The organism is Chitinophagales bacterium, from assembly GCA_017303415.1.
Classification (GTDB): domain Bacteria; phylum Bacteroidota; class Bacteroidia; order Chitinophagales; family Chitinophagaceae; genus SpSt-398.
The window spans coordinates 1-115,343 of the sequence record JAFLBJ010000001.1; the positions used below are offsets into that span (position 1 = coordinate 1).

The 115,343-nt window shown below is 41.8% G+C and carries 96 protein-coding genes and 1 tRNA gene (1 of these 97 running past the window's edge); 40 read left to right on the plus strand and 57 right to left on the minus strand.

Annotated features, from left to right (window positions below; genetic code table 11):
* The 26 genes from J0M30_00005 to J0M30_00130 all read right to left on the minus strand — a co-directional run.
* Positions 1-544 (minus strand): hypothetical protein (locus J0M30_00005; protein MBN8665849.1); only part of this gene is annotated, 544 nt, incomplete at its 3' end.
* A 38-nt stretch (positions 545-582) separates the two neighbouring features.
* Complete coding sequence (locus J0M30_00010) at positions 583-1,053, minus strand: MgtC/SapB family protein (GenBank protein MBN8665850.1); 471 nt, start codon at positions 1,051-1,053, stop codon at positions 583-585.
* 25 nt (positions 1,054-1,078) lie between these two features.
* A complete protein-coding gene (locus tag J0M30_00015) occupies positions 1,079-1,483 on the minus strand; it encodes an STAS/SEC14 domain-containing protein (GenBank protein ID MBN8665851.1) in 405 nt (134 codons plus the stop codon).
* A 29-nt stretch (positions 1,484-1,512) separates the two neighbouring features.
* Complete coding sequence (locus tag J0M30_00020; protein MBN8665852.1) at positions 1,513-2,373, minus strand: neutral zinc metallopeptidase; 861 nt, start codon at positions 2,371-2,373, stop codon at positions 1,513-1,515.
* Between the two features lie 35 nt (positions 2,374-2,408).
* Entirely contained in the window at positions 2,409-2,825 is a 417-nt protein-coding gene (locus tag J0M30_00025; GenBank protein MBN8665853.1) for a hypothetical protein, read from the minus strand.
* A gap of 23 nt (positions 2,826-2,848) precedes the next feature.
* On the minus strand, positions 2,849-3,037 hold the full coding sequence (locus J0M30_00030; protein MBN8665854.1) for a hypothetical protein: 189 nt from the start codon (positions 3,035-3,037) through the stop codon (positions 2,849-2,851).
* A gap of 114 nt (positions 3,038-3,151) precedes the next feature.
* On the minus strand, positions 3,152-3,811 hold the full coding sequence (locus J0M30_00035; protein MBN8665855.1) for a hypothetical protein: 660 nt from the start codon (positions 3,809-3,811) through the stop codon (positions 3,152-3,154).
* A gap of 58 nt (positions 3,812-3,869) precedes the next feature.
* Positions 3,870-4,691 (minus strand): hypothetical protein, encoded by an 822-nt coding sequence (locus tag J0M30_00040; GenBank protein ID MBN8665856.1) that lies wholly within the window; start codon positions 4,689-4,691, stop codon positions 3,870-3,872.
* Positions 4,692-4,798: 107 nt separating this feature from the next.
* Positions 4,799-6,013, minus strand: coding sequence for an efflux RND transporter periplasmic adaptor subunit (locus J0M30_00045; GenBank protein MBN8665857.1), 1,215 nt, complete (start codon positions 6,011-6,013; stop codon positions 4,799-4,801).
* A gap of 26 nt (positions 6,014-6,039) precedes the next feature.
* Positions 6,040-10,413 (minus strand): CusA/CzcA family heavy metal efflux RND transporter, encoded by a 4,374-nt coding sequence (locus tag J0M30_00050; protein MBN8665858.1) that lies wholly within the window; start codon positions 10,411-10,413, stop codon positions 6,040-6,042.
* 17 nt (positions 10,414-10,430) lie between these two features.
* On the minus strand, positions 10,431-10,583 hold the full coding sequence (locus J0M30_00055) for a hypothetical protein (GenBank protein MBN8665859.1): 153 nt from the start codon (positions 10,581-10,583) through the stop codon (positions 10,431-10,433).
* 766 nt (positions 10,584-11,349) lie between these two features.
* A complete protein-coding gene (locus tag J0M30_00060; GenBank protein ID MBN8665860.1) occupies positions 11,350-12,135 on the minus strand; it encodes a hypothetical protein in 786 nt (261 codons plus the stop codon).
* A gap of 359 nt (positions 12,136-12,494) precedes the next feature.
* Positions 12,495-14,477: a copper-translocating P-type ATPase gene (locus J0M30_00065; protein ID MBN8665861.1), complete on the minus strand. Its 1,983-nt coding sequence runs from the start codon at positions 14,475-14,477 to the stop codon at positions 12,495-12,497.
* Between the two features lie 307 nt (positions 14,478-14,784).
* Positions 14,785-15,312, minus strand: a complete 528-nt coding sequence (locus J0M30_00070; protein ID MBN8665862.1) for a nuclear transport factor 2 family protein — start codon at positions 15,310-15,312, stop codon at positions 14,785-14,787.
* 29 nt (positions 15,313-15,341) lie between these two features.
* Positions 15,342-16,595 carry a type II restriction endonuclease gene (locus J0M30_00075; protein ID MBN8665863.1) on the minus strand — a complete coding sequence of 418 codons (1,254 nt, stop codon included), beginning with the start codon at positions 16,593-16,595 and terminating at the stop codon, positions 15,342-15,344.
* Between the two features lie 97 nt (positions 16,596-16,692).
* Positions 16,693-17,262, minus strand: a complete 570-nt coding sequence (locus J0M30_00080) for a DUF2911 domain-containing protein (GenBank protein MBN8665864.1) — start codon at positions 17,260-17,262, stop codon at positions 16,693-16,695.
* Positions 17,263-17,268: 6 nt separating this feature from the next.
* Positions 17,269-17,919, minus strand: coding sequence for a class I SAM-dependent methyltransferase (locus tag J0M30_00085; GenBank protein ID MBN8665865.1), 651 nt, complete (start codon positions 17,917-17,919; stop codon positions 17,269-17,271).
* Between the two features lie 14 nt (positions 17,920-17,933).
* A complete protein-coding gene (locus J0M30_00090) occupies positions 17,934-19,130 on the minus strand; it encodes an efflux RND transporter periplasmic adaptor subunit (GenBank protein ID MBN8665866.1) in 1,197 nt (398 codons plus the stop codon).
* A 2-nt stretch (positions 19,131-19,132) separates the two neighbouring features.
* Positions 19,133-20,305 carry an efflux RND transporter periplasmic adaptor subunit gene (locus J0M30_00095; protein ID MBN8665867.1) on the minus strand — a complete coding sequence of 391 codons (1,173 nt, stop codon included), beginning with the start codon at positions 20,303-20,305 and terminating at the stop codon, positions 19,133-19,135.
* A 203-nt stretch (positions 20,306-20,508) separates the two neighbouring features.
* Positions 20,509-22,011: a multicopper oxidase domain-containing protein gene (locus J0M30_00100; GenBank protein ID MBN8665868.1), complete on the minus strand. Its 1,503-nt coding sequence runs from the start codon at positions 22,009-22,011 to the stop codon at positions 20,509-20,511.
* Between the two features lie 11 nt (positions 22,012-22,022).
* Positions 22,023-23,276 (minus strand): TolC family protein, encoded by a 1,254-nt coding sequence (locus J0M30_00105; protein MBN8665869.1) that lies wholly within the window; start codon positions 23,274-23,276, stop codon positions 22,023-22,025.
* A complete protein-coding gene (locus tag J0M30_00110; GenBank protein MBN8665870.1) occupies positions 23,263-25,188 on the minus strand; it encodes an efflux RND transporter permease subunit in 1,926 nt (641 codons plus the stop codon). Before J0M30_00110 ends, J0M30_00105 begins: the two co-directional genes overlap by 14 nt.
* 2 nt (positions 25,189-25,190) lie before the next feature.
* On the minus strand, positions 25,191-26,480 hold the full coding sequence (locus J0M30_00115) for an efflux RND transporter permease subunit (GenBank protein MBN8665871.1): 1,290 nt from the start codon (positions 26,478-26,480) through the stop codon (positions 25,191-25,193).
* A gap of 16 nt (positions 26,481-26,496) precedes the next feature.
* Entirely contained in the window at positions 26,497-27,129 is a 633-nt protein-coding gene (locus J0M30_00120) for a DUF3347 domain-containing protein (GenBank protein MBN8665872.1), read from the minus strand.
* A gap of 18 nt (positions 27,130-27,147) precedes the next feature.
* Complete coding sequence (locus tag J0M30_00125; protein ID MBN8665873.1) at positions 27,148-27,606, minus strand: hypothetical protein; 459 nt, start codon at positions 27,604-27,606, stop codon at positions 27,148-27,150.
* Between the two features lie 99 nt (positions 27,607-27,705).
* Positions 27,706-28,104, minus strand: a complete 399-nt coding sequence (locus J0M30_00130; protein ID MBN8665874.1) for a hypothetical protein — start codon at positions 28,102-28,104, stop codon at positions 27,706-27,708.
* A gap of 668 nt (positions 28,105-28,772) precedes the next feature.
* Between J0M30_00130 and J0M30_00135 the strand changes: the two genes are divergently transcribed.
* The 3 genes from J0M30_00135 to J0M30_00145 all read left to right on the plus strand — a co-directional run bounded on the left by J0M30_00135 (position 28,773) and on the right by J0M30_00145 (position 31,220).
* The gene (locus tag J0M30_00135; GenBank protein MBN8665875.1) at positions 28,773-29,321 is read left to right on the plus strand and encodes a hypothetical protein; all 549 of its coding nucleotides are present in this window, start codon (positions 28,773-28,775) and stop codon (positions 29,319-29,321) included.
* Between the two features lie 434 nt (positions 29,322-29,755).
* Complete coding sequence (locus J0M30_00140) at positions 29,756-30,127, plus strand: single-stranded DNA-binding protein (protein MBN8665876.1); 372 nt, start codon at positions 29,756-29,758, stop codon at positions 30,125-30,127.
* A gap of 67 nt (positions 30,128-30,194) precedes the next feature.
* A complete protein-coding gene (locus tag J0M30_00145; GenBank protein MBN8665877.1) occupies positions 30,195-31,220 on the plus strand; it encodes a DUF945 domain-containing protein in 1,026 nt (341 codons plus the stop codon).
* A 143-nt stretch (positions 31,221-31,363) separates the two neighbouring features.
* Here J0M30_00145 and J0M30_00150 read toward each other — a convergent pair whose 3' ends face one another.
* Positions 31,364-32,317, minus strand: a complete 954-nt coding sequence (locus J0M30_00150) for a hypothetical protein (protein ID MBN8665878.1) — start codon at positions 32,315-32,317, stop codon at positions 31,364-31,366.
* Positions 32,318-32,479: 162 nt separating this feature from the next.
* On the opposite strand from J0M30_00150, the gene J0M30_00155 reads away from it, so the two are divergent.
* From J0M30_00155 to J0M30_00165, 3 genes are all read left to right on the plus strand, one after another.
* On the plus strand, positions 32,480-32,956 hold the full coding sequence (locus J0M30_00155; protein MBN8665879.1) for a JAB domain-containing protein: 477 nt from the start codon (positions 32,480-32,482) through the stop codon (positions 32,954-32,956).
* 89 nt (positions 32,957-33,045) lie between these two features.
* Positions 33,046-37,077, plus strand: coding sequence for a hypothetical protein (locus J0M30_00160; protein ID MBN8665880.1), 4,032 nt, complete (start codon positions 33,046-33,048; stop codon positions 37,075-37,077).
* Positions 37,078-37,451: 374 nt separating this feature from the next.
* Complete coding sequence (locus J0M30_00165) at positions 37,452-38,897, plus strand: hypothetical protein (GenBank protein ID MBN8665881.1); 1,446 nt, start codon at positions 37,452-37,454, stop codon at positions 38,895-38,897.
* A 12-nt stretch (positions 38,898-38,909) separates the two neighbouring features.
* Here the strand turns inward: J0M30_00165 and J0M30_00170 are convergent, their stop codons facing one another.
* The gene (locus tag J0M30_00170) at positions 38,910-42,632 is read right to left on the minus strand and encodes a hypothetical protein (protein ID MBN8665882.1); all 3,723 of its coding nucleotides are present in this window, start codon (positions 42,630-42,632) and stop codon (positions 38,910-38,912) included.
* 80 nt (positions 42,633-42,712) lie between these two features.
* On the minus strand, positions 42,713-43,003 hold the full coding sequence (locus J0M30_00175; protein MBN8665883.1) for a hypothetical protein: 291 nt from the start codon (positions 43,001-43,003) through the stop codon (positions 42,713-42,715).
* Positions 43,004-43,290: 287 nt separating this feature from the next.
* On the opposite strand from J0M30_00175, the gene J0M30_00180 reads away from it, so the two are divergent.
* Genes J0M30_00180 through J0M30_00200 form a run of 5 tightly spaced genes read left to right on the plus strand, consistent with a single transcriptional unit; the run spans position 43,291 to position 50,123 of the window.
* On the plus strand, positions 43,291-43,677 hold the full coding sequence (locus J0M30_00180; GenBank protein MBN8665884.1) for a plasmid mobilization relaxosome protein MobC: 387 nt from the start codon (positions 43,291-43,293) through the stop codon (positions 43,675-43,677).
* Positions 43,662-44,930, plus strand: a complete 1,269-nt coding sequence (locus J0M30_00185; GenBank protein ID MBN8665885.1) for a relaxase/mobilization nuclease domain-containing protein — start codon at positions 43,662-43,664, stop codon at positions 44,928-44,930. Before J0M30_00180 ends, J0M30_00185 begins: the two co-directional genes overlap by 16 nt.
* A gap of 6 nt (positions 44,931-44,936) precedes the next feature.
* Positions 44,937-46,916, plus strand: coding sequence for a YWFCY domain-containing protein (locus J0M30_00190; protein MBN8665886.1), 1,980 nt, complete (start codon positions 44,937-44,939; stop codon positions 46,914-46,916).
* Between the two features lie 35 nt (positions 46,917-46,951).
* Complete coding sequence (locus J0M30_00195; protein MBN8665887.1) at positions 46,952-48,496, plus strand: hypothetical protein; 1,545 nt, start codon at positions 46,952-46,954, stop codon at positions 48,494-48,496.
* 58 nt (positions 48,497-48,554) lie between these two features.
* Positions 48,555-50,123: an AbiV family abortive infection protein gene (locus tag J0M30_00200; protein ID MBN8665888.1), complete on the plus strand. Its 1,569-nt coding sequence runs from the start codon at positions 48,555-48,557 to the stop codon at positions 50,121-50,123.
* 673 nt (positions 50,124-50,796) lie between these two features.
* Here the strand turns inward: J0M30_00200 and J0M30_00205 are convergent.
* Together J0M30_00205 and J0M30_00210 are read right to left on the minus strand one after the other, a co-directional pair.
* On the minus strand, positions 50,797-54,027 hold the full coding sequence (locus tag J0M30_00205; GenBank protein MBN8665889.1) for a hypothetical protein: 3,231 nt from the start codon (positions 54,025-54,027) through the stop codon (positions 50,797-50,799).
* Between the two features lie 468 nt (positions 54,028-54,495).
* Entirely contained in the window at positions 54,496-55,512 is a 1,017-nt protein-coding gene (locus J0M30_00210; GenBank protein MBN8665890.1) for a hypothetical protein, read from the minus strand.
* A 201-nt stretch (positions 55,513-55,713) separates the two neighbouring features.
* On the opposite strand from J0M30_00210, the gene J0M30_00215 reads away from it, so the two are divergent.
* Entirely contained in the window at positions 55,714-56,427 is a 714-nt protein-coding gene (locus J0M30_00215) for an alpha/beta hydrolase (protein ID MBN8665891.1), read from the plus strand.
* Positions 56,428-56,543: 116 nt separating this feature from the next.
* On the opposite strand, the gene J0M30_00220 is transcribed toward J0M30_00215, so the two are convergent.
* The gene (locus tag J0M30_00220) at positions 56,544-56,954 is read right to left on the minus strand and encodes a winged helix-turn-helix transcriptional regulator (GenBank protein MBN8665892.1); all 411 of its coding nucleotides are present in this window, start codon (positions 56,952-56,954) and stop codon (positions 56,544-56,546) included.
* Positions 56,955-57,117: 163 nt separating this feature from the next.
* Between J0M30_00220 and J0M30_00225 the strand changes: the two genes are divergently transcribed.
* The 3 genes from J0M30_00225 to J0M30_00235 all read left to right on the plus strand — a co-directional run bounded on the left by J0M30_00225 (position 57,118) and on the right by J0M30_00235 (position 59,948).
* Positions 57,118-57,780 carry an NAD(P)-binding domain-containing protein gene (locus J0M30_00225; GenBank protein MBN8665893.1) on the plus strand — a complete coding sequence of 221 codons (663 nt, stop codon included), beginning with the start codon at positions 57,118-57,120 and terminating at the stop codon, positions 57,778-57,780.
* Positions 57,781-57,944: 164 nt separating this feature from the next.
* Complete coding sequence (locus tag J0M30_00230; GenBank protein MBN8665894.1) at positions 57,945-58,946, plus strand: hypothetical protein; 1,002 nt, start codon at positions 57,945-57,947, stop codon at positions 58,944-58,946.
* Positions 58,947-59,195: 249 nt separating this feature from the next.
* The gene (locus J0M30_00235; GenBank protein ID MBN8665895.1) at positions 59,196-59,948 is read left to right on the plus strand and encodes a DUF3800 domain-containing protein; all 753 of its coding nucleotides are present in this window, start codon (positions 59,196-59,198) and stop codon (positions 59,946-59,948) included.
* Between the two features lie 173 nt (positions 59,949-60,121).
* On the opposite strand, the gene J0M30_00240 is transcribed toward J0M30_00235, so the two are convergent.
* Positions 60,122-60,433, minus strand: a complete 312-nt coding sequence (locus J0M30_00240; GenBank protein ID MBN8665896.1) for a hypothetical protein — start codon at positions 60,431-60,433, stop codon at positions 60,122-60,124.
* A 78-nt stretch (positions 60,434-60,511) separates the two neighbouring features.
* On the opposite strand from J0M30_00240, the gene J0M30_00245 reads away from it, so the two are divergent.
* Complete coding sequence (locus tag J0M30_00245; GenBank protein MBN8665897.1) at positions 60,512-62,491, plus strand: glycoside hydrolase family 97 protein; 1,980 nt, start codon at positions 60,512-60,514, stop codon at positions 62,489-62,491.
* Here the strand turns inward: J0M30_00245 and bcp are convergent.
* The gene (bcp, locus tag J0M30_00250; GenBank protein ID MBN8665898.1) at positions 62,488-62,967 is read right to left on the minus strand and encodes a thioredoxin-dependent thiol peroxidase; all 480 of its coding nucleotides are present in this window, start codon (positions 62,965-62,967) and stop codon (positions 62,488-62,490) included. The two genes, J0M30_00245 and bcp, sit on opposite strands and share 4 nt — an antisense overlap.
* A 102-nt stretch (positions 62,968-63,069) precedes the next feature.
* The gene (locus tag J0M30_00255) at positions 63,070-65,433 is read right to left on the minus strand and encodes a TonB-dependent receptor (GenBank protein ID MBN8665899.1); all 2,364 of its coding nucleotides are present in this window, start codon (positions 65,431-65,433) and stop codon (positions 63,070-63,072) included.
* 169 nt (positions 65,434-65,602) lie between these two features.
* Here J0M30_00255 and J0M30_00260 point away from each other — a divergent pair, with 169 nt between their 5' ends.
* The 8 genes from J0M30_00260 (at position 65,603) to J0M30_00295 (ending at position 71,975) form a co-directional block, all read left to right on the plus strand.
* Entirely contained in the window at positions 65,603-66,181 is a 579-nt protein-coding gene (locus tag J0M30_00260) for a diheme cytochrome c-553 (GenBank protein ID MBN8665900.1), read from the plus strand.
* A gap of 111 nt (positions 66,182-66,292) precedes the next feature.
* Positions 66,293-66,631 (plus strand): hypothetical protein, encoded by a 339-nt coding sequence (locus J0M30_00265; GenBank protein MBN8665901.1) that lies wholly within the window; start codon positions 66,293-66,295, stop codon positions 66,629-66,631.
* A gap of 60 nt (positions 66,632-66,691) precedes the next feature.
* Complete coding sequence (locus J0M30_00270) at positions 66,692-69,013, plus strand: TonB-dependent receptor (protein MBN8665902.1); 2,322 nt, start codon at positions 66,692-66,694, stop codon at positions 69,011-69,013.
* 57 nt (positions 69,014-69,070) lie between these two features.
* Positions 69,071-69,634 carry a hypothetical protein gene (locus tag J0M30_00275; protein MBN8665903.1) on the plus strand — a complete coding sequence of 188 codons (564 nt, stop codon included), beginning with the start codon at positions 69,071-69,073 and terminating at the stop codon, positions 69,632-69,634.
* Between the two features lie 102 nt (positions 69,635-69,736).
* Complete coding sequence (locus tag J0M30_00280; GenBank protein MBN8665904.1) at positions 69,737-70,339, plus strand: Crp/Fnr family transcriptional regulator; 603 nt, start codon at positions 69,737-69,739, stop codon at positions 70,337-70,339.
* Positions 70,340-70,461: 122 nt separating this feature from the next.
* Complete coding sequence (locus tag J0M30_00285; protein MBN8665905.1) at positions 70,462-71,010, plus strand: carboxymuconolactone decarboxylase family protein; 549 nt, start codon at positions 70,462-70,464, stop codon at positions 71,008-71,010.
* A 37-nt stretch (positions 71,011-71,047) separates the two neighbouring features.
* Positions 71,048-71,521 carry a YHS domain protein gene (locus J0M30_00290; GenBank protein MBN8665906.1) on the plus strand — a complete coding sequence of 158 codons (474 nt, stop codon included), beginning with the start codon at positions 71,048-71,050 and terminating at the stop codon, positions 71,519-71,521.
* Between the two features lie 4 nt (positions 71,522-71,525).
* A complete protein-coding gene (locus tag J0M30_00295; GenBank protein MBN8665907.1) occupies positions 71,526-71,975 on the plus strand; it encodes a hypothetical protein in 450 nt (149 codons plus the stop codon).
* Between the two features lie 82 nt (positions 71,976-72,057).
* Here the strand turns inward: J0M30_00295 and J0M30_00300 are convergent, their stop codons facing one another.
* Positions 72,058-72,999, minus strand: coding sequence for an alpha/beta hydrolase (locus J0M30_00300; GenBank protein ID MBN8665908.1), 942 nt, complete (start codon positions 72,997-72,999; stop codon positions 72,058-72,060).
* 85 nt (positions 73,000-73,084) lie between these two features.
* Between J0M30_00300 and J0M30_00305 the strand changes: the two genes are divergently transcribed.
* Entirely contained in the window at positions 73,085-75,268 is a 2,184-nt protein-coding gene (locus J0M30_00305) for a TonB-dependent receptor (GenBank protein MBN8665909.1), read from the plus strand.
* A gap of 97 nt (positions 75,269-75,365) precedes the next feature.
* Entirely contained in the window at positions 75,366-75,734 is a 369-nt protein-coding gene (locus J0M30_00310; GenBank protein ID MBN8665910.1) for a DoxX family protein, read from the plus strand.
* Between the two features lie 61 nt (positions 75,735-75,795).
* Here J0M30_00310 and J0M30_00315 read toward each other — a convergent pair whose 3' ends face one another.
* The 3 genes from J0M30_00315 to J0M30_00325 form a co-directional block, all read right to left on the minus strand.
* On the minus strand, positions 75,796-76,152 hold the full coding sequence (locus J0M30_00315) for a type II toxin-antitoxin system HicB family antitoxin (protein ID MBN8665911.1): 357 nt from the start codon (positions 76,150-76,152) through the stop codon (positions 75,796-75,798).
* 62 nt (positions 76,153-76,214) lie between these two features.
* Positions 76,215-78,611, minus strand: a complete 2,397-nt coding sequence (locus J0M30_00320; protein MBN8665912.1) for a glycoside hydrolase family 127 protein — start codon at positions 78,609-78,611, stop codon at positions 76,215-76,217.
* A 2-nt stretch (positions 78,612-78,613) separates the two neighbouring features.
* Complete coding sequence (locus J0M30_00325) at positions 78,614-80,980, minus strand: glycoside hydrolase family 127 protein (GenBank protein MBN8665913.1); 2,367 nt, start codon at positions 80,978-80,980, stop codon at positions 78,614-78,616.
* 177 nt (positions 80,981-81,157) lie between these two features.
* On the opposite strand from J0M30_00325, the gene J0M30_00330 reads away from it, so the two are divergent.
* Positions 81,158-82,372: a PQQ-binding-like beta-propeller repeat protein gene (locus tag J0M30_00330; protein MBN8665914.1), complete on the plus strand. Its 1,215-nt coding sequence runs from the start codon at positions 81,158-81,160 to the stop codon at positions 82,370-82,372.
* Between the two features lie 8 nt (positions 82,373-82,380).
* Here the strand turns inward: J0M30_00330 and J0M30_00335 are convergent, their stop codons facing one another.
* Genes J0M30_00335 through J0M30_00345 form a run of 3 tightly spaced genes read right to left on the minus strand, consistent with a single transcriptional unit; the run spans position 82,381 to position 86,295 of the window.
* Positions 82,381-84,681 carry a glycosyltransferase gene (locus tag J0M30_00335; GenBank protein ID MBN8665915.1) on the minus strand — a complete coding sequence of 767 codons (2,301 nt, stop codon included), beginning with the start codon at positions 84,679-84,681 and terminating at the stop codon, positions 82,381-82,383.
* Positions 84,678-85,769 carry a hypothetical protein gene (locus J0M30_00340; protein ID MBN8665916.1) on the minus strand — a complete coding sequence of 364 codons (1,092 nt, stop codon included), beginning with the start codon at positions 85,767-85,769 and terminating at the stop codon, positions 84,678-84,680. The genes J0M30_00335 and J0M30_00340 overlap by 4 nt, the downstream gene beginning before the upstream one ends.
* 58 nt (positions 85,770-85,827) lie before the next feature.
* Positions 85,828-86,295, minus strand: coding sequence for a hypothetical protein (locus tag J0M30_00345; GenBank protein ID MBN8665917.1), 468 nt, complete (start codon positions 86,293-86,295; stop codon positions 85,828-85,830).
* Positions 86,296-86,571: 276 nt separating this feature from the next.
* On the opposite strand from J0M30_00345, the gene J0M30_00350 reads away from it, so the two are divergent.
* On the plus strand, positions 86,572-86,985 hold the full coding sequence (locus J0M30_00350; protein MBN8665918.1) for a DUF1801 domain-containing protein: 414 nt from the start codon (positions 86,572-86,574) through the stop codon (positions 86,983-86,985).
* Positions 86,986-86,993: 8 nt separating this feature from the next.
* Complete coding sequence (locus tag J0M30_00355) at positions 86,994-87,983, plus strand: acetamidase/formamidase family protein (protein MBN8665919.1); 990 nt, start codon at positions 86,994-86,996, stop codon at positions 87,981-87,983.
* 385 nt (positions 87,984-88,368) lie between these two features.
* On the opposite strand, the gene J0M30_00360 is transcribed toward J0M30_00355, so the two are convergent.
* The 9 genes from J0M30_00360 to J0M30_00400 all read right to left on the minus strand — a co-directional run bounded on the left by J0M30_00360 (position 88,369) and on the right by J0M30_00400 (position 96,812).
* Complete coding sequence (locus tag J0M30_00360; GenBank protein ID MBN8665920.1) at positions 88,369-89,232, minus strand: hypothetical protein; 864 nt, start codon at positions 89,230-89,232, stop codon at positions 88,369-88,371.
* A 111-nt stretch (positions 89,233-89,343) separates the two neighbouring features.
* The gene (locus J0M30_00365) at positions 89,344-90,501 is read right to left on the minus strand and encodes a DUF1624 domain-containing protein (GenBank protein ID MBN8665921.1); all 1,158 of its coding nucleotides are present in this window, start codon (positions 90,499-90,501) and stop codon (positions 89,344-89,346) included.
* Positions 90,502-90,606: 105 nt separating this feature from the next.
* Positions 90,607-90,963: a VOC family protein gene (locus J0M30_00370; protein MBN8665922.1), complete on the minus strand. Its 357-nt coding sequence runs from the start codon at positions 90,961-90,963 to the stop codon at positions 90,607-90,609.
* A gap of 212 nt (positions 90,964-91,175) precedes the next feature.
* A complete protein-coding gene (locus tag J0M30_00375; protein ID MBN8665923.1) occupies positions 91,176-91,595 on the minus strand; it encodes a hypothetical protein in 420 nt (139 codons plus the stop codon).
* A gap of 31 nt (positions 91,596-91,626) precedes the next feature.
* Positions 91,627-92,328 (minus strand): hypothetical protein, encoded by a 702-nt coding sequence (locus J0M30_00380; GenBank protein MBN8665924.1) that lies wholly within the window; start codon positions 92,326-92,328, stop codon positions 91,627-91,629.
* A gap of 103 nt (positions 92,329-92,431) precedes the next feature.
* Positions 92,432-94,723, minus strand: a complete 2,292-nt coding sequence (locus J0M30_00385; protein ID MBN8665925.1) for a TonB-dependent receptor — start codon at positions 94,721-94,723, stop codon at positions 92,432-92,434.
* Between the two features lie 57 nt (positions 94,724-94,780).
* Complete coding sequence (locus J0M30_00390) at positions 94,781-96,112, minus strand: beta-lactamase family protein (GenBank protein MBN8665926.1); 1,332 nt, start codon at positions 96,110-96,112, stop codon at positions 94,781-94,783.
* A gap of 114 nt (positions 96,113-96,226) precedes the next feature.
* Positions 96,227-96,562 (minus strand): hypothetical protein, encoded by a 336-nt coding sequence (locus tag J0M30_00395; GenBank protein MBN8665927.1) that lies wholly within the window; start codon positions 96,560-96,562, stop codon positions 96,227-96,229.
* Between the two features lie 31 nt (positions 96,563-96,593).
* Positions 96,594-96,812, minus strand: coding sequence for a hypothetical protein (locus J0M30_00400; protein ID MBN8665928.1), 219 nt, complete (start codon positions 96,810-96,812; stop codon positions 96,594-96,596).
* Between the two features lie 228 nt (positions 96,813-97,040).
* Here J0M30_00400 and J0M30_00405 point away from each other — a divergent pair, with 228 nt between their 5' ends.
* Genes J0M30_00405 through J0M30_00415 form a run of 3 tightly spaced genes read left to right on the plus strand, consistent with a single transcriptional unit; the run spans position 97,041 to position 99,029 of the window.
* Positions 97,041-98,027, plus strand: coding sequence for a histidine kinase (locus J0M30_00405; protein MBN8665929.1), 987 nt, complete (start codon positions 97,041-97,043; stop codon positions 98,025-98,027).
* Positions 98,028-98,044: 17 nt separating this feature from the next.
* The gene (locus tag J0M30_00410) at positions 98,045-98,719 is read left to right on the plus strand and encodes a response regulator transcription factor (protein ID MBN8665930.1); all 675 of its coding nucleotides are present in this window, start codon (positions 98,045-98,047) and stop codon (positions 98,717-98,719) included.
* Between the two features lie 55 nt (positions 98,720-98,774).
* The gene (locus J0M30_00415) at positions 98,775-99,029 is read left to right on the plus strand and encodes a hypothetical protein (GenBank protein ID MBN8665931.1); all 255 of its coding nucleotides are present in this window, start codon (positions 98,775-98,777) and stop codon (positions 99,027-99,029) included.
* 514 nt (positions 99,030-99,543) lie between these two features.
* Here the strand turns inward: J0M30_00415 and J0M30_00420 are convergent.
* Entirely contained in the window at positions 99,544-102,327 is a 2,784-nt protein-coding gene (locus J0M30_00420) for a carboxypeptidase regulatory-like domain-containing protein (GenBank protein MBN8665932.1), read from the minus strand.
* A gap of 108 nt (positions 102,328-102,435) precedes the next feature.
* Positions 102,436-102,774, minus strand: coding sequence for a hypothetical protein (locus J0M30_00425; GenBank protein MBN8665933.1), 339 nt, complete (start codon positions 102,772-102,774; stop codon positions 102,436-102,438).
* A 111-nt stretch (positions 102,775-102,885) separates the two neighbouring features.
* Between J0M30_00425 and J0M30_00430 the strand changes: the two genes are divergently transcribed.
* From J0M30_00430 to J0M30_00445, 4 genes are all read left to right on the plus strand, one after another.
* Positions 102,886-103,467, plus strand: coding sequence for an RNA polymerase sigma factor (locus tag J0M30_00430; protein ID MBN8665934.1), 582 nt, complete (start codon positions 102,886-102,888; stop codon positions 103,465-103,467).
* Positions 103,464-103,811, plus strand: coding sequence for a hypothetical protein (locus tag J0M30_00435; protein MBN8665935.1), 348 nt, complete (start codon positions 103,464-103,466; stop codon positions 103,809-103,811). Before J0M30_00430 ends, J0M30_00435 begins: the two co-directional genes overlap by 4 nt.
* Positions 103,812-104,288: 477 nt before the next feature.
* A complete protein-coding gene (locus J0M30_00440) occupies positions 104,289-104,438 on the plus strand; it encodes a hypothetical protein (protein MBN8665936.1) in 150 nt (49 codons plus the stop codon).
* Positions 104,439-104,612: 174 nt separating this feature from the next.
* A complete protein-coding gene (locus J0M30_00445) occupies positions 104,613-106,073 on the plus strand; it encodes a Fic family protein (protein ID MBN8665937.1) in 1,461 nt (486 codons plus the stop codon).
* A 62-nt stretch (positions 106,074-106,135) separates the two neighbouring features.
* On the opposite strand, the gene J0M30_00450 is transcribed toward J0M30_00445, so the two are convergent.
* Positions 106,136-106,207: transfer RNA gene (locus tag J0M30_00450), tRNA-Arg, on the minus strand.
* A gap of 54 nt (positions 106,208-106,261) precedes the next feature.
* Between J0M30_00450 and J0M30_00455 the strand changes: the two genes are divergently transcribed.
* On the plus strand, positions 106,262-106,714 hold the full coding sequence (locus tag J0M30_00455) for a VOC family protein (protein MBN8665938.1): 453 nt from the start codon (positions 106,262-106,264) through the stop codon (positions 106,712-106,714).
* A 125-nt stretch (positions 106,715-106,839) separates the two neighbouring features.
* On the plus strand, positions 106,840-107,490 hold the full coding sequence (locus tag J0M30_00460; protein MBN8665939.1) for a hypothetical protein: 651 nt from the start codon (positions 106,840-106,842) through the stop codon (positions 107,488-107,490).
* An 80-nt stretch (positions 107,491-107,570) separates the two neighbouring features.
* Here J0M30_00460 and J0M30_00465 read toward each other — a convergent pair whose 3' ends face one another.
* The 3 genes from J0M30_00465 to J0M30_00475 form a co-directional block, all read right to left on the minus strand.
* Entirely contained in the window at positions 107,571-109,121 is a 1,551-nt protein-coding gene (locus J0M30_00465) for a hypothetical protein (protein ID MBN8665940.1), read from the minus strand.
* Between the two features lie 10 nt (positions 109,122-109,131).
* Positions 109,132-110,526, minus strand: a complete 1,395-nt coding sequence (locus tag J0M30_00470) for a M48 family metallopeptidase (GenBank protein ID MBN8665941.1) — start codon at positions 110,524-110,526, stop codon at positions 109,132-109,134.
* Between the two features lie 70 nt (positions 110,527-110,596).
* Positions 110,597-111,055: an SRPBCC family protein gene (locus J0M30_00475; protein ID MBN8665942.1), complete on the minus strand. Its 459-nt coding sequence runs from the start codon at positions 111,053-111,055 to the stop codon at positions 110,597-110,599.
* A 54-nt stretch (positions 111,056-111,109) separates the two neighbouring features.
* On the opposite strand from J0M30_00475, the gene J0M30_00480 reads away from it, so the two are divergent.
* Positions 111,110-114,214, plus strand: a complete 3,105-nt coding sequence (locus tag J0M30_00480; GenBank protein ID MBN8665943.1) for an ATP-dependent helicase — start codon at positions 111,110-111,112, stop codon at positions 114,212-114,214.
* Positions 114,215-114,426: 212 nt separating this feature from the next.
* Positions 114,427-115,343: the 5' portion of an Ig-like domain-containing protein gene (locus J0M30_00485; GenBank protein ID MBN8665944.1), read on the plus strand. It continues 412 nt past the right edge of the window; 917 of the gene's 1,329 nt are visible here — the first part of the coding sequence; its start codon is at positions 114,427-114,429; its stop codon lies beyond the right edge, outside the window.

Genomic DNA, 115,343 nt, shown 5'->3' on the forward strand with positions numbered 1-115,343 from the left:
TAAATTGTGAGTTCATCATCTGCACTCCTTTAAATGCAAGCATTACAAGACTAATGATTCCAGTAATGCTGATTACTGCATACACCAAAGCCAGCAGCAAAATATCATCCCACCCGTAGGCGCCTGCTGCCAGAAAAAGGCTTTCCACTTCCAGGCAGGGAGATAAAAACATGGTAGCTGCAAAAATCAACACCCACTTGGTTTTCGATTTTTTATATTGCTGTACATCCTTATTGGCAGCATGATGATGGTGCGGCAGGTTTATAGTAAAATAGATTAATCCGAATATTATCAATAGCACCGGTGCAATTACATGCACATATCCTTCATATTGATGTGCCAGTTTTGAACCAACCATTCCCAATGCAAAACCAAGAATAACAGTGCCCAGCACATGTGCAGATGCTGTGATAGATGCTACCAGCATCAATTCATACTTTTCCCATTTCTCCGACCTGGCAATAGCCACCAATGGCAACCAGTGGTTTGGAATAAGTGCATGAGTAATGCCTAATAATATAGTGCCTGTTATAATGCTGTACATTTTCCGATACTGTTATTATACAATTTTGCTTTAAAAAATTAATCAGTGTTATCTTTTTCGTTGTGTTTATTTATCATTTTCTTTTTCCATTTTACATACCAATGCTGGTGATGCAACGAAAGCAGGAAATACAAAGCTATTGCCCCTACAATTGCAATAATGAACATGTTGAGCCCTACTGCCACACCAACTGCTGCGGTACACCAAACAGTGGCTGCTGTTGTTAACCCATGCGATGTTCCGGCACTGCTGTTGCGATAGATAATGCCAGCCCCAAGAAAACCCACACCTGTAACAATATTAGCTATCACTCTTGACGCAGCAGCAACATCGCTTACAAGATGAGCTGCAACAGCAGTAAATAAAGTAGCACCAATAGAAACGGCAGCATAGGTTCTTATGCCGGCATCCCGGCCATGCTTTTCCCTGTCAAGCCCTATAAAAGCTCCAAGCAGGAATGAGACAATAAGCTTGGCAACAATAATTAATTCAATATTTATATCCATCATTAAAATTCTATGCTAAAGTTCAAACTCATTTTAATGTTTCTAAGCTCTCTTCCTCCGTCATTATCCATTGAAGAGCTTTTCCCTTTTCTGTCATACCGAAATACACTATCCTCGCTTTTGTAAAGGGCTTCATAATGGAATACATCAGTGTCAGATACTTTTGTTCTCCTACGATGGCAATTTTATCTATATCATCGGCATGTGTGAAATCCGCTTTGCTATCTTTTATTTCGAGAAAACCATTCTCCCAAAAACCACCAGAGCTTTCCGATGTATTGCCCTCCATTTCAAAATACCAACGAACCTTTTTACCTGTCCGGATAATATTGTGAATCAGAGGATGAATTTTTTCGTAATCATTTATGCCTAATATATCATTGGCTCTTGTAGCAATGATATTCTTTTGAGTGATATCAAGTATTTGTAACATGCCTTATACCTTTTTAATTTTACAAAGAGTTATAAGTCCTTTGCGTTAAATGTATCCCCTTGCTTGATATCGCCTGTTTGATAGCCCTTTTTAAACCAGTACATCCTTTGCGCAGAAGTGCCATGCGTAAAAGCATCGGGCATTACCTGCCCCGTTGACTGCTTCTGCAACCTGTCATCTCCAATAGCACTGGCTGCATTCAATGCTTCATCAATATCATCTGCATCCAGAATATTTTTCATCTTCTGTGTGTGATGCGCCCATATACCGGCATAAAAATCTGCCTGCAGTTCCATCATCACCGAATACTTGTTGAATTCAGTTTCGCTTAGCTGCTGGCGCAGCCGGTTCACTTTATCTGCCGTACCCATCAGGTTTTGAATATGGTGCCCCACTTCATGTGCTACTACATAGGCCATCGGGAAATCGCCGGGTGCATTCAATTTGTATTGCAAGTCCTGGTAAAAAGAAAGATCTATGTACAGTTTATTATCACCGGGGCAGTAGAACGGCCCTGATGCAGAACTTGCATTACCACAGGCAGATTCTACCACACCACGAAACAATACCAGTGTTGGTTCTGAATACTGTTGCCCTTTTTCGGTAAAAATTTTATTCCATACATCTTCTGTTTCTGCCAATACTACTTTTACAAAGGCAGCCCTTTCGTCATCGGCCTTTTGCTCTTCAGGAGTTAATTGCGACGACTGGTTTGTTTGTTCAGAAAGTTGCTGTTGAATTTGTGACGGGTCAATATTATTACCGCTTAGTAAAGTATAAAGCAGGTAAATAACAATGCCGGCCACACCACCGCCTGCGGCAATTTTTCCACCAGATAGCCCCCGGCGGTCATCTACATTGGAGCTTTCTCTTCTTCCAATCCATTTCATGATTTCCTGATTTAAAATTTTAGAGATGATAAATATTAGTGATGGCCTCCATGATGACCTCCACCATGGTGTCCGCCATAACTGTGATGCCCTACATTAATGTGCCGCCCTAAGTCAATATGCGGCGTAATGATAGGATACAGAAATGGCCTGTTGTATCCCCTTCGATACCGCCTGTAATAATTTTGATTTGCCACATTTTGGTTGGCAGATGACTGTGTGGTAAAAACATCTTTAGCACCATTGGCATAAACTATCTGCACCACATCCGATTTGTTGGCCACATAAACAGGTCCTTCAGCATTATCAGCTTTGTAATACCGGATTTCTGTTGTGCCCACTTCGGCTACTTTACCATTGATAGTTTCGCCGTTGCGCAGGGTGATTACATCCTGAGCAAACAGCATTGATGCTGACAACAGCATCACAAGAACTGCAAATAACTGTTTCATAATTTTAAGTTTTAAATGATGATTTATTTTTTCTTTGAATCCAATTCATTGCCGCCCATCTTCATACCCAGGGTATCTGTTTCTTTTCGTTCTTTGTGAGTGGAATCATGTTTTTCTGATTGTATCTCTTTTCTTTTTTCTTCGCCAGCATTGGTACAACTACTACCAACAGTTATAACTATGATAGTGATTAGGAATAATATCTTTTGCATGTTAAAATGTTTTTTTATTTGGGTGGGTACGGAAACCCTGCCGCTCAAGGTTTTCCATTTTTAAAACGGGACAAACAAAGCAGGGCTCCGACCCATGTATTTCTCTTTAATCTGTTAAAGTTTTGAATAAACATTTCTGTCATTATTTATAAGCCGGTTCATCAAATCCTCTTTCCCCTTAAATTCTCTTGGAATTAACTCAAGCCCTAACAAATGATTTATTATTTTCACAATACTTCTTTTAGTACTCGTCACCCAAAAAGTAACAGCTTCGTAAGTTTGAGCACTGTCCTGAAATATTAATGAATTATAATCGATATTATTACCGCTAATCGCATACGAAATATTCTTATCATAAATCTTTATGCCCAAAGTGTCTTTGATTAAACGCCATAGCATATTGTCAAAATATTTCAATCTGACAAGTGTTATTGATTGATGAATATTTCCAATTGTAATGCGACTCAGGAAAGTATCAGAATAAGCGTATTCGAAAGTTCCCTTTTCGTTGTTGAGTTGAACAGATTTTTCAGTGATTGATAGCTGCCCCTGAAATATTGTATCTTTATAAATAAAGTTTCCTGACCCCACAATTTCAAATCTTTTAGCATCTTTTTTCTTTTTACCAGAATTTAACAATTGAAAAAAGGAATATGAGTTACTTCTTTGAGAATATGAATCCGAAATAGTAAATAATAAAATGAACACTATGAGTAGTAAACGCAGTAACCCATAATATGATAATTCTATTTTCTTTTTATAAATTGCTTTCATATACCTAATATTTTAATAGGTCGCCTTATAATAAGGCAACCTATTACTTAAAATTTGATTAGTCATCCACAAGTGTAGCAGCTCCTGAACTTGCTCCTGCTGCTCCTGCAACAACACCTGCGACTGTGCCAACAACGGTCGGGCCTGTAGTTATCCCCCCAGCTATTCCACCTGCTACGTCAGAAATTCCAATAATAAGCCACTGCCACCATTTTCTTTTTTTGGAAGAAATACTTTCCCCGCCATTTAGCTTACTTTGGAAAGTATTATTCCAATAAAAAAGAGAGAACCGACCAACAGATGTAACTCTTAGTATTTCATCTTTTTCGCTTTGAGATAGATTTGAATCATTAGGAACATTATTCTCCAATTCAACTATTTTTGATTTTATATAACAATAATTGAAAGAATTGTCATCTGTGGTATCTTTCATTATAGAGATTAAATTTTTCAAGTAAGTTTTTACGTTTCTTGAATATCGGCTACTATCTATTGTATTATTAAAATATGTAGAGGTGTCAGATAATAAGATTTCTACAGATGATACTGAAAATAATTTGGAAGAGATATCTGACACTCGTCCACCGAAAGTATTTTTAATAAATTGATTAGAATATCCCACATAATTTGTTATTGTTTTTGGCTGACCTACTGCTTCCTGTATTACATATTCTAATGCCTGATTGTGGTAAATTCCAACAGAATCCCATATATTATCTGAATTATTCGGAACATTACAATCGGTTCCTTTCCCCACTAAATATGAACTTGTAGAAACCTGTGAGACCTCCACTTCTTTAGTTTTCAGATTTTGTTTTGTACAAGAAACCATAATAATTGCTGTAGTTACCAAGAAGATTAGGCTTTTTTTCTTTTGCATAGTTTTATATTTTAAGGTTTAAAAAAATGCTATTGAATTTTATCATCTGTATTCTCAACCTCTCAAAAGTGAAAGCGAACAAGATGTCATTACTTCAAAATTTTTATTTACTCTTCCTCTTCCACATTATTCATCTTCGACAATAAATCATAAGCTCCATTAATCACCACTTTGCTGTTCCTGTCAAAGCCTTCCGGTAAAATCACTTCGGTATAACCATTTTCCGAAACACCTGTTGTTACTTCAATTCTTTTAAAAGGAATATGCTTTTCAGTAGCCTCATCCTTTTTCCCATCAGCAGGTTTGGTTTCTTCTTTTGTTTCATCTGCCGCAATAAAAATGTATGACTTGCCTGCTGATTGTACTATTGCCTTATCAGGCAATGCAGTGGTGGCTGCAACACCAGTTTCCACTATTGCTTTCAAATACATGCCCGGCAACAGATTTTTATCTTCCTGCAACAGATGTCCATGCACCCGAACTGTTCTTTCGGCACTGATTTCACGGCCAATTAAATGCACTTCTGCAAAACGTTCCTTTGTTTCATTATTCAATACAAAACGTATTTTCTGACCGATTTTTAATTTCGGAACATCTTTTTCAAAAATGATAAGTTCTGCATGAAGATGGCGGGTATCTACAATTTCAAATAGCTCCTGGTTAGCGTTTACAAACTTTCCTATGTTCACCAATACCTTAGTAACATAACCGGATATAGGGGCATAAATAATTGCCTTGCCGGAGATGTTTCCCGGATTAATTTTCTCAGGATTAATGTTGATGAGTTGCAGTTTTGACTTTAAACCCTGCACCCTTGCCGTCATACTATTGTACTCACTGCTGGCTTTTTGCAATGTTTTTTTTGCATTTACATTTTCTTTTGCCAGTTCCTGTTGCCGTTCTAATTCTTCTTTCAGATATACCAACTGGCTCTTATAATCCAGATAATCCTGCTGAAGCTGGATAAATTCTGGGTTTTCGAGTACTGCTATTACTTCGCCTTTTACTACCGGTTTACCTTGCAACAAGTCGGTACTTTTTAATGTACCTCCATAGGGTGAAGAAACTGTTAATAGCTGCTGTGGAGGGACATCCAGTACTCCCGATGCCCTGATAACGCTGCTGAGATTTTTATCTTCTATAGTGCCATACTGAATATTGACGGTTTTGAACTGGTCTTCCGACAAATCCACCATGTCCGCCTCTTCGGTTTTAGTTTCTTCAGCCTGGGCAGTTTCAGCACTTCCTTTGGAAGAGCAGGATGAAAGCCATATAATGGCCGCAGTGAGTATAACAAGTGAACTTAAAAATTTCTGTTTCATATTAATTTTATTTTAGCCCGTTCTGATTAATTGATGCCGCCGATAAATTCGATAGCAATGACGGTTTGATTGTATTGGTTTAAAAGTTTAGTGTATTCCTGTTTTACAACAACAGCATTGTTGAGTGATTGCGTCAGTTCATAATAACCGATTTCTCCGGCAGTAAAAGCTTTTTGCGCCTGGGTAATAATGAGATTCGCCTGCGGTAACGCTGTATTACGGTAGTAGTTGATTTGAACTCTTTGTTTTTGCAATTCGCCAAACAGCCTTGTTAATTCTGCCTGCAGGTTGTATTGATAATTTGTCAGTTCCGCTTCACGGCGCACCCGGTTTACTTCTGCCGCTTTTACTTTTTCTTTTTGTGCCCTGGCAAATATGGGAATACTGATACCCAGATTAACACCCTGGAAACGGCGGCCAACTCCATAATATTTATCAGCTCCATTCACAGTTTGATAACCTACTAAAGACTGGTTGAAATAGCCTGCCGAGAAATCAGGTTTTAATCTTGACTGCTCAACAGCTTTTTCTCTGTTAGCAATATCAATCTGCTGTTTAATAAATGCAAGTGTAGGGTTAGAAGCAATTGCAGCAGTATCAAAATTTACCTGTATCTGTTTTTCAACAAGTGAAGTGTCGGTAATACCCGTAACAGAAGAATCTGCAGTAAACACTTTCAGCCGGTTTAATTCAATACGGTAATCTTCTTCTGCATTTCTCAATTGCGCTTTTATCTCATTCACTTTGCTTTGAGCATTATAATTTTCCAATGCATTTGTTTCACCCGTTTTGTATCGCAACGCAGATGCCTTCAATACATTTTCGTAAATAGCGAGCAACTCTTTTAATAATCTTATTTCCTCTATCCAAAAACTTAACTGGTAGTAGGATGTTTTAGTATTTGCCGCCAGTTCAGTTTGATAAATTTTCAGTTGCAACTCACTGCTTTTAATATTAGATTCGGATAGCCTTATGAGACTTTTGAAGTAAGCAGGGTTGGGTATGCCTTGATTAATATTGAAATTATTATCATAAGCAATACGACTGTTGTACTGACCAAAGGTGAGACCGACATTTGTTTTACCATAATCCTTTACTGTTTTTTTCAACTGCTGCTGGTAACTTATATCCAGCGTTCCTACTTTTACCAAGGGATTATTCTTCATTGCCGATGCAACTGCATCATTAAGATTTATGACGGTCTTTGATTGCTGAGCATTTGCAGCAAATGACGAAGCTAAAAACAGGATGAGCAATGAGGCCAAGCCTTTAGCAGGGGATGATTTTTTAGCTTTCGGTTTTATCTTTTCAAACCAAGTGTATAACACCGGCAAAACTACCAACGTAAGAAATGTGGCAGTAATCAATCCGCCTATTACAACAGTCGCTAAAGGTTTTTGAACTTCCGCTCCCGAACCTTTGGATAATGCCATCGGTAAAAAACCTAATGATGCAACCATTGCAGTCATTAACACAGGCCTCAACCTGACCGACGTTCCTTTTAAAACAATATCATTTATATCTGTCATGCCTTCTTTTTTTAAACGATTGAACTCGCTGATAAGGACGATGCCATTTAATACCGCCACCCCAAACAGCGCAATAAAACCAACACCGGCTGAAATGCTGAATGGCATACCCCTGAACCATAAGGCAAATACGCCGCCAATAGCACTCATGGGGATAGCGGTAAAAATGAGTAAGGAATATTTGATAGAACCAAACGTAAAGAAAAGTAGCAAGAGGATTAATGCCAATGCAACCGGAACAGCAACAGATAGCCTTTTGTTGGCTTCTTCGAGGTTTTTAAATTGCCCGCCATAAGTGATAAAATAACCGGGTGGCATTTTAACCTGTTTCTCAATTTTTTCCCGCATTTCTTTTACAACAGATGAGATGTCCCTGCCTCTTGTATTAAAGCCGACAATAATTCTTCTCTTTGCATCTTCACGTTGTATCTGGTTAGGCCCTAACTGCAAATTGACATCCGCTACCTGTTCCAATGGAATCTGGTTACCATCAGGTGCCGCAACAAATAAACCTTTAACATCATCAATATTCTGGCGGCCTGTCTTTTCTAACCGCACTACCATATCAAACCGTTTCTCGCCTTCATAAACAATACCGGCAGCTTCCCCGGCAAATGCAGCGCTGATTGTACGATTTACATCTTCTACATTTAAACCAAACTGTGCAATCTTATCCCTGTTTAGTTTAACCACAATCTGCGGTAGCCCGGTTACCTGTTCTATATATAAATCTTCTGCACCTTTTACCGTAGGTACAATCACACCGATTTTTTTTGCCAGGTCTGCCAACACATCAAGGTCTTCCCCAAATATTTTAATCCCTACATCCTGGCGCACACCCGAAATCAATTCATTAAAACGAAGCTGGATGGGTTGAGATAACCCATAGGAAACACCGGGAATTTTTTCCAGTTCCTTTTGCATCATTTCAGCCAACTCTTCCCGGTTATGTGCACTGGTCCATTCCTTTTTATCTTTTAAAAGAATGGTAATGTCACATGCTTCTATGGGCATAGGGTCGGTTGGTATTTCAGAAGCGCCAATCTTTCCAATTACTTCTTTTACTTCAGGGAACTTCTTCATCAGTAAATCGGAAGCCTGCGTTATTTTATCAATTGTCTGGCTTAATGAGCTACCTGTTAACAACCTTGTTTCCACCGCAAAATCTCCTTCTTCCAATGTTGGAATAAATTCGCCGCCTAATGTTCTAAAAATAAGCAGGCTGATTATAAATACACCAACGGCGATACTCACTACCAGTAGTTTCATCTTCAGTGCGCCACGTATTAATGGCGTATAAAGCCGCTGGAAAAACTTCATCATCTTATCAGAAAGATTTTCTTTGTGGCTTATTTTCTTACTTAGAACAAGGGCACTCATCATGGGCACATAAGTAAGTGAAAGCAGGAATGCGCCGAGTATGGCGAATGAAACAGTTTGCGCCATCGGGCCAAACATTTTTCCTTCAATGCCGACCAGTGCAAGAATAGGCAGGTACACAATTAAAATAATGATTTGACCAAATGCAGCAGAATTCATCATTTTGCCTGCTGACTTGTATACTTCATCATCCAATTGGTCTTGTGTCAGCCTTCCGGGTTTTCGATGGCCTAACTGGTGCATGGTTGCTTCCACAATAATCACTGCTCCGTCCACAATCAAACCAAAGTCAATAGCGCCTAAACTCATCAGGTTTCCAGATACACCAAACAAGTTCATCAATGAAATAGCAAAAAGCATGGCAAGTGGAATTACGGAAGCCACTATCAACCCTGAACGGAAATTGCCAAGAAAAACCACCAATACAAAAATCACAATCAAAGCCCCTTCAATAAGGTTCGTTTTTACAGTTCCAATCGCCCTGCTAACTAAAGCACTTCTGTCAAGAAAGGGTTCAATAACTACACCTTCAGGCAAGCTTTTCTGAATTTGGATTATTTTATCTTTTACACTGTTAATTACAATGCTGGAATTTGCTCCCTTGAGCATTAATACAATGCCACCAACTACTTCTCCTTCTGCATTACGGGTTAATGCCCCGTATTGCGTAGCATGACCCAACTGTACCGTTGCAATATCCCTGACAAGTACAGGCGAACCGCCGGACGTTCTTGTAACTACAATTTTTTCAATGTCAGTGGTTGTTTTAATAAATCCTTCGCTGCGGATAAAGTAGGCATTAGGTTTTTTGTCGATATAGGCCCCACCTGTATTTTGATTATTTTTTTCAAGGGCATTAAATACATCTGCTATAGATAGATTATAGCTACGAAGCTTATCTGTATTCAATGCAATTTCATATTGCTTTAAAAGACCCCCAAAGCTGCTTACATCAGCAATGCCGGGTGTGCCAAGCAACTGACGACGGACTATCCAGTCCTGTATAGTACGGAGCGACATGGCATCATACTTATCTTCATACCCTTTTTTGGCATGTAAAACATATTGATAAATTTCACCTAATCCTGTTGAGATAGGAGCCATTTCCGGGTTGCCGATATTATTGGGTATCTGGTTACGGGCTTCTATCAGCCGTTCACCTACTTGCTGACGGGCCCAATAAATATTGGCATCATCATGAAATACAACAGTAACTACGGATAATCCAAACCTGGATATGGAACGGATTTCCTGCACTTCCGGAATGGTCGCCATTGTTTGCTCCACCGGGAAGGAAATTAGCTGTTCTACTTCCTGTGCTGCTAATGATGGGCTCAGCGTAATTACCTGTACCTGGTTATTGGTGATATCAGGCACGGCATCAATCGGCAATTTATTTGCCGAATAAACGCCCCATATTATTAGAGCCAGTGTAAAAAGGCCAATGACCAATTTATTTTTTATGGAGAATTGAATGATTTTATTGAGCATATCTTAATTCTGTTTGGTTATGTATGATACTTAAAGAAATGAATTGCTCTTGCCACCATTGCGGCAATAAGAATGGCGCAGGCAATTCCAATAAGAATGATTTTAATGATTCTTACTGCTAAAGGCTTTTTTCTTTTCTTGCCTTTTGTAATTTTTTTGGCTGTGGCCATTGCCAGCAATGGAAAATGAATGATATAATAGCTGAATAAGCCATTATATGACTTACAGCAAATTCAATAAAGAGGTGAGATCAAGATAATTTGGGAGGTTGCCAGATACTGTTATGAGCTTCTGTGCTGAACGATACATTGTAGAGAGCATAGCTCTCCGATTGAAATTCTATTTTGTTTACCTGGGCCTTAGAGAAAGGAGAATAAAATGCCGATGCTGCACAACAGGAACATGAGCAGAATGGAGAACAGGCTTCTGTATTATGTTTATGCTGCTGGTGGTTATTATTATTATTAGATGCTGAAAATTTTGCTTCTGTCCTGACATCACATTCTTTCTTGTCGCCGCAAGGGAGACAGGAAATGTAAAGCATTGCCAGAGACAATATTGAGAACAAAATTTTCATTGGTTGCAAAAATAGGATGTTTTGTTGCAAATAACACACACTTGGGCATGTATTATTTAGCAATATTGTTGCAAATCAGGATTTTAAGCTACCTTAACCCACAGTTTGCAGACAATTTCTCGAGAACCAAAAATACATACATCTTAAATAAGGCCAGCCTTTATTGTTTTTCAATATGTATGTTCTGCAGAAGCATGACAAGGGCAAAGATTGCAAGTATAAGAAGAGCAAGAATAATCCAAAGCGCATATTTCAGAACCTTTGGAAATGACCTTTTATTCTTAGCACTTTGTTTCTTAATATCCTTCTTCATTTTTAAATTGCAATAAAAGTTTACAACAAAAGTCCGGATATTGATACTAATTCAGAGTTGGGAAATGTGTAGTTTTTTTCTTCTTGCGTTTGGTACTCACAAAGAATAATGCAAATCCACTTAACACTGTAACCAATCCAAAAATTGAAAAGAATCGAAGCAGATTATTCCCAAAATTGTCCCTGTCTTCATAATCCATCGTGTGCATCATCCACAGAAAATCAAATATTCTCCATTTGTTGTTCCTGAATTTTTGAATAGTTCCTAATTCACTGGCAACGTAAACGGTCGTTTTTGAAGGATGCTCAAATGTAATGGCATAGGCAGGCAAAGGGCTTTCCCTATATTCATGATGACCATTTGTACCCGTTAAGTATTCAACTGATTTTACTTTTGGTTCACCGTTAAATCTCATTTTGGCTACATCAACTGCTTCTTCTTTTGTAAGTGGGCCACGAAGTTGCCCAGTTACTGCATCTGCCAGGTGATTCATGGATTGGATGTCATGCTGATGATTTGCCTCGTTGTGAATTGCACTGATACAACGAACCTGGTAAAAAGGTTTACCCAATATTTCAATCAATTGAATGGATACAATTGAATCAATCTGATGAACTTTCCTGATAGTATCCAGCACCATTGTTGGGCTTACTAATGAAATATCAGATGATAAGAGTGGCGCATTTTTCTTTTGGAAGTCTCCATGTACTTCATCCATATTACTCCAACTGAAATAAAGACCGCCAATTGTCCATAATAAAAACTGGATGCCTAAAATAACACCCAGCCAGCGGTGGGTTTTTCGGATGTAATAGTGTTTGCTTTTTGCCATAAACAATAATATTAGGTACAATTATGAGTAATAAAAATACAATCAACATAGTCTGTAGCCATGTGCATTAATAATCCGATTGATATGATACGGAACTTTGGAAATAAAAGCAGCAAAGCATATATCATTATTGCGATATAACTGTGCAACGGATGAAAGCCAATACTGCAACGGCAAGGATGAAAAAACGGAGTTGACAATAAATGGTCGGCATCTATCAACATTGTTAACAATAATATCAGGTAAGTTTGTTTCCATCTTTCTCTGAAAAAGATAAAAGCTATTCCTAATGGAAAAACAAAGTGAAGAAAATAATGAATAACCTTCTGAATAATTTCCATTCTTTTTTTTCGCTAACGCTATTTTACTTTCAGCATACTTGCATTAATAGCTACCACAACGGTACTTACACTCATTAAAACGGCACCGGCAGCAGGGCTTAACAATATTCCCATTTTGTATAGCACACCAGCCGCCAATGGTAAAGCCACTACATTATAACCTGTAGCCCACACTAAATTCTGAATCATCTTTCTGTAAGTGGCCTTACCAAACTGAATCAATGAAACAACATCTTTGGGATTGCTGTTAACCAGTACAATCCCGGCTGTTTCGGCGGCAATATCAGAACCTGAACCAACTGCTATGCCTACATTGGCCTGTGCTAAAGCAGGAGCGTCGTTTACTCCATCACCTGTCATGGCAACATATTCACCTTTGTCCTGCAGTTCTTTTATTTTTTCTAATTTCTGATGTGGTAATACTTCCGCAAAAAAACTATCCATGCCTAAACGGTCGCTTACCCCTTTAGCCACTGTTGCATTATCACCAGTCAATAAAATTGATTTAATATTATTCTGACGCAGTGTTTTTATTGCCTCAAAAGATTCAGGTCTTATCTCATCAGCCAATGCAATGGAGCCAGCAATATCATCATCAATTAATACAAATACAAGAGTCTCTTCCGCCTTAACCATATCTTCCTTTGTAAGAAATGAAAACTTTTCTTTCAAATAGCCGGGGCTAACCACCATTACATCTTTTCTGTCAATTATTCCAGTTATACCTTTTCCCGTGATAGCTTCAAAACCTATAACGGCAGGAAGTACAAGATTCAGCTCTTTTGCTTTGGCTGTTATGCCAGTTGCAATGGGATGTTCCGAATTCTGTTCGAGTGCCGCTGCGTATTGGAGTACCTGTTCCTGGGTATATTTATCATTATGCGTTACATAACGTACCACCTGAAATTTTCCAACTGTTAGGGTTCCTGTTTTATCAAACACCAGCGTAGTTATCTTTCTTGCATTTTCAAAGGCAGTTCTGTTCTTTATCAGTAAACCATGTTTTGCTGATAGTGCTGTCGATTTTGCCACAACCAATGGAACTGCCAATCCTAAAGCATGGGGGCAGCAAATAACAATTACCGTTACCATTCTCTCAATGGAAAACGCCAAATCTTTTCCGGATAAATACCATACAAGGAATGTAGTGATACCTGCTACAATGGCAATAAGTGTAAGCCATCTTGCCGCAGTATCTGCAATCAATTGAGTTTTGGATTTTGATTTTTGTGCATCCTGTACCAGTTTTATAACCTGCGATAAGTAAGAGTCTTTTGCTCCATGTGATACAGAAACTTTTATGGCCCCGTTACCATTGATAGAACCAGCAATAACTTTATCCCCTTTTGTTTTTTCAACAGGTTTTGATTCGCCTGTAAGCATGGATTCATTGAGATAACTTTCACCATCCGCTATAACACCATCTGCAGCAACCTTCTCACCGGGCTTTATAAGTATTACATCATTCTCTATCAGCGATTCTGTTTTTACATCTGTTATCTTATCACCATTTACCAAATGTGCATCGTCAGGCATCAACTGCACCAATAACTCTAACTCTCTTGATGCACCTGCAACAGATTTCATTTCAATCCAATGACCTAATAACATGATAAGAATTAGCGTAGCCAGTTCCCAAAAGAAATCCATTCCCTTTAATCCAAACACAGTTGCCACACTGTAGATATATGCTACTGATATGGCAAAGGCAACCAATGTCATCATGCCGGGATTTTTTGCCCGCATTTCTCCAACCAATCCTTTTAGAAAAGGCCAGCCGCCATAAAAAAATACAACAGAAGATAAAATAAGCAATACATATTTTGAACCGGGGAAGCTGATATGAATATTTAACCAATGCTGAATCATTTCTGATAGCAGCATGATGGGAATGGTTAGAATCAAAACAACATAAAATCGTTTTTTAAAATCGGCTATGCCTGATGAATGGGAAGAATGTGTTGCTCCATCTTTTGGTTTGGAAAGGGGGACTAAAGTCATACCACACAAGGGGCATTTGCCCGGCGCATCCTGAACAATTTGCGGATGCATTGGGCAGGTATATTTTTGAAATCCTGTTGCCTTTATAATGGTTACACCAGGGGCAGTGTGTTGCTCATGTCCAGAATGCTTTTCTGTTTCTTCTTCTTTGTGCTGGTGCTGCGGATGTTCTTCACCCGCCTTCGCATTAACCGGAACGAGCTTCATTCCGCATTTAGGACAATTGCCCGGTTTGTCCTGAATAATTTCAGGATGCATCGGACAGGTATATTTTTGAGTATAATACTGATTTTCCATGACAATGATTTTATACCGGTTTTCGTGAAGAATTGTGACTAATCATAATCAGCCATTGGCCTTTCACCTTCTTTAAGACCGATGTGGTAAGTCCTTTGCGCTTTACTTCAGAATTGTCTTTAGCAATAACAATGCTATAATTGTAAGATTCAGTAGTAAAAGCATAATTTCCATCAATCAGTACATCCACCTGATAATCGCTGAAACTAAAAGATTTAAACTCCTTTAATTCAGGTGCAAGATGATGTTCCTGGTAATGAGCATAACTTCCTTCATTATTGCCTGATTCGCAAATTTTAGAATCGGCAGTAAAGAACCTTTCCGTACCCGTTACATCCAGGGATTCTATAGCACTGTTATATCTTTTCAATGCTTTTTTTACTGCATCAATGTTTTTGCTTTCAATAAGGTTGGGCATGGTGTCCCTGTTATTCATGAATTGTTTTATTGCCTCTCTGTCAGTACCAGCATCTTTGTTTTGTGCAAACGATATTGCGGTGAGACAGAACAAGCATATTGCTATGAATATGTTTTTCATTTTTTATTAAATATTTTAAAAAACAATTTTTAATTGCCTTTTACAGTTTTTGAAATCTTTTCCATTATTGAACTGTCTGAGCCAAATTTGCAAATGGCATCACAGTTCTTTCTTAGCTCTGAAAACAAGATGTATTTAATATTGATTGCTGAATTTTTTATTGCTGGTCTTGACAATTGCAGTACCACATCCTTTTCCCTGCTGTCGGGTATTATCAGGTAGAACACCTCATCCCCATCGGCTATGCTGTAATGCAAATCGGTAATCCTGAGTATGCCCGAATAAATACTGGTACTTTTCTCTACCTCAAAAGCCCCGATAACATTATTAGTGCCTTTTTGAAACCATAATACGTCAATGAGGCGGATAGTATTCTGTGTATCCTTATCAGTGTTTAGTTCGGGACATTGTGCAAGGGAAAGAAAAGAGAAATTATTACCACAATGGTTTTTGCTTTTATCGTTACTTGCGGGCACCACATCATATCCTAACGAAGAGCCTATTTTCAGCAGGTGATACTGCATTTCGGTATGCAGGTTTTCTTCCTGCTTTTCCTCCTGAATTTCCTTTTGTCTCTTCTCAACAGACTTTTCAAACTTTATTCTTTCATCTTCACTTAAATACTCATCACTTCCAATCATCATTTTTTGAGTTCCAATTTCAAAACATAGTCCGGCAATAGCACCTAAATCGTTTGAAAGGTCTGCTTTATGTTTTGTATTGGTCTCAATTAGTATTTCTCTGATTTTTAAATATTCGCTCCAACTACCCAACTTCTTCCTATCATTAAACAAAACATTAAAGCCATTTACTATAGCAGTATTGAATGGAGGGAATAAAGAAGGATGCAGGTAATACAGGATGCTGGCTACTGCCGGGCCAAGACCTTTAATTTTCAAACTATCAAGGTGCACAATCTCCTTTATTATTTGCTCCTGACTTTTGGCGTTGATACAATTTTCAAGAAACTGGCCAAAAGCTGTTTTGTTATTCTGGTTCTCGTAAATATCTGGTATTCGTAATTTCGGCTTCCAGTAAAATGGATGTGCCACACCAACAAAAATCTGCTTTTGTTCTGCAATGCAATTCAATACAAATTCAAGGCTGCTGTTTTTAAAATCATTAGGAAACGATTTATTCTTAATGTCTTCAATAACCTGCAACACACCTCGGCGTATAGTCCGAAAAGCCTTTAACCGCTGGTCGTTATCAACAAACCATGTATTGTAAACACTTTGTGTGTCGCACTTGTACTGCTGAATGATTTGAGTAAGATTAGTCATCGTTTCGTTTTAAGATTCGTAAACTGTACACTAAGAAACAAACTAAATTACATGATACTCTTTGGGTATATAGAACCGGTTGCTTAATTCTATAATATCATTTTAGGCCAAATAAAATCTCAACTTTTAATTTTTCCCATGCTACTGCAATCTTTCCATTTTTGTCAGTTGCTGATTCAATGAAATACTGCAATCGTTCAGTATGCTCATTTTTCTTAGGCTTCACTTTCACCCTTACTATATCATCTTTTTCATCATACTCCGACGCAAGATGCTGCTCCCAGTTTTTATTGATAATTACTGTCCACTCTTTTTTACCGGGGATAGTAAAGAAGGCATACTTACCTGCCGGTATTTCTTTACCATTTACAACAAATGCTTTTGGGACTTCCAATGTAGTTGCATCATGTGCGCCGGTCACCCACACTTCATCATAGGGAACAAGGCCGCCCCAAATAATTCTTTTGCGAACTCCGGGTGAATGATAGTTGATTTTTATACTATCTACTCCTACTATAGAATAAGCCATTGACTTGATACTTTTCTTAGTCGTATCTTTTATGATATTCGGATTATAACAAACTGCTTCTGTTTTCTGAGCTGAAGCAGAATGAAACATCAGAAAGAGGATGGCTGATAAAATTGTTGTTACATAATACTTCTTCATATAGCGTTATTGTTTTATTGCTTTGAATATTTGAACTTCTCCAAAAACTGTTTTGAATTTTTTCTTAATAACCGGGTTTATAAATCCTGCACCTGCAATTAACGAAGGTATCAATCCCTTTGCATTGGCGCTGGTAGGTTTAAAACCGTCCAAACCACGAATCATGTTAAAAAGGAGTCGCTGATACCAGGACTCAGACCTGCCAAAGTCCGCAATGAAAAGCTGCCCATTGTTTTTAGTTACTCTGAATATTTCTGCAAGAACCTTTTGCTTCACCGGAGTTTCTAAATGATGAAACACAAGGCAGGATATAATACGGTCAAAACTGTTATCTTCAAATGGAAGCCTTTCACCATTGTAGTCAGTTAGTTTTATATCCAGCCCTTTCTGAATAATTTTTTCTTCCGCTTTATTCAATATTGTTTTATCAATATCAATCCCGGTTATATTAATTGCAGGACGATGTTCTTTGGCCATAATAGTAAGAGTAGCTGTACCACACCCAAAATCCAAAACAGCAGCCCCATCAGTTAAATAAGCAATATTTATCAATGATTGCTTTATACTTACTTCTGGCATTGTGGCTCCCACAAAAAAATCATATAATGGGGTAAGCCATTTGAAACGTAATGCAGATACAAATTTTGCTTCTGACATGATTCAATTACTGTTTAATGATTATGCCCCGACATCGGGTCGGCGCCCTTTTTAAAAACATATTCGCTGTGCAACAGGTATGCACCGGTTAATACAACTATATCACCTGTTTTTAATCCTGATTTTATTTCGATACGGTCATCGCTTTCCAAACCGGTTTTCACCATTACGCTTTTAAAAGTGTTGCTACCTGTCTGTATCCAGACAGTTGCACCCTTGCCATCTCGTATGACTGCATCTATAGGTAATGTGAGTGATTGCCGCTGCGGACTTTTTAATAACACATAAGCAGGCATACCAGGCTTTAACTGATTGCCTGGATTAGGAATAGATACACGGATAAGATTGATTCTTGTATCAGGATTGATTTCAGGATTCACAAATTCAATTCTTCCTTTGATTTCTTTGTTGTCAAAATCAGGAAGCTGAACAGTAGCAACACTGTTGCTGTTTAGTTCAGCCAGTTGCGAAGTGTAAACCTGTGCTTCTGCCCACAAAGAAGAAAGGTCAGCCAGCTTTACGATTGTGCCACCCTCCATTACATAATTTCCATCCCTGATGTCAAGCTGGGTAATATATCCACCGGCAGTGCTATAAAAAGTAGTTGCAGGTGCTGCTTTCTTTGTTGTCGCCAGTTCATCCACCTGCGCATCCGTTAATCCCCAAAGCAACAATTTGCTTTTTGCACTTTGTATCAACTGGTCAAAGTCAATAACTGTTTCATTGGTGAATGCTTTTTTCTTATCCAAAGCCAGCAGGTATTCCTGTTTAGCATTATTCAGTTCCTCACTGTACAAATCATATAGCGCCGAACCCTTCTTCACATAATCTCCCAAATTTTTATAATATAATCTTTCAACCCTGCCCATTACTCTTGAACTAACCGAGGTTGTTTTCATCTGGTCAAAGTTCAATGTGGCAGTTAATACTAATTGGTCGCCGATTGTTCCGTTGCGAATAGTATCTGTTTGTATGTTCCCCAACTGAATTTGCTGTTCGCTTAATTGCAATTCATCTTTATTCTCCCCGTTCTTTTTCTTTACAGGAGTTAAATCCATTTTGCAAATGGGACATTTGCCAGGTTTGTATTCCACCACCTGCGGATCCATAGAACAGGTATAATAAGTGTCGGGGTCTGCTGCTATTTTATTTTTATTCTTGCAGGATGCCAGAACAAATAATAGAAATGTGATAATAGTGATATACCGCATAATCAGTTTTTAACTTTGATAAAACTTTCGCTATCCATAAGAAATTGTGCATTTAACGCCACAGAATCCTTCGCTGTTAATCCGCTAAGCACCTGTATATGCTTTTCATGAATGATGCCGGTACTGATCTTCTTCGCTCTAAAGCCTCCGTCTGATTGTTGAAATACCACTTTATCCATGCCTAATGAAAGCACAGCATCTTTTGGTAACCAATAAGCTTCTTTGGTATTTCCGAAAACGGTTGCTTTGACCTGGCTTCCCACCGGAATTTTCAAACCACTATTATTGAAATATACTCTGGCTGTCAGCGTTTTGCTTTCTTTACGGTAAAAGGGTTCTATGAAATCAATACTTGCCCGGAAATCTTTCCCCGGTGCAGTTTCCGGTACAATCCGTACCGTGTTCCCTGTTTTTACCATCGATTGATTTTCGCCATATATATTTATTATAGCCCAGGCCCTGTCCGGATTGAAAACAGTAAAAACAGACTGCCCCTTCTGCACATACATTCCTTCCTTCAAAGTCAGTTCTTCAGTAATCAGAGAAATATCTCTCATATTACCAGGTTCTTTATTCATGCCGCCATCGTTGGCTGCTTCATGTATATGTCCACTGTAATTACTGTACACAGCAATTGTTAATGATGGCTGACCGGCTTTTATTACCTGCCCCAACTGTTCATTACTCATACCTAATAACAATAGTTTTTCCTTTGCAGCCTGAATAAATGTGATGTTATCTGCATCATTCTTTAACAGGAACAAAAGATTCTGCTGTGCAGTAAGTAATTCAGGGCTGTATATATCCAATATCTTTTGGCCTTTGGCAATTTTCTGATAACGATAGCGGACATATAACTTCTCAATTCTGCCTGACACTCTTGCTGAGATACTTCCCACCTGCCTCGTGTCATAAGCAATATTGCCCAGGGCTTCAATCTCAATCTGTTCTCCCCGTTGCTCAATGGTGGTAACAGGAATGGATGACACTACAAATTCGTTGGTTGGCCTTAGCAATGATCCCATTTCAATATCACCCGGATTATTGTTGGCAGATTCCTTCTTCACCAAGTCCATTCCGCAGATTGGGCAAGCACCGGGTTTGTCTCTTATTACTTCGGGGTGCATGGAGCAGGTGTATTCTGCTTTCTCCTTTTCCTGATTATGATCCTCCATTTTCACCAAGTCCATTCCGCACTTTGGACATGTGCCGGGTTTATCACTGAAGATTGAATCTTCCGGCATGGGGCAGGTGTACATTTCTTTAGCCCCGTCTGACCGATGGCCTTTATGGGAATCCTTATCACTGTTACAGGCTACAAGTGCAACAATTAAAGCAAGGAGGCTGAATAAAAGTAATTTCTTCATTTTATGTCCGGTTAACTCAATTGATATTGTAACATCATGCCATCGTCTTCGTGTTCCAGGTTATGACAATGGAATACAAACTTTCCGGTATTGCTTTCAAATGGAACAAGTACTCTTACTGTTTCACCCGGCATTACCAGTACCGTATCCTTCCATCCGCTTTCTGAAGCTATCCTGGTTCCCCTGCCACCCGTTCGGTCAAGCACCTGGAAAAATACCCCATGTAGGTGCATAGGGTGTGGTTCATCTCCTTTGCTGTTGTCAAAAACCCAAATTTCATTAGTATTGGCAGCAACATTCTCGTCAATACGGTTGCTGTCAAATAATTTGCCGTTGATACGGTGCCGCATCTGCATGCCGTCATTCATGGGATATCCATGATGCTCCATTGCATTTGAAATATCAAATGTTCTTGTCTTTACTGCTGATGAAACCTGGATATTACTAATTACACTCAGGTTAGCAGGAACTGTAAATGGATCGGTAACTGTGGATGTTACTTTAAACTTCATTATTCTGAAAGATTGCTTACCCTGTGCAGCGCCACCCTGTACAAATTCTTTACTCATTAAAAATAGTTCAGTACCGACTGTTACTCCGCTAAAGTTGACCAATACGTCCAATCTTTCACCAGGCGCAATCAAAATTTCTTTTATAGTAACCGGATTTTTCAATAGGCCTCCATCATTACCGATTACTATTATGTCGGCATTATTGCTGAGAGCAAGGTTGTACACCCTTGCATTAGAACCATTCAATAAGCGAAGGCGGTAATACCGGGTGGATACATCTGTATAAGGTGAGTAAATGCCATTGACTACAATTGAGTCACCCATATAGCCAGCCATTACTTCTTCCATAGAAGGATTATAAGTTATTCCGCTATTAGTGATGCGTTTATCCTGTATCACCAATGGGATTTCGTATTGACCAGATGGGAGGTTCAGCGCAGATTCCTCTGCGTCATTAATAATGAATAAACCAGCTAATCCCTGGAATACCTGCTTACCGGTTTTTTCATGAGGATGCGGATGATACCAGCTTAAACCAGCTCGTTGATTTACCGTGAACTGATATCGGAAATTGCTGCCTGCATCGGCCAACTGGTCAGGATGGCCATCCATCAACGCCGGAATTTTTAAGCCATGCCAATGTATATTGGTATGTTCCGATAAATTATTCTGTAAAAGAATATTCACTGCATCCCCTTTATTTACTTTGAAAGTAGGGCCGAGCAGGCTGTTAGGTTGGTAACCTAATACTGGTATAGTCGTACCCTTTAAATTGGCAGTTGTGGCCTGGGCCGTAAGCGTTTGATTCAATCCAGCCTGAGCGGGAAATGAAAGGAGTGTTGAAAAATCACCTTCGGTTACCATTACAGGTTCCGTCATTAAACCCATATGATGTTCCTTTTTACAGCCACTGCAACTGACCAGAAATCCGGCTAATGAACCACCTGTTACTACCGTACCGGCACTAAGGCCTGATATTTTCAAAAAGTTTCTTCTTTGCATACAGCGGTGTTTTAATTTTTTTCAATAATTCTTTCAATCGTTACCTGGAGTTTCAATGCCTGGTTGAGCAGATCCACATATTCCAGTTGTTTCATATTCAACGTTTCCCATGCATCATAAAGCATAAATAACTCTTCTGTGTTCTGCTCATAACCCAGTTGCATGGTCTTGTAATTATTCCGCAGAGCAGGAATAATATTTTCTTCGTACAGTTTTATTTGCTTTTTCTTTAAATCAAGTTCATTTCTCATGCCATAGGCCATGCCGCTGTATTCATTCACCATCATTTCCTTTTGTGATTGTATGGCATAGGTTTTCCATTTCAGGCTTTCAATATTAGCCTTGTTCATTTTAGATGACCATTTTGCCATCGGAATCCGCACCATGCCCATGATGGTGTACTGCATAGGCTGACCGCCAAAGCCAATCATATTATCGTAGCGTATACCAAACTGGGGCTTGAGTGCAGCTTTTTCTGTTTCCTGTTTCAGCAATGTGAGGTTGATTTCCTTGTTTAGAGATTTCAGGTCACTCCGGTTAGTGTAGAATAATGTGCTGTCAAAAACAAGCGCTGAATAATCGCTTAATAAATAGGTGGTATCAATATCAAATTCTATCATGGCATTTCTGCCCATCAATGAATTAAGGCGGATGCGTTTTTCCCTGATGTCGGCTTCAAACATAAGTTGCATATTCTTTACATCACCCAATGCTGCTTTTGCTTTGTAATAGGCGCTTATTTTTTCCAACCCGTTTCTATATCGTATCTCCGCATTTTTAATCATGAATTCCAGAATCCTTTCGTTTTCACTCAGTATCACGAGTTTCTTTTTCAGGATAATCCATTCGTAAAAAAACTGCTTTGCATCATTGATCAATTCATTGAGTGTGGCATTCTTTCTTTCCTTTTCCACGGATGACATAGCTTTCATATACCTTTCATCTGCGTCCAGCTTTTTTCGGTTGGGGAACATCTGTTCGCCGGATACCATCACAGAACCCATACCCGGTATATCGCCTTCCCGATGCCAAAGCCGCACATCATAGGGTGTCATAAACTGGCCGATGCCTACCTGCGGCGGCATCCAGCTTCTTGCACCCATAGCCGCTTCATCCATGGAACGTATTTCATTATCATACATTTTAACCACAGGATGCGATGATTTGATGCTGTCAATAACAGCATCCAGTTTTAAGATTTGCGAATGGCTGCTGCTAGCAACCACAGATGCAAACAATGCCAGGATTAGTTTATTCTTTAACATCAATTAATTCAATTTTACCTTTACGTTTTAATTCTCTTTCCTTAATCATTTCAAATATGACAGGGGTAATCAGTAGTACATAAATGGTAGATGAAAGTGTACCGCCAATTAAGGGGATGGTGATGGGACGCATTATATCGCTGCCCACACCCGTAGCCCAGAGAATGGGTATCAAACCAAATAGCCCAACTGATACGGTCATTAGTTTTGGCCTTAATCTCTTTGCTGAACCTTCTATTACAAATTCACGAATGATAGCTGGTGTTAAAGTTGCTTTGGAGTTGCCGTGTTTTGCCACCATATTATTCATGGCCTCATTCAGGTAGATTGTCATGAGCATAGCAGTTTCAATAGCCATCCCGAACAAGGCGATAAAACCTACTGCCACCGCAACGGATAAATTAATGCCATAAAAATAAACCATGAAAACCCCACCGATCAATGCAAACGGAACTGTTATCATCGTAATAGCAGCTTCTTTAAAAGAATGATAAGTGAAATACAATACCATGAAAATGATGATTATCACTATGGGCAAAATCATTTTCAATGTACGATTAGCCCTTATCTGGTTTTCCCACTGGCCGCTCCATTCCAGGAAATATCCTTTAGGAAGTTTAGTTATCATCTGGTTTAATCTGTCCTGTGCCTCTTTTACGGTGCTTCCCAAATCTCTTTCTCTTACATTGAAAAGAACGGTGCCCCTGAGCATGGCATTTTCTGAATTAATCATTGGCGGTCCATCGCTGAGTTTTATTTCTGCGACGGCCTCTAAGGGAATCGGACCGAAATTCATCGTCTGAACCTGTAACCTCTTTAATGATTCCAGGTTATTACGGAAATCCTGACCGTACCGAGCATTTACTGAAAAGCGCTGGCGGCCTTCAATCGTCGTAGTAAGCTTCATCCCTCCCAATGCACTTTCAATGACCGTATTAACATCATCCACACTCAGTCCATACCGGCCAATTTCCTCCCGTTTCACTGCAATGTCAACATACTTACCGCCGGTGATGGGTTCCACATACAAATCTTTTATGCCTTCAATACCTTCCAATTGCTTTTTGATAGTTTGGGCAAAGGCATAAATACTGTCTAAGTTTTGTCCATACACTTTCAACCCAACATCGGTCCGAATACCTGTTGAAAGCATATTAATACGGTTAATAATAGGTTGTGTCCATCCATTGGTAACACCCGGTATCTGCATTTTGGAATTTAGCTCATTGATGATACCATCTTTCGTCATTCCCTTTCTCCATTCGCTTTTTGGCTTCAGCAGAATAATGGTTTCTATCATACTGATAGGTGAATTATCCGTTGCCGTATTTGCCCGGCCTGCCTTGCCCAGTACATGTGAAACTTCAGGAACAGTGCTGATGATTTTATCCTGCACCTGCAGCAGTCGTTTAGCTTCTGAATTGGAAACATCGGGTAATGTAACAGGCATAAAGAGCAAGGAACCTTCATCCAGCGGCGGCATAAATTCAGAGCCGAGCCTTGTCATCATTATGATGCCGGTTGCCAGGGCAATAATATTTACCGCAATGGTGGTTTTACGCCACTTCAAACACCACTTCAGGATTGGGGTATAGATTCTTTCCAGCGTTCTTGTAATAGGATTGGCACTTTCAGGCTTTAATCTGCCTTTGAGAAAAAATGAAATCAGTACAGGAGTTAAAGTGATAGCAAGAAAAGCATCGATCAGCAGGATGAACGTTTTTGTCCATGCCAGCGGATGAAAGAGCTTGCCTTCCATACCCGTAAGCAGAAATACCGGAAGAAAAGAAGTAACCACGATGATGGTAGAATAAAATACACCTGGGCCCACCTGCTTGGATGACTTCTCAATAATTTCACTCCGTTCTTCAGGTGTCAGCGGGTCTTTATTTCTTTTGAGCAATTTTGCCATATTTATGCTTTGTCGGATGAGTTAATTTTTGCTGTTTGCGCTTCACTGATATGCCGGTAAGCATTCTCCACCATAACAATACCATCATCTACCACCACGCCAATAGCCAGTGCAATACCTGTTAATGACATAATGTTGGATGAAATACCAAACATTTCCAGGAATATAAAACCGGCCGCTACAGAAATAGGTAATTGAATAAGGATAATTACAGCACTTCTCCAGTGAAATAAAAAAATAAGAACAATAAGAGATACAGCAATCATCTCTTCAATCAGTGTTCCTTTTACCGAATCAATAGCTTCCTGTATCAAAGTGCTGCGATCATAGGAGGTTTTAAATGTCACCCCTTCGGGCAATCCTTTTTCTACTTCCTTCATTTTCGCTTTTACAGCTTCAATTACTTTATTGGCATTCTCATTATACCGCATCACTACAATGCCGCCCACCACCTCACCTTTCCCATCCATATCAAAGATGCCGAGACGTAAATCACCACCCATTTGTACTGTGCCGATGTCTTTTACTCTAACCGGGATACCATTATAGTTTGCGAGTGCAATGTTTTCAACATCCTCCTTACTTTTTATATAGCCGAGGCCCCGAATGATATAGGCCATATCTGCCATTTCAAACTTTCTGCCGCCTACATCATTGTTATTCGCTTTTACTTTATTCATTACATCCATCAGCGAGATGTTGTAAAACTGCAGTTTTACCGGGTCAACCACCAACTGGTATTGCTTTTCAAATCCGCCAAATGAAGCTACTTCTGCAACACCCGGCACTGTTTGCAAGGCAAACTTGATATACCAGTCCTGCAAGGCTCTTTGCTCACCCAGATCCAATTTCGGCGCATCTAAATGGTACCAGTAAACATGACCTACACCCGTGCCATCAGGCCCTAATGTGGGTGTTACACCCTGCGGTAATAACCGCTGTGCAAAATTCAGTCGTTCCAGTACTCTTGTTCTTGCCCAATAGATGTCCACATTGTCTTCAAAAATCACATATACAAAACTCATCCCGAACATAGATGTGCCCCGGATGTTCTTAATCTTTGGGATACCCTGCAGATTACTAACCAAAGGATAGGTTACCTGGTCTTCCATTACCTGCGGACTTCGACCCATCCATTCGGTAAAGACGATAACCTGATTTTCACTCAAATCCGGAATGGCATCAATCGGGTTTTGCTTAACAGAATAAATACCATACGCAAACAGGCCGCCTGCAAGGAGCAGCACAATCAGCCTGTTGCGTAAAGCCAGTTCAATCAGTTTCTGAACCATGATGTTTGATTAATCATTATTGAATTACTTCCTCTACTCTGCCGCACTTGAACATTCCGGAACCGAAATACGGGTTTTTAATTTCCTTTACTTCGCTAATCCACATGGCACCCTGGTTGTCCCTTGCCATTGGACAATGGTCATGATAAAGAGGGCGGCCAGCACCGAAGTTTTTCACCAGGTCATAAACTACTTCACTCATCATTACAAAATGTGACCGCTGATGCTTAATATTATCCCCGTTCTTAGCTATATGTTCTGCATGTTCTTTCATTTCTGCTTCGTTGGCATCGTAGGCTGTTTTTTGTTCTGCCGTCAATAATGATTTATCCAGTTTGCCAATAGCATTTTCCATTGCTTTTGCTCCAATCGCTGCTTCACCGGCATTATCACCGGCCAGGGCATTTTTGATATGCAGGTAATGGTCCGCAATTTCTTTTATGGATGCTGCTGCTTTGGCATCTACATTCGTAAAAACAACAGAAACTGCCTTTACATCCTTATCATCTGTTGCAGATACATGCTGTGTTGTGTCGGTACTCGTTTTGCTCATATCGTGCCCCTCATGTTCATTTTTAGGGCTGCTGTTGCTGCAGGCTGAAAAAACAAGTGCAGATACAATTGCAATTGCTGAAATTATCTTGTTCATAGTTATTTATGATTTTGATTAATGTTGATGATTGCTGTGATCTTCTTTCTTTTCTTTTAAATCCATGCCGCATTTAGGGCATTTACCGGCTTTGTCGTATGTTTTATCGCCTTCACATTTCATTGGACATGCATAGGCTTTTACTACTTCCATTTTCATTTTTTCTTTTGGTGAAAGGTTTAAATCCATTCCACATTTGGTGCATTTTCCCGGTTTATTACTTACCACATCGGCGTGCATCGGGCAGGAGTAGTTTTTTACAACTTCAGCTTTCATTTGCTCTTTTGGTGAACGTTCCAGTTTCATACCGCAAACCGGGCAGTTACCGGGCTTTTTCATAGCTATGCTGTCATGCATTGAACAGGTATAAAGTTTTGTGTGCTTCAACGTGTCTCTTTTGCCTGCTTTTTCCTGAGCAAATACAGAAACAGACATGATGGTCAAAGCCGCCATCATCAGCATTTTTACTGATTTCATTTTTTATTATTTTACTATGTTGGAAAACGAATTACAACGGCATATAGAAATGCCAATAGCCCGGTGTAGGAACACCTGGCTCATCAATGAGTATAATCTCTAAATAAGGAAAGTACAATTGCGGATGTACACCGCAACGCCGCTACTTCGGGGTGGAGCGTGACTTACAGGATGTTTTTCGGTAACAGAAGAAACCAGGATTTCTGAACTGGTAAAACATTCAACCGGTATGTCAATAACCTGTAATGCAAAATTAGTAACGAATGACTCAGCAGTTTTCTGGTCATTGTCATTCTTCACAAACTTATGTTCATCCTTGCAGCAGCCATTATCTTTTTCTTCAGACTTCTCCATGCCGCAGTTCCCGCAAGTTTTGGATTTATTGTGCCCCAAACCCCAATCAGCCAGTTTGCCCATGCAATAGTGCATGTGCACCGTTGCCCCGGTTGAAGTACCGAGGTATAAAACGGCTAATATGGCTACGATGAACTTTTTCATGAAATACGAAACAAAAGTATAGCTATTTTTTTAGAATAGAGCCCTAAATGTTTATAAAATAAATTTTAATACATGATTATGAATTACTTACAACAATTCTTCTTGGGTAGAAAAACTGCTTTCAGCAAACGACTTAGAAATTTACCGAATGACTTTAACAGGTTCATTTTATATCTTATTTGCCAGCATTATGCCACTAATGGCTATTATCAGCGCTTCTTTAATGATGGATATTGAATCTACAGGAGGTTAAACAGATTTCCAGTCAAACTAATATACATATGACTCTACCGGGGTATCAATTATCGAAAATATAATATTAAAAATTCAATTAAGTATTTACAATATTAATCTGTACTAACATTTGAGCAAATTAATATTAATTATCCACTACTAGACCCGAAGTTTTTTTTCCTGATTTTCCAAGTTCAATTCTGATTCTCATAATTCTGATCTTTATCTGTTCCTGGATACTATTACTTCTACATAATTACATTTGCAAAACCAGTCTTGACAACAGTCCCTTTAAGTTGAATAAGGGGAATTAGTTTCACCCGGCCCATTGAAACAGATTAATAACCTGTGGGCCTATTCTGTCCAAATTTTCTATCCCAGAAATTCAGACACTACAACGACCCGCTTTTGAAAATTCGTATTATTACATCGCGATGGAATTCAGTATTACCTATTACAAGAATATTTTTTTACAGAAGTTCAATGAACTGGAAAGATACCATCTTGAATCTTCTAATTATTCCCTGATTCAGGCAAGTAATCCTGTTCGTTTTCTCTTATACGATACACAGCCATTAGTGGATATGCTTAATAAGGACAAACAATTGCCAATTACTTATTGCGTGAATGGTGATGAGTGGCATGAGAAGGAATCCGGTCTGCTACCGGTTATTGAATGGAAAGAGGTTAATCCGGGTCTATCAGGTAATCCGGTGGAGTTAAAGAAAGATGCTTTTCTTAGATTCAAATGCCTGTACTTTTTGGAGAACCCCTATACCGTTCAGGATATTCTTAAATTTTATGCATATGTACGGGGCGGTATACATCTGGATAAGGGAGAAGAAAAATACCAGCCGCTTCGTGAAGCATTTTATGCCTTTCAGTTAAATGGTCTGTCATCGATGGATCACAGCATGAGAGGTATTGTACAGGTAATCTATACTACACTCAGTAAATATAAAGAAGCATTGTTGGCTGATTGATCTTTTTTCTGTTTTCTTTCCGGCTATTGTTTTTCATAGCATCTTTTCTTGCGACGCTCCGTTCATCTTTTTGCTCAGCTATCAACTGGCAGATGACCGGCATACTATCCTCATCCTTCGGATACAATGCCTTCAGGGTATATTGGCTGTTCACGCCTCATGCTTCGGCGTCAACAGCAGGATTACACAACTGAAGGTAGTTGATTGGCGAGGTCCTGTTTTGTAAGAAACGGGACCCCATGCGAAAGCGAAGTTATGCGGCTTTGCGAATCTTAAAAAGCTGCAAAAAGACTACGGCATAAACACCCACCCATCCCACACCCTTCCTTTATTCCGTTTCCTTTTTGCCGGCAGGACAGCCGCATTCTTCCAAAGCTTTCTTTTTTCCCTTTTTCTTTTACAAAACAATTTTTTTTCATCAAAAATTAAATGTTATGGAACTAACAGGAAGAATCACAGCAAACGCAACGGTCAACACCGTGAAGGGTGACCGTAAAGTGGTACGGTTCAGTATCGCCATTAATGACAGTTACAAACCCAAAGATTCGCAGGAGGTGAAAAAGCTCACCACCTATGTGAACTGTTCCTACTGGATGCGGGAGGGTATCGCAAAGTATCTCACCAAAGGAACGCTGGTGGAAGTGCAGGGGCGTATCTCGGTCAGTGCATGGATGAACAAAGACGGAGAGCCAAAGGGCTCACTGGATTTTCATGTGAACGGTATCAAACTGCATGGTAAGGGTACTACTGAAACCTTACCCGCACCGGCCGATATTACTGAACCGGTGGAGGATTTACCATTCTGATTTATTTATTCTCATTAAACCGCAGCAGTACCGCCTGCGGGATATAAATTATGCTGGGTAATCAATTATGGCGCATAACATCAATTTCAACGAACAGACAGGACAACACAGTTTTTTCTCCGTGAAAGAAAAAGCCTGGCACGGGCTCGGCCAGGTTGTACAGGACTATCCGACCAGTGCCGAAGCCATCCGGTTTGCCGGGTTGGATTATGAAGTGGTAAAGCAGGATATTTATACTACCTGTTACAATGCAGACGGTCAGCCGATGGATTTTACCAAGCGGATTAAAACCCATTTGGCCACCATGCGGCCCGATACCGGGGAAGTACTCGGAGTAGTGGGCAAGGATTATGAAATCATCCAGAACCGGGATGCTTTCAGTTTCTTTGATTCTATTGTCGGGGGCGATGGTATCCAGTATGAAACAGCCGGGGCACTCGGAAAAGGTGAGCGGATTTTTATCACCGCCAAACTCCCCGGTTATATCAAAGTAGGCCGGGAGGACTTAATCGAGCAGTATTTATTTCTGACCACTTCCCACGATGGTTTTGGAAGTATTACCGCCGCCTTTACACCCGTCCGTATTGTTTGTAATAATACCCTCAATGCAGCCCTTCGCAATCATTCCAACAGTATCAAAATAAGGCATACCGCCAATGCAAAAGAAAGACTGGAACAGGCGCATAAAGTAATGGGTATTTCTAACCAGCTTTCCCTGCAACTGGATAGCATCTTTAACCGCTGGACAAAAGTAAAAGTAACCGACCCGGAACTCCTGCGATTGATTCAACTGGCGATGGTGCCAAATAAAGAGGTGCTGGACAATATCGAAAAAGGCCAGTATGATGAACTGTCCACCTGCTTTAACAACATGTGCAATTCCGTTTTTGAATATGCCATGAGCAGCCCCACCCAGCAAACAGAAACCACCCGGGGCACTTTGTTCGGGGCTTATAATGCCGTGACCGGGTATTTTCAGAATGTACGTAATTACAAAGACGACGAAAGCAAACTGAAATCCCTTTTATACGGAGGTACGGCACAACTGCGGACACAGAAGGCCTTTAACCTTTGTATGGATTTTATGAACTAAAACAACACAGGCAGCCCGGCGACGGGCTGCCCTTTTAAAAGGTAAAAAAGCTGCCCCGCTATATAGTGGCAGATTTCAGTATCGGGCGGGGCAGCTTGGGTTATTGTTATTGGCTGAATAAACTTTTTGCTTCTTTTTCTCAACTATATCTTATGAAACTCTCTAAGGTGCATCAGGAATGTATCCGTAATCCTGGTATGGGTGAATAAATAATCTCCTGTAGGCTGATTAAACTTTTCATATTCCTGCCGCCATCTCCGGAATTCCTCCAATTCATGCTGTTCTGTAATAGCTCCGATCATTAATTCATCGCCACTTTCATCTTTTAATAACAGATGGTCCTGATTTATTGTATAGCTAGTGGCTTTAAAATACACCGTTGGAGAAAGCCCCCATTGGTTAGTTGTTAAATCCTCTTTGGGAATCTCGTACCAGGGCTTATAATAAAAATGAAGGATCTCTTTACAGCCTTTGTTGTTCAAGAATCCCGGCCAGGCACGATGGGCGAGATAAGTATTGTCTTTCCCATATACTTTAATCTCCTCCTTGAATCCTTCCAGGAGGGATATTATACTCATAGTTGTAACCATTCTTTGTTTGCACAATTCCGGATCTTCGTAAAGTCCATTCACCAGGTCTATAACATGCTGAATTAAATATGAGGAGTGGGGTCCGCTGTATGTATGTTCATAGGGGTGCGCCATCACGTTTCTGATGGTTCGCAGGGATTTTAAATATTCCGGGTTATAGACTTCAAAGTAATTACGATCCTCAAACCACTTAATAAGTTGGACCAATTTTTTTCCTTCTCCCCATTTTTCATTATTGATCTCCTGGTACCTGAGTTTAAGCGCCATCTCCATCGTGAACATGGTTTTTAAGGCCCCCAGATCATAGAACTTATATTCAAAATAGCTATGCTCCAGCAGTTTCCGGATGAGCCGGAAATTCTCTCTCGTGTCACTGTGGACTTCAGGACGCAAATAAATCTCCGGTACGAATTTCTTAATGAACTCCCCCCTGTCCGTTGATACATTATCAAAGACAGTCCAGGTTTCATCCATGGTTAATAAAGGGGCGGTTGACTCATTTATCATTACACAAAGTTCGGTTTTCGCCTGCAATATGCTGGCAAGGAGTTCGGCATAAACACAGGGCTTAGCGCATGGCTGTCATTTATTCCGCTCCTCCTTGCGCAAATTCGGCTGCAACCGGTGAAGGTTTCATAATCAATTTTTCAAACATTAAAAACATGGATTATGGAAAACAAACTAAGCCTGGAAATGCTGAACAATGTATCAGAAATCGAAGTGGTGTATAAAAGAAAAGTCACCGTTAAAGTATCTGAACGTCCGCTGATCAGGACCTCAAAAGATTGTTACGACATCTTAAAAAACTACTGGAATGAAGAAAAGATTGAACTGGTGGAAGAGTTCAAAGTCTTATTTCTGAACCGATCCAACAGGGTTCTTCAACTGATGACGGTCTCCAGTGGCGGGATAACCGGTACTGTGGCTGATCCCCGGATCATACTTGCTACAGCCTTAAGGCTGGGTTCCTGCTCCCTTGTCCTCAGCCATAACCATCCTTCAGGCAGTCTTAAACCTTCCAGGGCAGACGAAGAACTAACCCAAAAAATCAAATATGCGGCACAGTTTCATGATATAACAGTGCTGGATCATATTATCCTAACAAGCGAGGGATATCTCAGCTTCGCTGATGAAGGGCGGCTTTAAGCCCTTTTTAACTCTATAACTGGCATTGGTCTGCCCACCCTGTCTGGTATATTGTAGTATTTTTATAGTCCATTACTAAAAACAGTATAATGCAGGAACTTGTAAGCGCTTTAAACGAAATTATCAGCGAGGCCAAAACCGAAAAACATCCATATCCAAAAGATGAAGGAGCTTGCGATGCCGATCTTGCTTGGGAGGCCTCCCGGTTCTTTGCTACGCTAATACATAAGGCCGAACCGCTCGGCTTATACAAATCTTTTGAGCAGTACGAAGACTTTAAAGAACGGTATCAAAATTCAAATAATATTCTGATAGATGATGCCACCCTTTTCCAACAATGCTGGCTGAGAAACATTCTTGGATTTGTGGAAGTCACAGGTGGGGTTAGTTCTCTTTGCTTCCGGTTCAATGAAATTAGTGAATATAAAAATGAAATCCTGTTTTGGCTGGAATTTCAGCAAAATCATGAAAAAAGCGGGAAAAGAACAGTTGAAAAAAATCATATCGAATCAGCAGTAGAGTTATATGAGCGCCAATATCATATGCAGCTGGACCGGAAAGGTGTTTTTTTCAATAAATGGACTTCGACAAAAGAGGGGCTGATTGAATATGCCGACTTTCAGGTTTACTTTAAACAGTACATTGACCACTGGGATGATTTTGCATTTATCTCCGCCTATGAACAGTTTAAAGAAAACATTGACGTAAAAACATTAATGGTAAAAAGAGAAGATTTAGATGAACTGCATAAGTCATTCAAATTATTATTTCCCCAAATACCATCAATTAGGGCATTTATTGAGCAAAAAGTCATCACGGAAACTGATGTACATTATCAAATTGGCTTTTACAATACTGAACCAGGGTACTGGAGTGCACTGAAAGATAAGATCGGCGGCTTACTATGGGAACTAATAATCAGCGATGATACATATGCAGATGATACACAGAGATTAAAAACCTGGCTGACGAAACTCCTTTATTGGCCGATGTGGCCGGATCCCTTTTTATACATGACCGGGAATTCAGCAACCAGGTTTCTCAATACGGCATTTGATTTGGTCATGACGGACACTGACATAAAAGGATCGAAAGATGAGTTTAGAAAAGTTTGTCTTGATAGCCGGTTGAGATATGATTCCCTATTACCCCTAGAAAGGGCCATCAACTCCGGGGAATTCACATTAAATACCACAGATCATTATGAATTACTGACCAGCTTTAACAGATGGGAAAAAAAAGCCTCTATAACCTACTTATACGGACAGGATTCAAGGAATTTACTCACATACCTGATAAAATCCATTGTCAAATACGATGATGAGTATAGCCAGAAATCACAGCCCGATTCAGCCCCTGATACTAAAATAAATTATCACAGGGTCATTCGTTTGCTGGAATCAGGTCTTCAAAAACCTTTTCTGTTATGGGAAACTACACGGTTTATAATTAAAGATCGTCCGGTGATTATTCCTTACCTGATAATGGAAAAAGGATTGGAAAGCGTTGCTTTTCTACTGCTGGATGATTTGGATTTTTTTGCTTCTCAGAAGCAAATGATGAATATAGAACTCTGGAAACAATCAACCGCTCTCTTTCTGTTACAACTCCCAAAACAAGATAAATGGCAGGCTGCCAATAAAATATTTCAGGTTTATCGCAGCCTGAATAATAATAAGTATGAAATTCCTTACAACCGGAGCAACACCAAACGGGAACAGGAGACACAGGAACAGCATCGTACAAAGGAACTACTTGTTCTGGGTTTGCTTGAGGACAGCCGGTTACATCCATACATGACAAACCATAGGCAGTCGGAGTATTTACTTCCTGCATTATACCCGGAACTGGCAACGATTATCATGGAATATTCAAGCCAACCGTTGTATAATAACGGCACGGTCCAGTTTCCAATTCTCCAGTGGGATGCCATGTGCTGGCTGCTCAAAATCAGTACTTACTGGAAGTATCATGATCAGAAGGGGCCAATGAGTGAAACTATTGGTCATTTGACAAAGGAATTTCTGAACAGATATTTAAAAAGTATAGAGGTAACTGAAATTAAAAAGTATAATCATTTTGAAGAAAAAGAAGAGTTGAGAATTCCACTGTGGAGCGAGAAAATCGAGCGCCTTCATTTCATTGAATGGATCTATCCCATTTACTTTATCCATGCAAACGGTCTTCTTAATCAGTTTTTATCTCCCCGGATTGATATTGAACAGACACCGGACCGTTATCATGAAAAAAACAAATTCAGCGCCGACAAATTACGTACCCATATTGGAGTACTGCTGCAGGTTCTACGAAATTTATTGCAACCAGTATTGCCATACGGATTTGAAAAAAATGAGATACATATTATTAAGAAAAAAATTGAGTCCCAGATAATTGATTTCCTGAGAATCCATATCAAAGACGATCCCATAAGGGGCAAAATCGATTTATTCGACTTTAACAGAGAATGGAGGTTTCAGGTCTCCGATAAAGAAGCCTTATTTCCGCAAATTGCCCGTGCGATCAACTGGTTTTCTAACCGGGATACTATAATTAACACGATCAGCGAAACAGGAGATATTAGTAAACTGCTCACGTTACTTGATTTAGTAAAATCGGAGGGCGTGAAACAGAAATTAATAAAAAAAATTCAGGGACTTAATATTCAAACCTTTTTAGAGAACTACAATTGGATACCGGAAATTCAGCATGCTGTTACTAACCTATCCAGTCATCCTGAGTTATTACCTCAGATAGAAAAGGCTATCGAATTCTGGAGACAGGAAGTCATGACCAGAAGGGATAAAAAAGAGTATCAATTGGTTCTTTACAAAGCGGAATTACTGGCAGCCTATTTTAAAAATTCGGAGACTCAGCTTGATGCGATTTCCGAGCCAGTTCTAAATTATCAAAGCCCTAGCGAACTGCGTCCCGCCGATTACAAGCAATTCTATAAAGGGTTGCTATGTATACAAACGGGCCCCGCAAAGTCACACACAATTTTTAATGCACTCGTCAAACAGTATCCCGAATACCCCTCCTTTGCCCTGAACAGAATGGTAGCAAAGATTAATCTGGCGATGACAACAAATGAAATAACTCTTTATCAGGAAGCATTGGAAGAATGGAAAGAAGTTGAATCTGATATAACAGACAACACACTGGACTATCTGGAGCCAGAACTTTCAGAAAACGTCATGACAGTCTTGAGCAAAACAGGCGACTATGATCAACTTGATACCCGTTATAAAAGCCTGGACCTCCCGAACCGGATGAAACCCGCAGTACTTGAGATCATGGTGCAAAGCCTGATTGATCAGAAAAAATTTGCCCAGGCTCTTCAATTGGTCAGTTCTGCAAAAACCTATCATCAGTTCAGTGATATAACGGACATCCGATTTATAGAAGACTTTGAAAAAAGAATCAGCCAGGTTGACGATATAGATGAACTAAAGAATCATTATGCCAGAATATTCAACACTGAACCAGGAAAGCTAATAAGAATATTTCCTAAAAACTTAAATGGACAGTTAGAGCTGAATCAGTTTATCGTCAAAGAAATCATCCTTGCGGCTGATAAATTACTGGAAAAAATAAAATCAATTGAAGAAATCAAAGACGAAAATAAGTACAATGATCTCATGGAACTACTGCTGGATACACGGATCAATCCATGGGGCTGGCAAGTCGGCGACCAGTCCAGGGGAGCCTATTCAGGTATAGGGGGTAAACAGCCGGGTGAAAGGGATTTGCCCATAATGAACCGGTACAAGCGGGTGATGATGGTATGTGAAGCTTTTATTTACCGGAACCCTGCATCCGTCAAGTCGCATCTTGAGAAAATATTCAATTATCATCATCAGCGTGAAGCGTTCACCCTGTTAGTTTATGACTTGAGCGAAAATCCCGGGGTTTTTGAAAGCAACTGGAAAAAATATAGCGATGAGATACTTCCATCAACTACCTATCCCACAGGCTTTGAAATTACAGGTGCGGTTACTGAAATAAGTAATAAACTTGGCTACAGCAAATCTGCAATAAAAGTCTGCATGTCGGAACATGGTAGTGGAACGATCCTTTATCACATATTTGTAAATCTGCATTACCGGGTTACTGTAAGTTAAATTTTAAATTTTCTTTACCAATGAAACTAAATTGGTTGACCAATCCCAATCCGAATCTGCAGGCAAAAATGCGATACTTCGCGGATTATTTTCTTTATTCCAACGAATTCCTGGGCAAGTTGCCGGACTTACCTTTTGATAATCCGATATCGTATATCAGCAAGATTGTATTTCAGATTGACAACAATATCGAACGTAGCCCCCACTATATTGATAACCATTTTCAGCAGCTAACCCATTTTTTTGGCAATTTTTTAAAGAAGCACTTTCCATCTTTTGAGGCAGTAAAAATTAGCTACGACCTGTATAACCAGGCTGGCACCGCCGGTAAGAAGGTGAAATGGTTAAAAGCTAACCAGGGTTTCAAAACAGAATTGGAGGAAGTACAAACTGAACTTGAAACTTCGCTTTTTGGTCTATTATTTTCCAATCTCACCAAATTTATTGTATGTCGGCATAGTTTACAAAAGCACCGAAAAGGAATAGAGTTCTATACGCAATTGTTAGTTTCATTGTTCCGGCTAAACAATCATTCCAAAAAATCAGTAGATAAATATATCGATCGGATTCTGTCATCAAATATGTACGAATTTCCATTTCCCTTGGATATATATGAACATAATAAGGATGAATCGTATCAGGATACGGCGCAGGATTATCTTAACAACAGGGATTTTATAAAACAGTTTGAAGGGTTGCAAAATCTCATGATAAATCCCCGGCACCGGAAAGGACATTTTGTGTACGTGATCAATCGGACAAATATTGGGAAGGAACTGGAAAATTCTTTTTTCGTAAAGCTGAATAGGGTAACATTTATTTCTCCTGCTCATCCGCAATTCCGGGAGCTGAAAAAAAGTCTCAGGTTGAAAGACCGTGAACAGCATCGTTTCGCTAAAATGTACCCCCGCTTTTTCGGCAGGCACAAACTGCTGGCCTATATTGAACTTAATTATGAGAGCAAGAAAACAACAAGCCTGGAGGGTGTGCAATTAGTGGAGGAAGAAATACACTTGTTGAATGGATACCTGGACACAAATCTTCAGTTGGAACCTGGCAATTTTCTGTTTACTGAAGATTTTAAGGGACGGGGCTGGCATGCCAATATCAGTTGGATGAACGGGAAAATAGAATGGTTGGATAAATTCAAACATGACAGGTTAGTGAGTTCACCTTTCGTGCGACTTAAAGGTCATGGCCCCAATAACCAGTTACTTCACAATGAAAAGGTATTTATTAAAGCTGATACTATAGGGCCAGTTTCTCTTTTCTGGCAATATATCGAGAATTTGTTCTGGTCGCAGAATGTCAGCAACGAAGGCATAAGAGCGAGATTTTCCGTTATCCTGTCTAATAAAACCAGTCAGTTCACAGATTGGCTTTTATTACACATCGGGAATTTATTTTTTGGTGCAGCTCACGGTAAATACTCGGAAGAATTTGGTCCTGATCAATCTACCCTGGAACTGCTTGGTTCAGAATTAGGATATCGGCAGAACCTAAAATTTCCGATCAGGAAATATTTGCCGCAGATTAAACATCCGTTTTTGAGACGAATAATACAATATTACTTGACTACGAAAAGTAAGAAAAACCGCGAGAAATGGGATCTATACTTTAAGTCATTGATCCTGGAATTACAGGAAATCAGGAATGCCGAATTACATAGCGGCTATGTTAATGGTTTTTCAGATATTAAAATGAAAGAATTAGTGCCGTATGTCATGTACAAGGCCCGATGGGCCATTATTAATTTCTGGGAAGATCATAAAGAACTAAGTTTTGAAGAAGTGATTGCCCATGTCTCAAAACCAGAGTGAACCATAAGAATTTCAAAGGAGACTATTGCGGAGTATTATATAAATCGTGTTGGCTTTTAGCGGCGCTGCTTTATCATGATATTGTTCCTCCGTCATTACATAATTCTCAATAATGGGAATCTGCTTTCTTGTCCCCATCTTCGCAAGTGATCTGCAAATAATAATTAGGCCGGCAAAGCTATTAGCTGATTGGGCAAATTTTGCTAAACACATAGCGAACTGGTCCCGGTCAATTAAACGGCCAGAAAGCTTTTCCAAATACTGATCAAAGTCAAATGCCTGTTTAGATATTTCCAAATGCCTTAGTTCCTCCACAATGTCGTCTTGAGTTGGCAATACGTTTTTCTTAGACTCTTTGCTCAGATACGATGCAATCTTTTGTACCCATTCCGGGTAATTCGATAGCCGGCACTGCCTGGCGATTTCTGATAAACCGTGATCCTCCATCAGCTCGAAATAAGGTTGTAGACTTTCGAGCCTTGCTAGAGAAATTTGCCGGTTGCCTGGATCAACCAGATTGCCAAACAGGAAGTGAATATGCCTGAATTCGTCTGCCATAAAACTCGCATTCGTCCTTTCTTCCTGTGTCAGGTTCCACGGCACATCAGGAATAATAAAATAACCCCGCAGCGGCCCCTGGTAATAATCCTTTACCCGGTCCCAATGTCCAAAGCCTAAGCGGTTTATTTCCCCTGCGGCAAGCTGTCTGGTTTTGGGAGTAGCGATCAGTAAGGCTATGATAAATCCGTGGCTTACCCAACTGATGTTATCCCAAAATTCAAGAAGGATTTCTTCGGCATCTGCTTGATTGATCTTTCGAAGGACTTCAATAGCTGCCCCTATGCGGACCGGATTTGTTTCCGGGATAGTCTTCGCAAGAAATTTTTTGAAATAGGCTTTAACATCCGGGTTCCAGATTTCATCCGCCTGCAGCATATAATTTAGGTCCTTCTCTGCAAGTTGTAAATATTCCGGAACGACTGTCATATCCCTTAAGCTGCGCCGCCAATTCAGGGAGAATTCATAAATGGCTGTATCTTCCTTCGGAATTGATTTTAATTCTGCAAGCACGATGGCATCGCTTTCATTACCGCACCAATACCTGAAAGCACGGTAACGTTCTTTCTCAGGATTGGTCTTGTCCTTCCAATGATTAAATAAAAATGCTCTTGTTGGTTCGGATAGCTTAGATCGTCCTCTTCTTACATCCCACCGATCATCATCGAAAGCTGCATCTGAGAAAACTTCTTGCTCTATAGGACTGCCCTGATTAGTTAGCCGCTTGATGACAGCTCCAAGTGCAGCAGGAGAATCCAGGAAATTAATAATAGCAAAAATGAGTTGTGCGTATATAGGATTTTCACTAAGCATCACCAGGTGGTTGATTTGTTCGTCCGTGAACTCCCACCGGATTCCAGTTAGTTCATGCACCACATCATTTTTAATTCCACGGCTTTGGTACTTTCTGTTAGGGTCCACTTTTAGCGTTGCCCAGTAATCCAACGCATCTGTAAGCACTGAAAGATTCTCGCCATTAAAGCAGTTCAAAATTGCCCATAGATAGACGTGCAGTTCATTCTCATTTTTATTGCTATTCCAGTGCTTCTGTAGCGAAGGCAGCAACGTCGGAGAACGGAGATAACCAGCAAGTAAATACGTAGGAGATCTACCTTTTTCGGTGAGCTTTTGATTTAATAGCGATTCAACATCATTAAGCGTTTTTTCAAAGTTTAATTGCAGCACATGATCTAGCACTATATCTCGCCAGTAATTGAACGATCTCGGGGGAAACCATTCCTGACAGGCATAATAACGTATGCCTTCTGTGGTTTCACCATTGCGGAAGCGGGCGAGATAAAGTTCTAAACACTCAGGCAAACCTTTTGTTATTTTCATTACATCCTTCGTATCAAAACTGAGAAGGGCAAATGCGGCAGACCGGTATACTTCCTGCGTGATATTATTGGTACGAATCTGAGCATTCCATTGGTTGATTTTACCGGCAATCCGGTCAAAATAATTTTGGTGTTTCTCTCCCTGGAGAAATTTCAAAGAATGAAAAACAGCAGGCGGATTGAGTGATAGCAATTGTTCAATTTGCAAATCAGAAAGTTCCTGTCCTGCAATGGCTGCTCCGATCCATTGTGAGTAATAGGGGTCTTCGATGATTGAAGTGTAATTAGCTGCGTTCGGAAGAAGATTTTGTAAACTTACAATCAGTAAATAATCTCTGATGCGGTCGTGCCTGAAAACGATACTATCATCAGGTTCTGCATGAAACAACTTCCTGTTCACGGCCAGTTTTTCAAAGCTGTCAAAATCACGGCCTGTATCTCTAAAATATTTTCTTAGCGAAGAATAAGTTGGATGCAGGTCACGATTGCTGAGCATATGATAACCTATCGCATCAAGGACCAATACAAAGCGGTTCGTTGTCAGGCTTGCTTTGCTGGATAAATCATTAATATTTTCCTGGACATACCATTCAATGATCTGCTGGCCATGATTGGCGATAAAACCACCACTTTTAATGATCCTGTCCAAATACAAAGTCATTAACAACGGGTCTTGCCTGGTCACATTTAATATCTCAATGATCTGCGAATCCGACAAGGACAATCCCTGCCTGGAAAGCCGCTGCTTAATAAACTCTGCACCCTCTTGCCGGTTGATAGTATTGAGCTTGAGGGTTTGATAAAAATTTTCTTTTGCGGCGCTATTTTTTATCAACCCGATATTTTGCGGCCAAACGGGACATACCATTTTTAAATTATCCGGTTCAGCGACCTGTGTCCATGAAATTATTTTATCCAGTAAAACACCAGGATTATTACTATTGATATCGTCGATGATGATTAATGGCGATCCAGCCAATAACTGTGGTAATAAATCCTTACCAATAAATAAGTCCGGGTAATGTCGCTTTAATTGACGCTCAATAGCATCAAATATTCCTGTTGAATCGGCGATTATACCTGGCTCAAGGCGCAAGACTACTTCCTCGGCATGATAAGCTTTCATTGCAAGGCTAAGAGAAGCTGCGCTTTTTCCCCCTCCGGAAGGAGCAACCAAAAGAGCCAATTTGGTGGCTAACTTCTCTAATTGTTTTGACAACTTTTGAACGGCAGAAGTGTCAACAAGTGAAGACTCCTCGGTGAAAATGGCCTGACTGTAATTGGCAAGATTCTCACGAGAAATTTCTCTTAGCAAAGACTGTGACAACTGTACAGCCCTGATGCCCAAATGCTTCCATCTGAGGTATTGACCGACAGGATCGTTATCCAGGAAATCTTCGAGATTAGAAAGCTCGATAGTTTTTACCTCAATAAATTTTTCAGGGACCTTTTCCTGAACTTTATTTTCAAGTTCCACGCTGACCCGTTGGTTGGTCACCAGAAAAATCTGGAATGCACATTCCGGATTTGTAAGGCGCTTCTGCCGTACTATACGTAAGGCTTTTATCAGGTCGCCATCGTTTCCCGGTTTTTTAGGATCTTCTTTTAGCCACTTCTTTTCCAGGTTGGAATCATCGGTCGTGTATTCAATGTATCCGTAGAGATCTTTTTTTATCGGAGCAAAGGCATCAACCGGGCTTCGGACGGATTCTCCTTTTTCATTTAACCCTGCTTCGATCAAATCCTTTAGCTCAGGATATTTTCTGCGAAGAATATCACTACCAATCTTTTCAAATTTTGACCGGTCGGTTATTGCCTTAAGGATTTCTGCGGTAGTCATCAAAACAGGCTGATTTTTAGGAAAAATGCTGTCTCGAAAGATACAGAAAATGGGCTGATCAGGATCGGCTATCAGCCGGATTATGCCTGGATAGATTTGAGTTTCTCATAAAACTCCGTCAGGTCGGCTTTCTTTAATATCTCGGTATGCATCTCCCTGAGTTCCTCACTGACTTCCTTTGGTAAAGCACTTATTATTTCGTCAGTGGGCTCATTTTTGGAAGTCAGTAATCCGGTTTCCAGTAGCCTGCCGAGAAGGATAATATTTTGACGGCTCATATGCAAAACGATCTTGCATTTTTCAGTCATTCCAGGACTGCTCAAAATGGTTTCAAAAATCTTCGCTTTTTCTTTGTTTACTGCACTGCTCATAACTCACATTTTTATTTATTAAAAATCGTTCTCAAAACTATTATTTATTCGCTGATAGGAGCTAATCAGAATTTGATCAGGTGTTTATTATCGGAATCGGTCAGTTTAACTTTACAAGGTCAAAGGTTGCTGTGTCTGCAACCGGCAAGATGTTCAATTGTTGCACAATTGCATCTTGGTCCCTATGCCTCCGGAGTCGGCGGGACTATGGGAAAAGAAGCTTAAAGGGCATAGCGGCAAAAAACAGTGCTTGTCTTTTGCCGGAGATAATGTGAAAATGAATCGTGATGAGTGAGCAAAAAATACCTTCCTGGATTTCCTTTCGGGTCAAGCCCGCAGAGTACCAGAAAATACATTTATTATTTTCCCAATCCACGCATAGAAAACTAAGCGAGTATGCACGCAATGTGCTGCTGCAAAAGCCTGTAACTATTAAAGTCAGAAACGAATCCGCCGATCAGTTTTTACATGAAATGATCGGGCTGAAAAAAGAACTGAACGCCATCGGGAATAATTACAACCAGGCTGTTAAAAAACTCCACACATTAAATCATATCAGTGAGGTAAAATGGTGGTTAAACCAGCACGAAGCACTACATCAAAACTTTCTGCAATTGACGGGTAAAATATTTCAGAAACTTAATGAAATCCACCAGCAATGGTCGTCCGAATAACCAGCCCGCATAGTCTGCAAAGGGCGCTCAATTACAATGAGCAGAAATGCCAGCAAGAAAAGGCTGTTTGCCTTTTCGCAGGGAACTATTTACTGGAGGCGGGCCAGATGAACTTCCACCAGAAAATGGAACGGATGCAGGACCTGATTGCAAGAAATGAAAGGGCAAAAAAATCCAATACACTCCATATCTCCTTAAACTTCGACCCATCCGAGAAATTTTCGGGGGGCAAACTCACACAGATCGCAACGGCCTATATGGAAAAAATCGGCTTCGGGTCACAACCTTACCTGGTCTATGAGCACCACGATGCCGGTCATCCACATATCCATATCCTGACCACTAGTATCCAGCCGGATGGAAAGCGTATTGATACTTATAATATCGGCCGCAACCAATCCGAGCAGGCAAGAAAAGAACTGGAGAAAAGTTTTGGTTTGATCCCGGCGCAGGGCAAAAAAACAGGACAGGTTGTGGGGATCCGGCCCGTGGATGTACAGAAAGTACAATACGGTAAATCTGAAACCCGTCGTTCGATTACCAATGTCCTGGATGCGGTGATCAACCAGTTTAAATACACTTCGCTGGCAGAACTGAACGCCATCCTCCGGCAGTATAACGTGGAGGCTGATCGTGGCCGGGAGAAAGGGATTGTATACAAGTCAGGTGGACTTTTCTACAGGTTGCTGGATGGAAAGGGTAATAAGGTTGGGGTACCCATTAAAGCCAGTCTGATTCATAACAAACCCACCCTGAAAAACCTGGAGATAAGATTCGCAGAAAATGAGACCCTCCGGCAGCCCGATAAAAAAAGGTTGAAGACCTGCATTGACTGGGTGCTGGCCAAATCTCCGTTAAGCCTGGAGGCTTTGATTATTGCCCTGAAAAAAGAAGGGGTACAAGCCGTCCTGCGCGAGAATAAAGAGGGGCTGGTATTCGGGATTACTTTTATTGACTACAGGACCAAGGCTGTCTTTAACGGCAGTGATATAGGCAAGACCTACAGTATTGCTGGTATCCGGACTTCGATGGAGTCTGGGCAAAATGGCTCGGTAAAAGCCCAAAAAACCGCCCCTGAAACCGCCCAGACAAAGGGATTCGGGGAAAGCAAAGAGCCCTCTCAAACTACCGGGTCGCAACCCTCCCAGGACGGCCTGCTCAAAGAACTGCTGGAGCATGAAAAGAACCTGAACCGGGTTCCTGGTGAACTGCTGAAGAAAAAGAAGAAAAAACGCAATCCTAACCCTAAATAAGTACCTATGTCATCCGGAACCGGCGAAAATGAAGCGGGCCTCAGAAAAATCCTGGACTTTACCCGGTTGGGGGCCATTTTGGTCCTGCTCCTGCATTGTTATTTTTACTGCTACGGGGCTTTTGAACGCTGGGGGCTCAGTTCCCCCTGGGGCGACCAGTTCCTCCAAAATATTGCCCTTACTGGGCTCTATAGCACGCCTCTGAAATCTAAGTTGATTGCCCTCGGGCTGCTGGGGATTTCCTTGCTGGGGGCAAGGGGCAAAAAATCCGAAAATATCAACCCCCGATCCATCCTGATTTACCTGGTTTTGGGGCTAAGTCTTTACTTTTCCAGTACCCTTATTCTACGCTTTCAGGGCCCTGTGGAGCAACTGGCAACCGGGTATATGATCCTGACAGGAACAGGGTTCTTATTGGTGCTGGCGGGTGGCAACCTGCTCAGCCGGTATATCAGGGTGAATTTGGGAAAGGATATTTTCAACGAGTTAAATGAAACATTCCCCCAGGAAGAACGGTTGTTGGAGAATGAATACTCGATCAATCTTCCTGCACAGTATAACCTGAGGGGTAAGGTCCGAAAAAGCTGGATCAATATCATTAATCCGTTTCGGGGGCTACTCGTTTGCGGCTCACCCGGAGCTGGTAAATCCTACTTTGTGATTCAGCATATTATCCGGCAACATATCCGGAAAGGGTTTACCATGCTGGTCTATGATTTTAAATACGACGACCTGACCAAAATCGCCTACAATACGTTGCTGAAGAACAAGAGCAGTTATAAAGTAGAACCGAAATTCTATACCATCAATTTCGATGATCTTTCCAAGAGTCACCGCTGTAATCCGCTGGATGCTTCCACCATGTTCGATATAACGGATGCAACCGAAGCTTCCCGTTCCATTATGATGGGCCTGAACCGGGACTGGATCACCAAACAAGGGGATTTTTTTGTAGAGTCACCGATCAATTTTTTGACGGCAATTATCTGGTTCCTGAAAAAATACCAGGGTGGGAAATACCTTACATTGCCGCATGTAATTGAACTGATGCAGGTGGACTATGAAAAACTATTTTCGGTTCTTCGCACAGAACCGGAAATAGAAGTTCTTATAAATCCTTTCATATCGGCCTACCAGAACGATGCGATGGAACAATTGGAAGGCCAGGTGGCCAGTGCCAAGATCGGGATGGCTCGTCTCTCCTCCCCGCAACTTTATTGGGTACTTTCTGCAAACGATTTTACATTGGACATTAATGACCCTGAAAATCCCAAGATCGTTTGTCTTGCCAACAATCCTCAAAAGCAGCAGATTTACGGGGCAGTTCTTTCTTTATATGTGACCCGTTTAATTAAGCAGGTCAATCAAAAAAATAAACTGAAGTCAAGTCTGATATTTGATGAGTTTCCCACCATTTTTTTCAATGATATTGATAGTTTAATTGCAACGGCACGTTCCAACAAAGTAGCCACTTGCCTGGGAATCCAGGATTTTAGTCAGTTGAAAAAAGATTATGGTGCAGATCAGTCTGCCGTAATAATGAATATCACCGGCAATATCATTAGTGGGCAGGTAACAGGTGAAACCTCCAAATTCCTTTCTGAGCGATTCGGAAAAATTAATCAGGTCAAAGAGAGTATTTCTATCAATCGAACTGATACTTCAGTAAGCAAATCCAGCCAGTTGGATTTTGCCATACCTCAGTCAAAGATCGCTGGCCTGTCATCTGGTGAATTTGTCGGCATGGTAGCAGATGATCCCACGAATAAAATAAAGCTGAAGACATTTCACTGTGAAATTCTTAATGATCATGCCCAACTAACAGCAGAATCTGACCTATATCGGAAACTACCGGTTACTACACAAATAACTGTGCTAATGGTAAATGAGAATTTTCGTAGAGTCAAAGCTGAAGTAGTTGGTATAATTGAAACAGAGATCGAGCGAATTTTGAATACACCAGGCCTGGACACGCTAACAAAGTAATTAGCAACAGAAAACTGTAAATTCACTCAAAAAAAATGGCTGAACAGGGTATGAAATTACCAATAGGAAAAATATCAGGGCAAGCACTTGATACGCTGTTTAATGAGTCGATCAATTATCATCTCGATATATATGTAAAGGCAATAGCAGAATATGAGATGACTGATCTATTTAGCAACTGGCGAACCATTATTCGTACAATAGACGAACTGATCAATATTGCCGGAGAACTGAAGAATCCTGAAGAAGCAAGCAAATTTTTAAATCTAAAATTTGATTTTTTAAAGGATGACAATTTGAAATTATTCAAAAAGGTATTTGAAATATTAGAAACAAGGTTTGAAAACAATGTTTCGACAAGATTTCAGCAGCTCGCCATGATGTGTTACGCAATTAATGCAACTTATCGAAAGCAGGGCATTTATGAAAAGATGGGTCTGCCGCTATATCTTTCGTCCACTTCGGATAGCATAGATTTTTTTCAGTCACGCAGGGCCTATTTTGTTACCACTCTGACACTGATCCCACAGATTGCAAAAGGGGAAAAGGTAGTTCGCTACTTGGACACTTTAAATTATCTGCAATACACGCTTGATAGTTGCCTAGTAGGGATCACGACTTCCTACTACAACCTGCTCCTAAATCAAAGCTTACCCGACTATGAAATGACTTCGGACGGCCAGAAGGCCATCGGCAATTTTGAATATCAGCATTTGGAGGGCTTTTTCATGGAACCCGAAAGACTTTCCTTACTGGACCAGATGGAGCTTCGGCCTGAATTAGTAGAGGATAAACCAATGCTGCCAAAATCAGAAAAGAAGGTTTTTTCATTTAGCGAAGTAGCCAACGCAATGGCTCTATTTGAAGGAGCGTTTAAAAAATACAATCTTGCTCAGTGTATAGAATTTATAGAGCTCAATTCTTTCTTCGGCGACATTGCTGTTTACCTGAAAGATGACTTTAACTTGATCATTGATGAAGAACAGTTCGATCCTATTGCTCAAAAATACCCTTCTTTAATCCTTACCAATGCCACCGACAATTATTTTAAGGCCTTGAATAGTTTCGTTCCTTTCCAAAAAGTTCATAATTATTACTTTTCAACGGTTGTCTTCCTGACCAGACTGGTATATCGAACATTGTCGCAGTCGCTGGTTAAAAACAGGTCATTTCAAATAAACTCAGGATTTGTTTTTGAAGACAAGGTTTCTGCTATTCTCGCAGCCAATGGATTTGCCATAACAGGTATCACAAGGATAAATCATAAGGAATTTGACCTCATCACCATTAAGAACGGAAAGGTTTACAATTTTCAGTGTAAGAATAATTTCATAGACATTACCAGAGTTAATCTTGATTATAAAAAAATGGGCCGCCTCAATTTAAGACTATGCAGTTACTATGTTAAAGCTTTGGAAAAGGAAGCTGGTAGAGAAAGACTAATTATTGGTAAAACGGGAATAGCCAATATCGAGCATTTTGTGATATCCAGGTATCCGGTAATTACCAGAAATTCCAATATCATCAATTTTACAGATCTTGAGAAGTGGATTCAAAGTGCTGCCGCTAAAGATAAGTGAATACAAGTTGATCGGTTAGAGATGTAATCTAATTAAGAAATTATAGTCATTAGTGTAAGTGAGCAACAAAGAAAAATATATCCAATTCAATGCTTTCAGACGTCTCTGTATTAAAAATGCAGAAGATAATTTGAAAGGCGCCCGTGAACTAGCGGGAAAGAATCTAAACCATTTGAGTTTCCATCTCTGTATTTTGACTCTTGAAGAGATTGGAAAGATTTTTATGGCTTGGATGAAATTAAACCAGGTTGAAAATTGGGACAGAGAAACGATGAATGTGGCCTTAGACGACCACATCAAAAAGCTCTTTTTCGCCATATGGGGACCATCCATTGGCAAAGACGTAATAACCAAAGACCAATGGAGCGAAAACCAATTCATGGCCAGAAATCTCCATGAACTTCGGCTACTTTTTCTTTATGGATCGTTGGAAGACCAGGTACCTTCCTCTCAGAAAGTTTCCGACGAGTTACTGAATCGCATTTTATCGTTTACCCAAAGCCGGTTTGATCTGGCAGCGATAGAAGGCGAAGTGAATGAAGATGATGCTGATATCATTGATCCACTTCGTGAATGGTTTCAAAATTATATGCAGATTGAAAGTAAAAGTAATTACATAGTATCTGCCACTACACAGGCCAAATTAATTGAACTAGGTGATATTCGCGCCTGGATGCAGTGGTTAAAGGATGAACATGAAAAAGAAACTGCTACTCTGAATGAACTGAGCGAAAAGGAAATCAATAAACCAATCCCTGAAAACTTTGAGAAGTTTGAAGAAAAATGGGAAATTAATTTTACACTGATCACCCCGTCTCATTCAATTCGTAAAAAAGAGATTAATGCTTTTAATAAATATCCCAGGCCATTTTCCTTTGCAGCAAGCAAGGATAAGCACACCCTCAAGGTTAAAGTAATTCTACCGTCGGTTGTTACCGTACATATTCTTTGGCATCAGTCCTGGTACATTTCGAAAACAATAGCAGCCGCCTTAAGTATTGCCACCCGTGGAATATTCTATTGGCATGTGCCCATCGACACAGACGTATTTTATGATTCTATTATTGATCTGGAATCGAAACAACGACTTAGGCTATCCGTGCCAGAACAACTGAAAGCGAATTGGCAAAGCAGGGGGATGGTTTTGCAAGAACAAGAAATGCACCTGGCTGGCATTGTGCATGACTATTTCCTGCATGTTCATTTAAAAGCAGATCAACAGGAAGTCGAGGAGTACATGACAGCACTTTCGATGCTCTGCAGAACAGACATTCACCTGCGACTCGATTTCGATGCGTTCAGGATTTTCTTCAATACCTTTCGGCAATTGCTTCTTAAACACGAAAAAATAGCAAATAAAGAGCAGGTTTTCGAAGTGGGATATGCGCAGATTCAGGGAATGATTAAAGGACGCACGGAGTATGACCGGGTTATTAAACTTGCGTTGGATGTTGAAACAAAAACAGTATTGCATCATTCAATAACAATGACCGAAGTATTAGCAATAAAGATTTATTGCGATATATACATATTGACGGTAGCCGTCAGAACTGTGCAGAATAACCCTGAAATAAGATTAGTGGGTTCGATGGAAGATGTACCCCCCTCTGAAAATTCTACGGAATAATAGCAGTAATATTCCATACCAGATCGAAATAAAAAGGTACCTTTAGCATAGCGTATTTGACACGTAAAACAAGCCTAAAAATACCAGTTTACGGATTCGTTTACGGTTTTTTTTATATTAATTGATTCTCAATAAATTATTTAGCCCTGTCGAGGCTACACTAAAATTTTTAGGATTTAAGGAATTTAAGGATCGAGATATGACCTTGGATTCCTTATTTTTTTGGGGATCTTTTTTACTTGGCCGTAGTCTATTGCCCTATAATCGGTTCAGGCCTTAGGTGGTAAGACTACGGCCAGCGTCCTTCTGATTTTTGGAAATATTGAGGAAGACTCGGGAGAGCGGGGTCTGCCCGGTAATGAGCACTTTTGATGTATTTGCTGATGTTGTATTCTTCTACCCATTCGCCCCTTTCAATGCTTAACTTTTGAAACTGTTTGGCCGCCTTGTCCAGCGCCTCCTTGGAGAACTGTTCTTTGGCAGGTAAATCAGATGTTCCAATTAGCTTAGAAATGACAGATTTTAGTTGTTTTATTTCTTAAAGAATTTCTTTTTCCATAATCACACCAGAGAATCTTAGGTTAAAAATATTTATATAAACCGCTCTCAAAATATCTAAATAACTCTTCCTATAAAACTATAAAGTAAAAAAATCACAGCATTCAGATCTACTTTAATTGTTCTGATTATACAAATCCTTTAATTCTAAAGAGCCTTGCTCCGCCAATTGTATGCAAATATTATCTGCCATCTCTTTAAATCCTGAACTGTAAAGTTTTTGAACCAAAACTTTTAATTCTTTCTCATAGAACGGTGTAACAAGCTTTGCGTCATAAACCTGCTGGACAAGTTTTCCAGCAAATTCAATATTTGAATCAGCAATTTTGTAAAGATGTCGTAGAAAGGAATAAACCTCTCTTCCATTTTTGGCTTTCGCAATTACTTCACTTGCTAAATCAAACGACTTTTTTTCAATTTTTGGCAAGCGTTCAAAAAACCAAAGTAATATCGGATAATAATCGGCTAAGGCAGTAGTGCTTTCAAATATTGGCATAAGCCGCTCCCAGAGGTAAATCAACTCTTCTTGTGAGAGAAGCCTTCGCTCAAAAACTACTCGAACCAACTGTTTTATTTGTTCTGGATCTTTTTGTTGAAGCACTTCGGCAAGGATGCTGTCATTTTCTGGATCACCTTCCCAAACTTTCCATTCCAGCAAAGCATATCCAATTACGGTACTGAGAGCTGCAGATTCGTTCTTTAGATATTTCAAAGCTTTTTGAAATAAATTGTGCTTTTTGAAGAACTTATAAAAAGCCTCGGATAGCTGAGAAGCTCTATAAAGTGCGGTATGCAAACGGAGGTCAAAGTGCCGAGTATTTTGTTCATCAAATATCTCTCCCAAATATTTTTCTACCCAAGCTTGATCCAGATATAGCAGTAATTGAATTTCCATTCCTAAAATGATAGAAAAATCGCTGTCCTTAATTTCATGACTTCCTACAAGTTGTGTAAAGTGCGTTTTAACGGCGGTGGGCCAACGTACTTGCTGATTTTTGTCTGAAAACACATTGGCCCAAAGCTTAGTCAATTCTATTAATGCTAGGTACAATCGACCGGGTGTACTATTCAGTACGTTGTTGATATAGTCACTGTTTATGTCATCGCTATTTTGAAAAACAGTGTTGTTGATCATTGCTAATACCAAAGAAATCATACGGTTTGCATCTGAAACATCAACGCTAAGCGATTGATGTTGAAATGAAACGGTTTTGACGAATTCCCCGATGCTTCCGGCTAACCACCTCTTGTAAAAAAACTGTTTCTCATCTTCTTTGTCAAAACTTGTGTCTGAAAGCTTGGCCTCTGCAAAATCCAGCACCAAGGAAAAATCAACTAATTTTTCATCTCGCAATGCTACAGTGAGGCCATCGAGGAGATGGCTCAAGTATAATGAATGAAGCGGAATGAACTCTGTCAGTGAATATAGATATTTGTCCGGCTCGCTCCTTGCATTGTACTTTAGCAATTCAGCTAAACCTTCTTCAGAAGTATCGTGCGGATACTCTGGTTTGTAAGAAAGGATAAACTGAATTTGTTCGTGAATTGAAAGCTTCATGAATTCTTCAACTGCCATTGGGTAATCTGGGCCAAAATGGCTCGTACCATAGCTGTCAAACTCAGGGTGATCAGTTATCTTTCCTTCGTACCAAGTTCGGTAAAATGCCTCTTTGTCTGTTAACAGCCCTTTGCTTTTCTGAGTTGCCGGTTGTAGTGAGGTTAACCACCTACGAATACGAGACCCTGCGTAACGCTTTTCTTCAGTACCATCTTCATTTACATCGGGCGGATTCAGCCTCTCTATCCATCCAACAACTTTTTTAAACTCTTCATCACTAAAAGCCATTGAATGTTCCCTAAGTAACACATATGGTTCATGAATGTATATGTCATCCTCAGCGCCGGTATTGTCCACAAAATGCCACCACTTTTCCTTGAGTAAATCAAAGTTCATTCGGATGAAATGAATGCCCAGCCGTTGCAGGACTTGTATTTTTGAGTCAAACAATTTATCTACTAAAGTACCTAGCTGCTTTGATTCCAACTTTGCACCAAAATCACGAATGAAATAAACAATCTCGTCCTCCCAATCATGGCTATACACTGTTTGGCTTGTTTCCTCAATCGATTTAGGGTTGCCATGTGACAGGTTGTAAGAACCAGACTTTGTAAGATCTTCTATCTTGCCTATTGCAATTTTTAAAGCATCTATGCCAAGCAACTCCATAATTTTTTCACCATAGCGGTGCAATAACTCTGTGATGTAATGCTTTTGTACGTTTGGTTTGTTCTGATAATAGGGTTTCGCCTCTTCGCCGAAAAAACTAATGGCTGGATTTTCATGTATCGTAAACCCGAAAAAATAGCTAAGAAGGTTTTTTAAACCTTCAATATCTTTCTTAGCAACCAGTTTTGCCGCTAAGCCCTCGGTAAGTCTAGAGTGTACAAGACTCCATGAGTCCCCATAACTATCGTACTTTTCAATGAAAGCACGTTCGTTCTCGGTAAAAGAAAAGTCATCAATGTTAATGATGATGTCCAATAAGTCAGAAACTGTGAACGCATGTAATTCTACTCCGCCGATATAAAATTTCATCACATCATTCACAATTTCAATCAACGAATTTTTTACGTTGCGCCGTGCTTTTGTAGAAATATTAAGAAGATATTTCACACTGTACCAATAGTCAGGCGCAGCGTTTCCTTCTGCCTTCTTGGGTATTTCATCGGCGTTGAAAAAACCGTGTTCCTTAAGAGGCTTTAACCAAAGTGTTTTATCCAAACGTGAAAAAAAGTAGTGCGCATGCTTGGGATTGGAAAGTATGTTTTTCAGCGCTAGCAAGACTTCCCCAGGCGGCTCTTCAAGCTCCAACAAATTATCAAGCCGGTTGGTAATACTCAGAAACGAGCCAATTACAATGTCTAGAACTTTTTCATACTCAGCCCATATTGCAATAATTTCGGTGGCATCTACAGATGTGCTGTGAATGTCTTTCCGGTGTGCTATCCGGTGAAAATTTTTGGCAACAGCTAACCATCTATTCGCAAATAAATTATTGGGATCATTTTTTCCAACCGCTGCCAAGATGGAAGCAAAATGCCCATCTTTATCTGGGTCATAATTTGGCAAGGAGGCGCCCACTTTTTTAATCGCCTTATCTGGTGCAAACACGTCGCGTAAGCCCCCATCAATTTCTCGTGCAGCATGGGCAATCATATTAGCCTTCGATGAGATAGTACATTCTGGTGTTGCCATTTTCAGGCCATCCAAGTAAAAGTTAGCTAACGCTTCACCAATATTTTTTAAACCGTCATGTATCCGCTGTTGATTCTCTGTAAGCATCATATAGAAAAAGGAATGTAATTTACCAAACCTGTTGTTTAAAATGTTTTTAACCTTATGATTTTCAGTTTGTTAATTAAGAAATCGATTTTATGCCCTTAAGTACCTTTCATCATTGGAGTAGCTTCTTTGCAGAAAATCATGTCCCTAACATTCTTAAAAATGCTTCTATTTGCCTCATTCTTTTCAAAAATAAGTTCGACTTCATGCGTCCTGCTTCTACTAATTTAACGACTATTATATTCCGCGTTTACTAAAATACCATCCTTGGTATCTTTCATGCGGAATTCGATTCCTGTCGAGGCTACTAACTTGGCCATAGTCTATTGTCCTATAATCGATTCCGCCTACGACAGTAAGACTACGGCCAGCATCCTTCTGATTTTTGGAAATATCGAGGAAGACTCAGGAGAGCGGGCATAAAACATTCTACGCCGCTCTTCTTTATTTGAACCCTTTCGGAACAATAATTTATTTGTCCAAAGACGGTTTAACAAGAGCCCCGCTACGCGAATCCAGGATACAAAGGGCATCACTTCCCAGGTGGGGGCTGTGCATATCATCTTTGTTTGTGGCAATGGCTACCATCCCAGCTCTATATACACAGTAAGAAATCCGGGTGCTGAGATTGGATGGAGTTTCCCATAATTTTTTGCCCTGTAAATCAACCCGCGTAAATACGGCCTCTGATTCGCTGCCAGTTTTCCTCTGGTGAACAATTATATACCCTTCGGGTGTAGAAAGACGAATGACCTGATCCAGATAATTATCTACCGCTAAACAAGGATCGAAATAAAGGGTTTCACCAAGATTATGCAAGGAGTCATAGATATAGCGATTATACAAACCCATCTTTTCCAGAGAATATTTTGTCGAATAAAATTGCATGGGATAGGCGGATCCCTCTAAATCGGTAAAACCAGGCCTGGTATCGGCGGCGGACTCTTTGTTTCTAGCTAATATATAAACACGATTGTATTGTGTATCGCATCGCGTTCCATAGTCCTCCTTGTGTAGTAGCCTATTGTAATTGATCTTGGAATCAATTGGCGCAGATTCCTTTCCCGAGGCCCAGGCTTTTTTAAGATCGGTCTCCTCAAGGGATGTGATATCAAAAGCCCTGACGCGATCTATATCCAGCCAAATCGTATTTCCTTCTACCCCTTTACAGGTTACGGTCTGGTTATCCAGCCTTCCGGTTTTTAATAATTTTATCCTCTTCAGGAATTTTCCGGTTCGTGTTTCATACTGTTTGAGCCACCAGGTGGTCGTATATTCTGTTTTGCGGTAACCTCCATTGACCTGCGAAGTGACGCCGTCGTTCTCGGCAACAAGTACCACCACCAAATTTCCATCCAGACTTACGGCAGGCATGCCGACTATTCCAAAGTTGGTGCTTGTTTGCTGACAACCTTTTAAAAAATAGAAAATGCCAATCCCGATCGTGATCAGCAGAACAGGAACAAGTACGATGCTTCGGTGCTTCATAGTGGGAAATTAGGAAATTTAATTTGCCAGTTGTCTTACTCACTCCTAACGACCACAATTAGATTTCACCAGATTACGGCCAATCCAGAGTAAGTATAAACCAGACAGGCAAAAAAACCATGCCCACCACCTCGCCGGTTTTTAACAGCGAGGGAATGCCCGCCTTTCCATTGTCCCCGTACCTTTATAAAAAAACCGGCCATGACAAAATACCTGCTCCTTTTCCTGCTGCTCCCGGCCGTCGGCCTGCCAGCCTGTTCGCAAAAACCTATTGACCATCCAGGCTATAGCCAGAGCACTTTTGAATCGGTGCGGTATGGATTGTTCCGTCCGGTGGTGGAAGCGGGGCGGCGCTATCCCTTGCTGGTCTACCTGCATGGCGCCAATGATACGGTGTCACGGGATTTGTCGTGGTACAGTGCGGAGCGACAAGCGCAGTTTCCCTGTTTTGTACTGACGCCGAAGTGCACGGTCAGTGACCAGGGCTGGGGCAATACCTGGGTGGCGGGTCATACGTCTACTACGGCGGCGGTCCTGCGGCTGGTCGATTCGCTGGTGAAGGTCTGCGCAGTGGATACCAGCCGGCTCTATATCTATGGGATATCGATGGGAGGGTTTGGGGTATTTGCGGTGCTGCAAAAAAATCCGGGTCTGTTTGCCGCTGCCTATAGTGTTTGCGGGGGGTCAGACACCAGGGCTGCCGCCGTTTTAACACAAACGCCGCTTTGGATTTTTCATGGTGGGGACGATAATGTTGTACCGGTATCGTTGTCGCGGGACGTTTACCAAGCCATAAAAGAAGCCGGTGGCACAAAAGTGCGCTACACTGAATACCCTGGCGTCCGCCACGACAGCTGGCTGAATGTGGAGAAGGAAACCGAACTTCCGGGTTGGCTGTTCAGTCACCGGAAATAATCATCGTCGAGGCTGCAACCCGATTTTTGGGATTTAAGGAATTTGAGGATCGAGATTTGGGAAGGTTGGGGAAGACTTGGGAGATCGGATTATACAAAACTACTTTGCCAATAAAATTATTTTCTATTGTCTTTCAATTTCTCCTTCTTCGCATTGCTTTTCACCTCGACCATTTCACCATCTTGTTCGCCCAAATGCCGTCCCCATTTAGCGATCTCTTCCAGCATGGGAATAAGCGTTTTTCCAAAATCGGTTAAAGAATATTCAACCCGTGGCGGAACCTCACCATAGATTTTGCGGCCAATAAGACCATCCTGTTCCAGTTGTTTTAATTGTATACTCAGCATTTTTTCTGTAATGCCGGGAATTAACTTCTTCAGTTCGCTAAATCGTTTCTTGTCTTTGCGCAAATACCATAGTACAACGGTTTTCCATTTGCCGCCAATATAATCCATGGTAATATCCATTGCACAATGATATTCCTGCCCGTGTAGTTTAATCCTGATTTCTTTGTCGTTTATGAGCATACATATTTTTTTATACGCTGAAATACCCTGCCATTCACTATTACGTCAAAAAGGATAGTTGGTTTCAGGATTGACAGGTCTTGTTTGGCAACTGCAAATACCTTTATTTTTGCTTCACTATACTTTTTTCAGCTAGTAACAAAAGTAAATTAAAAAACTAAAAATGAAAATTGCAGTATTAGGAACCGGCTCTGTGGGAGAAACCATCGGTTCGGCATTAATTGCTAAAGGGCATCAGGTAAAAATGGGTAGCCGCACCGCCAGCAATGAAAAGGCTGCTGAATGGGTAAAGAAAATTGGCGCCAATGCATTGCAGGGAACCTTTGCTGATGCAGCCGCTTTTGGCGAAATTATTTTTAATGCTACCAAAGGTGAAAACTCTATTGATGCATTAAAACAGGCTGGTGCAACCAACCTGAAAGGAAAAATACTCATTGATATAGCCAACCCGCTGGATTTTTCAAACGGAATACCGCCATCACTTCTTCCCTCATTAAGCAATACAAATTCACTGGGTGAAGAAATTCAGAAAACATTTCCCGATGTAAAAGTGGTGAAAACACTTAATACCATGTGGTGCGGCATTATGGTTAACCCGGCTATTATTGGCGGCGGCGACCATGTGAACTATCTCTGCGGAAATAATGCTGATGCAAAAGCAACGGTAAAAAATTTACTGGTTGACAATTTTGGCTGGAAGGAAGAAAACTTGCTTGACCTGGGAGACATTACCAATGCAAGAGGAACAGAAGCAGTATTACCGATCTGGTTAAGAGTATATATGGCTACCCATAACGGAGCATTTAATTTCAAAATTGTGAAGTAAGTACCTTCTTGAGTGAGGTGGCTGAAGTAACCCCAACTGACCAAAATCATATCCAGGCTCTGGCTATCCATATATCTTTCCGACCTATTACTTGCCTGCTGCTTATGTTTACTTCATCGGTACAAAGTTTGGGTGCTGGATCACAAAAAGGAATGTCTCCAGCTATGGCCAGATTTTGGCTTTCCCTGCAAATCCTGTTCTGGGCCCTTGGGGCCTTTCTCTTTTTCAGCCTCCTGTATTTCCCCGACCTGGGATTACTCCTGTTCTGGAATGTGCTGATCCCCGTCGCACCGGCATTGCTGGTTGTGGCAACAGGCTTGTGGAGAAATGTATGCCCTCTCGCCACCACCACCCTGTTACCCCGTCATCTTGGGCTCTCAGCCAAAAAGATCATGCCTGTGGAATGGCAGGGTAAACTGAGTTTATTGGCTGTTATCGCCTTATATGTGATAGTACCACTCCGTCACGCCATCTTCAATACCAATGGCCAGGCCACTGCAATCCTGTTATTTCTATGTGCCTTAATTGGTTTTGGTATGGGGTTGATATTTGACTGGAAAAGCGGGTGGTGTTCTACACTATGTCCGGTAAGCCCGGTAGAAAAACTATATGGGGAAAATACATGGATGTCGATGGCAAATGCCCATTGCAAGGAATGTGTAAACTGTTCCATCCCGTGTCCGGATTCCACACCAAATTTTCACCCGGCGCTTCCCAAAAAAACGGTCAGTCATCGTCTGTCCAGCCTGCTTCTGGTCGGGGGCCTACCCGGCTTTATATGGGGTTGGTTTCATGTGCCAGATCATGAAGGAATCGACAACCTGATGGTTATGCTATCGGTTTACGAATACCCCCTGATTGGTACGCTTGTCACTTTGTTCCTGTTTCTATTGATCAAACCATTTACCCCGGCGCATTGGGAAAGAAAGTTAGTAGGGACTTTTGCCGCAAGCGCGGTGTCTTGTTATTACTGGTATCGCATACCGGCTCTGTTAGGATTTGGCCGCTTCGCTAAAGACGGGATGCTGATCGACCTGAGTACCGTTCTGCACCAACAAACCATAACCTGGCTATGTGTGGGGGTAACTGTTTTCTTTTTCTGGTGGCTGGTATGGAGAACGCCCAATAAGCGAAGCTGGTCCATCCGACCGGCCTTTAAAACCTGATCAGGTCCTTTTCCCTTTTCTCCTGAGTGTTCCCCTTTCTGGACCTTTAAAAATTTTGTAAGACGCTGCCGAAATTTGCCTGATACCGACTATTTGCAGTAAACCTGTGGCCACCCTCCACTTGATTTTTGTAAAGAGCGAGGTATTTACCCTACTATTAGCGGGAATTTATCCTACAGCGATGCTCTGACAATCGTTTGTATTCTAAGTTGTGATAAATTCACAACCGTTTCTTTCAATTTCTTTCCTATGTACTTTTGTTACGTTGATGAAAGTGGAGATTGCGGGCTCTTTGACCCGGCAAACCCTGGAAAAACAGGCTCTCCATATTTTATTTTATCCGCACTTATAGTTCCTGCTGATAAATGGAAATCTTCCTTAGATGTATTAAAAAGTTTTCGAAAACAAATTGCCGCACAGGCCTATTTGCCGTATGATATCGAGTTTCACTGTGCAGAGATGATAGATCCTCATAAGATTAAAGAATATACACAAATAAGCGTCAAAGACCGCTGGATGCTGATTGAAAAATTTGCTGAAACAATTGGTCAGCACAAACCCTTTTCTATAATTACTGTTGTGATTGACAAAACAAAGAGTGACCTTAATCCTCATGAATACCTGACTACAGTTATTACAAAACTTTATCAGGCTTTCGATCAGTTTTTAAAAAATGAAAATCAAAATGGTATTTTGTTGTTTGATCGGGCGAATGAAAAAGTTATTCATACCCATGTCAGAAGATTGCTTGGGACTGGTTCAAGCGGAGTTACAATACCTGGTGTAAGAATAGGATGGATTATTGAAGACCCTATATTCAGGGTTTCTGGCGATTCGATTTTCATACAAGCCGCAGATGTTATAGCCTATACATTAAAAGAACATGAGTTCCCCCAAGGTTCAAGACGAAAATTCCAAGCCGAAAAAATATTTGCCAGAAAATTAAAGGCTTCTTGTTTCTTGTCTCAATTTGCAGATGAAGACGGGATAGTGCGGACTTAAAAAAAACCCCGGTTCAAAACCGAGGATTTGGTCCAGGCCATCCGGAGCCGTACAGCCCCTTAGGTCTAGAAGAATACAAATTTACGATTTGTTGTGCTAAATCCCTAGGTGTGACAAAATTGAAACTTTATGATTATAATTCGCTAAATATCAGTCCGATACCCTCGCTCTCCTTACCTGTTTATCTGAAAGACCCTCAGATAATCATCATTGATAGCCACCAATACATACTTGGCACCCGCACTTGAAGTGATCAGCGCCATATCTTTTACATCCCCCTTTACTAAAAACCCGCTAACCAAAGGAGATTGGGGAAGAAAGGATTTTTGTCCGGTTCCTTTCAGGAAAAGTCCATAAGAGGCATCCTGTCTTCCGGTCATTACTTCAGTCTGGTACTCATTTCCGGCGAGGAGCAGGTCGACAAACCCATCTGCATCGAGGTCTTCACAAATGATCGCGTTGACAGGCGCAAACTGGGCTTCCACTCCTGAATCTTCACTGTTCTACTGTGGTTACTACTTTCAACCCTGAATCCTACCTTTGGTACAGCAAAATAATTTCCCATGAGAATCCTTTTCCTGTTTCTTATTTTCTGTTCATACTGCTATTTAGGTTTTTCCCAAAAAACTATTAAACTCAATTCACCTGATGGACGGGTTCAATTCCATTTTTCGCTGGAAAAAGGTATAGCGTATTACCGGGTGGATTTTAAAAATAAGCCGTTGGTCACCCCCTCCAGGCTGGAACTGAAATTTACGGGTAGTGGCCTGTTAGGTAATATACGGATCGGGGAGAAACCAGTTTTTCGTGAAGGGATTGAGTCCTATGAACTGAAAGTGGGTAAGGCAAAATATGTTTCCGATGCATTCCGTGAAGTCGTTATTCCATTACAGGAAGGTATCGCGCCTTTCCGAAAAGTCAGGCTCATCGTCAGGGCTTTCAATGAAGGCGTCGCTTTTCGATATGTTTTTCCGGAACAAACAGGTTTGACTAATCTTCAATTGGCAAAGGAATTGACGGAGTTCAGGCTGACCGGCAATCCGCAAACCCTGGCCCTCCTACTACCTGGCTATACCACCTCTCATGAAGGCACCTACAGTACCCTCCCCCTCAGCGAAATACCAAAGGACACGCTGGTGGATACCCCCGCCCTGTTTCAATTTCCGGAAAAAACCTATCTCGCCATCACCGAAGCCGCCTTGCTGGACTATGCCGGGATGTACCTGAAAAAAGAAGACAACAGGCTTGTAACAAGTCTTTCGCCCTGGCCTGATAATCCGGAAATCGTAGTAAAATCAAACCTGCCGCACCAAAGCCCCTGGCGGGTATTGCTGATCAGTGACCGCCTGGGTGACCTTTTTGAATCGAATATGATTACCAGCTTGAACGACCCTTCACATATACAAGACGAATCCTGGATCAAACCGGGAAAAACCACATTCCCCTGGTGGAATGGCAGCATTATTCCCGATACCATATTTGCCCCGGGCAATAATTTTGAAAACAATAAATATTACATAGATTTCTGTGCCCGCCATGGCATCGAATACCATTCCGTGGTCGAAAGCAATGGACATGAATGGTACACGAATGACGGGGAAGGTTATCAACCCGGCCCTGGCGCGGATGTTACCAAACCCGTACCGGGTATTGACATGAAACAAATCTGTGATTACGCGAAATCACAGGGGGTAGATGTACGGGTGTGGGTGCATTGGAAGGCCCTGTACCCCAAACTGGATACCGCCTTTGCCCTGTTTGAATATTGGGGCTTAAAAGGGATGATGGTTGATTTCATGGACCGCGATGACCAGGAAATGACCAGGATCAAAGAAGAAATACTGATTAAAGCAGCCAGGCATAAACTACATATTCAATTCCACGGGGTGGAAAAACCGACGGGTCTTTCCCGGACCTATCCCAACGAACTGACCCGGGAAGGAACCCTGAATTATGAAGTTAATAAATGGGAAAAAAGGATCACGCCGGATCATGACCTGAACATTGTCTTTACGCGTATGCTGGCAGGCCCGACCGACTACCACATGGGTGGTTTCAGGGCTATTCCGGATTCTTTGTTTAAAGTACAATACACCCGCCCTCTGATGCTGGGCACCCGGGGACATATGCTGGCCATGTATGTGGTGCTGGAAAGCTACCTGGGCATGGTATGCGATTTTCCGGCTGCCTATGAAGGACAACCGGGTTTTGAATTTATTAGAATGGTGCCAACTGTATGGGATCAAACAAAGGTTATAAATGCGTCAGTCGGCGAGTATATCAGCATAGCGCGCAGGCAGGGAAATGAATGGTATGTGGGTGGCATTACCAATAAAGAAGCCAGGACGCTGGAACTGGATTTTTCTTTTTTGGAAAAAGGAGAATGGGAAGCTGAAATTTACAAGGATGATCCTGCCCGCCCCAATGAACCCAATGCGCTGATCCGGGAGACCGGGATGGTAGATTCCGGAGACAAAATGAATATTCAGCTCAATCCAGGTGGCGGGTTTGCCATTCGATTGAAAAGAAAAGAAAGGGTTTAATTTCCATTACCACCATTTGCGGCATCCAGTATCTCCCGGGCGTGTTCCTTGTTCTTTGGCCGAAGAAATATCTTTTGTATGAAACCCTTCTCATTAATCAGGAAGGTAGTGCGGTGAACCCCCATATAGTGGTGACCAAACATCAGCTTTTCGCCCCAAACACCATACTTTTTAAGGATCGTATGCCTGATATCAGCAATCAGCGTAAAGGGAAGGGAGAATTTTGCTTCAAACTTTTTGTGTTTGGATTCCTCATCCGGACTAATGCCCACCACCTCAAATCCATGTTTTTTCAACAGGCCATAATTGTCACGCAGGTTACAGGCCTGTATCGTACAGGTTGGTGTATCATCTTCAGGGTAAAAATAGAGGACCAGTTTTTTCCCTTTATAATCGGCGAGGGAAACTTTTTTTCCATTTTGATCGGTACCTGAAAAGGCGGGGGCTTTTTGGCCTACCTGTAAGGGAGTGGGCATGTAAGAGTTGACTTAAATTAATGCTTTGTAAATGAATATGTTGAACGCGGTTTTGCAAATTACTCAACGCATTGGGTAAAATTACTCAATGCGTTGAGTAAATCAAAAGTTTATCACAATTCCCAAAGAAGGCAATACGGTACTACTATTCTGGGCGGACACCAATACCAACTGCCTGGGTTGTACAATATCCCCATTGGCATCCCGGTCAAGTCCATACCGGGGCTCCTGGGGCAGATCGGTACCGAGGATATTCTGGATATCGAGAAACAGATCAAGACTGAATTTTTTAAAACTCCATTTCTTATCGATCCGGAGATCCAACTGGCTTAATGGGTCCAGGCGAACGGAACCCAATAAACCATAGTCACGTATGACTGCCGGATAATATAATTCGGTGGCCTGTACATTGACAGGTGCATAGGGTGCTCTTCCAAGAAACCGGTAACGCCCGCTGATCTCCCAGTTCTTCTTCATTTTATATCCCCCCAACAAGGATACCAATACCTTATTATCCCATACAGCAGGCAGATAGGTATCGGGATCAAAACCGGTAAACTCCGACCGATAAAAAGTAAGTGACCCAATAGCGTACCAATGGCCGGTAAATTTTTGTTGAAACAGGATCTCCGCACCATAGGTACGGCCCTTCCCAATGGATTGTATCTGCTCATTTCCCAATACTTCAAACCCTCCTCCTTTATTGGCCAGTGAAACCTGATCGATCTGGGAAACAGGATAGTCATTATATTTTTTATAAAAACCTTCTAAGGTGATCCGGGCAGAGGGAGAAACCAAATAATCAATACCCGCCACGATGTGATCACTCTGTATATATTCACTGTTTCGATTGATCAGATCACCGGAAGACCCCCTATACCCGAGTATGGTATAGGGAGGAATTTTATAATAACGTCCAATAGAGGCATTGAAGTTCCAGGCGCCTTTGTTATCCAATTGCCAGGACAATCCTGCGCGGGGACTTAAACGTTTGAGGAGTTTATTTCCCGAGCCGGTAAAATTATTTCCATCGGTCCGTAAACCGAGGGTCACCGAGAGCCTGTTGTCAAACCATTTGCGGGCCGCCTGGGCAAATGCCCCATAACGGGTAAGGGTTACCCCGGCGTTGAAATTTGTATTATTGACAAGGTCAAGCGCCTTATTGAAATAATCCCCAATGATCACTACGCCCCCATTGGAAAATGTCCAGGGCCCTGAAAGCTGTGTAACGGTGACGCGCAACCTGGATTCATCTTCTTTTGAATCATTGGAATAATAGAGCCCGGTTTCCTGTACGTTGTCACTGTATTGGAAGAATTCATTGCGCAGACGGTTATGACTTAAAGCCGTAAGAATATTTCCCTTGTTGTTCCGGAACCGGTGTCGCCAACTTAACCCCAAGGTATTTGATCGTTGACGGATAACGGGTATCTGATCCTGAATGGCTTTTTGCTCGGCATCAAATTCCTTGAGTTCATTGATCTTGAGATCGTCCACCGAACCTACCCCGGTAAAGATGATCTCATTACGCGCATTGATCTGATGCCGGATCTTGTATTGATAGTCCCAATAATCGGGAAGAAAAGGAAGATCAAGCGCTTTAAAAAGCAATTGCAGGTAAGAGCGTCTGGCGGAAACAAGAAAGCTCGTCTTGCTTACTTCCCTATCCTTTTTGAATAACGGGCCTTCAGCAGTTATCGCGGCCTCGCTGGAGCTCAGCCGGAAATTGGTATTGAACCGACTGGCATTTCCATTGCGCTGATCAAACTGCAGGATACCCGAAAGCGCATTATCATATTGCGCGCCAAAAGCGGAAGTGGATAAGGTGACCCCCTCAATAAAAGATACATTGAGTAACCCCACAGGCCCACCCGCACTGCCCTGGGTGGAGAAGTGGTTGATATTGGGAATTTCGATCCCATCAAGATAATAGACGTTCTCATTAGGCGCGCCTCCCCGAATGATCACATCATTTCTAAACCCGCCCACCGAGCCGGATACCCCGGGAAAGGATTGTACCACTTTGGCAATATCATTGTTACCACCCGGGTAGGCAGCGATCTCTTCCTGACTAAGCTTTTGTACAGAAAGGGGTGTATTGAGGGGTTTGCGAAAAGGGTTGGGACGAACTATTACTTCCGAAAGAGTTCTGGTTTCGGGATTGAGATCAAAATTGACATCGATATTCCCTTCCGAACGGATAACAATGTTGAAAATGGTGAGCGAAGTATATCCGACAAAGGAAGCGGTGAGGTTATAGGTTTTAGGTAAAAGACCAGAAAAATAATACCGGCCATTGCTATCGGTGGTGGCCATTTTATCCCCTTCATTAAACCGAAGCGTGGCACCCGAAAGTGGCTGTCCTGTCAACCCATCCCGTACCAAACCAGAGAGGGTACCGGTTTGGGCATTTACATTTTGTAAAAAAAGAAAAGAGAGAAAGGCCAGGCTTAAGAGTCGTTTCATAAAAATCGTCATTTCATGTTGCTGCCTTCCACAACAATACAGGAGAAAAATGGTTCACAATTATGAGAATCAAGCATTTGGCGAAGCTTATGTATTTCCCGCCTCGTGAAAAGCGCAAATGTGTTTTTTCCGTACCTTCTCCCCTCAATTGTAACCAAAACCAACCCACATGCGCTCCATTTCACTTGCCTTGCTGGCCTGTGCCGGCATTTATTTTCTTTCCTGCAATTTTACCAGTACAACCACATCGACCACCACTGAGATCAGTAATGATTCCCTGATTAAAAAAGGACATTATCTCGTCACCATTATGGGCTGTGGTGATTGCCATACCCCAAAACTTATGACACCCCGGGGTCCTGTACCGGATACAAGCCGCATCCTGTCAGGATATCGCGAGGGAACACCACTCGGTAAAGTATCCCGCGAAGCCTTTGCACAGGGCTGGGCCTTGTTCAATGGGGAGCTGACCGCCATGGCTTCGCCTATGGGAATCAGTTTCTCCGCCAACCTTACTTCGGATGAAACCGGTATCGGTACCTGGACCTTTGATCAATTCAAGACAGCTTTAACCAAAGGAAAGTGGAAAGGATTGGAAAACAGCCGTGATCTCCTGCCTCCCATGCCCTGGATGAATTATATTCATATGGAGGAATCGGATATGAAGGCTTTATTCGCCTATCTCAAGAGTACGAGGCCGATAAAGAATAAGGTTCCGGATCCCATTTCACCAGATAAAATGCAATAAGGGTTGATCTATCCCAGCGACTCCGGCAAAAAAGACGGTAGTCGCTGGGATAAACCTTCCCGGCCTGAATCAAATAAATTTCCTATTTTTGCAACTACATTGCAATTCAACGTGATTCAAAAAAGTGTCATACAAAAATTCCTGTCGGTGATGATGCTGGCGATCTTTACGCTTAGCATCACCCCTCAAACTTTTTTGCATGATCTATTTGCCGGTCACCGCGATGGGCCTGCCAAATTGGAACCGGGAAAGGATGCTCAGTTGGGAAAGGCCGGAGTGGATTGCCATTTCAACGATCAGGTAGCTACTTCTCCTTTTCTGGATCAAATAGATGAGATCGCTCTATCTACTTCTCCTGTATTGACTAAAGCCATAACTCCTGAACTTGAAGATGCTGTTCTTACCCGTCCCTCCTATTGGGAAGGCCGTGGTCCCCCTGCTATTGGTTGAACCCGGCTGATCGACTGACAGGTAATATCCTGTCTATTGCTGTTCTTCCAATCTATTTCATTGAAAAAATCTGCTTTTATAATTCTGCTGTCCCTGCTGGGGTCATCCCTTCAGGCACAATTGTGCACCTTAAAATTATCGGGCCACCTTGAGGATGCGGATACCCGGGAAAAACTGGTAGGTGCTGTGGTCACCATCCGGGAACTGGGAATGAAGATCGTTACGGATGACAAGGGCGATTTTGTATTTGAGCATCTTTGCCCGGGCCCCTATTCACTGTATATTACCCATGTGGATTGCGATCCAATGGAAAAGGTCATCACCCTTTCCCGGGATAGCCATTTGGACCTGAACATGCCCCATGCCCGAAAGACCCTGGGCGAGGTTGTGGTAGAAGCCCAAAAGGGAACACCCAATACCGGGTTCAAACAGGAACTGGCAGGTAAGGCATTGGAAGAAACCAAAGGGTTCTCCCTGGCTGAAGCCCTGAGCCGTATCAATGGCATCACCCAGTTACAAACCGGCTCTACCATTTCCAAACCTGTGATCCACGGTTTACATGGCAGCCGGATACTCACGATCAATAACGGGGTAAGACAGGAAGGTCAACAATGGGGAAATGAACATGCCCCCGAGATCGATCCTTTTATTGCCGATAAATTAGTTGTAATAAAAGGCGTGGATGAATTAAAATATGGTTCAGATGCCATTGCAGGGGTGATTCTGGTAGAGCCCAGACCATTACGTCTGCAAACGGGGTATGCTGCTGAATTCAATACCGCCTATTTTACCAATAACAGGCAATATGTAGTTTCGGGTACTTGGGAGGAGCAGGTAAAAAAATGGACCGGTTTCCGGTATCGGGTGCAAGGCACCTTCAAGAAAGGGGCCAATATTCAAACCCCCGATTACCGTCTGAACAATACCGCCAACGAAGAATTGAATTTCTCCGTAACGGCGGGTTGGAAGAAGGATCGCTTTAATGCGGAGGCCTATTACAGCCAATTCAATACCAAAGTGGGGATCTTTACGGGATCGCATATCGGCAACCTGACCGATCTGTTGACCGCCATTGCCGCACCAAAACCGGATGATGTTTTTCTTGGGCAAAACAGTTATTCCATCAACCGCCCTTATCAGGATGTGACACACCATTTGGCCAAATTGAAATCCACCTTCTACAAAGGCGAACATCGTTTCAATGTATTGGTAGCCGCACAGATCAATAACCGTAAGGAATACGATATCGTACGAAACAGCACCAATACCCGTCCACAACTCGACCTCTCGATCCTTACGCTTTCTCAAGACCTTCAATGGGAACAACCACGAAAGAATCACTTTTCAGGCACAGCCGGTATCGCTGCCACTCAACAGAACAACACCTATGGTGGACGCTATTTCATCCCCAATTATGATGCGTACACCTTTGGGGGTTACCTCATCCAAAAATGGAGTAAACATGATTGGGAAGTACAGGGTGGGTTGCGGTACGACTATAAGACCATACAGACAAGGCGATTGAAATACAATGGGGACACGATCAATAATGATTTCAATTTCTCTACGTTCGCGGCCTCTGCCAATGTTATTTATAAGCCTTCGGCAAAATGGAAGACCAATCTGGGTATTAGTCTTTCCAGCCGGGCTCCCTATGTAAATGAATTGCTCAGCGATGGTATTCACCATGGAACAGCTACCTACGAGCGGGGAGATATTTTTCTAAAACCCGAAAAGGCCTTTCACCTTACCGGTAATATCAATTATCAATCGGGGCCTTTTCAGTTGGATTGGGTATTGTATGCGCATTTCATCCGCGATTTTATTTATCAGCAACCTGTACCTGATAGTCCGGTGTTGACCATCGCTGGCGCTTTCCCGCTGATCAAATACAGCCAGACGAATGCTTTGCTTATGGGTTCAGACCTGGCCTTTGCCTGGAAGTTCAGTCCGCAACTGGAATGGCAATCCAAGGTATCGATCCTGTTTGCCCGCAACCAGGAAACAAATGACTGGCTGATCCTGATGCCATCGCATCGGCTAAGCAACGAGTTGGTATATAATTTCAAAGAAGGAAAGCGGCTTAGTGAATCGTATATCTCTCTGGAGTGGCAGGATGTAATGCGGCAAACACAGGTGCCATCGGATAAGAATGGTAAGCAGGACTATAAAGCCCCGCCACCATCTTATCATTTATTACACCTGAATGCGTCCACCACCATTCAATTGGGTAAACAAAAAATCACGCTCGCTGTCACCGGACGAAATATGCTGAATACTGTATATCGGGAATACCTGAACAGTATGCGTTATTTCACCGATGAAATGGGAAGAAATATCGGATTGCGAATCAAAGTGCCATTTGGAAAAGCTAAAAGCTAATAGCTATTAGCTTTTAGCATTAATTAAATTTTAAAACCTATTACCAAATCGATAATCATGAAACAAAATCTTAAAATGTTATCCGTTGCCCTGGTATTGGCCGGGATTGTATTCTCCTCCTGTAAAAAGGATAAAGTGGAAGGAAATGATGAAGAAGTGATCACAACGATGCAATTGACCTTTGTTCCCAGTGGCGGAGGTACTACCCTGGTGTTTGATTATGACGATCCTGATGGACCCGGCGGAACGGCACCTACCATAGACGAGATTGTGTTGTCGCCCTTGAAGACCTATAGCGTTTCGTTAACGTTACTGAATAAAACCGCGAGTCCGGTGAAGGATATCACCACAGAAATTTCGGGCGAGTCAGACGCGCATCGATTCTACTTTGAGGAATCCCCAACCAGCAACCTTTTGATCTCTGGTTTGGATGATGATTCCAATGGTGTACCCTTAGGTTTAACCAGTTCATGGACCACAGGACCTGCTGCTACCGGAACGGTAAAGATCACCTTGCGGCATTATCCCGGAACACCTCCCAATAAAGCGATCGGTGACCTGGTGAACAGTACTAAATCGGGCACGGATATAGAAGTGACTTTCAATACCAGGATCCAGTAATGGGTTGTGTAAAATGTATAATTATCTCCGGGGGTTCCCCGGAGATTTTTTATTTACTCTTGAAATTGTGTATTAATTTAACCGGGAAATACCTCGTATGTCATGAGTCTTCCTGAACATGCTTTTATTCAACTGGCTGCGCATATCAATCAACGTGTTGATTTTACAGAACAGGAAACCGCGGAATTTCTATCCTTTTTCCGCTATTCCCGGATCAAAAAGAGACAGTTTATCATACAGCCTGAATTTGTAGCCAAAAACCGCAATTATGTGGTGGAGGGTTGTTTTCGGGGCTATGTGATCGCCGATGAAGGAAAGGATCATACGATACAATTTGCTGTAAAGGATTGGTGGATCTCGGATTATAACAGTTATATACTGCAAACACCTGCCACCATGTTTGTGGTAGCCCTGGAGGACAGTGAGATCCTGCAAATTGATCATGCTTCGGAACAGACCCTAAAAAAGATCAATCACAAATACGAAACCTTCTTTCGGATAATGGCCGAGCGTTCAACTGCCTATATGCAAAGGCGGATCATAACCAACCTGACCCGCACAGCCGAAGAAAGATACCTTGAATTTGAAGAGAAATATCCGCATGTGGTCCAGCAACTCCCTCAATATGCGCTGGCATCCTTCCTGGGAATGAGCACGGAATATCTTTCCAAGCTTCGGAACCGCCGAATTCCGCGAAAATCTTGAACCAGTTCAAGAAAATAACCTGAACCAGTTCGTGTTCATTTCCTGTTGTAGTTCATTGGAGAAAGGCTGCTGATGGGGCCATCTTTGTCCTGTCAAAAGCAATTAACCAAAAAATTAAAATCATGAACACAACCACACAAAACTTATTTTCCATCCCTACCCGGGAGGATGTCAGCCCCGCTAACCAGGCCATTTTTGATAACCTTCAAAAAAATCTGGGATTTGTCCCCAATCTTTATGCATTCTTTGGAAAAAATGAAACAGCCCTGGGGGATTATCTGGCATTTCAAAACAGGAAAAGTTCATTGCGGGTCAAGGAAAGAGAAGTCATCAACCTGGTAACCAGCCAGATCAATGGTTGCCGGTATTGTCAAAGTGCCCATACGGCGATCGGTAAAATGGCCGGCTTCACCGAAGAGCAGATCCTTGAGATACGGAATGGAAATGCCTCTTTTGATGCAAAATTAGATGCCCTGGCACGGTTTACCTCTTCCGTAGTACACAACAGGGGCCGGGTTTCGCTTCAAACAAGGGACGCCTTCTTTAATGCCGGCTACACCGAAGCCAACCTGATCGATGTACTGATCGTTGTAGGAGATAAGATCATCAGCAACTATCTCCACAACCTGACCAATTTGGAAATAGATTTTCCAATCGCCGAAACCATTTAATGCATTAAATAATAGCCCAAAAAGTAAAATAAGTAAAATGAAAAAAGCAGCAAGTTTCGCCCTGTTCCTCTGTTTACTGTTTCTTGCCCAGGTTGGACAGGCACAAACCGAGCAACGCAAAAAGCAATTCAATCTCAGCAAATCCGGCTTAGCCATCGAAGGATATGACCCGGTCTCTTATTTCACCAAAAGCAAGGCAGAAAAAGGAAGTAGTAAATGGGCCGTGTTGCACAATGGAGTCACCTATTATTTCTCATCGGAAGAAAATAAGGAGCTTTTTAAAACAAACCCGGCCAAATACGAACCCCAATACGGTGGTTGGTGTGCCTATGCGATGGGCGCCAATGGCGAAAAGGTAGAGGTTGACCCCGAAACCTTTAAAATTCTCAATGGCAAACTCTATCTGTTCTATCATAGCTGGACCAATAATACCCTGACCAAATGGAACAAGGATGAAACCAACCTTCGCAACAAGGCTGATCTTAACTGGAAAAAATTCTATACAAACTAATACAATGATGATGAAACATTTATTTCTAATACTGGTTCTGGGATTCCTGTCCACCTTTCAGGTACAGGCCCAAAAATCAGAGGTCTTCCTGGTAGATGGAAAAGCCCTTCGGGGATATGACCCCGTAGCCTTTTTTACCAAAGAAGAAGCTGTTAAAGGGGTGGATAGTCTTACCTGGACCTGGAAAGAAGCGGTCTGGTATTTTTCCTCCCCTGAAAATAAAGCACTGTTCATGGCCCAACCCGAAAAATACGCGCCTCAATATGGAGGGTATTGCGCCTATGGCATGTCGGAAGGTCATAAAGCGCCGACGGAAATAGATACCTGGACCTTGCATGAAGGAAAACTCTATTTCAACTACAATAAAGAAGTAAAATCACTTTGGGTAAAAGATAAGGAGGGTCATATCAAGAAGGCGGATGCCAATTGGCCTGACCTCAAAAACAAAGAATAATCACTTTCGCGTGTCTTGCCTTTGCGTCCTGGTGGTTAATTTTACCGCCAGGACGCGAGGATGTCACGGGTTGTCAGCCAGATTATTTCGCAAAAAGAAAACTCAGGGGTTGATCAAAGCGTTTGGCCCAGGCCTTTTCTGAATGATCTTCGCCCGGAAAAAACAGAGTTAGCGTTTGAGTTTCGGTAAACCCTTTCTTCTTCATTATTTCATCTGCCTGTTTTTGTAATGGCGGATATAAAGCATCCAGGGTTTGGTCGCCATAATCAAAATAGATCTTGTGCGTGGCTGGATCGGGTAATTTCTTTTCCATGTACTGAAAAAAGGCATTAGGGATCGGGTTATTCTCTACAGAAAATACACCCGGCCAATGGGTGGAAAGACAGGCGGCTCCGCCAAACACATTGGGGTATTCACAAATAGCATACAAGGAGATCAGTCCCCCCATACTACTGCCTGCAATAAAAGTATTGGCACGATCGCTCCGGGTTGCATACAGGTTATCGATCACCGGTTTCAACTCATTGACAATAAAGCGCAGGTAATCATCTGAATGAACTTTTTCATTATTGAACACGGATGATTGCCCGGGGCGTTTTGTATTATAAAGAGAGTCCTGTTGCGCCGGGGTCAGGGACTCAAAAGGTTTTTGCGGAAAATAATCCGTATGCCGAAGCATGGGGGCGTTCCAGATACCCACAATGATAAAGGCAGGAACAGCCTTGGTGTAAATCGCTTTAGCTGCTACCTCATCTACCTGCCATTCCTGTTTGTTCCAGGTGGTGGTACTATCAAAAAGCATTTGTCCATCGTGCATATACAAGACCGGATATTTATTCTTCGGAGAGTAGCCGGGTGGTAACCAGATATCTATATTTCTGGATTTTACATATTTAGAAGGGAAATCAGCGATTCGCTGAAGGCTTCCGGCAGCGACTTTTGCAGGGCTCGGAGCAGGTGTTTGTCCCAAAATGGTTAATGCAAACACCAACCCCATGACAAGACCAATAGCGGGTTTGAACATAATGCGGTTTTACCAAATTTAATCTTTCTGGATAATTTGATCTGCATCATGGATAAAGCCCCTTTCCAATTCTTACATTCGCCTCATGAGAAAGTACCTGCTTAGCTCTGCCCTCCTGGGTGGCTTTTTCATGCTGTCAGCCCAGGAAAAAACGGATTCCCTTGCCCCCAAAACCTTAAAGGAAGTATTGATCCGTGCCTGGCAACGCCGGGATGTCACCCGCTTGCCAGAGGAATTGAATGGTTTTCTTTTTACGGGAAAAAAGAATGAGGTGGTAAACCTGGCCGGTACCAATGCCCATGTGGCGATAAAGACGGGCAGGCAATTGTTCTCCAAGGTCCCTGGCGTTTTTATTTATGATATGGATGGCAGCGGCAATCAGTTAAATATTTCGAGTCGTGGCCTTGACCCACACCGGAGTTGGGAATTCAATATCCGGCAAAATGGGATCCTCATTAATTCAGACATGTATGGCTATCCGGCCAGTCACTACAGTGCGCCGATGGAAAGCTATGAAAAGATCGAGATCGTAAGAGGGACAGGATCGCTCCAATACGGTGCCCAGTTTGGAGGTATGATCAACTATGTCACCCGCCGTCCCGACAGTATGCGCCCCTTTTCCTTCGAAAGCATCAACACCATTGGATCCTATGGTTTGATGAGTACCTATAACGCTATTTCAGGGACCAAGGGAAAATTCTCCTACTATGCCTACTTCCATAAACGTCACTCAAATGGCTACCGATCCAATAGCCAGTCGGATGCAGAAGCGGAATTTGTTCAATTACAATACCGGTTCTCCGAAAAGACATCCCTCAAAGCAGAATTAGGAAGATCCTATTATAAATACAAAATACCCGGGCCCCTCAATGATAGTATGTTTGCCGCAAATCCACGCATGAGTACGCGGGAACGAAACTATTTTAGCCCGGATATCTATGTCCCTTCCCTTTCACTTACCCATCATATTTCCTCTCGGACCCAATTGAGCCTTGTGGCATCAGGCGTATTTGGCACCCGCAACAGTGTAATGATCGATGCCTTTGCCACGGTTCCTGATACGATCGATCGGAGTACTGGTCAATACAAGAACAGACAGGTGGACATCGATAAGTTCAACAGCAAGACCATTGAACTAAAAATACTCCATGGATATGTGGTGGGGAATGTACCTGCCAAACTTGCCACCGGCATTGTTTACATGAATAATGACCTTCATCGCCGGCAACTGGGCAAGGGCACCACGGGCACCAATTATGACCTAACCCTGGTAAACCCTGTATTTGGCCGGGATATTCATTTCCGCACCCATAATGTGGCCGTATTTGCTGAGAATAATTTCATGGTAAGTCCCCGCCTCACGATTTCACCAGGTTTTCGCTGGGAAAAAGGCGATTCAAAAATGAGTGGAACCATTAGTTATTATACAGTCAACCCACTCCCCACCCGGATCGATCATGATTTCCTGCTCGCCGGAATCAATGCCCAATACCAACTCAAAGGTGAGAATATTGTTTACGGCGGATGGTCACAAGCTTATCGCCCGGTTATTTTTAAGGATATCGTTCCCACCTCCACTTATGAACAGATCGATAAAAATTTAAAGGATGCATTTGGCTGGAATGCTGAAATGGGAGTCAGGGGAAAATGGGGCAACCGTTTTCAATATGACCTGGGATTTTTTGCAGTTGATTACCACCACCGGCTGGGTACGCTGGTGCTTACCGACAATAATGGACAACCATACACATTCCGCACCAATATTGGGAATAGCCGTACCTGGGGAACTGAAATATTTGCGCAATACAAATTTCCGGTGGTTGGACAGCTCTATGCCGGCCTTTTCACGTCTACCGCCTTTACCCATGCCCGATATTATGATGCAGAGGTATCTACCGGTACCACCAACAAAACCATTGATGGGAACAGAGTGGAATCTGTTCCCCGATGGAATACCCGCCAGGGCCTGGATATCCTGTACAAAGGATTTAGCGCTACCCTGCTGTATAGTTACACTTCTGCAACTTACTCCGATGCCCTGAATACCCTTATCCCTCCCGCAACAGGAGCCAGGGGTTATACGCCGGGCTATGGTATTTTTGATATCAATGCTTCATTACGCACTGCCTCGCCTTTCTTTTTCAGGGCAGGAGTGAACAACCTTTTTAATAAATCCTATTTTACCAAAAGGCCAACATTCTATCCCGGGCCTGGTATTTGGCCGAGTGATGGGCGGAATATTTATATCACTGTGGGGGTTAAGCACTAGGGGCTTAATGGTGTAAGTCCTTAACGATCCTCTACGCTATCACCTCTTGGTGACAAATTCCCAATACGGAATATTCGGGTTTTTATTAAATTAGAGTATGAAACAAAACACAACGAAAACACTTTACTGGGTTTTTACCATCATTTTTGCCGGTTTGATGATCTTTTCATCTGTTGGTGGCATTGAACCCACCCAGCAAACAGTAGATATTTTCCATACTTATCTCGGGTATCCCATTTACTTTATACAATTCATCAGTATTGCAAAGATCATTGGCTCCATTACAATTCTGATCCCGGGGCTTAAAACGATCAAAGAATGGGCCTATGCCGGGTTGTTTTTTGACCTGGCAGGTGCTATCTATTCCGGTGTAGCCGTTGCCGGAAAATTTGATCCAATGATGTTGACGATGCTGGGATGGGTTGTTCCAGGCGTTTTATCTTATTATTTCTGGAAAAAATCATAAACGGTATCGCCAGAATCGACTATTCAGAAGTGCTAACCAAGTGATTATGAATCACCGAAGCTTATTGCGATAAATTTGTTGGCGGATGAGCTAATAAGCGATCAATGGCAAATCTGACAAGGTCGTTAAGTGATACATTCTGAAGTGAGGCATAATGTGCCGCCTGTTTGTGTAATTCCGAAGGAATTCGAATATTGAAACTTCCTTTGTAGGTTTTTTCAGGTTCTTTCCCAATTCTTTTACATGTATCTAAGTAATCTTCAATAGCTTCCTTAAATGCCTTTTTCAGTTCTTTTACAGTTGACCCCTCAAAGCTTACCAAATCATTAAGCCCTATCACTTTACCGTAAAAAACTTCATCCTCAGCGGAAAAGTGAATAGCCGCACTATAGGACTTGTATTGAATTATGTTATTCATATACCTATGCAAATCTAATTCATTTGCAAAGTGCTAAATTTTTTTGTAACGGAAAACTTCTTTTAGTTGATTTTCCATTCGTGGATACCCGCTGAATGCTCAGCAGGCAACCTTACTTCGATACGAAGCGCCGTGGTGGTAACCGGCTCAAACTGCACCCGGTCATAACTATCCTTGGTAATCGTATAGGGGGTTACATTTTTAACCGGCACCCATGTATCGCCTTTTTTATAATACAATGTCCAGGAGGCAGGAATCCTGCACCCGCCAAAAGGGGCATCATCAAACCAGTACACGGCTGACTCAGAAACAGTATAGGGGGCATCAAAATCATATTGCACCCACTCGGTTGTATTTTTCTTTGGCCACCAATGCAGATAGGAAGCGCTTTGATCTTTTGCATCTACCGGATCATACTGGTCATTCAGCGTACGCAACATCCGATCATTGTTCAGAGAGGAACTCACTTTACTCTTGCTGGCAATACTGGGAGCAGGTTTGGGTCTTGCCACTGCTGCATCGTAAGGTATCCATACTTCCATTTCTGAAGGTCCGCGGTTGGCCCAGGAATAATAAGGTATAGCAGTTACCGTTTGCTTTGACCGGATCAATTCATCACTATTCACCTTCCGTTTGGTTGACCAGCCGGGCATTTGGAGCGTAACCACACCGTTTAGCAAATTGGGGGCAAACTGTGATTTGATCACTGCGTCTTTATCCACTACAATATTCATCACTGATCCGTCGAGGTTGTCCGGGCCTTCCAAACAATACACCAGCGGTCCACGTTGCAAGGCAAATCTCTTCTGATCGGCTACTACCTGATCCAGTGCCCGGATCTTTTTTACCTCCATGGGCAGATCAATGGAAATGAGGTCACCTTTTTTCCAGCTACGCTGGATCACTGCATAACCTTTTTCCATTTGGATGGGAATGGACTGTCCATTTACACGTATGGATACAGGTTTCTTTGTCTGGTTATCTGTTTGATACAGATCACCAGGGATGGGTTGATCCACTGCCCAACCGGGTATCCGGATCTTTACAGTGAAAGCAGAGTTCTTATCAGGATTGATCGTGATGTTATTCTTTCCTTCCCAGGGATAATTGGTTTCCTGTATGATGTTTACCCCGGTTACCGGGAGTTTTATGGTTGAACTACTTCCCACGTAGAGATTGATATAAAGATCATTCTCATTCTGCGCATACACATAACCCGGCATGGAGGGTAAGAAACGTGTCATATTGGAAATGCAACAGGCACAACTAAACCAGGCACTGCGCTGGTGTTGTCCAAGTGAGGCCAGTGGATTAGGATAAAAAAAGCGGTCACCACTCATGGATACACCGGATAACAATCCATTGTATAATACGCGTTCCAGCACATCCACATATTTGGCATCTCCATGCAGGAGGAACATCCGGCTGTTCCAATACACATTGGCAATAGACGCGCAGGTTTCGGCATAGGCACTCATATTGGGCAGGTCATAGTCCGCACCAAATGCTTCTCCATTTCCAGTGGCGCCGATCCCGCCTGTGATATAGAGTTTCTTCTGCACCACATCATTCCAGATATCATCAATGGCTTTCAGGTATTGCCTGTCACCTGTAAGGGCCGCTACATCGGCCATGCCGGTGTACATATAGGCCGCGCGTACAGAGTGTCCAACAGCAGTATGCTGGTCTACAACAGGTATATGCGATTGGCTGTATTCCTGATTGTAATGACCGGGCTTCCCCCGGAGATCAAGAAAGAATTTAGCAAGATCGAGGTATTCTTTTTTTCCCGTGATGCGGTACAATTTGGTCAATCCGGTTTCGACCACCTGGTGGCCCGGAAATTTCTCCACCTTTCCCCAGCCAAAATCCTTTACGAGCAGATCGGCATTACGTAACGCAATATCCAACAGGTTGCGTTTGCCGGTGGCCAGGTAATGCGCGGCGGCAGATTCAAAAAGGTGGCCACTGTTATAAAGTTCATGACTCAGGTCCTCATCCTTCTCCCAGCGTTTGGCCCCTACCCAATCATGCGGCTTGGGTGCATTCATGGTCCGAAAGGTATAGAGATAGCCATCGGGTTCCTGGGCGGAACCGATCAGACTGATCAGGGTGTCCAGATACGCCTCCAATTTAGGATCAGGTTCAGTTTGTAAACTATAGGAAGCCCCTTCGATGGTTTTATACAGATCGGTGTCATCAAAAGGGAAGGCGGTCATGGTATCCACGGGCATCTTGCCGGAAGCACGCAGAAAATTATCCATACGTCCGGTGCGTTGGCACTGGCTGAATGTATAGGGAATAGACACTTCCTTGTTGATCCGGATCTTTGGTTTCCAAAAATTATCCATCACGTGTACCTGAGTAAAGGGAACGGGTTGAATGGGATAATCAGCCTGTTGACCTAAGGTATCCAGAGCCAGAGCGGTCAGGGCAACCGCAAGTAATCCATTTTTCATGATCATTTATTTTTAATGGTCCTCACCCCAAAAATGCGGGCGGTGGTAGTTCCGTGTGTGGCGATCACTTTAACCGTGATGCTTGATTTACCAGTAATTAACCCGGCCGGTATCGGGTAGGCTACGGGATAGAATTTGTTGGCCTCTCCCCCCTTCCAATCTACGGTAACAAGAGGATAGTCATCGATCAACACATCAAATTTCCGGTTCTTGTCATCCCCAAGGTAAACCATCAGGAGCGAATTTGATTGTCCGGGATCCACTTTCATTACAAAAGAAAAATGATGATCGGCCCTGGCCTCCCTTCCATTTACGCCCAGAGCATCACTAACATAGGAACGTTCTGTTGCCTGAAGCTGGTGATCCCGCTCAGGTTGCATCTCTCCTATCCGAAAATAGTCAATGGTATTGGCTTCGATTTCCTGTTGTCTTTTTTTCTCCTCTTCATATACTGATCGCTTTTTTTCCCAGTCAGCGGGGGTAAAAAAATCCCAGTAAACAGTATAGTGTTGCTTATATGTTTGGTAAAAAGGCCGTAAAACCGGCCTAAAGGGTTGTGCAACTTGTAGCACTGCAAATTCAAGCGGATTTTTTCCGGTGGGCTTTATCCAGTTTTTTACCTCGCGGTCATCGGTCAGCAAAACGGGCACTCCATACACCGGATCCGGGAGGCTGTCCCCTAATTGACCGGCCAGAACTAATGGGCCATATAAAAAGGCCACCCGATCTTTATTATCGGGCATGTATTCGGTGTAGAGATCAAAGCGGAAATTCAATTCTACCTGGTCATTGTCCTTCCATTCCCGGTTGATAACGATATAGCCATTCTCCAACCTGTAAGAATCGATCGTTAATCCATTTACTTTCAATGTGGGACTTTGTTTGGCCCAGGCTGGTTTGCGTAACCGTAAGGAAAAAGTCCGGGGTTGTTTTGTCTGGATCTGAAAAAGAACCCTTCCCGATTCAGGGAAATTTGTTTCCTGTCTGATCTTAATCCCCTCCTTCCACTCCAGGGTAGATGCAATAAAGAGGTTAACATACAACCCACCAATCCTATCCTCTAAATCCTCTGAATCCCATGAATCCTGGTAATAGATCGCCTCCCCATACTTTGCATGATTCTCCATTCCTGTTCCTACACAGCAGGTAAAGGTGTTGAAGGAGTCGCTAAACACTTTTTTAGTACCCATCCGTAATGGAACGAAATAGCACATCATCCCGTTTTCAGGATTTTGCGAAGCCAGGATATGGTTATATAATGCCCGCTCGTAATAGTCCATGTATTCACTGCTGGGTGCCCAGGAAAAAAGGTGCCTTGTCAGCTTGAGCATATTATAAGTGTTGCAGGTCTCACAGGTATTGTCGCTCAGGCGGTCATTTAATTTATCTGCATCTCCGCAATACTCATAACTGCTGTTTCCACCAATAACATAGGTATGGTGTTTGACCATGGTCTCCCAAAAAAAGGAGGCAATGGTTTTCTCTCTCGGGTTTCGGGTGATCTCGTATTGGTTGGCGCTACCTATGGCCTTGGGTACATTGGTATTTGAATGTTTGCCCGGCATGGGATCGATCCGCTCCGACAGGGGTTTCATCACAAAATCATCAAAGAATTTATAGGACAGATCAAGGTATTTTCTGTTGCCGGTGAGTTTGTAAACAGTAGCCAGCACATCATTCATCCCTCCCCATTCACAGCGGAGCATTTTTTGGCGTAGGGAGTCAGAAAGTGGATTGACGACCGTAGCCGTCCAGTCAGACATGGCCTTTACCAGTTCCAAAGCCTTATTATTCTCTGTATATATAACTGCATCCACGAGTCCAGCCATCACTTTATGTACGGTGTACCAGGGGCTCCAGCCGCCATTGAGGTCAAATCCTCCGGATTGAATCTCCCCCCTTGCTACCTGGGCAAAAATGGAATCCTCATTGGGGATAGCGCCGATATACCCTGAGCCACGTGCCTGCTGGCATTTCTCCAGTTCATCCACGATCAGTTTCACCCTGTTGCTGAATTCAATATTTCCGGTACTGGCATACATCAATGCGCAGGCCGATAGATAGTGACCAAGGGTATGACCCGACAAGCCCATGCTTTCCCAGCCACCATATACTTCGCCGTGCGTGGGTAAATTGGCATTCAGGTAAAACCGATGGAGCAACCTATACGGGTCGATGCTCAGTAAATAAGCTGCATCATTATCCTGCGCTTTCTTGAAGGGGGAACCGGGGAGAAGACGAATCTGCCGGAGAGGGATTTCTTCAACCGCTTTACTACCTGAATATATTTTTTGCGTTTGTGCCGAAAGCTCGATGGTCACCAAAAATCCGAGAAGAGCCGCTATTCCTAAATAAATAAATTTTCGCATATAAGTTTCAGGTAATAATTGTCAAATTAATAATTATTATAATGACCACCATAAAACCTTTATCAAGTCATTTTAATTCCTCTAAATTAATATTACCTTGTACGCTCAACCCGCATGAAGAAAATGTTTCGAGCCCATTTTTCCTACCCGTTACGTAAGTTTATTTTTCCTCTTTGTATGCTTGTACTTATTGGATGTACACAGGTGGGTAATGACAGACCTGACCCGGATCCTTCGGTGAGCCCGAATGGTATGCTTTATATCAATGTGATAGGTGATTTCATGAAGCTTGACCCTTCCAAAGATTCGGTGTACTGGCGTGCCCCAATTCCCCAGTATTTCAATTCATCGGGAAACCCCATGTCTTTTGATTCAGGTTATTTCTACCATGGTAATTATATGAGCTTAACCTGTTTTCGGACAAGCACGGGTGGTGTTGCGTGGTCGCATAGTTGGCTTGCCTTTTCAGATGCCTATACTTATCGGGAGCCTGCTTTTAAGGATAGCATGGTATTTTTTACCTACCCCACCAGCGCCTGGGACCATGGTTACCTGCTTTGCATGAATAAGAAAACAGGCGGGCTTTACTGGAAAATTCAGATCGATTCGGGCGGTGTTTACACGAGTTTTAATGGTGTGCCGGTGATATCCGGTGATAAGATTATTTGCATGACCCGCAATGCCAACGATCAAATCGTGTTGAAAGCCTTTTTGGCAAAAACAGGGCAATTGGTCTGGGCCACTGCACCGATCAATGCCTCTATCCTAAATAAGTTTTGGGAAAAGAATGGGCGTATCTACACGGCCTATGGTAATGACGCCGTTTGTTATGATGCTGCGACTGGCCAGGAATTATGGAGGACCAGTATTCAGGATCCGGCTTATCGCTATTCGTATAATTTCCTCGACAATGACAAGCTGGTGGTGGTGAGGGTAATCTCCAATATAACGTACAGGGTTATTCAATTATCCCTGGCCAGTGGAAATATCATTCAATCACAGCAGCTCATTCTGCCGTCCACCTATGCTTCATATACACAATTGATTGCCCCCTTGGGTGTTTCGTACCAGAACAATAAGCTGTATGTTGCCCATTATTACTCCATCGATAGCCTGGACATTTATGCCCATGATGTAAATACTTTGTCGCAACTATGGACCAAGCGATTTGCCAACCATTTACTAACCGGGCAGGCGCCCATTGTGAGTGATAAATACCTTATTTTTCCCATCAACGATAAATACAACACCCCTTCACAGGATACCAGCAAAATGATCTTTCTCGATCTGAGTGGCAATTTGCTTAAAAAAATTCCTTACAACACCATTTATACTGACAAATTGGTATATGAGGAAAATGGTATATTCTATGACCAGCCAAAGCGGTTTTGATCATCCTGTCAAAACACACTCCATGCCAGTTCAGTGTTCTTTATACCGGTTTGGCTCGACAGGGTAAATGGGCTAACCATGGTCAGCCTGGCCATAAGGTAACTGACGGTCGACTCGGCACCCTGATTGAGGTTAATATAATGCGGCTCCAATCCGTCGTAGCAGCCTCCGGTGGCAGGGTTATAGATCACCTGGCTAAGATGGTTATTTCCCTGAAACCAATCAAAGGCTGTTTTCATTTTTTCTTTGTACCCCATTCCCGGAAAGACCGAATTGAACTTATCCAGGGCCATGATCGTATAGGCCACATCGATCGGTTGCTCCCCGCCTTCTTCTTCCTGTTGAACCACTTTCATCCGTTGCAACCAGTTTTTATTCAAGATTACCTTAAATCCGGTGGGAGGGAATATTTTTTCCAAAAGAAAGTCAAAAGAGGACCGGGCGATCTCCAGGTAAACGGGGTTCTTTGTTGTCAGCCAGGCGCATAGCAAAGCTTCGGGCAGGATGCTATTGGCGTAGGTGAGATAACTTTCAAACCAACGCCAGTTTCCGGTATTCTCATGCCGGTACATCTGTACCAGTCTGTTGGCAAGTGTTTCCATGAGTTGGATCAGGGCCGGGTTCTTATCGTACAGACTCATGTAATAAAGCCCTTTTAAAATAAATGCCAGTGACCGGGTAGAGTGAACCCCTTCCGCCGAACGAAGTCCATGGGAGAACAGAAGCTTTGCCTCTAAAACAAGGGCCGATGAAAGTTGGGGCGAAATGGACACCATAAATCCAAGCGCCCAAATGGTACGTCCCAGGGAGTCATCCAGGTTTACGGTATCGTTCTGTTCGGTTGGGTTTCCTTTTTGGTCAATATAATTAAAGAAACCACCTGCCGGGTTCTGGCAATGCTGAAGAAACCCAAAGTAGATCCGGATGTATTTCAGGTCGTCCGGATCACCGCTCATCCGGTAGTGATGACAAAGGGCGATCAGGGCCCTTGCATTGTCGTCAAGGGTATAACCTGAGTCAATATCCGGTTGGTCAATATCGGCAAACTGTATCATGCCACGCTGGGTGGTCATACGTTTTACATGGCCGAGATTTATAGGAGGCATGCTATACGAAAGATGAATATTTTTCTCATCCAGCGAAGCGAAAAGTTTGGCGTGCGCAATTGCTGAATTCTGCCAGGCGGTGGCCGCCATGATATGCAGTCCATTCCGGCTGATTCGTGACCTCAGGTCTTCATCCGCCAGCAGACCAAGAACGGCTCTGCCAATCTGATCGGGACTTTCAAAATCAACGATCACCCCCGCTTCCCGGTCCAGTACTTCCAGGGCATGGGGTATGGGAGTTGACACAACCGCGCATCCGCAACTTATGGCATAGGAAAACGTACCGCTAACGGTTTGGTTAGGATCTTTTGAGGTAAAAATGTATATGTCTGTAAGCACCAGGTACTCCAATAATTCGCCAAGAGGAAGGAACCGGTTAATAAAGCGAACATGGTCTTCCAACCCCAGTTCTTGCACCTTTTCCTTTAAGAACGTACGGTAACTTTCTCCCTCCTGTCTGACCACGGACGGGTGTGTTTTACCAATGATCAGAAACAAAATACCCGGTTCCTGCCGGATAATGGATGGCAGGGCTTCCAGGGTGGATTCAATATTCTTTCCCGAGCTCAGCAATCCAAAGGTGGTCAGCACTTTTCTTCCGTCCAGTTCATATCGTGCTTTCAGGATCTCTTTTTCCGCATGCGCCACCAGGTGGGTGCCATGGGGAATGACCTGGACTTTTTCGACGGGCAGGTTATATTCCTCTGTCAATATGCGGCGTGAGTGCTGGGTCATGACCACCAATTTGGTGGCATGAAGGGCAATGGCCTGAACCTTTGCTTTGAGTTCATCACCGGGATGCGGCAATACCGTATGAAAGGCGACGATGATCGGTTTTTGCAGGGAGCCTAAAAATTCAATAAAGGCTGGTTCACCAGACTTGAATAACACAAACTCATGTTGTATCATAACAGCCACGAGTCGTGGGCGGCTATTGATCATACGCGCCAGGTTGGCAAAGGAGTTGGGATCATCCGTATTCAATACAAACTCAATCTCATCCGAATAGGTGTGTCTGTCCTGTCCTGACTCAACAGGACAAAGCGTGATCATAAAGGAATGATTGAACTTATCGTGGAGAGATCTTACGAGATCTTGTGTATAGGTAGCTATGCCACATTCCCTGGGTGGGAAGGAGGTGATCATCAGTATCTCGGGTAATTGTTCCCGCATCGAGGCAGGGTATTTCAGCTCTTGATTCATAAAATCGTGTGTTGATCTTGTTTCCAATAGGTTTCGTCCTTTTTTTCGGTTTGTGTTCTTGACCTTTCATCCAGTAATGCTTCCAGTAATTCGGGGATATTCACGGTGGCGGTGGCGATCTGTTCATCGGCGGCGCCATAATAAATATGCAAGGTATCGCCTCGCCTTACCGCACCGGTGGGGAAGCATACATTGTTCACTTCACCCTTGAGTTCCCAGGCCTGGTCCGGTTTAAACAAGGCGTAAGGCAGTCGGCCCAATTCATTTAATGGGTTTTCGAGGTCAAGCAAAGCGGCGCAAGCTGAATACACGTACCCGTTTACCGTATCATGCACTCCGTGGTAGATCATCAGCCATCCCTTTTCGGTTTCAATGGGTGGGCATCCACCTCCGATATAGCTCACTTCGTGTTTGTACCGGGGGGCGAGCACGATGTATTGTTCCAGGTGGAGTAAATAATTCTGCCAAAATTCATGGGTCAATTCGGACAATGCATCCACGGTCACCAGTTGGATATCTGGTTTGATCCGGTGAAGGAAACAGAGTTTCCCATTGATCCTCCGCGGGAAGAAGATCACATTTTTATCCCACAAATAAGGTTTGATCCCGGGTTTTTCATTGGCCACATTCTTACTATTGAACCGGGAATACTTTTCATTGATGATCCCTTTAGATTCGGCCAGATGTTTGAATTCGAGGTAGGATATCTGTGGTACGATTATCCCTTGCTTTTCGAATTGCTTCAGGTCAGTGGAAGTGGCCAAACACCCGAGGGCATTGACCCCGTCATAGGCCGTGTAGGTTAAATAGAACAGCCCATCGATACAAACGATCCGTGGGTCTTCCACCCCAGCTTCTTCATATTCAAATTGAGGATAGAGGACGGGGTAATCAAGCCGCTCGGTTACGGTTATCGGTTCGGATAGCCGGCAATACCCGATCGTGGAATAGTTTGGTCTTGCTACAGCCCGGTAAAAAAGGTGAATCTCTCCATTGTGCTCAATCACGGCGGGGTTCAATACCCCATCTGATTCAAAACCCTGATCTGTTTTCTGCAAGACAATTCCTTGTTTCTCTACTGTTACCATTATTGTTTGTATTTAACTGTTCCGTTTTAGCCCGAAAATGGATGAATGTGGCATGCTCCTATTTCCGTTTTACCATTTGCGCAAAATTCTCCAGGGCTTTATTCATGCCGTACATATCCCGTTCGAATTCCGCTTTAAACTCTTTCCAACTGCCAGTGTTGGTATCATAATTTGTCAGTCGGGTTTTAAGCTCAAAATTTCTATTCTCCAGTTCCAAGATCCATTCCGCAAAGGCGGCTCCTTTTTCGCCAGTAGCTATTCGTTGCGCATTCTTGAGCCGATCGATTCGTACAAAGTTGCTGTCGATCAAAAACTCGTTGTCGGCTTTAAAAATGGCCCATTCAGCCTGTTCTTCATTATTCAGGGAGTCTGGGCGAGCGGTGGGCAAGTCAATTTGGTCATTTAGCAGTGGAACTTTCATTTCGTAGGAAGAAGCGGGATCTGCTTCACCCCTGGCGTGGCAGGCATTCAAACCAAGAAGGAGGATCAGGAATAATAGGGATAAAGGCGGTAAACTCGTTTTCATAGTACTTTGGTGATATATAAGGTATCTGTTCAAAGATGCCGTTATTCACTACGCAAACTGTTACATCCTGATACGAAAAGGTTACATGATTCCTATATCTGTGGAAGGAATAGTTTCATATACCTATATATTTACATTCAAGGTGCCATTTAGGCGGACAATCGCTCACAAACAAGAGTGGAAAAAGGTGTTTATAGCCAAATTGCCGGGTAGTTATTAAAAAATATATATCTTGGTTATACGTCGTCCTGAACACTCTTTTCAAAATCCTCCATATTGACCGTAAAAGCACAGATCAAAGCCTATCTGGAATCCCACTCCGAGCCAAAGGGGAGCGACTTGCTCCTACTCCATTCTCTTATTTTGAAAGAGCGCCCCAAATGCAAGCTTTGGTTCCTCGATGGGAAGGATAGTAAGGGAAAGATTGTCTCCAATCCCAATATTGGTTACGGATCATACACCATTACATATGCCGATGGGTCTACCAAAGAATTTTTCCAGATAGGACTAAGCGCCAACACAACCGGAATCTCTGTCTATATCATGGGGCTGGAAGACAAGACCTATTTACCAAAGACCTACGCTAAAAAGATCGGTAAGGCCACGGTGACAGGATATTGCATTAAATTCAGGAAGGTAGAAGATATTGATTTGGGGGTGTTGAGGGAAGTGGTGACAATTACCAAGTAAACGCAAGTATGAGAAGATATTTCTTCACTGCTCTGTTGCTCTACCAGGCCTCTTCCTGGGTATCTGCCCAAGAATCCATTCATTTTAATCCGACTATCTATTCCCGTGAATTTTCTTCGCAAAAACAACCGGTTTTGCGCATTCAAGCAGGCGATACGGTACATACCACCAGTGTGGATGCGGTGGGAGTGGATCAATATGGTAACAAGGTCACTGAGCGGGGCAATCCTCTTACCGGTCCATTTTTTGTTGAAGGCGCGGAACCAGGTGATGTATTAGCCGTGACTTTGTTGGATGTATCGTTAAACCGGAATTTTGCTACCACCTTAAATACGCTCATTCCAGATGTACTCCCCAAATCAATAGCGATGAAGACCTGGCGCGCTGGTAAATTGGTAAAATGGCAACTCGATTTGGAGAAGATGACAGGCAGGCCAATGGATACCGGAATGAAATTGCAAAAACTGGAAATACCACTACATCCATTTCTCGGTTGTATAGGTGTTGCCCCTTCAGGATCAAAAGGTATCTCCTCCGGTGCATCCGGACCATATGGAGGCAATCTGGATTTCTACAGAAATACAACAGGGGCTACTATCTATCTTCCGGTTTTTCATGCTGGAGCGCTACTTTACATGGGTGATGGGCATGCGGCACAGGGAGATGGTGAGCTTAATGGGGATGCCCTGGAAACCTCCATGAAATTTTCCTTTACTGTTCAAGTGTTAAAAAAGAACGATTTCCCGCTACGCACCCCCATGGTTGAAGATGAAGACTACCTTATGTTTTTCGGTATTGAGTCATCACTCGATAAATCCGTAAAAACGGCCACTGAATCCATGATAGAGTGGTTACAAATAAAATACAACTTATCCCTGGCCGAAGCCAGCCAGGTCATTGGGCCAGTTATTCAACATCGTATCCCTAAGGTTTCGGCTGGTATATCGGAGGTGGTGGCACTTATTCCTCAAGATAATCTGAGGCAATTAAAAAACTAGAAGAGGGGTAGAGAATTTTGTAGTCCCGACAGGAAAAATATCGAACAGAATAGTGTTATATTTCAAGCACTTGTACGAGAAACTGGGGTAATAATTGAATAGTCATTAAGTGCAAAAACAGAAGTAGCATTCATCTGGGGATATAAATCCCAGTGTATCTGTATTTTCAATTTGATAATAACTCTGCATGTACCTTACTAAAATCAACACCAATTTTCACAAGAGAGTCACCAGCTACTCTTGCGGCATCAATTCTGCTAACAGCAATCTGAAAATCCGGAAGATTCAATGTATCTGGGTCGGTTCTATCGTTTTAGAACTGGCTTTACCAAACCTGGCTACGAAGAACTTATCAGCTCCACTATTGCGAAATTTATTTTGATGGTTACATTTTTTTGTTTAAAACGAAACTAAAATCAGTATTTCCCGTAAAAGGTTGGTTATTTCTGTCAAGAAAAAATAAAACATTGTCATCACCAACAAATAATAAAATTGGTCTAGCAAGATTATCAACAACTACTTTATAAATTACTGCATCAGGATTTGTTGGAGTTCCTTTAATTATTTCCCATTTCCCTGGAATATCACGGGGTTCGTTATCTACAATATTGCGGATGATACAGGTTGTTGGACGATAAGTCACAGAGTCTCTATATAAGGTTAATCTCCATTTCAACTTAAAGCAGGTTGTATTTGCTTTCATTTCCGGATGCTCCATCGCAATTTCCTGACAAGGTGTCCTTCCGTCAAATACAAGCTGTAATGATTTGTTGTCTGAATAAGACGAAGAAATTAAAATTTTACCCGTAGCAACAGGATTTTTTCTGCTTAATGAATAACTCCAGCCTCCGTTACCAATCATCAATTGATTGCCGGATGTCAGGATGTGATAGACATTTTCATTTATTTTGACCAATGAAATATTTCCCGGCAAATTATCACCCTTTAATTGATAAATCACTTTAAAAGGGCCGGGACTTTCGTTTTTTGTAATTAAATATGATCCTTTTATATTTTTTGTTTGACCGCCACTTTTAAAGCCCAGGGTATTAGGCTGTGATTCTCCATAGGAAATATCCAAAACAAACCTGTTTTTGTCGCCAGTTTTCAGGTTCCATTTTATAAAATCTACTTTTGTATCAGGAGAAATTGAAAGCATTAATTTAATAGGCTCGTCGCCCGGTGTGCTGCCAACCAATACTATTTCAGGTTCTGTGCTTTTTGCAGAACAAGATTCAGTCAGGCACATACAACACAGAAGTAATAGTATATTTCGGAATGATATCATTGATGTTGTAATTATTCTTTGTATCAAGTTAATTTCTTTTAGCCCAAAACAAATAAATTTTGTGTAGTTGGGTTAAAAAAACTTTAATATTCCATAAGGGTATTTCTTTTTGAATTTGGAATACCATTTACATAAAAAAAACAGCATTATTACGTTAATAAAAAACACAAAATAAAGCAATGGCAAACTCCATCTATTCTCTTCGGGCAAAAAAGTGAAAGGTGCCGTTGAATACAAATCAAAAGATATTACCCCTTCACTCAGGTACATTACAACCAATGCTGAAAGATGTATTAATGGAATGTAGAGCAGATAATAAAAAAGTGGTACTCTGCCAAAAACAGACAGAATATTAAACAACCAACCCCTGGCTTTTTCTGCAAAAGGTATTAATGCAATGATTGGTCCCAATGTCATTAAAAGATATAATTGAGAAGCCGGATATTTATTTTGATTAAGCAGGCGAAATATAAATGCCGGCGATTCGTTTGTTGTAGGTTTAGAATTGGCAAGTAAACTTCCGGCAATTAAAAAAACCGTTATGGCAGATATTCCGATAATTCGGCAAAGTTTGTTGCGTTTTTCCTTTTCCATCAGCAATATAAGTCCAAAGCCATATCCGGCTGCCATAACACCAATCCAAGGGACTATTACGTAAAGAATAGTTACACCTTCAATGCCCTGAAGTCCGGAGGGATAAATAAACTCCCAAAATTTACCAAAAGAAACATGGAGAGAATTGGGTACTACTTTAGGTAAAAACTTAAATGCCTGCTGTGATGCAATAATAATAAGTCCAACAATTCCTACTGCAAGAGGCTTTAGTTTTGTAAGCAATGCCATTATAACCATACACCAGCCTAACATCCAAATTACACCAGCCAAAAAAAAGTTGCTGTAATTAAAATTAAATGTCCAAAAGAAACGAATTACGGTTATTTCAAGCAGTATTAGGAACAGCCCTCTGGTTAATAAAAAGCCAGATAACTTTTTCTTGTCGTTAACTCTCTGTCCATATAAAAAAGCAGATGTTCCTGCCAAAAATGCGAATCCCGGGGCACAGAAATGTGTAATCCAGCGGGTAAAGAAAAACGCCGGCTCAAAGGAGTTTGAAGGAATGCCGGAATATACTCTTACATGGTCAACTGCCATTAATACCATAATTGCCCCCTTTAAAATGTCAAGAGAGTTTACCCTTAAAGGCATGGTGTGCTTGTCAAATTGCTCCATAATTACAATTGTTAGACTGATTGTCTTAAAAAAAATTCTTGCTAAGAGCAAGAATGCGGCTTTCACTTTTCAATTGCCTTAAAATAATTGTGATAAATTTTATTTTTACTCACATTCAATCCGATGCCCAATTCTCAAAATATGGCCATCTGGGTCTTCCACATACATTTCTCTCATATGCCATTCCTGGTTAACTGGTGCTTCTACGATTTTGGCGCCATTTGCTTTTACTTTCTCATAATATTCATCCACATTATCTACGATTATAGTCATCCAGGTACCAGGATGCCCTTGCCCATTTAAACAAAAGAAAATCTCGACATCGTTTTTTACAACGCCTCCAAAGTCAGTAGGCTCTCCCCATACCCAGCTTTGCTCAAACTCTAATACTTCGATATAATATTGGATACTTCTTTTTATATCTGAAGAAAAAAGTATCGGGTTTGATTTAATAAATTTCATATTCTCAAAATAATTTAATACTAAATTAATTCCCCGGCGCCTGCATCTGACGCTTTTTATCAGGTAGAATACAATCGCTAATTTAATAATGCAAAACTTCACATAAACTTCAGATTCCCTCTTCGGGCATTCAACTTTATTTGATATTTCCCTTTCAGGAAAGGGTAAAAAGCCTGTTTGAAATTATATTCACCTTTCTTAAAATACATTTTTCAGTTTTTTGTGCTGCCATTGTTTGTCAGTATCGACATAAATAATCCTGCAATACTAATGGCAAATGCAAGAAATTTTCCAGCTAAAACTATGTTCACCGAAACTCCCGAAGGGTCAGGAAGGTTTCGATTTGAAAACTGAAAAAACAAGCTTGAATATATCAATCCGGTTGCAAAGCCCCATGCTGCTGCCAGAAATCGTTGTCCATTTCCCGAACGATAAGTTTTCCAAACGCCCCAAAGAAGAAAGCTACCCATAATTATATCATCAAACCACGCAAAGAAGTACTGTAAGTCGGTAAGTTGATGCCAGCGTCTTGCCAATTCAAGTGGGATGCAGGTAACACCTATCATCATAGCCAACACGCAGCTAATTTTTAATGTACCTGGAAAAGCTGATTTGTTCTTTTTCGCTGTCATTTTGAAATAGTATTCCCCCTTTCTTTAAAAATCATTTTTTTTCTTTTGCCTTTTTATACGCTTCTAAACATGTTGCCAGTGGCTTTCCTTTATTGTGAATACAGTCACAAAATACTTCACAAGCCTTGGGATTTTCGCTTCCGGGGCAACCGTTCCAGCATTCGGCAGGTTGGTTGCCAGGCCTGATTTCATACATACTATTGTTCAAAACCACCACAACGGCAAGTGCTGCTATTACACCACCGAAAAAAAGAAATGGAAACTTGGTGCTTTTTGCTTCTGCAATTTTTCCTTCTTTTTGTTGCCTCTGAAATAATATTTTCAATCGGTCATAATCCCAACATAATAAAAATATATTGGCTAATAACATAAATGTTGCTGCACGGGTACCTTCGAACCGAACAGCGTATGTCAGCACACAAATGTTAAGTATAATTGGGAAACTGCTAACGGCACCAATGAGCGCTGTTCTTGGAACGATTAACAATAGGGCAACGATTAACTGCCCAATCCCAATAAATGTATAATAATACCCGGTATTGAGTAAGGCGTCAAAGTATTGTCCCAGTGGATGATTATGAGATAAGCCTTCGGCAAAGCGTTCACCTTTAATTTTTATATAGCCGGAAATAATCCATGCAATTGCCAATGCCAAACGGCAAAAAACGGCGAAGTAACCATACCATTTGTTACCCTTTGCTTCATTATAATATCGCTCGAGTTTATTAAACATAGTAATTTAAATTGCATTTCAGCTTTACAAACGACACCTCAATTATAATTCAAAAATATTGACAGCAGCGATTAGGTTTACTCTCAATGCAAATTGTTTTCTCCTATCCTTCGCTTCCTATTGTCCTGACAGGCGCCTCCCGGATTTCCTTTTTTCCAAATTTGTAGTTGAATGCAATACGGAAAAAACGGCGGATTTGCCTTGCATCGGAGATGATTCTGACAGCTTCATTATCTGTAAACTCCCTGATGGTTTGAAAAGGCATGAATATATTATCAATCCGAATATTGAGAGCATACTTACCTTCTCTGAATGTTTTATTGACCATGAACACATAATACCTTGTTCCGGTTGTTGTACCCTGAAAATCTATGCGCCTTGTGTTGAGGCTCGTTGAGGCGTTCAGCAGCAATGTTGGTGTAAGTTTATAATTCATATTAATAAATGCATTCAATACCCAGCCTGAACGCTGCTGACCCGTAAAACCATTGCGGTATTCTATGCGTCGTAGTGTATAGTTATTATTTATAGAGAGTTTCTTGCCCCGGAAGGTGAATTGTGCAAAAATACCTGCAGCATTATTCCTGGATACATTTTGATAGGTTCGTCCTACTACACCATTTCCTTTTGTGAGTGCCACATATTCAATACTACGGTTGGTCTGGTAGAAAAATAAATTGGTATTGATAAGCCACTTATTTTTATTGTATGTATAAGTAAGGTCGTAATTATTGCTGATGGCAGGGTCAAGATAAGGGTTACCATATGATAGGTTAAGAGAATCAATATAGCTTACAACCGGGTTGAGAGCACTGAGATAAGGCCGCATAATTTTACGGGAGTAGGCGAATGTAAAAGTATTGGCTTTGTTGCTGTGGCTTATTAACAGATTTGGCAGGAAATTTTTATAGTCGGCTATTTTTAATGATGTGTCTAAAGTCTGGATTGACAATAAGGTATGTTCATACCTTGCACCAACTCTTGCTTTCCATTCTCCCAAACTGAAAGAATAACTGCTGTAGGCGGATAGTATATCCCTTGGAAAATAAAATTCCTCGTAACGTCCCTGGTCAGGAATAAACAAACTGTGATTACGGAAACGCCGGAAAGCACCTTTGATACCTGTCTCCAATTTATTATCGCTTTTAAATTTCTCCGTGTAATCAATCTGAAAAGCGGTTTCTTTATTACTAGTACTGTTATCATTGCTTTCCTTATAGGAACGTTGCAGCAGCATATAATCATTATGTATCTGTTGCGTGAAATAATATCCCAATAATACTAATTCACTTCTCTTGTCTTTTGATTTTTTAGTATATGCCCCGTTGAAATTATAGTTCCATCTTGAAAAATCATTATAAATATCCCTGCGGTATTGATCTGTTATATTACCGCCACTATAGATACTATAATCAATTGCTGTTTTAACTACATCACTGAAATTACCATAACGCATACCTATAGTGGCAGTAGTAAGGCTATCTACGATCTTTGTGATAGTGGTGCCTGCCACCATGTTGCGCCCTTTGTTATTTGTAAGCTGGTATTGGTCAAGATCATAACCGCCAGTTTTGTCTATACGGCGGCGGTTGATAATCGTTTCGTTGCTGGAGCCATAAAAACCGGCATCTGCATTGATTAGCCATTTATTCTTGCGGATATTAATAGTTGGCACAATATGCCCGCCTCTTGTACCTATGAAGGCATTGATATTTCCTGAGCTGCCATCTGACAATCGTTTCTTAGTAAAAATATTAATCACACCATCCACCCCTTCTCCTTCATATCTTGCTGATGGCTGCGTGATAATTTCGACTCTTGCAATATTATCGGCACTTACCAACCGCAAGGCTTCAGCAGGAGTAGCTGCATAATTTTCAGAAGCCTGACCATCAATGAATATTTTGATGCGGGTGCTTCCTCGCATGGAAGGAATGCCGGTATGATCTACCTGTAAACCAGGCAATTTGCGGAGCAGGTCACCGGCTGTTTCTCCGGCCATCTGCACATCTCTTGTAGCATCGTATAAAAAACCATCATTCAACGCTGTTACTAATGGCCGCTGTGCAGTAACTATTACCTCCTGCAAATTCCTATTTACTTGCGACATGGGGATTGTAATATTCAGGCTGTCCTTTAGACTAACGTTTATTTCAGTTGGGAAATAACCGCTAGCAGTACTTTGCAATTGGTAGCTCCCCCACTTAAATTGTGAGAACCTGAAATATCCGTTGCTATCGGCAATAGTTGTACGAAGCAATTGTCTGCCTTGCCATAGCCGGATAGTGGTATAACTTAAACCTTTTGCAGTTGCAGAATCGATCACCTTACCTGACAGTTGAGCCTTTAGTAACTGTCCGGTGAGTAGGAAAAGCAAAAGGAAGACTATTCGCATACGGCAATATTTTCCATATAAGAAAAAATCGGGAATTATAAAAAGAGTTCAACTCATTTACTTTTCTTTTGTAAATAATCGTTCACCCTGTGGCCGCTTAATAATCATTTGCTTTTTCGCTACATCGAATTCCACTGTAACTCCGGGACCTATGGTGAATTTATTGGTAGCTGTCGCTTCAAGCGGTATTGGAGTTGTGCCATTCTCAATGGAAATTGTTGTACCTGTTTTGATAACCGTCATCTTTGCAGGCGTACCAGCTACTACATAGACACCAACATATTGGTCAAGAACCTCCGAACTTATGTGTAATGCTTCAAAAGTTGGTACTTGATAAGGTCTGTTCCAATAGATGTCAAATACACCGGCCACAATATCTTTTACCGGGTATATTTTTGCATTGGTGGTATAAGCCATTGCTAATTTTTCTATGGGCTCATATGCCAACCATGCTCCGGAAACATTGCTTCCACCTGTATGGCCGTAAAGCGTTTTACCGGCGAATGTAAAGGGTTCCATTCCCATACCTTCTCCGTCACGTATTGTTTTCATCTGCTCAAGACTGCTTTTAGAAATAAGTTTAAGGTCGAATAGGGCCTGTATAAATTGTACCATATCTGATGGTGTAGAGACGATGGCACCTGCGCCAGCCGGAACGCTGAAATTTATCTCAGGTACTTCTTTCCATGTACCCATATACAGGTAAGAAAGGCTTTCGTTATTATCGGGGTTTGTATTAGCAACACCCATATAGGTGTTCTTTAGGCCTATCTTAGAAATGATTCGTTCTTTTAATGCTTCCTGGTACGGTTTTCCTCCTGCTTTTTCTACAATATACCCCAATAGAACATATCCTGTATTGCTATATGAATGTTGACTATCAGGCTCAAAATTTGGTTTGCCTTTTGCAATTGCGGTAATTACTTCCTCATGTGTTCTTGTCTCCATTCTCCAGCCTCCATCTACATTGAGTTCGGGAATTCCACTTCGGTGTGAGAGGATATGGGCAATAGTAATTTTATTGGCATTAGGAATCTGTGGAAAGTATTTATCTAAATAATCGTTTAGCTTTAATTTCCCTTCTTCCATTAGCTGAAAGATCATTACAGCGGTATAGGTCTTTGTTATGGAGCCGATGCGGTATTTTGTATCATCGGTCAGAGGTTTCCTGAGTGTTTCTGTAATTTGGCTATAGCCGAAAGAACGGTTGTAAAGCACTTTACCATCTTTGGCGATAGTAATGCTACCCATACCTTTGTTCTTTTCGAGGAGGCGGTCAAACAATTGGTCGAGCTTTGTTTTGTCTATAGATTGTGAGTACCCTTTGCTAAAAATGGACAGGCAGAATAATATTGCCAGTGTGGTTATTATTTTTGTAATTGTTTTCATGATGCTTTGAAATAAGTATTGTGTTACCGTATCTATTCGCTTAAATATTTGGTAGTTGATTTACTCCAGACATTCCCTATAACCGATAGCGGAATATTGTGACCCGGCTAACATTTATATTTTTTTAAGAGTTATTATTTTATTGAAAACATAATAAAGAACTAATGCTATTGCAGTCCAGTATAAAGCAAATGCGAAGAACAAAATTGGTGGTGCCGGATCTGGATCTTTGGCCAAAAAAGACAGAGGCCCTATCAAAACAAACTTTATTGGATATAAAATTGTAGCTAAGGTGTTTTTCCAGCCTATTGCTGATTCGGTTCCCGGGAACCATTCCCCGTTTCCGGGAAAGAGCCGAACCTCTGACCCCAAAAGGGAATTTGAGATAAATTGGAAGGCAAACGCCGAAATGAGGAAGAGAAAAATGAACTTTATTTTTGAAATCTTCATACTGTGAACTTTTTTAATTTTTAAAATAACTTTACTGCACAGTTGTGGCATTCTTTTTTCTAATAGTATCCTGTACATATCCGCCCACATAAGCCATAATTACTCCAAAGGCAATTGCAGATATTGCTACTATTCCTGGCGCCAGTTCATCTGATGGTGGCACATTTGCAATAAACAGGAGTTTAAATAACAAGAGAAACCCTCCGGCGCCTGAAATGAAACCCATGGCTTTACCTAATTTGTTTTGCATGATTGAAAATGTTTAATTACCTAATTTTAAAAATCAAAAGTCTGTTGGTATTTTTTATTATTCAACTTAAATTGATAAAATGGGTATGAGGAATGATAATCACTTAAAACAGGCATATTTCTGTCCAGAAAGCCTGAATACCGATTGAAAAGAAAGGAATATCCTTTAAAATAGAGAAGCACTTTTTAATAGATTAAATTTGCCCTATCACTCAAATTATATAGTCACTTGCAAAGAGATATCCACAGAAAGATTTACTTTCACGTCGCATCATGGATAAGTTTCTTCCTTATTATTATTTTTTCAGCCGATGAGTTGGACAGGGTATTTATATTAAAAAGTTTATCCAATGTAGTTCCGGCTTTCTTCCTTTTTTATAGTCTTACAATATGGGTTTTCCCATTCTACCTCGGTAAGCATATTAATTTAAAAACAGTCATTATCACATCTGCCTTATCCATTGCTGCGGTTTTTTTAAGACCACTCTTTATAAGAGTATTTGCAATTGATTTGTACTGGCCTGTTGACCGCATTACCTTTTGGGTGCAGTTTCGTTATAATATCTTATTTGTTGGTGTTGCTTTTGCCTATCATTATGCTTCGGAAGTTATTAAGAGTGAACAAAGCAAAAGATTGCTAGAAAAGGAAAGTGCGGATGCCAAACTTACTTTGCTTAAAAACCAAATCAATCCACATTTTTTATACAACGCTTTGAGTTTATTGTATTCTAAAACATTACCGCTATCCGAAGATGTAGCCACATTGGTAGGCAAAATATCTGAAATTCTCAGGTATTCATTAGATGAGCCCCTAGATGAAGAAGGAATGGTGCCTATTGACAAAGAAATAGCCCATATTCAAAATTATATTGACATTCAATCACTCCGCTTCAGCAATAAAACGAATGTGAATTTTGGAGTAAAAGGGGATGTGAGCCAGGTGAAAATTGTTCCAATGTTGTTGATTACATTTGTGGAAAATTCTTTTAAACATGGTGATCTGAAAGCCCCAATCAATTTTCAATTAAATGTAGAAAACGGCATCGAGTTTATAACCGAGAATAAAATAGGCAGTATAAACAAAGACGAATCAAATGGAATTGGCCTGGAAAATGTAAAAAAGCGGCTTGAATTAGTATACCCAAATAAGTATTTTTTAAGAATCTCGGAGTCTGAAAACACCTTTCGTATTCATTTAAAAATAGCTGCACAATGATATTAAAATGTATAATAGTGGACGATGAACGGCATGCTATTGATATTTTAATAGCTCATATTGCCAAAGTACCACAACTTGAAATAAAACTGGCAACTACAAATCCGGTTGAAGCCTGTACTTATATTCAATTGAATCATATTGACTTGATTTTTTTAGATATTCAAATGCCGGGGCTTACAGGTTTGCAATTCCTGAGCCTGCTCAATGAAAAAACAAAAGTAATTCTCACCACTGCTTACCGGGAATATGCCTTAGATGGCTACGAACACAATGTGGTCGATTATTTGTTGAAGCCTGTGCTTTTTCCAAGGTTTTTGAAGGCAGTAAGTCGCATTATTGAAAATGAAAGTGGAACAGTACATACATTTAAATCTGAAAAGGAATTCATTTTTGTAAAAACAGGGATAAGGAATAAACTCGTAAAAGTTGATTTTGAAAAAATCTTATATGTTGAAAGTATGGGAAACTATATAAATTTTGTGCTGGAAGATTCCAAAGTCACAACATTAATGACTCTTAAAGAAGTGGAAAAAGAACTACCTAAAAATCAGTTTATACGAATCCATCAATCGTATGTGGTTGCCAAGAAAAATATACTTGGCAGGGAAGGCAATCAAATTTTAATACAAAACAGAAATCTTCCCATTGGTGAAACGTATAAAAAAAATGTACATGATTTTTTTATGTAGTTATGCCTGCTTCTAATCGAAAAATATTCTTTGCATTCTCATTCAAATGTCGAGAGTGAATAAGAATTTTCTCCTCCATTACAAAGTACTTTTTCTCGGAATATATGAAGGCAGGTCGGTTTATACTTTGACAAAAGAAAAAGACATAACGGTCAACGAAAAACCGAGTGAATCTTATTTGGGAACAATAGGAAATGGGATACAAAGTATTTTCAATATTGGTAATACCACCATGTGCGAGTATTTTATAACGAAAAAAGGTGCTGAGGGAAATTATACCCAGGAACAATTGAATAAGCTTTTTATCTAACCGACGAATGAATTCAGCAGCTATTTACAAATCAGATTACCCTAATCAGGTTCATCATCTGAATATCTTTATATCACAGCACTACCATTTGCTTAAAGATGGCTCTATTGTATGGCAAAAAAAGCCTTTTGATGTGAAATGGCCAGACTTTAAAAATTCAACCAAAAAAATTTGATATCTTTCATGATCACTTTAGCAACTGATTTTATGCCGAATTGCACCCGGTGGAGAATGCGCCAAAAGTTCAAGAATTCCTCTACAATGCCTGGCGGAAAAAGAATGACTACGAGTTTTGGGGAGCGCCGGCTTATCTCATGATACCTGCGGCGACTCAAAAGCAATTTCTTTCCCTCGACAATTTCTTTGTTAATACAGACAAGGTAAAACAGATTGTACCCGGTAGCGGATTTCAAACGGGGCTGACATCAGTTCGGCAACGGTAACGTTTGCTGCAAGCGAACGGCTGACAGTGAAAATTGAACTGAAAAATTTAGTAGAAACAGAAAAGAAATAGCTATAATTTCAATAACGGTTCTCTTCCTCCCGCTTTTTTATTTGCAGCAAGGTTACGAATATTATACACGAACGAAAGTTCTGCATAACGACCTAGCACATTAGTCTGCAGATCGATAAGCTGGTTCTGCGATGTTGTTCGGCTCACGCCATTGTTACTGCGCAGCATATCATAAACGTGAAAGCGAACCATGCCTGCTTGTTTCGGTAACATTAGAAATGTTAGTCCCGCATTCCAGTATAAACCGCTTTTCGGTATGCCAGGAGCCACTTCGCTATTATAGCGGTACAGAGCATTCGTTTCCCAGACTATGTTTTTGGGAAAACGGATTATTAGTTCATTGTCGAGTATATGAGTTAGCACCTGCAAGTTGGTGAAATAAGAATTGGTATAATTTGTTCTGGTCATTCTAACACTATACATCGGCCTGAATTCAATTAAATCTTTCCAGTTTAATCCAACACTGGCAGAAGGGCCGATCTGGAATGTGGTAACATTACCCGAAGTATTGTTGACGTATAGTTTTCGCCTTTCCAGGTTTACATTTGTTTGAATTCTGAAATTTATTTGAACATCCTGCGTTTTATATTCTTTACCAATACCAGCGCCACTATTGAAAACCAAATTGCCATCTGTATTAACAGGCTTGATTTCCTGCAATCCGTCGCTCTTTATGATACGGTCTAACACGACATCATTATTCAGGAATTCCAGGTTCGTGAAATAATTATAATTGATGCGGCTCGACGTCCGATAAACAGTGTTATTGAACCGTATAGAATGTCGCTTTGTCGGACGAAGATTAGTATTACCAAAGATGATCTGGAATGGATTGGTGCTGTCCGCAACAGGTATCTGATAGCCAATTGAAGGCAAAGAAACAGAAGCGGCATATTGTAGAGAGAAGCGTTTTCGGGTAACCAAAATTTCGGGGAGTAGTGCTGTTATTGTTGACTGTTGTGATGGATGACGTTTGCCGAAACTATTAGTGATTGGTTGCCATAAGCCTCCCAAAGCTCCCATTATCATTAATTGTTTGTGTTTCCATGAAAAGGAAATCGATGGATTTATCTTGAATTGTTCTCTGGAAGTCATGCTGCTTTTTGCTATGTTCAGTTGGTTATAGTGGGAACCATTTTTATCAAAAAAGTCAAGGAAACGTTTTTCATTATTGTACTCTAAAAAGGCATTGACCCGAAACGACCAGGCTTCGGACACTGCATTGGTAAAATTTGCGTTGAAATTGGTGAGCAGGTTTTGCTGATTGTTTGCTGCAAGCTGGTTGAACTGTTTACTTTGATAATAAGGGATAAAATATTCGTTGAACATTTCAGTTGTGATTTCCTGGTTACTCTTTCTTGTTGTAAGAAAACTGGATACATTCAAAACCTTGCCTTTCGCCGAAAATTGACGAGTGAGAAAGATGTTTTGCGTATATGCTTTTACATCAGGTCTGTTCAATCGTATTCCGTCTCCTTTGCTGATGTTTCCCGACTTATTTGTTGTTATATCCAACATAACAGCTCCATCTTCCTGTGCAGCAAGTTGCGAATATCCTGCCCGTAACGATAAAGTGGTGAGTGGATTTAGTTTCAAATTAGCACCGGCGCTAACGCCATGGGATGCTGCCGACTTTTTGGTGGAGGAAAATGAATTGGAATTTATGATAGTATCGGAAAGGTATTCATTCAGAATACGCCTTTCTTCAAGTGTATTATCAAGCAGGCCACCCAGGTACTGAACAAAAAAAGATTTATTTTTCGTAGGCGCATGATTAAGATTAATACCACCACCTGTTGTTTTTGAAATACCATTTTCTGTTCCGCCAAAAGAAAGCCCGTTGATGGCAAAGCCGCCTATACCTGCACGCTGGTTTACGGTTGTTGTGGTGATGCCGCTCCTGTTAAAGCCGCCAATGTCCTGCACTTCATTGAATGTAAAACTGCTTCTGTTTACATTGTTGCTGAAACCCACAAGGCTGAGTTGAAGGGTATCACGATAAACACTGGCGATACCTCCTGCTTCATATCTTTCAGATGTGCCAACGCCTGCATACAGTTTGCCGAACCAACCTTTCTTTATACTCTTTTTCAAGGTCAGGTTAATTACCTGTCCCGTATTGGTCAGGTTTCCTGTGATGTTTCGTTCTATCTCTTCCTTATCGTCCATCACCTGCACTTTATCAATCACATCTGCAGGCAGATTGCGTGTTGCCATCGCAAGATTATTCCCGAAAAATGCTTTCCCATCAATCAGTATACGGTTAGCTGCCCGACCGTTTACCATTATGTTTCCTTGTCTGTCTATTTCAACGCCAGGCATTTTTTTCAGCAGATCTTCCAGCAATGCATTTGGCAATGTGCGGAAAGAAGAAGCATTAAATTCGATAGTATCATTACGAATGATTACAGGCGGCCTTTCTGCAGTAACCAATACTTCATTTAAACTTTTTACATCGGCAGCAAGGCTGATGGTGCCAAGTTCTAATACTTCGCCTTCCCTCAAACTAAAGTTTTGGCGATAGACCGCATAGCCGGAGAAACTGATAATTATCCTGAGATATAGCCCAGCAGGAAGTTTTGTAATACGAAAATCTCCATGATCTCCCGTTAGTTTATAGGTAACAAGACTAGTGTCTTCGGCTGAGAAAACAGATACTGTAGCAAACGTAAGCGGTTTTTGGGAAAGCGAGTCAACCACTTTACCTGCAACAGCACCATTGTTTTGCTGCCCGTAAGATGTTAGAGCCAATGCTAAAGGGATGAAGAATAAAAGCCATTTCATTTGTGAAAATTTGTTGTATTAGTAATATATTTTACAGCAGGCAAGGCGAGGCCTGGTCCTGTATCGGACATTTTTATAATCATCATTGTAATGGTTGAGAAATAATTGTCAGGCGTGCTTATTCCGCGATAGCAAATAGCATATAAAGGAGGAAAGCCCTGTAAAAACGATTACAGACAGTAAGATGCATTCCTTGGTTTCTCCGGGAATATTAAGCCAGCCAGCTATAAGAATTCCTGAGAGTATCCCCAGTGCAATACCCAACAACATAATACCTGCATATAAAAATGATTTTCCGGTTTTTTTTTGCGTGGCTACATCTACCAAGGCAGGGTCCAATCCTTTTTCTATCATTGCTTTTCTTTCCTTGAATTGAAAATATTGCCGCAAGCAAAGCAACAATGTTATTGCGATGATTAGTGTAATAATTATCAGGGAAGATTCCATATTTTATAATTTTGCGTTCATATCATTTGACAGGAAGTTATTTCCAAAGGTTACATTTTCAGTATCGGGAAGCATGTAACCAAACGGGAAGCGTTCTTGTCTAATAAGCACATGGACAAACAGAACGATGAAGCAATCGTCCTTTCTGTATTGAAAGGAAATGTGACAGATTTCCGTCACCTGGTAGACCGGCATAGCAACCTGGCCTATCGTACTGCCTTTTCCGTTTGCCAAAGCCATGAAGATGCGCAGGAGATTACACAAGATGCCTTTATAAAAGCATTTTTATCTCTTGCCAGTTTCCAGCGAAAATCTAAATTCTCAACGTGGTTGTTTCGCATTGTATATTATACAGCCCTTAACCATTTAGAAAAAACAAAGAGTTACAAAAAATCGGTAAATCTTTATGGGTCTGAATATGACTTTGATGAACTGGCTGATTTTACTATACCCGGTCAGTTAACCCAACGTGAAGAGCAGGAAAAATTTGTACATGAAGCGCTTACACAATTAAATCCGGATGACCGCCTTGCACTTTCTTTATTCTACATGGAGGAGAAGCAGCAAAAGGAAATTTCGCAACTTACAGGATGGAGTCTGTCAGCAGTAAAAGTTAGAATATTCCGTGCCCGTAATAAACTGCAGGAAGTACTTGAAAAACTATTAGTAAATGAAAAAGGAATATTGCCATGAACAAAAAACAAGTAGAAGACAATATCATGCAGCGTGTTGGAGTGTTGGCTGAAAAAAGAAAGGCAAACAATGCCCGGGAAAATATCGTGATGTTATCGTATGTTATTTCTCTCGTCGGGGTGTTGGCACTGATGATATATCTTTTCAAAAAAGAAAAGTTAGAAGGATTGGTGACTATCTTTCGCATAAAAAGCATAGCTGAACTTACGTTGAATTGGGAGCCTTATTTACCATTTCTTATTGGTGCAGCCTGTTTATCTTTATTGGCTTTTATTGGATATGGAATAAGAGCGGTAACAGATAAGCCAGCAGCCAACATTGGCATTGCCAATAGTGGGGCTTGACATTGGAGCAATCAACAGCGGTAATTCTGCCGTACTTAGGTTCGGGGTTTGATGAATAAAGCCCAGCCTTAGTTCTTAATATTTAAATTTAGCAAAAAGCCAGGCAGCAGTTCCGGCAGACGACTATAAAATTCCCCACCATCGGCAATACCTGGCCGGTATATCCGTTTTTTTACAGGAACCTATAAGGATTGCAAAACCATCCATGATTTTCAGGAGCGTGTTGAACTCATCAACAGGCAGCTCAATTCGTTTCCGAAACGGGAATCTAAGGTTTCCGACTTAGAGAAAAATGGATTAATAATAAAAAGGCAATTTTGGACCCGGGAGAGACCGAAAGATTTTTCAGTTTTTTCGATGCCTTCTCCACCAGTACGTCTGCGGCGAATGGATGAGAATCAATAAGTAAGTGATGTTCCTCCACAGGAAATTCACATGATCATTACCGGGCTTCATAGTTTTACAAAAAATTAAACAATGGCAAAAGCAATTAAGCCTGCTGATAACAGTGCCAATCAGCAAAACGGCAACAAAGGCACACCCGGTACGAACAAGCAATATTCCCAAAACCAGGGTAACAGGGGACATCAAATGAATCCTAAACCAGCCGGGAAAAAAGGAAAATAGTCTTGCGTTCCTTGTTTGGTACGTTGTAGTCGTTCCGAATCTGGAGGCCCAAACGCTTTCCGGGTTCGGAACGACCGTATTATAATCGAACATAATCGTATCATTTCGTATCAATTTATTTGGAAATGTCGGATCAGGGTCGGATATTTGCGTATCATTTCGTATCATTAAATTATGAATCCGCAGATATACACCTTCAAGCTTGCCCCTGATTGGAAGCTCATTAATCAGCTCAGCGTTATAGACCGTTTTGGCGGCTCCTGGTCAGGTATTGAGCGTCGGGAAGGGCAAACCCTACGTCAACTCAAGTCCATTGCTACGGTCAGGAGTATCGGCGCCTCCACTCGTATAGAAGGGTCGAAAATGACCGATGATGAGGTCGAAGCACTGATCAGGAATCTGGAGATTTCGAAGCTGGAAGAGCGGGATCAGCAAGAGGTGGCCGGGTATTTTGAGGCGCTCGACCTGGTTTCCGAATCTTACCGGGATATTGAGATCACGGGAGGCAACCTGAAAAATCTGCACAATCTCCTACTGAAATATAGCGAGAAGGATGCCTGGCATAAAGGAGGCTATAAACAGGTTAGCAATGAAGTAGAGGCCACCAACCCGGATGACAGCAAATACACAATTTTCAAAACCACCGAACCCGGACTGGCAACAGAAGAAGCCATGCGCAACCTGCTTGAATGGTATAAGACCGACACGGAAGCACACCCATTGGTGAGAGCAGCAACGTTTGTTTATGACTTTTTAAGCATACACCCCTTTCAAGATGGCAATGGCCGGTTGAGCCGCTTGCTCGCAACACTGCTTTTGCTCAGGCAGGGATATTCATGGATTGAGTATGTCAGCTTTGAACATGAAATTGAAAGCCGGAAATCAGAATATTATCGTGTTTTGATGAATTGCCAACGGCAAAGGCCGGGAGAAGATATTCATGATTGGGTACTTTTCTTTTTGGATTGCCTCGCCAATATCCAGGGGTTGTTGATGAAAAAACTGGATACACAAAATGTCGCTTCGAGGATGTCGCCCAGGGAAAGAAAAATCTATCAGTTTATAGACAATCATCCCGGAGCCAAATCAGGTGAGATTGCTGAAAAGCTCGACATTCCTTTACCTACTATTAAAAGGCTGTTATCGGATATGGTGGCATCTAAACTTTTGCAAAAGCATGGCACAGGAGCAGGAACCAACTATTCGATAGATGAAGTAGTAACAGTTAAAAAGGATCTGCTTATGAAATTTACTGATGCTGAACGCAGCAAGGAGTTTTTATTGAAAAATGATAGCTCTTTTATCAATATAAAGAAGATCATTCTTTCTCCAAAATTTGAATGGGTGAAACCTGATGAGTGGGCAGCTAAACTCATTCAGGACGGTTTATACATGCAGGTAACAATCACCACCAATAAGGGAAGTATTTTCAAGCAGCCTTATACGCTTTCAGGATTTAATAACCCGTACCTGTTTCAGCCGGTATTTACATTGTCGCAACCTATTAGCATCCCAAAATCCCTGACATCTGATGACCTGTATGAGGTTCATTACCCTCTGAAAGTAACTTTGGAGTTATTGGGTTCTGTTGAGCAGTTTAGTTTTGATGTGTTGGTGGTTTATGATGAGGGGTAGTAAAAATTTTTGAAAAGTAAATTAGCGCCGATTATCTTAAATATCTCTTGGTATTAATTTAGTAGTCCCGACAGGAATCGAACCTGTATCAAAAGTTTAGGAAACTTCTATTCTATCCATTGAACTACGGGACCAAGGGCCGCAAAAATACCCCATTCTTCCCTATCTTTCAACAAAAACCAACCACCATGAAAAGATGGTTATCCCTTGTCACCCTGGGGCTGCTGGCCTCGGGAACACAGGCACAACAGGCTAAAACCCGATTGAACCATACCGCTATCTATGTGACCAACCTGGAAAAAAGCGCGGCCTTCTACCGGGATATCATTGGACTGGATACCATTCCCGAACCTTTTCATGACGGAAAACATGTGTGGCTGAGCACCGGCCCGGGTAGTGCCTTGCATATCATCTCCGGCGCCCCGGGACCGAAAGAATACTACAAAAGCCAACATACCTGCTACTCGGTGCCTTCGATAGAGGTCGTCGTGGAAAAATTGAAAAAAGCTGGGCTAAACTGGGAAGATTGGGACGGAAAACCGAATACGATTACCACGAGGGTGGATGGGGTGAAACAACTGTGGTTGCAGGACCCGGATGGGTATTGGGTAGAGGTTAATACAGACAGACCAGGATTTTAGGATGGAAGGATTATCTGGATTGATTGTCCCGATTTATTCAATAATTGATCTGCGGATTCCTAGAAAATCGCATAATCCTGAAAATCCCCCAATCAAGGTTAAAATCCTGGTCGTATTTTCGCGCCATGAAGTTTTATAATCTCTTAATCAAATACCGCCTCCAACTGGGTATCCTCCTGATCGTATTTGGTGGCGTAACGAACTATTTTTCAGGGTTTTGGCCTGCTTTTCCCTTGTATTTTGTAGGGCTGATCCTGGTACTGGGCCATTTCTTCTTCGGACCACTCCGCCTGATCCAGGAACACCTGGAATCGGGTGATATCGAAGCCGCTGAAAAGGTGATCGGTAGCATCAAATTCCCCAACCTGCTGTATAAACCCATTCGCTCCGTCTATTACACCCTCAAAGGGAACCTGGCCATGATGAAGCAGGATTTTGAAGGGGCAGAAAAGCACATGAAAAAGGGACTCTCGCTCGGCATGCCGATGAAGGAAGCGGAAGGGGCAAGTCTGCTGCAAATGGGACTACTCTCCATGCAAAAAAATGACCTGAAACAGGCGGAAAGTTATATCCGCAATGCCATCCGGGCGGGTCTGCCGGATAAAGAGAACGAAGCCACAGCCTATCTGCAAATGTGCAGCCTGATGATGAACAAACGGGAATTCAGGGCGGCAAAAGACTTTTTCCGGAAAGCCAAAGCATTAAAACCTACCACCCCACAGATCGTGGATCAGATCAAACAGATCGAGAAGTATATTACAAGGATGCCTGGATAATTGGTTAACCACAGAGCCACAGAGGCGCAGAGAATTAATATTCTCTGCGCCTCTGTGGCTTTGTGGTTTCAATCTTTCAATTAATTCAGTTTCTCAAAATGCATGTCGAGCTTCTTCTCCTTCCGGTAGTAATCCACTATCAGCACCTGACCCTGCTTGCCCGGCAATATGAGGGAACGGGAAGCATCTGACTTGGTATTGATCTTGTCGGTAGTGATCTTGCCTTCATAATAACTGATCGAATTGAAGGTACCCCCACGATAACCTTTCTCCCGCACAAAATCTGAATAACATACACTAAAGGCGGTCTTGTCTTTGTTTACCTGGGTATAAGCATAGTCAAAACCACCATAGGTGTACTTGATCATCTTACCCAACAATGGAGTGCTGACAAAATCGTACCCGCTTTGCAACTCTATGCCATTGGAATTTTTGTCGTATATCTTCGCTTCTTTAACATTAAAATCCTTGTCAAACTTAATAAAGATCATATCGGTGATCCTGATCTTGGTGGTACTCAGACGACTATTACCACCACCCAAAATAGTACTGGCAATACCAAGTGCACTGGCCACTTTCTTATATCCTTCGCCAATGGCGTATATGCTGCCATCTTCTACCTGAACAATATTATGAAGAAACATATACCCAATCTCATCGATCTTTCCTTTGGAATTTACATCCAGGAATTTCCCCAGGTCAAGACTCCAAGAGCAATACTTCTCCGACTCGATCTTGCCGGTAGCACTCACCTTCCAGAAACCAAATCCTTTCGACTTGGCCTTCATGATATTGTCATTCAGATCAAAAAACTCACCATAGATATAAGCCTCTCCTTCATTCAATACCGACATGGTGGATGGGTAGAAACGATATTTTGAATCGGTGGATATTTCAAATAACTTCTTCCCGTTCTCCAGTGAAAGGCCAATGATCGTTGACTCGGGTCTTTGATCAAGCGCCCCTGAATATTTCAGCACCTCGATATACACCACTCCGTTACTATACCCCAGATAGTCGCCTACAAACTTCTTGGCATCCTCTGTGGGAATATAGGTCCACTGCTTCTTCTTATCACTACTGAAAAAATCGATCTGAAAAGTATAGTCACGGTCCTCCCGGCTGGGCATATTGGATATAAAGCCAAGGCCATCTATCGGATAAAGCCCTTTGAAGTTGTTCTCATCATTGTTGTTGACAAAATAGGTTGCCGCCAGGTAGCGCTTCTCTTTATTGGTTAGCTGGCGCATATAATTAAACTTCTTTTTGCCGTCCGCTCCGTAAACCTGGTAATCAAGCGTTTTGTCCTCTTTATTGTAAAAAAGAAAAATCAGATCGGTGCCATTAAAAGACGACTCCAGCATGTTCACCCGCTTATCATCCACAAACTTGACCTCTTTCAGCTTTTTCAAATTATCATCCGTAATCTGAAGGGTGTACTCATAGTTCTGCTTATCCACTTTATCACTGGCATAAAAGAAATAATATCCCTTTACCTCGCTTCCCTCTTTAATGGCATCCGTGTTTCGAATATTAATCTTGTACACATTTTCAATAGCGGACAATTGGGCCTTGGCGGAATTCATACCGAACAGGGCCAATAAAAAAATGGCAAATATTCCCTTTTTCATGTTGTGCTTTTTATTTATTGAGATCACTCTCTTTTTTAAATTCGTAAAGTCGTTTTAATTCAGTCTTGAAGGCCGGTATATCCTTCATCTGTTCATAATATTTTTTACAGAATGCTGTATTGAGCGCCAGTATCTCGTCTAATTTGATCCGGCCAATCATTCGAAGCAGATTATTGTAGGTGGATGGATAGGTTTTGTCCTCGGTATCCACCTTTAACCCGAGTTTATGTACCTTCTGATTCAGATAGACATCATTCCAGGCCCTGACAATAGTATAAATGGCCGTTTTGTTATCCTGTTCCTTTCCCAGCAGTAGCAAGGCATAATAGAGGTTCCTGCCTAACTGATCATTCCGGTAACACCCTTCCATGATCTCGTAATAAAGGTCATGATGCAATTGGTGAAAATAAACAGAATCGACCAGAAAGGTTTTCCCATTCCCAGGATATTTTGCCAGCAGGGGCTCCAGTTGACTGATCCGTACCATGCAATCCGGATGTGTTTTGAGGGAATCCTCCTCCTTTTTCACCTTGACATCCACCTCCTCCGTCATCTCGCCAAAGATCACAGACTCTTTCTGTGTCCATCGCTTTTTGAATGCATAATCTGGCAGATTGAATACTTTTTCTACCATTGCCCCGGAGGGGTCAAGGAACAGGGTGTCATCCACCTTATCAAGTAATAAAAGGGTTTGCCGGGCTGCTCCCGGATCATATCCGGCCTTGATCATCAGGTCGATCGCAAAAGCATCCGCCTGGCTTTCTTTATCACGTCCATGACGACGGGTATTGAAGGTGAGTTGTTTGACAAACTTCTCAAACTCGCGGTTCACGCCATACTCCTGAGCCTTTATTCGCTTCAGTTCTGCCTTGAAAGCATCACTGTTCACGGTTTCCACAATCTTACGTATGGCTTCCGGTGTATGTTTCAGGTAATAATGCGCGATCTCATGACCCAGCACGAAGACCAGTTCAGCTTCCGATTGCATGTAATACACTAGTCCGGCATTCAGCGCCAGGGTACCATCGCCCATGCTGACGGCATTGGGCCACCAATCGCGGGAAAAAACAACCCGCAAATCAAGCCCTTTCAGGGCAGGTTCGGCACTGGCCAGTTTATCTACCAGTTTTTGCAGGTATTCATAGGACAATTTTTCCGTAACCGGGCTTGCGCTTTTCCAGAATTTCTCGATTTCGGTAAACTGATCTTTATAAATGCGTTTGTAATCCTCCGCATAGGTCTTGCCTGCACCATTGATGGCGGCCTCTTTTTTTACAAGTGATTCGTTGAGTAATAGTTGACGCTTAACCGAATCATCTTCAAGAAAGGAATGAAGAGTTTGCCCCTTAGAAAGAAGTGGAGTCAGAAACAGGAGGAGGCTGATAATTTCGAGCCTTATTTTCATGATAATCGGTTCGGGGGCAAAACTAATACTTCTTTTTGAGAGATTTTAGCGCCTTGGCGATTAAACCCAATTACCCGAATATCTCCTCCACCCGCTTCACCCGATAGGCAAAAATATCCTCCAACTGCTTCCGTATAAATAAACGATTGGCCCAATCCCCAATAAACCCAAGGGGAATTTTATAATGCACAATATCCGTCATTTCCACCCCACCCGGTACTTCCCTGAAATGATGCTGATGATGCCAGAGGGAATAAGGCCCAAAACGCTGTTCATCCACAAAATAAGTCCGGTCCCGTACATGCGTGATCTCGGTCATCCAGTACATGGAGATGCCCCCCAAAGGGCTTACCTTGTATTCAATAATTTGCCCCGGATACATGGTATCCCCATGGTGCCGGGAAATGATCCGGAAATTCATTCGGGCCGGGGTAATGGATTGTAAATTTGCAGGGTTGGAAAAAAAGGCCCAGGCCACATCGAGGGTGATGGGAATGAACTGGGTTGTCTTGAGATTGTACGTGGCCATATTTTTTGATTTCGCAGATTACACCAATAACTATAACCAGGAGAAATTGTTTAGATGTACCAAAAAGAAAAGCTGGAAGCAAAATTCAAGGAGGAATACCAGAAGCTGAACCCGCAGCAACGTGTTGCCGTGGATGCCATTGAAGGCCCGGTGATGGTGATCGCAGGGCCGGGTACGGGAAAGACACAGATCCTGGCCAGCCGGATCGGTAAGATACTGCTGGATACAGATGCGCGTCCGGAGAATATTCTCTGCCTTACCTATACCGAAGCCGGGGTAGTGGCCATGCGCAAAAGATTGCTCCAGTTCATTGGACCTGACTCATACAAAGTAACCATCTCTACCTTTCATGGTTTTTGCAATGATGTGATTCAGGAAAACCTCAACCTTTTTGAAAAAACGGCCCTCGATCCTATTTCGGACCTGGAGAAAGCAGCTATGTTCAAAGAGCTGATCGATAGCCTGCCCAAAAACAATCCCCTGAAACGTTACCGGGGCGATGTATATTTTGAGGCCACCCGCCTTCAGAAATTATTCAGTGATATGAAGCGGGAGGGTTGGACACCGGCCTTTATGCTGGAACGAATTGATGAATATATCAGCTCCCTGCCCACCCGGGATGAATTTATATATAAGCGAAAATACAAGGAGTTCAATCCCGGCGACCCCAAGCAACACCTGATTGATGAGGCGAAAGAAAAAATGGAGACCCTGAAAGCCGCTATCCGGGAATTTGACCGCTTTCAGGAACTGATGCGGAAAAAGAACCGCTATGACTTTGATGATATGATCAACTGGGTGATCCGCGCCTTTGAAACGAATAAGAACCTGCTGGCGAATTATCAGGAACAATACCAGTATATCCTGGTGGATGAGTACCAGGATACCAGTGGTACACAAAACCGGATCGTACAACTGCTGATCAATTACTGGGATAAACCCGATGTGTTTGTGGTAGGGGATGACGACCAGAGTATCTACCGTTTTCAGGGTGCCAACGTGGAGAATATGCTTGATTTTGCGCAGCAATACCGCGAAGCGCTGAGCACGGTGGTCCTCACCAATAACTACCGCTCCACGCAACCGATCCTGAATGTTTCCAAAAACCTGATCGAGCGGAATGAAGAACGATTAGTGAAAAAGATCGATGGGTTGAGCAAGGACCTGCTTTCTGCCAACGAAAAGATCCGGGAATTGACCCATACCCCTCTCTTATTTGAATATCAAAAAATAAGGGACGAAATGATCGGGATCACACTACAGGTGGAAAAACTGGTGAAATCAGGGGTAAACCCGGGGCGTATCGGTATCATTTACCGGGAGAATAAATACGGGGATGAGCTATCGGCTTTTTTGCGTCAAAAGGGCATTCCGGTGTACACCAAGCGCAGCCAGAATCTATTTGAGATACCCCTGGCCAGAAAGATCCTCAACATGCTCCGCTACCTTGCCGCGGAACATGATACGCCCTACGGTGGCGATGAGTTGCTTTTTGAGATCCTCCATTATCATTGGTTTGGGATCGCCCCGATCGAGATCGCGAAGCTGAGTATTGAAGTATCTGAAAAGAAATTTTCTGAAGACCCTACTTCCATTCGCCGTTTATTAAGTGAAAAAGCAGGACAACCGGGTCGTGACCTTTTTACCCCGGGATTATCGGAACCACTCAGGAATGCAAGCGCCGTTTTGGAAAAATTGATCGGTGCCGTTTCCAATATCACGCTGCAACAGTTGTTTGAAGAATTGATACGCAGCACGGGATTGTTGCAAAAGGTTGTGGAAAGTCCGAATAAACATGAGGACCTGGAAGTGATCTCGGCACTGTTTGATTTCATACAGGAAGAAAACCGGAGAGCACCGCGCATGACCCTTCTCGATCTGGTACAACTGACCGACCTGATGGAGAAGGAAGAACTTCGCCTGCCCCTGCCCCGGGTGAGTGGCAGTGATAAAGGCGTGAACCTGATGACGGCTCATGGTTCCAAGGGACTTGAATTTGAGCATGTCTTTGTGGTGGGGGTCAATGCAAAAAGCTGGGATAAAAAGAAAGGGGGCAACCGGGATTTCTCACTGCCTGATACACTCTTCTCTTCGCAACCCAAACAATCCGATGAAGAAGAACAAAGACGGTTATTCTATGTGGCCCTGACCCGTGCCGAACAGCATCTCTATATCTCCTATTCCCTTTTTAAAAATGACGGAAAAGAACAGGAACCTTCCCGTTTCATTGCGGAAATGCTGGAAGGGCATACCCTGCCTGTGGAAAAAGTGGTGATCGATGAAGCGGTGGAAGATGAGTTCGCGCTCCTGCGCTTCTCCGATGCCCCTCCACCGGAATGGGAACAGGCCGATGAAGATGTCGTGGGTCGTATGCTGGATAAGTTTACCATGAACGTTACCGCCCTGAACAATTATCTGAACTGTCCGCTGGAATTTTATTTTCGCAACCTGATCCGTATTCCCTCTCCCAAAAATGAGAATACCGAGTTTGGTTCAGCCGTCCACTATGCGCTGGAACAACTCTTTCGGAAAATGCAGGATGATGGAAAAGACAGTTTTCCTCCCGTACAGGCCTTTGTGGCCGATTTCGATTGGTATATGCACCGCCACCGTGAGAGTTTTACCCAGGAACAGTTTGACCGCCGCATCGAATACGGGCATCAGATACTCCCGGCCTATTATGAAAAATACAGTGGTAGTTGGAACAAGATCGTGGCCATTGAACGAAATATCCGAAATGTGGTGGTTAAAGGAGTACCGCTGAAGGGGAAACTGGACAAACTAGAATTTGATGGCAAGTCAGTGAATGTGGTGGATTATAAGACGGGCAACCCCGACAACGCGAAAGATAAATTACAACCCCCGAACGATAAATCACCCAACGGAGGTGACTATTGGCGACAAGCGGTTTTTTATAAAATCCTGGTGGACCACTACGAGAGTAAGGACTGGAAGGTAGTGAGCACTGAATTTGACTTTATTGAGCCGGATAAAAAGAAACAATACCGGAGGGAGAAATTAGTAATCACCCCCGCGGATATCACCACGGTGACCCAACAGATCGTAGAGACCTGGGAGAAGATTCAAAACCGGGACTTCTATACCGGGTGTGGGAAGGAGGATTGCCATTGGTGTGGGTTCGTGAGGGAAGTAGGTTGATTTCACGGAGAACACGGATGGCGGTTATATTGTTTTCTTAAAATGGGGGAATCCCTGCTAATTGAGTGGGCCATTCTGTAAGTTTGCACTCCACTACCTGAATCATGAAGATCCCTTTTATTGATAGTAGATTACCTAAAGGATGGATATTTTCTATCCTGCTAATCTCTATAATCATCCCAAAAATCCTGGTCCTCAGTTCCTGTGCCAACATGATCCCCCCATCTGGCGGCCCCCGCGATTCACTTCCCCCTGTATTGAGAAGTGTGACCCCACCCGACTCAAGTAAGGGATTTAATACAAGAACCATCACATTTACCTTTGATGAGTATGTGGAGCTGAATGAAGTACAGAAAAATGTGCTGGTCTCCCCCACTCCCGAAGTAAACCCCCAGATCGAATCGAAGCTGAAAACGGTGACAGTTAAATGGGAGGATACACTCGAGGCCAATACCACCTATTCCATCAATTTTGGGCGGGCGATTCAGGACATCAACGAGCGTAACCCACTGAGAAATTTTACCTACGTCTTCACCACTGGCCAATACTTCGACTCACTCGAATTCAGGGGCAATGTGATCCTGGCGGAAACCGGAGGGGTTGATTCTACCCTATTTGTACTCCTTCACCGCACGGGAGAAGATTCGGCCCTGGTCAATAAAAAGCCCCGGTATATGACCCGGGTGGATAAGAAGGGGGAATTCCTGTTCCGTAACCTTGCCCCCGCCACTTACCATGTGTATGCGCTAAAGGACGATAATGGTATTGGAAAATACTTTTCTACTGAACAGCTTTTTGCCTTTGCCGATTCACCGGTGGTAGTAAATGATGACTCTACCAGGTCAGTCACCCTTTATGCCTATGCTGTCAAAAGGCCGCCGGAAACTTCCAGTTCACCCGCAGCCCAGGCACCTGCAAGACCCAACGAAGTGGCCCGTTTACGCTTTGGCACTTCGCTCACAGGCGCGGTACAGGACCTGCTCCTACCCTTTTCGCTTCAATTCACGGTTCCCTTAAAAACATTTGACCCAACCCTGGTTAAGGTCAGCACGGATACCAGCTTTAATCCCGTTGCCGGATATACCTGGGAACTGGATACCTTAAAACAAAAAGCCACCCTGATCACCAA

Coding starts and splice junctions, on each gene's coding strand:
- J0M30_00315 (MBN8665911.1), bottom strand. CDS start 76,152: ATGAATAACATAATTCAATACAAGTCCTATAGTGCGGCTATTCACTTT.
- J0M30_00420 (MBN8665932.1), bottom strand. CDS start 102,327: ATGAAATGGCTTTTATTCTTCATCCCTTTAGCATTGGCTCTAACATCT.
- J0M30_00360 (MBN8665920.1), bottom strand. CDS start 89,232: ATGTGCCTGACTGAATCTTGTTCTGCAAAAAGCACAGAACCTGAAATA.
- J0M30_00160 (MBN8665880.1), top strand. CDS start 33,046: ATGCAGGAACTTGTAAGCGCTTTAAACGAAATTATCAGCGAGGCCAAA.
- J0M30_00225 (MBN8665893.1), top strand. CDS start 57,118: ATGAAAATTGCAGTATTAGGAACCGGCTCTGTGGGAGAAACCATCGGT.
- J0M30_00210 (MBN8665890.1), bottom strand. CDS start 55,512: ATGAAGCACCGAAGCATCGTACTTGTTCCTGTTCTGCTGATCACGATC.
- J0M30_00155 (MBN8665879.1), top strand. CDS start 32,480: ATGGAAAACAAACTAAGCCTGGAAATGCTGAACAATGTATCAGAAATC.
- J0M30_00445 (MBN8665937.1), top strand. CDS start 104,613: ATGAATCCGCAGATATACACCTTCAAGCTTGCCCCTGATTGGAAGCTC.
- J0M30_00235 (MBN8665895.1), top strand. CDS start 59,196: ATGTACTTTTGTTACGTTGATGAAAGTGGAGATTGCGGGCTCTTTGAC.
- J0M30_00455 (MBN8665938.1), top strand. CDS start 106,262: ATGAAAAGATGGTTATCCCTTGTCACCCTGGGGCTGCTGGCCTCGGGA.
- J0M30_00275 (MBN8665903.1), top strand. CDS start 69,071: ATGAAACAAAATCTTAAAATGTTATCCGTTGCCCTGGTATTGGCCGGG.
- J0M30_00055 (MBN8665859.1), bottom strand. CDS start 10,583: ATGGCCACAGCCAAAAAAATTACAAAAGGCAAGAAAAGAAAAAAGCCT.
- J0M30_00220 (MBN8665892.1), bottom strand. CDS start 56,954: ATGCTCATAAACGACAAAGAAATCAGGATTAAACTACACGGGCAGGAA.
- J0M30_00470 (MBN8665941.1), bottom strand. CDS start 110,526: ATGAAAATAAGGCTCGAAATTATCAGCCTCCTCCTGTTTCTGACTCCA.
- J0M30_00100 (MBN8665868.1), bottom strand. CDS start 22,011: ATGCAAAGAAGAAACTTTTTGAAAATATCAGGCCTTAGTGCCGGTACG.
- J0M30_00125 (MBN8665873.1), bottom strand. CDS start 27,606: ATGAAATCAGTAAAAATGCTGATGATGGCGGCTTTGACCATCATGTCT.
- J0M30_00170 (MBN8665882.1), bottom strand. CDS start 42,632: ATGACTACCGCAGAAATCCTTAAGGCAATAACCGACCGGTCAAAATTT.
- J0M30_00400 (MBN8665928.1), bottom strand. CDS start 96,812: ATGCAAAACAAATTAGGTAAAGCCATGGGTTTCATTTCAGGCGCCGGA.
- J0M30_00245 (MBN8665897.1), top strand. CDS start 60,512: ATGAGAATCCTTTTCCTGTTTCTTATTTTCTGTTCATACTGCTATTTA.
- J0M30_00090 (MBN8665866.1), bottom strand. CDS start 19,130: ATGCGGTATATCACTATTATCACATTTCTATTATTTGTTCTGGCATCC.
- J0M30_00290 (MBN8665906.1), top strand. CDS start 71,048: ATGAAAAAAGCAGCAAGTTTCGCCCTGTTCCTCTGTTTACTGTTTCTT.
- J0M30_00185 (MBN8665885.1), top strand. CDS start 43,662: ATGGTCGTCCGAATAACCAGCCCGCATAGTCTGCAAAGGGCGCTCAAT.
- J0M30_00190 (MBN8665886.1), top strand. CDS start 44,937: ATGTCATCCGGAACCGGCGAAAATGAAGCGGGCCTCAGAAAAATCCTG.
- J0M30_00435 (MBN8665935.1), top strand. CDS start 103,464: ATGAACAAAAAACAAGTAGAAGACAATATCATGCAGCGTGTTGGAGTG.
- J0M30_00295 (MBN8665907.1), top strand. CDS start 71,526: ATGATGATGAAACATTTATTTCTAATACTGGTTCTGGGATTCCTGTCC.
- J0M30_00460 (MBN8665939.1), top strand. CDS start 106,840: ATGAAGTTTTATAATCTCTTAATCAAATACCGCCTCCAACTGGGTATC.
- J0M30_00130 (MBN8665874.1), bottom strand. CDS start 28,104: ATGAAAAAGTTCATCGTAGCCATATTAGCCGTTTTATACCTCGGTACT.
- J0M30_00020 (MBN8665852.1), bottom strand. CDS start 2,373: ATGAAATGGATTGGAAGAAGAGAAAGCTCCAATGTAGATGACCGCCGG.
- J0M30_00255 (MBN8665899.1), bottom strand. CDS start 65,433: ATGAAACGACTCTTAAGCCTGGCCTTTCTCTCTTTTCTTTTTTTACAA.
- J0M30_00120 (MBN8665872.1), bottom strand. CDS start 27,129: ATGAACAAGATAATTTCAGCAATTGCAATTGTATCTGCACTTGTTTTT.
- J0M30_00030 (MBN8665854.1), bottom strand. CDS start 3,037: ATGCAAAAGATATTATTCCTAATCACTATCATAGTTATAACTGTTGGT.
- J0M30_00080 (MBN8665864.1), bottom strand. CDS start 17,262: ATGAAGAAGTATTATGTAACAACAATTTTATCAGCCATCCTCTTTCTG.
- J0M30_00335 (MBN8665915.1), bottom strand. CDS start 84,681: ATGAATCAAGAGCTGAAATACCCTGCCTCGATGCGGGAACAATTACCC.
- J0M30_00370 (MBN8665922.1), bottom strand. CDS start 90,963: ATGAAATTTATTAAATCAAACCCGATACTTTTTTCTTCAGATATAAAA.
- J0M30_00075 (MBN8665863.1), bottom strand. CDS start 16,595: ATGACTAATCTTACTCAAATCATTCAGCAGTACAAGTGCGACACACAA.
- J0M30_00110 (MBN8665870.1), bottom strand. CDS start 25,188: ATGGCAAAATTGCTCAAAAGAAATAAAGACCCGCTGACACCTGAAGAA.
- J0M30_00175 (MBN8665883.1), bottom strand. CDS start 43,003: ATGAGCAGTGCAGTAAACAAAGAAAAAGCGAAGATTTTTGAAACCATT.
- J0M30_00105 (MBN8665869.1), bottom strand. CDS start 23,276: ATGTTAAAGAATAAACTAATCCTGGCATTGTTTGCATCTGTGGTTGCT.
- J0M30_00035 (MBN8665855.1), bottom strand. CDS start 3,811: ATGAAAGCAATTTATAAAAAGAAAATAGAATTATCATATTATGGGTTA.
- J0M30_00330 (MBN8665914.1), top strand. CDS start 81,158: ATGCTTGTACTTATTGGATGTACACAGGTGGGTAATGACAGACCTGAC.
- J0M30_00140 (MBN8665876.1), top strand. CDS start 29,756: ATGGAACTAACAGGAAGAATCACAGCAAACGCAACGGTCAACACCGTG.
- J0M30_00325 (MBN8665913.1), bottom strand. CDS start 80,980: ATGCGAAAATTTATTTATTTAGGAATAGCGGCTCTTCTCGGATTTTTG.
- J0M30_00465 (MBN8665940.1), bottom strand. CDS start 109,121: ATGAAAAAGGGAATATTTGCCATTTTTTTATTGGCCCTGTTCGGTATG.
- J0M30_00010 (MBN8665850.1), bottom strand. CDS start 1,053: ATGATGGATATAAATATTGAATTAATTATTGTTGCCAAGCTTATTGTC.
- J0M30_00390 (MBN8665926.1), bottom strand. CDS start 96,112: ATGAAAACAATTACAAAAATAATAACCACACTGGCAATATTATTCTGC.
- J0M30_00230 (MBN8665894.1), top strand. CDS start 57,945: ATGGCCAGATTTTGGCTTTCCCTGCAAATCCTGTTCTGGGCCCTTGGG.
- J0M30_00355 (MBN8665919.1), top strand. CDS start 86,994: ATGAGAAGATATTTCTTCACTGCTCTGTTGCTCTACCAGGCCTCTTCC.
- J0M30_00040 (MBN8665856.1), bottom strand. CDS start 4,691: ATGCAAAAGAAAAAAAGCCTAATCTTCTTGGTAACTACAGCAATTATT.
- J0M30_00380 (MBN8665924.1), bottom strand. CDS start 92,328: ATGTTTAATAAACTCGAGCGATATTATAATGAAGCAAAGGGTAACAAA.
- J0M30_00070 (MBN8665862.1), bottom strand. CDS start 15,312: ATGAAAAACATATTCATAGCAATATGCTTGTTCTGTCTCACCGCAATA.
- J0M30_00065 (MBN8665861.1), bottom strand. CDS start 14,477: ATGACTTTAGTCCCCCTTTCCAAACCAAAAGATGGAGCAACACATTCT.
- J0M30_00480 (MBN8665943.1), top strand. CDS start 111,110: ATGTACCAAAAAGAAAAGCTGGAAGCAAAATTCAAGGAGGAATACCAG.
- J0M30_00215 (MBN8665891.1), top strand. CDS start 55,714: ATGACAAAATACCTGCTCCTTTTCCTGCTGCTCCCGGCCGTCGGCCTG.
- J0M30_00180 (MBN8665884.1), top strand. CDS start 43,291: ATGAGTGAGCAAAAAATACCTTCCTGGATTTCCTTTCGGGTCAAGCCC.
- J0M30_00425 (MBN8665933.1), bottom strand. CDS start 102,774: ATGGAATCTTCCCTGATAATTATTACACTAATCATCGCAATAACATTG.
- J0M30_00310 (MBN8665910.1), top strand. CDS start 75,366: ATGAAACAAAACACAACGAAAACACTTTACTGGGTTTTTACCATCATT.
- J0M30_00095 (MBN8665867.1), bottom strand. CDS start 20,305: ATGGAGGATCATAATCAGGAAAAGGAGAAAGCAGAATACACCTGCTCC.
- J0M30_00365 (MBN8665921.1), bottom strand. CDS start 90,501: ATGGAGCAATTTGACAAGCACACCATGCCTTTAAGGGTAAACTCTCTT.
- J0M30_00475 (MBN8665942.1), bottom strand. CDS start 111,055: ATGGCCACGTACAATCTCAAGACAACCCAGTTCATTCCCATCACCCTC.
- J0M30_00115 (MBN8665871.1), bottom strand. CDS start 26,480: ATGGTTCAGAAACTGATTGAACTGGCTTTACGCAACAGGCTGATTGTG.
- J0M30_00150 (MBN8665878.1), bottom strand. CDS start 32,317: ATGATAAATGAGTCAACCGCCCCTTTATTAACCATGGATGAAACCTGG.
- J0M30_00135 (MBN8665875.1), top strand. CDS start 28,773: ATGGAATTCAGTATTACCTATTACAAGAATATTTTTTTACAGAAGTTC.
- J0M30_00375 (MBN8665923.1), bottom strand. CDS start 91,595: ATGACAGCGAAAAAGAACAAATCAGCTTTTCCAGGTACATTAAAAATT.
- J0M30_00060 (MBN8665860.1), bottom strand. CDS start 12,135: ATGGCAAAAAGCAAACACTATTACATCCGAAAAACCCACCGCTGGCTG.
- J0M30_00320 (MBN8665912.1), bottom strand. CDS start 78,611: ATGAAAAATGGATTACTTGCGGTTGCCCTGACCGCTCTGGCTCTGGAT.
- J0M30_00285 (MBN8665905.1), top strand. CDS start 70,462: ATGAACACAACCACACAAAACTTATTTTCCATCCCTACCCGGGAGGAT.
- J0M30_00305 (MBN8665909.1), top strand. CDS start 73,085: ATGAGAAAGTACCTGCTTAGCTCTGCCCTCCTGGGTGGCTTTTTCATG.
- J0M30_00395 (MBN8665927.1), bottom strand. CDS start 96,562: ATGAAGATTTCAAAAATAAAGTTCATTTTTCTCTTCCTCATTTCGGCG.
- J0M30_00430 (MBN8665934.1), top strand. CDS start 102,886: ATGGACAAACAGAACGATGAAGCAATCGTCCTTTCTGTATTGAAAGGA.
- J0M30_00205 (MBN8665889.1), bottom strand. CDS start 54,027: ATGATGCTTACAGAGAATCAACAGCGGATACATGACGGTTTAAAAAAT.
- J0M30_00045 (MBN8665857.1), bottom strand. CDS start 6,013: ATGAAACAGAAATTTTTAAGTTCACTTGTTATACTCACTGCGGCCATT.
- J0M30_00300 (MBN8665908.1), bottom strand. CDS start 72,999: ATGTTCAAACCCGCTATTGGTCTTGTCATGGGGTTGGTGTTTGCATTA.
- J0M30_00050 (MBN8665858.1), bottom strand. CDS start 10,413: ATGCTCAATAAAATCATTCAATTCTCCATAAAAAATAAATTGGTCATT.
- J0M30_00085 (MBN8665865.1), bottom strand. CDS start 17,919: ATGTCAGAAGCAAAATTTGTATCTGCATTACGTTTCAAATGGCTTACC.
- J0M30_00385 (MBN8665925.1), bottom strand. CDS start 94,723: ATGCGAATAGTCTTCCTTTTGCTTTTCCTACTCACCGGACAGTTACTA.
- J0M30_00015 (MBN8665851.1), bottom strand. CDS start 1,483: ATGTTACAAATACTTGATATCACTCAAAAGAATATCATTGCTACAAGA.
- J0M30_00260 (MBN8665900.1), top strand. CDS start 65,603: ATGCGCTCCATTTCACTTGCCTTGCTGGCCTGTGCCGGCATTTATTTT.
- J0M30_00440 (MBN8665936.1), top strand. CDS start 104,289: ATGGCAAAAGCAATTAAGCCTGCTGATAACAGTGCCAATCAGCAAAAC.
- J0M30_00195 (MBN8665887.1), top strand. CDS start 46,952: ATGGCTGAACAGGGTATGAAATTACCAATAGGAAAAATATCAGGGCAA.
- J0M30_00025 (MBN8665853.1), bottom strand. CDS start 2,825: ATGAAACAGTTATTTGCAGTTCTTGTGATGCTGTTGTCAGCATCAATG.
- J0M30_00145 (MBN8665877.1), top strand. CDS start 30,195: ATGGCGCATAACATCAATTTCAACGAACAGACAGGACAACACAGTTTT.
- bcp (MBN8665898.1), bottom strand. CDS start 62,967: ATGCCCACTCCCTTACAGGTAGGCCAAAAAGCCCCCGCCTTTTCAGGT.
- J0M30_00280 (MBN8665904.1), top strand. CDS start 69,737: ATGAGTCTTCCTGAACATGCTTTTATTCAACTGGCTGCGCATATCAAT.
- J0M30_00345 (MBN8665917.1), bottom strand. CDS start 86,295: ATGAAAACGAGTTTACCGCCTTTATCCCTATTATTCCTGATCCTCCTT.
- J0M30_00340 (MBN8665916.1), bottom strand. CDS start 85,769: ATGGTAACAGTAGAGAAACAAGGAATTGTCTTGCAGAAAACAGATCAG.